Here is a 100,181-nt window from a genome sequence, read left to right as displayed (position 1 = left end):
TTCGAGACGTTATCCCCCACTACCAGGCAGATTCCCAGGCATTACTCACCCGTCCGCCGCTGATTCCAGGAGCAAGCTCCCTTCCTCCGCTCGACTTGCATGTGTTAGGCCTGCCGCCAGCGTTCAATCTGAGCCATGATCAAACTCTTCAGTTAAATACTGATCGGGTTTTGAGAAAACCCTAAACTTGGCTCAGCCTTTAATAAACTCATGAATTCACGAGTTACTTGCAAGGCTGATAATCTTGCGATCATCCAGCTACTCACAAGCACCCACACGAATTACTTGATTCCAATTTGTTAAAGAGCGATTCGGTTGCCACTTCGTTCAACCAAGGCCGCGCATTCTACGCCAACCTTCTGATCTGTCAAGCGTTTTTGTTTCTATTCTGTTGCCTCGAAACCGCCTGGCGATCGACCCGGAAGCTGTTCGCTTGCCGTGTCAGGGAGGCGCATTCTACAGGATCAGAACCCCTTGTCAACGCCTTCCGTAAAACCTTTTTCACTGCCTCGGGGCGGGGTTGAACCGGCCGCCGCGGCGATAAGGTGGCGAATTATAGACCCATTCGCCGCCTCGTCAAGCCCTTTTATTCAGCCGGCTCGATCTCGTCTTTCCGACGCCGTTTGCCCCGCCAGCGCCACAGCGCCTGAACCGGGCCGGAGACACTATAGGCGATGAAGATCAGCCACAGGATGCGCGACGGGTCGGTGGAGATCACCGCAAAGATCAGCACCACCAGCAGGATCACGAAGAAAGGCACGCGCCCGCGCATATCCAGATCCTTGAAACTGTAATAGCGCACGTTACTGACCATCAACAGACCGCCCAGAGCGGTGAGAATGCCCACGAGCCAGGCGATGTCCTGCCCTTCGATACCGAAATCGCTGAGCGACCACACCATACCCGCGACCAGGCCGGCGGCGGATGGGCTGGCCAACCCCGTGAAGTAGCGTTTGTCGGCCGACCCTATATGGGTATTGAAACGGGCCAGGCGCAGGGCCGCCCCCGCCACGTAGATGAACGCGAAGATCCAGCCGACCTTGCCCATGCCATCCAGCGCCCAGGTAAAGGCGACCAGCGCCGGCGCCACACCGAAGGCGACCATGTCCGACAGCGAATCGTATTCGGCGCCGAAGGCACTCTGGGTATTGGTCAGCCGCGCGACGCGACCGTCCAGACCGTCCAGCACCATGGCCACGAAAATGGCGATGGCCGCATGGGAGAAGTTGCCATTCATGGCACTGACAATGGCGTAGAAGCCGGAGAACAGTGCAGCGGTGGTGAACAGGTTGGGCAGCAGGTAGATGCCGCGGTGGCGCACCTTCTTGCCATCTGGGCCGGGCACCTCCTCGATATGCTCGTCAATGGGGAGCAGCGTGTGGGGACCTTCAGCCTCGAAACCGTTGTCCTGTTGCAGATCGTCTTTCATGTTTGGAACCTTGAACATGCAAACTGAGCATGCAGTGTCGCAAACTTGGCCGCCGGATAGCCAGCCCTCATGGGCTTGGGCCATAAAAAAACGCGGCCGAAGCCGCGTTTTTCCTACCCCGAACCGGAATCAGTTCTTGGTCTTGTCCACGATCTTGTTGGATGCAATCCAGGGCATCATGGCGCGCAGCTTCTCACCAACCTGCTCGATCGGGTGAGCAGCGTTGTTGCGACGGGCAGCGGTCATGGACGGGTAGCCCAGGGAGCCTTCGGCGATGAACATCTTGGCGTATTCGCCGGACTGGATGCGCTTCAGAGCGTTGCGCATGGCAGCACGGGACTCGTCGTTGATCACCTCGGGGCCGGTCACGTACTCACCGTACTCCGCATTGTTGGAGATGGAGTAGTTCATGTTGGCGATGCCGCCCTCGTACATCAGGTCGACGATCAGCTTCAGCTCGTGCAGACACTCGAAGTAGGCCATTTCCGGCGCGTAGCCGGCTTCGGTCAGTACTTCGAAACCGGCCTTGACCAGCTCCACCGCGCCACCACAGAGAACAGCCTGCTCACCGAACAGGTCGGTTTCGGTCTCGTCCTTGAAGGTGGTTTCGATGATGCCGGTACGGCCGCCGCCAACGCCGCTGGCGTAGGACAGGGCAACGTTCTTGGCGTTACCGGAAGCGTCCTGGTAAATGGCGATCAGATCGGGAATACCGCCGCCCTTGACGAACTCGGAACGCACGGTGTGGCCGGGTGCCTTGGGAGCAACCATGATCACGTCCAGATCCTTGCGCGGCACGATCTGGTTGTAGTGGATGGCAAAACCGTGGGCGAAGGCCAGGGTGGCACCCTGCTTCAGGTTCGGCTCGATCTCCTGCTTGTACAGCTGAGCCTGGAACTCGTCAGGAGTCAGGATCATGACCACGTCGGCGGCAGCCACAGCGGCGGGCACGTCGGTGACCTTCAGACCATGGGCTTCAGCCTTGGCGATGGAGGAGGAACCCGGGCGCAGGCCCACGGTCACGTCGACACCGGAATCCTTCAGGTTGCAGGCGTGGGCGTGACCCTGGGAGCCGTAGCCGATGATGGCCACTTTCTTGCTCTGGATGATGCTCAGATCACAGTCTTTGTCGTAATAAACTTGCATGTAAATCCCCTTGCTATGCGGCCGTTGTACGGCCGCTCTCATTTGTTCAGATGCTCAGAACCTTTTCACCGCGCGCAATGCCGGATACACCGGTGCGCACGACTTCCAGGACCGACGCCGGACCAACCGCTTCGATGAAGCTGTCCAGTTTATCAGACGTCCCTGTAAGCTGGACCGTATACACACTGCTGGTGACATCCACAATCTGGCCGCGGAAGATGTCGGTCGTGCGCTTGACCTCGGCGCGCTGGGCGCCGGTGGCCTTGATCTTGACCAGCATCAGTTCGCGCTCGATGTGCGCGCCTTCAGACAGATTGACCAGCTTCACCACCTCGATCAGCTTGTTGAGGTTCTTGGTGATCTGCTCGATGACCTCTTCCTGGCCGATGGTGGTCAGCGTCAGACGCGACAGGGTCGGGTCCTCGGTGGCAGCCACGGTGAGGGATTCGATGTTGTAGTTGCGCTGGGAAAACAGACCGACCACACGGGACAGCGCACCGGGCTCGTTCTCCAGCAGTACGGAAATGATGTGTCTCATGATCAGGTACGCTCCGTCTTGCTCAGCCACATGTCACGCATTGATCCGCCGGCAATCTGCATCGGGTAGACGTGCTCGGTGTTGTCCACGCGGATATCCATGAATACCAGTCGCTTGGTCTGGGCAAAGGCCTCTTCCATCGCCGGCTTCAGGTCTTCCAGCTTCTCCACGCGCATGCCGACGTGGCCATAGGCCTCGGTCAGCTTGATGAAGTCGGGCAGCGACTCCATGTACGAATGCGAGTAACGGCTGTTGTACTGCATGTCCTGCCACTGGCGAACCATGCCCAGGGCCTGGTTGTTCAGGGTGATGATCTTCACCGGCAGGTCATACTGCAGGCAGGTCGACAGCTCCTGGATGTTCATCTGGATACTGCCCTCGCCGGTGACACAGGCCACGGCGGCGTCCGGATGATGCAGCTGGATGCCCATGGCCGCCGGCAGACCGAAGCCCATGGTGCCCAGGCCACCGGAGTTGATCCAGCGATTGGGCTTGTCGAACGGATAGTACTGGGCCGCGAACATCTGGTGCTGACCCACGTCGGAGGTGACATAGGCATCGCCCCGGGTCACGTCCCACAGGGTTTCGATCACGGTCTGCGGCTTGATGACACTGCCATCACCCTGGTCATAGGGGAACAGCTTGCCGTCACCGCGCCACTCATCGATCTGCTTCCACCAGGCAGCCAGCACCTCGGCCTTGGGCTTGAGCTTGTGCTCACGGGTCATGGCCAGCATCTCGTTGAGGACGCTGTCGACCGGACCGACGATCGGAATGTCTGCCTTGATGGTCTTGGAGATCGAGGCCGGGTCGATGTCGATATGGATGATCTTGGCGTTCGGGCAGAACTTGGATGCACCGTTGATTACCCGGTCATCGAAGCGCGCACCGACACACATCACCACATCCGCATGGTGCATGGCGACGTTCGCGGTATAGCTGCCGTGCATGCCGAGCATGCCGAGGAACTGGCGATCGGTGCCGGGAAAGCCGCCCAGACCCATCAGGGTATTGGTGACCGGTACGCCCAGCTCCTTGCACAGGTCGGTAAGCTGACGAGCAGCACCACCCATGATCACACCACCACCGGAGTAGACGATCGGGCGGCGCGCCTCGACCAGCAGGTCCAGGGCCTTGCGGATCTGTCCGGAATGGCCGCGCACGGCCGGATTGTAGGAGCGCAGCTTGACCTTCTTCGGGTAGCTGTACTCGAACTTCTCCGCCGGATTGGTCATGTCCTTGGGAATATCGATGACCACAGGGCCGGGACGACCGGTCTGTGCCAGATAGAAGGCCTTCTTGATGATCTCCGGAATCTCGCGCGGATCCTTGACGATGAAGCTGTGCTTCACGATCGGGCGGGAAATACCGACCATGTCGGTTTCCTGGAACGCATCGGTACCGACCAGGTGACTGGCCACCTGTCCGGAAATGATCACCATGGGGATGGAGTCCATGTACGCGGTAGCGATACCGGTAATGGTATTGGTTGCGCCGGGACCCGAAGTCACCAGCACCACGCCCGGCTTGCCGGTGGCCCGGGCATAGCCGTCGGCCATGTGGGCCGCCGCCTGCTCATGGCGCACCAGAACGTGGGTCACGTCGTCCTGACGGAAAATCGCGTCATACACGTGCAGCAGGGCACCGCCGGGGTACCCGTAAATAAACTTAACACCTTCGTCACGCAAGGAGCGGACGACCATCTCAGCGCCGGATAAAAGTTCCACTTTTGAATCACCTCTAGCATACCGTTCACCCACGGGCGAGCGGCAGGATACCTGTTTACTGCTCGGCAGTGCATTGGCAACGGTGGTTGTCATGCAACAGCTTGACTGCGTGCAATGGAGACTGCCCGACCGCAGGTAGCGGGAGCGTCTCACCCAGCGCGAGGTAACGCGTACGGGGCCAGGCCGGGAGCATGAGGATCGTCGCCTCCCGGATTGAGCAACAAAGCAGACTGCCCCGGCGGCCGAGTAGGCCCCGATCACAGCATGCTCATGAGAACCTCGAATTGTTTACATTCGAGACCGTCAAGTCAAGTCAACTTGAGACGAAAGCCGCAGCTTCCTGCACGACCCGGACATTGCCATATACCCCGGTTTCGGCAATTGGCTATAGTAGCCTTACTTCGATGCTCAATACAGGGATGGGAACACATGCGAAAGTCGATGACACTCATGGCTCTGGCGCTGTTCTGCACCAGCGCCGCGGGCCAGCAGATCTACCAGTGGACGGATGCACAAGGGAGAGTGCAGTTCAGCCAGCTGCCGCCGGCCAATACCCCCTACCAGCAGCGGGATATCCGCGCCCCCGCCCCGATCGGCGGTGAGCTGCGCGAACCGGCTGCGCCAGCAACGGTTGACCCCGCCCAGACAGAGGCACAGGCCCAGCAACGGCAGCAGGAACAGGCCCGGGCCGAACAGCTGCGTACCTATTGCCAGCAGCTGCGGACGGACCTTAAGACCCTGCAGGACAACCCCAGGCTCAGACGCACCAATGCCGACGGTGAGGTGGAGCGGATCGGGGAGGATGAACGCCAGCGACTGATCGCCGACACCCAGGCGAACCTGGAGCAGCACTGCAAGGATCAGGGCTGAACGGCCAGCCGCGTCACAACCCTGTCGATACGGCCGAGGATCAGCAGCAGATCACCGGCCTGGCGGCCGAGATGGGCGAAGGCCTCTTCACCCATCGGCTGAATGCTGCAACCACCGGGCATGCCCTGCCCCTGCTCCACGATCTGCGCCATGCGGGGAATGAAGACCCACTGCAGCCACTGCTCGAAGGCCAGGGTATCAACACAGAAAGGTTCACGGCTGGCCAGCGCAGCTGCGCTCGGCGCCTGCAGCGACCAGAGCCCGAGCTGCTGCAGTTCTCGCTGCAGCAGCAGAAGCTCGTCCGCCAGCTCATGCCAGGCCTGCATCAGAGCGCGACCCGCGCGCGCTGCCGGGCTTCGGCGGCACCGGCTGCATCACCCTGACGCTCGCGGGCCTGGGCCACCAGCTCCCAGAGGCCGGCTTGCAGGGTCGGCCGACCAGCAGCATAGGACAGGCCACGACGGGCCAGCTGCTCGGCCTGCGCCGCATCGCCCTGCTCAAGCCGCACCTGTGCCAGACGGTAGAGCACCTGCGGCTCGCGAGGAGCGATGCGCAGGGCGCGTTCGAGGCTGGCCGAGGCGCTACCCAGATCGCCACTGGTTTCCTGCTGCCGTGCCGAGGTCAGCAATGCCAGCACCGGGCCGGAAAGATTCTCGTCATCCTGCAGAGCTCCGCCGGATGACCCGCTGCTCGGTGCCGACTGACTGCCCTGGGGCTGACTGCTGACCGGCGAGCTGTCGAGGGGGTAGGATTGCACGGCGCTGGAACCCCCCATGCCGTCCGGCACCATGACGATCACACCGCCGTCGTCCTGCTGCGGACTGGGCTGGACTATGGCGGGCTGGCCCTGACCACGCATTCCCGCCCCCGTCTGCATATCCTCATTGGAGACCGGCCGCCCGGAGTCCACCACCGGCGCATAACCACCGGTGCCGGCACAACCGGCCACCAGCATCACACAGCCGTACAGCAGACCAACTTGCTTGAAACCCATAGCCTCATTCCTCATGTTCATTGCAGCCATCCACGGATGACATCCATTACCCGTCCAGCTCCCTCATGTACCGGTGCCGTATCGATCAACGGCTGGCACCCGGGCCCCGGCAGCGGCTCATAGCCGGCGCGGAAGGGCACCTGCACCGTATCCGGGCAGCTCGGATCGCTGCCTTCCCCGGTCAGCCGGTTGACCCAGGCATAGACCACGCCCTCGGGTGGCGCGTTGGACAGACTGCGCGGATTGGCCTGGGCCATGAACGCCGTCCACACCCGCAGCGCACCGGTGGCGCCGGTCAGTCGCGTCTGGCCGTTGTCGTCCCGACCAAGCCAGGCTACAGCCACCAGATCATCCGAGAAGCCGGCAAACCAGCTGTCACGCAGGTCATTGGTAGTGCCCGTCTTGCCCGCCAGGCGGATGCTGGACGGAATCTGATTATAGGCCGAGCGCCCGGTACCGTCTGTCATTACCCGACTCAGGGCTTCCTGCATGAGGAAGATGGTCGCCGAATCGAAACGCTGTTCGACCTCGAACGGATAGCGCCGCAGCTGCTCGCCGTCAGCGGTCAACACGTTGCGGATCGCCCGCAGGGGTGTATTGAAACCACCATTGGCCATGGTCTGGTACATGTCGGTCACCTGCAGCGGCGTCATTGCCCCCGAGCCCAGCAGCATGGCCGGATAGGCCGGCCAGCCATGGCGTACGCCCATGCGTTCGATGGTGTTGAGCACCCGGTCGACGCCCACATCCACGCCCACTCGCACCGTGGCCTGGTTGTAGGACTGCGCCAGCGCCTGGTGCAGCGGCACTATGCCGTAGCTCTGACGACTGTAGTTCTGCGGCGACCAGGTCTTGCCGGGTTCGGCATCCAGGGTAATGGGCGCATCCTCCACCGGGGTGATCAGCGAATAGCGCTGCGGCTGCTCCAGAGCCGTCAGATACACCGCCGGCTTGACCAGCGAACCGATCGGCCGCGAGGCATCCAGCGCCCGGTTGAAGCCGGAGAAGCGCGGGTTGCGACCGCCGACCAGCGCCAGGATCTCCCCGGTCTGGGCGCCGGTAACGACCATGGCAGCCTCCATCTCGTTGGCGCGGTCACCCAGCCCTTTCAGCGAATCGGCAATGGCCTTCTCCGCCTTCATCTGCAGCAGCGGATCGAAACTGGTGAAGATGCGCAGCCCCTCACTGGTCAGGTCTTCGTCCTTGTAGTCCTCGCGCAGCTGCCGCTTGACCAGATCCATGAAGGCCGGATAGCTGCTGTCCGCCAGACTGCCGCGCACGGTGACGTCCAGGGGTTGCGCGATGGCAGCGGCCGACTGCTCGGCGGTGATCACGCCCTGCTCTTCGAGCATCTGGAGGACCAGATCACGACGCTTCTTGGCCCGCTCCGGCTGGCGCCGCGGGTTGTACAGCGAGGGTCCCTTGACCATGCCGACCAGCAGCGCCACCTGGTGCAGCTGCAGCTCGTGCAGCGGCTGGGCGAAATAGTACTGACTGGCCAAGCCGAAGCCGTGCACCGCGCGACGTCCGTCCTGACCGAGGAATACCTCGTTGAGATAGGCTTCGAGGATCTCCTCCTTGGAATAATGCACCTCCAGAAGCACAGCCATGATCGCCTCGTTACCCTTGCGGATCAGGCTGCGCTCGTTGGTCAGGAAGAAGTTCTTCACCAGCTGCTGGGTCAGGGTACTGCCGCCCTGCACCACCCCACCGGCGGTCAGGTTGACCCAGGCAGCCCGGGCGATGCCCTTGGGCGAGACACCGAAATGCTGGAAGTACTCGCGATCCTCCACCGCCACCAGCGCTTCGATCAGGTAGGGCGGCGCCTGGTCCAGGCGAACCAGGATGCGGTCCTCGTTATGGGCCGGGTAGATGCCACCGATCATCAACGGCTCGATCCGAGCCATGACCACGTCGCCGTTGCCCGACAGTCCCGCGATCTGCTTGCCATCGAAGCGTACGCTGATGCGCTGCGCCGGTTCGGATCCCTCGAATGACTGGAAGCCCCGGGTATATACATCCACCCGGCCGCTGCCGATCGACATCTGTCCAGGCTGGGCGACGGCGTTGACCCGCCGATAGCCCAGCGCGGTCAGCTCCGTAACGAAATCGTCACGGGTCAGCTGCTGGCCCGCATAGAGCTCCAGCGGCCGTGCAAATACCTTGGCCGGCACCGCCCAGCGCTTGCCTGAGAACTTCTCCTGGATGACCGCATCCAGATAGATGACAAGCCCCGCCAGCGCCACAACACCCACCAGTGCCAGCTTCCACAGCAGGCCCGACCAGCGCCGCCAGAATCCGACCTTGCGGGCCGGCCTTTTACTGCGTTTTCTACCCATAATTCCCTGTCTACCCCATTTCTCGGGAAACAACGCCCAGTCTAGGATGGGCGCAACAACGGTTGGCCTTGCCGCGGCCAGCCTTCATAATGCCCGGATTGCCCGTACACTACAGGATCCGATGTGAGCCAGACACTGCTGAATGCGCTGCAAAACCCAGCGCTGTACGATCATCCTGTCAGCGGTTTCACGCTGATGGAAACCCATATCTCCTGGGTTCTGCTGACCGGCGAATTCGTTTACAAGATCAAGAAACCGGTCAACTTCGGCTTTCTCGACTTTTCCACTCTGGACCAGCGGGCCCATTACTGTGCCGAGGAGCTGCGCCTGAATCGGCGGCTGGCGCCGGACCTCTATCTCGACGTGATCGCCATCCGCGGCAGCGAAGATCAGCCCCGTCTTGACGGCGACGGCCCGATTATCGAATACATGGTCAAGACCCGGCAGTTCCGCCAGCAGGACCTGCTCAGCAACCTGCAGCGCGCCGGCGGTCTCACCAGCCAGCATATCGACGACCTGGCCGCCACGCTGGCCACCTTTCATCAGCGCATTGATGTGGCTGCAGCGGGCACGCCCTGGGGTGAACCGGAGCAGGTGCACGCTCCCGTGGCACAGAACTTCGAACAGATCCGGGCCATGCTCAGCGATGCGGATGACCTGCAGCAGCTCGAACAGCTCGAGCACTGGGCGCATACTACCTTCCAACGGCTGATTCCCCAACTGAAGCAGCGGAAAGCCGACGGACTGATCCGCGAATGTCACGGCGATATCTATCTCGACAACGTCACCCTGATCGACGGACAAGTGACCCTGTTCGACTGCATAGAGTTCAATGACGCTTTCCGCTGGACCGATATCATGGCCGATGTCGCCTTCATGGCCATGGACCTGGAAGACCGCGGCCTGAAGGATCTCTCCCAACGCTTCGTCAATGCCTGGCTCGAGAGCACCGGCGATTATGCCGGCCTGATGGTGCTCGACTACTACAAGGCCTACCGGGCCATGGTCCGTGCCAAGGTCGCGCTGCTCAATCTGGGCCCCGACACCAGCGCCCAGGAGCGCGAGCAGATACTGGCGCGCTACCAGAGCTACATTGCCCTGGCCGAAAGCTACACCGGCATCCCTACCCGCTTCGGCGTGCTTACCCACGGGGTATCCGGCTCCGGCAAGAGCAGCATAGGTGCGGAGCTGGTCGCCCGTTTCGGGATGATTCGCATACGCTCGGATGTCGAGCGCAAGCGCCTGTTCCGTCAGGCCAGCACCAGTGGCGAGCAGACCACGCTCTACGGCGCGCAGATGAGCGAGCAGACCTACGCCCGCCTGGCCCAGCTGGCCGGGCAGGTTCTGGCCGCCGGCTACCCCGTGATCATCGATGCCACTCACCTGCGCCGTCACCAGCGCCAGCTGTCACGCCAGGCCATTGAAGATCAGGGCGTTCCCTGCATCATTCTGCATTGCACTGCTCCGCTGGACACCATCGAGATCTGGCTCAACGAGCGCCAGCGCAAGGGCGCCGACCCCTCCGATGCGGATATCCACGTGGTGCATCAGCAGCTGCAGCAGCTCGAGCCCCTGAGTGAGGAGGAGCGCCAGATTACCCTGACCGTGGCCACCGACAGGCCCGACAGTATCGACCAGCTCACAGAACGGCTGCGTCACCAGCTCTGACGCCGGCGGCCGGCTGTACGGACCGGCCACCCCCAACTAGACTGGCTATCGGGAACCTATAAAAAGAAGAAGCCCGACCATGCCAAGACTTCAACGCCGTCCGACCGCTGCGGTCGGCCCGTCCGCATATCCACGCATGTCACTCCTGTCGTTGCAGGGAGGCGCACATGACCGACACTGATCTCATCACGCTGCGCAATCTGGGCAAGACCTCGGTCCAGTGGCTGCGCGCCACCGGCATCCATGACGCCGCAGAGCTGCGCCGCCGCGGGCCCGTGGCAGCCTACTGCGCGGTTCGTGCCCGCGGGTTCCGCGCCTCGCGCACCCTGCTGTTCGCCATCGCCGGCGCCCTTCAGGATGTGCACTGGAACCGGCTGGACCCCGAATACAAGCAGCAGCTGCTGGACGAACTCGAGCAGCGACAAGAGCCCTGACCGGGCAGGGGCACTTCATGTTCGGTTTTTGCCAACGCCTGCGCGCTTTTGCGTTGGCGGAAGCGGAAACATTTGCAGTATGGTATCGCTAGCCAAGGATCAGGATTAAGGAACTCGTTATGTATCTCATCGGCGACCAACCACCCTATGCAGCCAAGCTGATCAGCACACTGCAGGGCATTCCCACGCAGCTGCTCGATGGACTGGAGCCCTGCGCCGAGCCCATGGCACTGGACGCAGTGGAAGACCTCTATCAGGTCATCAGCAATCGCAATCTATACCTGCTGCGCAGCGGTCTGCTGCACGCGCTGATCGATGGCAAGCCCCTGTTCTACATACAGGAAGGGGACCTGATCGGCCTGCGCCAGGGGCTCAATGCGGCGCCCTGTACCTATCGCAGCGAGGAGCCGCTGGTGCTGGTGCCCTATGACCGCGAGTCGCTGTTCCGTCATATCCATGCCAGCAACCGGCGTCAGGAGCTGTTCACCCAGTATATTCTGGGTCAGGCGGCCCTGATGTCAGATGCCCTGGCGCGCAGCAAGCCGGCCGAAGTCCGTCCGGTCACCGGCTTCCAGCACTTCCCCGCCGGCGCCGAGCTGATCCGCGAGGGGGACGAGGCTGATCATGTGTTCATCATTACCGAAGGACACGCCGAAGCCTTCGTGGGCGGCATCAAGGTAGGGGATGTACAACGTGACGAGATCTTCGGCGCCATGGCGCTTTTCACCCGAGAGAAGCGTTCGGCCACCGTTATCGCCAGCACGCCGACCACGGTGATGATGATTCCCAAGGAGCAGTTCCTGGCCCTGATGCAAAGCAATCCCCGCATTGCCCACAGCCTGATCGAGAGCATGGCACGCCGCATCGACCTGATGAACCGGGAGCTGACCCACTACAAGCAACTGGTCGCCCACTGAATCTGAATAATGTTCTTGACATGCAAATGAGAAACATTATTATTAGCAGCAAGTCATCGAGAGATGGCTTGGGTAACGGAAAGTCGCAAGACGGACGGTTATCTCCTCATCAGGCTAATCACGGATTTGGGCCCGCTCTCTGAGCGGGCCATTTTTTTATCGGAATCCGTTTGACCAGCAAGCTCGTGGCTGGTCCTCCGCCAGGTCGTACTGGAGGCGAACCGCTACTGCTTCAGGCCTCAGGCTCAGCCGAAGCGGCCGCTGCGTCATGTACCTGCCAACCGCCACCCAGCGCCTTGTACAGGTTCACTTCGCTGATCAGCTGATTGCGCCGGTCATTGACCCACTGCTGCTGCGCAGACAGCAGCTGACGCTGGGCGTCGAGCAGCGTCAGGTGACTGTCCACGCCGGTGCGATAGCGGCGTTCGGCAACGGCATAGTACTCCTCGCTCACCTGCAGCAGGTTGCGCTGGGCCTGCACCTGTTCGGCATAGGTTTCGTGGGCGGCCAGACCATCGGCCACATCACGGAAGGCATCCTGGATCGCCTGTTCGTACTGCGCCACGCGGATATCCCGGGAGATCTCGGCGTAGTCCAGGTTGGCCTTCAGGCGCCCGGCGGTGAAGATCGGCACGCTGATGCTCGGCGTGAAGCTCCAGTAGCCCGAGCCACTGCCGAACAGGTCGGACAGCTGGGTGCTGGCGGAGCCCGCCGCGCCAGTCAGACCGATGCTCGGGAAGAAGGCGGCGCGGGCCGCACCTATGCTGGCGTTGGCGCCGAGCAACTGGTGCTCGGCAGCGATGATGTCCGGGCGCTTGAACAGCAGCTCCGAGGGCAGCCCCGCCGGCAGTTCGGCCAGCAGGTCCATATCCAGCCGGCCGCCGGCCAGCTCATCCAGCGCCACGTTCTGGCCCAGCAGCTGGGTCAGGGCGTTGCGATCCTGGGCGACCTGCCGGCGGTACTGGGCCAGCGCCGCCCGGGCGGTTTCCACCGCGGTACGGGCCTGGGTCAGTTCCAGGGTAGAGGCGACGCCGACGTCGTAGCTGCGCTGCACCAGCGCCAGGCTTTCCTCGTAGGCCTGCAGGGTGCGACTGGTCACATCGAGCAGTTCGCGGTTGGCCTGCCAGTTGAAGTAGCTGTTGGCCACCCCGGCAATCAGACTGACCTGCACGCTGCGCCGAGCCGCTTCGCTGGCCAGGAACTCCTGCAGTGCCTGCTCGCTAAGCGCATCCAGACGGCCGAACAGGTCCAGCTCCCACGCCACGCCCAGGGTAGCGAAGTACTGACCGCCGGTACTGGCCTGGCCGGTCGGGCTGAGGGTCTCCGGGGTGCGACTGCGGGTACCGCTGGCATCGGCCGAGGCCGAGGGCCACAGCGCCGACTGCTGGATACCGTAGAGCGCCCGGTAGGCTTCCACATTGAGCGCGGCTATGCGCAGGTCGCGGTTGTTTTCCAGGGCCACCTCGATCAGCTTGCGCAGCGCCGGATCCAGGAAGAACTCGCGCCAGCCCAGGTCCATCGATTCGGTCTGCGAGTTGCGCTCACCGTAGGCTTCACCCGCGGGCCAGACATCGGCCACCGGCATCGCCGGTCGCTGATATTCGGGAATCATGGAACAGCCACTGAGCGCACCCAGCACAGCCAGACAGATCAGGGAACGCTTCACTGTGCCTTCTCCTCGGTGTTGTGGGCATCCCGGCGCGAGAACAGCGAGGACACCAGAACGTAGAACAGCGGAACCCAGAATATGACCAGCACGGTAGCCGTCAGCATGCCGCCGATCACCCCGGTGCCGATGGCATGGGAGCTGCCGGCGCCGGCGCCGCTGGTGATGGCCAGGGGCACCACGCCCAGAGTGAAGGCCAGCGAGGTCATGATGATCGGACGCAGGCGCATGCGGCAAGCCTCCACCGCAGCGTCGACCCGGGACATGCCCTGCTCATGCAGGTCCTTGGCAAACTCGACGATGAGGATCGCGTTCTTCGCCGTCAGACCGATGGTCGTCAGCAGGCCTACCTGGAAGAACACGTCGTTATCCAGGCCGCGCCCCATGGTCGCCAGCAGCGCACCGATAACCCCGAGGGGCACCACCAGCATCACCGCGAAGGGAATCGACCAGCTCTCGTACAGCGCTGCCAGACAGAGGAAGACCACCAGCAGCGACAGGGCGTACAACGCCGGCGCCTGGTCACCGGACAGGCGTTCCTCGTAGGACAGACCGGTCCAGTCCACGCCAACCCCCGGCGGCAACTGCTGGGCCAGCCGCTCGATCTCGGCCATGGCCTCGCCGGTACTGTAACCCGGTGCCGCCTCACCCTGGATTTCCATGGCCAGTACGCCGTTATAGCGTGCCAGTTTCGGCGGGCCGTAGATCCATTCACCGGTGGCAAAGGCGCTGAAGGGCACCATCTCGCCCCGGTCGTTGCGCACGAACCACTTGTCGATATCCTCCGGATTCATCCGCGATTCGGCCTCGCCCTGCAGGTACACCCGCTTGACCCGGCCGCGGTCGATGAAGTCATTGACATAGCTCGAGCCCCAGGCGATGGACTGGGTCGCGTTGATGTCACTCAGGGAGACGCCCAGCACGCGGGCCTTCTCGTCATCGATGATGAGTCGGTACTGCGGCTCGTCGTTCAGGCCGTTGGGACGTACCGCGGTCAGCACCTCGCTCTGCGCGGCCAGCCCGAGCAGCTGGTTGCGCGCCTGCATGAGCACTTCGTGGCCGACGCCGGCATTGTCCTGGAGGAAGAAGTTGAAGCCGGTGGCGTTGCCCAAGGACATCACCGCCGGCGGCGCGAACGCCATGACCTGCGCATCACGGAAGCCGGCGAAATGCTCCTCGGAACGCGCCACCAGGTCGAACACGCTCATGCCGTCCTTGCTGCGCTCGTCCCAGGGCTTGAGACCAACGAAGGCGATGGCCGCATTCTGCCCGCGACCGGCGAAGCTGAAACCGGTAACAGTGAACACCGACTGCACGATGTCGCCCTCTTCGGTCAGCAGCTTCTCGCGCATCGCGTCGACGGTCTTCTGGGTCCGCTCCATGGTCGAGCCCGCCGGGCCCAGCACCTGAACGAACATCACGCCCTGGTCCTCATCCGGCAGGAAGGAGGCGGGCAGCTTGCCGAACAGCACCACCATGCCGCCGACGATGACCGCGTACAGCAGCAGATAGGGCGCCTTGCGCCGCAGTACGGCGGCTACGCCATGCTTGTAGCGGTCGACCCCCCGCTCGAAGGTACGGTTGAACCAGCCGAAGAAGCCGCGCTTTTCGTGGGCATGGCCCTTGGGAATGGGTTTGAGGATGGTGGCACACAGCGCCGGGGTGAAGATCAGCGCGACCAGTACCGACAGCGTCATTGCCGAGGCGATGGTAATGGCGAACTGACGGTAGATTACCCCGGTCGAACCGCCGAAGAAGGCCATGGGCACGAATACCGCGGACAGCACCAGACCGATACCAATCAGCGCGCCCTGGATCTGACTCATGGACTTGCGGGTCGCTTCCACCGGCGACAGTCCCTCTTCGGCCATCACCCGCTCGACGTTCTCCACCACCACGATGGCGTCATCCACCAGCAAGCCGATCGCCAGCACCATGGCAAACATGGTCAGGATGTTGATGCTGAAGCCGAAAGCCGCCAGCACGCCGAAGGTCCCCAGCAGCACCACCGGCACCGCCAGGGTCGGGATCAGGGTGGCGCGGAAGTTCTGCAGGAACAGGTACATGACCAGGAACACCAGCACGATGGCTTCCATCAGGGTATGCACCACCCCCGAGATCGACTCGGATACCACCGGCGCCGTCTCGAACGGATAGACCACTTCCACACCCTCGGGGAAGAAGGGCTGCAGATCGGCAATGGTCTGCTTGACTGCCTTGGTGGTTTCCAGTGCGTTGGCACCCGTCGCCAGCTGAATTGCCATACCGGTGGCCGGCTGGCCATTGTACAGGGCGCGGAACGCAGAGTTCTGGGCGCCCAGCTCGACCCGGGCTACATCTCCCAGGCGCACCTGGGAGCCGTCGCTGTCGACCTTCAGCAGGATGTCGCGGAACTGCTCGGGCGTCTCGAAGCGAGTCTTGCCGATGATGGTGGCGTTGAGTTGCTGACCGGGTACCGCAGGGGCACCACCGAGCTGGCCGCCTGACACCTGCACGTTCTGACTGGCGATGGCATTGCGGATATCCACCGGCGTCAGCTGATAGCGATTGAGTTTCGCCGGATCCAGCCAGATACGCATCGAATAGGCCGAACCGAACACCTGGAAGTCACCCACCCCGGAGGTCCGTGAGATGGGGTCCTGCAGGGTGGAGATGATGAAGTCCGAGAGGTCCTCGTTACCCATGCGCCCATCGGTGGAAATCAGACCGACGACCATCAGGAAGTTGGAGGAGGCCTTGGTCACACGGATACCCTGCTGCTGCACTTCCTGCGGCAGCATGGGGGTGGCCAGCTGCAGCTTGTTCTGCACCTGAACCTGGGCGATGTCCGGATCCACCCCCTGATCGAAGGTAACGGTGATGCGCATGCTGCCATCGGAGCCGCTTTCGGACTTCATGTAGCGCAGGCCATCGATGCCGTTCATCTGCTGCTCGATGACCTGAGCCACGGTGTCCTGCACTGTCTTCGCCGAGGCGCCGGGGTAGTTGACGGCGATATTGACCGCCGGTGGCGCGATGCTGGGGTACTGGTTGACCGGCAGTCCCAGGATAGCCAGTCCTCCCATCAGCATCACCAGGATCGCCAGCACCCAGGCAAAGATCGGGCGATCGATAAAATAATGAGGCATGGAGATTACCCTTCCTGTCCGGATGTGGCGGCGGTTCCGGTAGCGTCATCCACGTTGACGGCCGGTACCGGCTCAACCTGCATGCCCGGCTGGACGATATGCAGTCCCTCGGTGATCAGACGATCACCGACCTTGAGCCCGTCGCTGACCAGCCAGCGATTGCCGACGGTGCGATCAGTCTGGATGATGCGTTGCTCGACCTGGTTCTGATCGTTGACCACCATTGCCACTGCCTGGCCGCGGGGGTTGCGGGTAACCCCCTGCTGCGGCACCAGAATGGCGTCGCTGCGCGCACCGGCAACCAGCTGGGCGTGGACAAACATGCCCGGCAGCAGGATGCGGTCCGGGTTGGGGAACACCGCCCGCAGGGTCACCGAGCCGGTGCCCTCATCAACGCTGACCTCGGAAAACTCCAGCTTGCCCTCATGCTCGTATTCGGAACCATCTTCCAGCCGCAGGACTGCCCGGGCAGCATTGTCGCCGGCCTTCTGCAGCCGACCGCTGTCCAGGGCTCGGCGCAGCGCCAGCAGTTCCCGGGCGGGCTGGGTCACATCCACATAAATGGGATCGAGCTGCTGGATGGTCGCCAGCGCCTGGGCCTGACCGTTGCTGACCAGGGCGCCCTCGGTAACGGCAGAACGTCCGATCTGTCCGGAGATCGGCGCGGATACACGGGTGTAGCGCAGATCGATGCGTGCTCGCTCCAGTGCCGCCTCGGCCTGCAGCTTCGCCGCACGGGCCTCGTCATAGGCCTGCTGACTGACGGCCCGGTCCTTCACCAGTACCTCGTAGCGGTCAGCCAGGGTTCCGGCCGACAGGCGACTGGCCTCGGCACTCTGCAGCGCGGCCGCGTAGACGGCGTCGTCGATCTGATACAACTGCTGCCCCGCCTTCACTTCGCTGCCTTCCTCGAACAGACGCTTCTGGATGATGCCGCTCACCTGCGGACGCACTTCCGCAACGCGATAGGCTCGGGTACGCCCCGGCAGCTCGGTGGTCATCACGAAATGCTGCGCCTCGACGGTGACCACGCCGACCTGGGGCGCGGCAGCGGAAGCTTCGGTTGACTCCTGCGGCTTGTCGCAGGCAGCAAGCAGTGCCATGGCGGCAAACAGGGGTATCAGGGCAGCACGGGCTGGCTTGAGTGGCATGGGCGAGGCACCTCTTCGGGCATTACGATCAACGCAATACAGATGTGTAATAAGAGTTCTTATGGCAGGTTGGGAATGATACTTACATTCACGAATGTTTGTAAGTTGTTTTCACATTGGTTAACATTTATCACACACTTTCCCTCCCGTTGCAGCCTTCCCGGCCAGCAGTACTAGAGAACCCAATGGCAAGACGCACCAAACAGGAAGCCCTGGAAACCCGCGCGCAGATCATAGACGCGGCGGAGCTGTGCTTTTCCCGCAAGGGGGTGGCACATACCTCGCTGGCGGATATCGCCAAACGGGCGGGGGTGACACGGGGCGCCATCTACTGGCACTTCGAGAACAAGGATGAACTGTTTGACGCCCTGTTGCTGCGGGCCCGCATGCCCATCCAGCATCTGGATGAGGCCACTCGGGACGCGGACGAGGAGGATCCCCTGGGCAAACTGCAGGTCCTGCTCACCGAGATATTCCGCCAGAACGAACTGGACCCGACGACCCGCCGCATCAACGAGATCGTCTTCCACAAGTGCGAGTATACCGACCGCATGTGTGATCTGCGTGAACACATGCGCGAACTGCGACGCCAGTCCCTGATCAAGCTGCAAGGTTCACTGCGCAATGCCATTGCCCGCGGACAGCTGCCCGAACGCCTGGATGTGCCCATGGCCGCCGCCTGCATCCAGGCGCAGGTGATCGGCATACTGGACACCTGGCTGCTGCGTCCGGAGGACTATTCCCTGGCCGAGCGCGCCGAGCAGCTGGCCAGCGGCATCCTCGACACCCTGCGCTACAGCCCGGCCCTGCTGATCGGTGAAACCCGTGAGTAATGCCATTGCCCTGTGCCGTCTGGACGAGCTGGAAGACCCCGGCAGCAAGGGTTTCGAGGTCCGGGGCCAGCGTCTGTTCGCGGTGCGCCAGGGCCAGCAGGTCTACGTCTACCGCAATAGCTGTCCGCACCGCGGCATCCCGCTGGAGTGGGTGCCCGACCAGTTCCTTGATCGAAGTGGCCGCCTGATCCAGTGCGCCAGCCATGGCGCCCTCTTCCTGCCCGAATCCGGGGAGTGCGTCGCCGGCCCCTGCAGCGGCGCCAGCCTCACTCCCATCCCCTGCCGTCTCGCCGATGGCCAGTTGTGGCTGTCAGCCCTTCCTCAGGGCTGACAGTCCACCGCCAGCTCGCCAGCCAGCTGCAGACCGGAAGGCGTCGGCAGTACTGACCAGGCCAGCACCAGCACCCCCGCTGCCCGCGCCTGACGCAGCAGTTCACCATATACGGGATCGATCTCGTCCGCCGGACGCACCCGCCGTATGCCACTGTGCATCACGCAGAACAGCAGACAGCTGCGCTGCCCGGACCAGGCCAGACCGATCAGCTCGCGCAGATGTTTCTGCCCCCGCAGGCTCACGGCATCGGGGAAGGCGCCCTGCCCTCCACCCAGCGCGAGCGTCACGCTCTTGACCTCAACCACCCAACTGTCCTCTCCCTCGCCGAGCAGGAAATCGAACCGGCTGCCGCCGGCGGCCAGGGTGACTTCCCGACGCACACCCTGAATACCAGCCAGCGGCGTGATCAGCCCGGCCTCCAGCCCGGCGGCCACCACCGCATTGGCCCGGGCACTGTGCACGCAGGCCAGCTCCCCCGGCGCGGTTTCCACCAGCTCCCAGGTGCCCGGCAGCTTGCGCCCCGGCCGTTGATGCAGGTCCACCCACACCCGGCTGCCGGGCTCGGCGCAGTTGAGCATGGAACCGGTATTGGGACAGTGCAGGGTCAGCTCGTGGCCATCGGCAAGCCGTACATCCGCCAGAAAGCGCTTGTAACGGCGCAGCAGGGTCGCTTCCTGAAGCTCCCGGGCAAAGGGAATCAGCATCGGCGCCAGCTCCGCAGCCCCCGCTGCAGACGCTCAACGGCCTGCTCCAGCCGCGGTACATCGGCGGTATACGCCAGGCGGACATGTTCGGCCGCTCGATGATGGCCGAAGTCCAGGCCGGGGGTGATGGCCAGATGCTCGGTTTCGATCAGATGCTGGCACAGGCGCTGGCTGTCGCCACCGAAGCCGCTGACATCGGCATACAGATAGAAGGCGCCTTCGGGTGTATGCGGAATGACGAACCCCAGCTCCCGCAGCGCCGGCAGCAGGAAGTCCCGGCGCCGATGGAAGGCTTCGCGCCGCTGCTCGCAGATGGCCAGAGTATCCTCGCTGAAGGCGGCCAGTGCCGCCTGCTGGGCCAGATGGGGCGCGCAGATGTAGTAGTTCTGCGCCAGCTTCTCCAGCTCCGGCACCGCATCCAGGGGTGCAATCAGCCAGCCCAGGCGCCAGCCGGTCATGCCGAAGTACTTGGAGAAGCTGTTCAGCACCCAGGCATCCGGTGCCACCTCCAGCACGCTGGCGGCATCACAACCATAGGTCAGACCATGGTAGATCTCGTCGACGATCAGCTCGCCGCCCAGACCGGCCGTGACCTGCGCCAGCCCCTGCAACTGTGCGCGACTCAGCACGCTGCCCGAAGGGTTGGCCGGCGACGCGCTGAGCACCGCGACGCTGTCCGCGTCCCAGTGCTGCTCGATCAGTTCCGGGGTCAGCTGATAGGCACTCTCCGGCCCGGTGGGGATAAGCTTCGCCGCTCCCTCGACCAGGCGCATGAAGTGGCGGTTGCAGGGGTAGGCGGGGTCCGCCATCAGTACCTTGCTACCGGCATCCACCAGCAACGCGCTGACCAGCAGCAGCGCACCGGAGCCGCCCGGGGTGATGATCACCCGCTGCGGGTCCAGGTCCACCCCGTAACGTCGCTGATAGAAGCCGGCGATGGCCTCGCGCAGCTCCGGCAGCCCCAGTGTCGGGGTGTAGCTGGTATGCCCGGCATTCAAAGCTGCCTGGGCCGCTCGCATGATGGGCTCGGGGGTACCGAAATCCGGCTCCCCGATCTCCATGTGAATGACATCGTGGCCAGCCGCCTGCAGCGCCTTGGCCCTGTCCAGCACGGCCATGACATGAAAGGGTTCTATTTCACCGATCCGCCGTGCCCAGCGCCGTTCAACCATGCTCTACCTCTGCCCCGCAGGGCGACAAAAGCGTCCATGATACCGTGGTTGCACAGATAATGTTCCGCCGCGCGAACGCCGGCGATCCGAAGCGGTCGAATCCCCACGAGCATGGTCTTTCGGGCTATGCTGAAATCGTGCAGCCCGGGCGAGCATCGGCAAAAAGTAGCGCGGTCGTTCACGTTCTGGTAGCTTTGCCCGCTTGCAGGCCACAGGCCGCACCCCCGCCGGTCCGCACAAGGTTTACGACCTGGCACAGGATGATTGAGCTAAGAGTGAGGCTGTCTATGCCCAGCAATACCAAAGAAAAAAACGCATTGTTGATTCGCGGCTTTGTTCCCTACAAGGAAGAGAAAGGCGAGGAGTACATGAACGAGCGTCAGCTCGCCCATTTCGCTGACATCCTGAACAGCTGGAAGCGCGAACTGATGGAAGAAGTTGACCGCACTGTGTCCTACATGCAGGACGAGGCCGCCAACTTCCCCGATCCGGCGGACCGCGCCAGCCAGGAAGAAGAGTTCAGCCTCGAGCTGCGCACCCGTGACCGCGAGCGCAAGCTGATCAAGAAGATCGATCAGACGCTGCAGCGCATCGAGGATGACGACTACGGCTACTGCGACTCCTGCGGCGTGGAAATCGGTATCCGCCGTCTGGAAGCCCGCCCCACGGCCACCCTGTGCATCGACTGCAAGACCCTGGCCGAGATCAAGGAAAAGCAGATCGGCGGTTGATTCCCGCGCCTGTCACCTGGCAGGCAGCCCGCTTCTGCGCTGTCTGCCACTGAATCCGCCCCATGCCTGCCTCCGGTTACATAGGCCGCTTCGCTCCCACCCCCAGTGGCTTTCTGCATTTCGGCTCGCTGCTCGCTGCCGTCGCCAGTTATCTGGATGCCCGTCATCAGGGTGGCACCTGGCTGGTGCGCATGGAAGATCTGGATACCCCCCGCAACCTCCCCGGGGCCGCTGCGCACATACTTCACACGCTGCACAGCTATGGCCTGCACTGGGATGGCGAGGTCCTCTACCAGAGCGAGCGGCTGGATTACTACCAGCACACCATCGAGCAATGGCTCGACAGCGATCTGGCCTATTACTGCAATTGCCCGCGCCGGGAGATCATCGCCCATGATGGCGTCTACCCCGGTACCTGCCGTACGCGCCGGCTCCGCTTTGCCCCGGACCACGCCGTGCGCATCAGGGTGGATGACCGCCCCCTGAGTTTCGTCGATCGCCTGCAGGGCCAGGTCAGTCAGTCGCTGAAGAGCAGCTGCGGCGACTTCATCATCCGCCGCCGCGACGGCATTATCGCCTACCAGCTGGCAGTAGTCATGGACGATATCGCCCAAGGGGTGACCGACATCGTTCGCGGAGCCGACCTCCTGGACTCCACGCCACGCCAGCTGTGGCTCTATCATCTGCTGCAGCAGCCCGCTCCGCGCTATCTGCACGTGCCGCTGATCATGCGCCGTGATGGCGAAAAGCTCAGCAAACGCCTGGGTTCCACGCCCCTGGAGGCCGACCAGGCCGCCGAGACGCTGTTCCGGGCACTGCGCCTTCTGCTGCCCGCGGTTCCTGACGAGCTGCGCCGCGCCCCGGTGGACGAGCAGCTGGCCTGGGCAGTCGAGCACTGGTGTCCGGACAGCCTGCCCGCCACCAGGCAGATCCTCGACCCGACCACCCTGCAGGGGTGACAAGCCCAGCCGGCCTGATTACCATCGGTGCAGCGTTCGAGGACAACTCCCATGTATATCTACCGACTGGTGCTGCTGCTGGTCATCGGCATCTACCTGTTCTCACCGGCCATCATGGACTGGTGGATAGAGCCCATGGGTGCCTGGTACCGTCCCTATGTACTCTGGCTGATCCTGATCATTGCCGGCATGCTGCTGCAGAGCCCAAGGGACACCGATGAGCTTTGAACTCAGCCTGCTGATACTGCTCAGCGTTCTCTACCTCGTCCTGCTTTTCAGCGTGGCCTGGGCCACCGAGCGGGGCATTCTGCCGCGTTCACTGGTGCGTCACCCGGCCATCTACACCCTGTCGATTGGCGTCTATGCCAGCGCCTGGGCCTTCTATGGCACTGTCGGTCTGGCCTATCAGTACGGTTACGGATTCCTGACGTACTACCTTGGCGTCTGCGGCGCCTTCCTGCTGGCGCCGGTGCTGCTCAACCCGATACTGCGCATCACCCGCACCTACCAGCTGTCGTCCCTGGCAGACCTGTTCGCCTTCCGCTTCCGCAGCACCTGGGCCGGCACCCTGACGACCCTGTTCATGCTGCTGAGCATGCTGCCGCTGCTGGCGCTGCAGATCCAGGCGGTGACCGATTCGGTGCAGATACTCACCCTGGAGCCGGGTCAGCATCCGGTGGCCTTCGGCTTCTGCCTGCTGATCGTGCTGTTCGCCATCCTGTTCGGCGCCCGCCATATTTCGGCCCGGGAAAAGCACGAGGGGCTGGTGTTCGCCATCGCCTTCGAGTCCGTGGTCAAGCTGGTTTGCCTGTCGGCAGTCGGGCTGTACGCACTGTTCGTGGTCTTCGAAGGCCCCGCCGGGCTGGAGCTGTGGCTGAGCCACAACCAGGAAGCACTGAAGACCCTGCACAGCCCGTTGCAGGAAGGTCCCTGGCGCACCCTGCTGCTGGTGTTCTTCGCCGCCGCCATCGTCATGCCGCACATGTATCACATGGCCTTCACCGAGAATCTCAACCCGCGGGCACTGAGTACCGCCAGCTGGGGACTGCCGCTGTTCCTGCTGCTGATGAGCCTGGCAGTCCCGCCGATCCTCTGGGCCGGCCTGTATCTGAACGTGCCGACCAACGCCGAATACTTCACCCTGGCCCTGGGCGTGTCGTCGGGCGCGAACTGGCTGACCCTGGTAGCCTTCATCGGTGGCATATCGGCCGCCAGCGGTCTGATCATAGTGGTCACCCTGGCGCTGTCGGGCATGGTGCTCAACCACATGGTTCTGCCGGTGTACCAGCCCAGCGCGGACAACAACATCTACCGCTGGCTGCTGTGGACCCGGCGCGGCCTGATTGCCGCCATCATCATGGCCAGCTATGCCTTCTACCGGCTGCTGGGCACCGACCAGCACCTGTCCAACCTGGGCATCACTTCCTTTGTCGCCACCGTGCAGTTCCTGCCGGGGGCGCTGTCGGTGCTCTACTGGCCCCAGGCCAACCATCGGGGGTTCATCGGCGGCCTGGTAGCCGGCATGCTGGTGTGGGCCGTAACCCTGCTGCTGCCCCTGTTCACCGGCATCGATATGCTGCAGGTGTTGCAGGTGCAGCTGACCTTCGACGAGGAATCCTGGCATATCGCTGCCATCGCCTCGCTGGCGACCAATATCATGGTGTTCACCCTGGTTTCGCTGTTCACCCAGCGCTCCGCCGAGGAGGTCAGTGCTGCCGAAGCCTGTCTGGTGGACAACGTGCGCCGCCCCCAGCGCATGGAACTGGTGGCCAGCTCGCCCCAGGAGTTTGCCCAGCAGCTGGCCAAGCCCCTGGGCAACCGGGCAGCACAGCAGGAAGTGGAGCAGGCCCTGCGCGACCTCAAGCTGCCGCTGGATGAGCGCCGCCCCTACGCCCTGCGCCGCCTGCGCGACCGCCTGGAGGCCAACCTCTCGGGGTTGATGGGTCCGGCGGTAGCCCAGGACATGATCGAAACCTTCCTGCCGTTCAAGATCACCCGGGGCTACGTCACCGAGGACATCCACTTCATCGAGAACCGGCTGGAGGACTATCATTCGCGCCTTACCGGTCTGGCCGCCGAGCTGGATGCGCTGCGCCGCTATCACCGCCAGACCCTGCAGGACCTGCCGATGGGCGTCTGTTCCCTGGCCGAGGACAACGAGATCCTGATGTGGAACCGGGCCCTGCAGGCGCTGACCGGGGTCGAGGCGGACGGCGTGGTCGGCTCCCGCCTGGAAAGCCTGCCCGCGCCCTGGAACCAGCTGCTGCTGCAGTTCGTCGCCGATGAATCGGCCCACCTTTACAAGCAGAAACTGATCATCGACGGCAATACCCACTGGCTCAGCCTGCACAAGGCCGCCATCGACGAACCGGGCAATGCCCGTGGCGGCCTGGTGTTGCTGATCGAGGATCAGACCGAAACCCAGCTGCTGGAAGAGGAGCTGGTGCACTCGGAACGCCTGGCCTCCATCGGTCGCCTGGCCGCCGGCGTGGCCCACGAGATCGGCAACCCCATCACCGGCATCGCCTGCCTGGCACAGAACCTGCGCGAGGAGTCCGAGCAGCCGGAAATCCACGAAGCCGCCGAGCAGATTCTCGACCAGACCCGACGGGTGTCACGCATCGTGCAGTCGCTGGTCAACTTCGCCCATGTCGGCAGCCGCCACTACAACGCCGAAGACGCGGTCGACCTCGAGGCATGCACCAACGAGGCCATCCACCTGTTGTCGCTCAGCCGCAGGGGCCCGGACGTGAAGTATGTTAACCTGTGCGACGCGTCCCACCGCGTGGCTGGCGACAGCCAGCGCCTGGCCCAAGTAATGATCAATCTGCTGGGCAACGCCCGGGATGCCAGCAACGATGGTGACCAGGTCACCATCCGGACCATTCAGGACGAACATCAGATACTGTGGATAGTGGAAGATCAGGGCAGCGGCATTGATCAGACACTCAAGGATCGTCTGTTCGAACCGTTCTTCACCACCAAGGCGCCCGGCAAGGGCACCGGGCTGGGACTGGCCCTGGTGTACTCGATAGTCGAGGAGCATTATGGTCAAATCACTGTAGACAGCCCAATCGATGACGCCACGCGGCGGGGGACCAGGTTCACCATCACCCTGCCCCGCCACGGCGTCTTTAGTTCCGGTTCTTCCGCGCCGGACAATGCTGACTGACGGGCGCCGCAACATACCCGGCAGCTCGTCGCAGCCCTGACCCGCGGAAGCAATCGCAAGAGGTAGATATGTCGCATATTCTGGTTGTTGAAGACGAACCCATCATCCGTTCCGCTTTACGGCGGTTGCTGGAGCGCCACCACTACCAGGTCAGCGAGGCGGGTGCCGTGCATGAGGCCGTAGAGAGCTACGACCTGGATGACTTCGATCTGATCATCAGTGACCTGCGTCTGCCGGGCGAGCCCGGTACCGAGCTGATCCGCCTGGCCGCCAGCACGCCGGTACTCATCATGACCAGTTATGCCAGCCTGCGCTCGGCGGTGGATTCGATGAAGCTGGGCGCGGTGGATTACATCGCCAAGCCCTTCGACCATGACGAGATGCTGCAGGCAGTGGCCCGCATCATCGAAACCAACCGTCAACCCGAGCAGACCGAGCGTGAAGCCCCCGTCGCCGCAGAGGGCCCACAGGACATGGGCATCATCGGCGCCAGCCCGGCCATGCAGACCCTGTTCAAGCGCATCCGCAAGGTGGCGCCGACCATGTCCACGGTACTGATCCGCGGCGAATCCGGCACCGGCAAGGAACTGGTCGCCCGCGCCCTGCACGAGAACTCCCCCCGGGCCCATGCGCCGATGATCTCGGTGAACTGTGCGGCGATTCCGGAAACCCTTATCGAATCCGAGCTGTTCGGACACGAAAAGGGCGCCTTTACCGGCGCGGTCGCCGGCCGTACCGGCCTGGTGGAAGCCGCCAACGGCGGTACCCTGTTCCTCGACGAGATCGGCGAGCTGCCCCTGGAGGCCCAGGCCAGGCTGCTGCGGGTACTGCAGGAAAGCGAGATCCGCCGCGTCGGCTCGGTCCAGTCGCAGAAGGTCGATGTGCGGCTGGTGGCCGCCACCCACAGGGACCTCAAGGCACTGGCGCACCAGGGCCTGTTCCGCGAGGACCTCTACTACCGCCTCAACGTGATCGAGCTGCAGCTGCCGCCGCTGCGCGAACGTGGCGACGACGTCATGCTGATTGCCCAGGCTCTGCTCGCCCGAATCGGGGCCGGCATGAATCTGCCGTCCCTGCACTTCAGCCCGGAAGCCGCCGAGGCCATCCGTCGCTATCGCTGGCCGGGCAACGTGCGGGAGCTGGAAAATGCGGTCGAGCGTGCGGCCATCCTCTGTGACGAAGATGAGATCACCCCGGACCTGCTGGGCATCGAACCCGACATCGGCCAGGAACGCAGCTCCTACGCCGCCACCGCGCTGGAATCCATGCGCGGGCCGGAGACCAGCAGTACCGAGCCGGCGGAAAACCTCTCACTGGAAGACTACTTCCAGCATTTCGTGCTGGAACACCAGGAGCACATGACCGAAACCGAGCTGGCCAACAAGCTGGGCATCAGCCGCAAATGTCTCTGGGAGCGCCGTCAACGCCTGGGCATTCCACGCAAGAAGACCACCAGCTGAGCCCGCCGCCCTGTTACCCCGAGTGTTACCGCACAAACTGTTACCTTCGCCCCACACCCGGTAACACTTTCACGGGGCGAACGGTAACACTTCCCTCCTCGCGTTCCGCCCACCAGCCCCACATATAATCGCAAGCCACTGATTTTAAAGGCATTTCAAAAACTGGCACGGCAAGTGCTTTGTTATTGGCAGAACAAAAATAAAAACCAGGCAGTACCCCATAACAAGAACAAGATTCAGCTCCACACATAACAAGAACAAAACGTGCGAGTGCAGCAAACTGATTTTTTTGGAGAATGGGAAACCTCCAGCCGGCGAACATAATGTTCGATTGGACCGAGAAGAATAAAAGTTGCCAGAGCAACCCACCGGACCGATGTCAGATTGACCAGAGCTGTTCCTGCGCATCCAAAGCAATCCGCTTGCTTTAGGCAACCCGGGATGGGTTCACAGGGTGGCACTGTCGCCCAGCCAAAAAGAACAAGAAACAGCTCAGAAAACAATAACAAGAAACCATTAGGGGGAGTGAAAACTCCCCTTGAGCTTTCCTCCCGCAATCCCTTCCCGCTTCGATTTCCTGCCATTTGTTACTCTTCGCGCCGTATTCGCGCTAGAATGTCCATCCTGTCATTCAGACACACTACTTGAATCCGAACATGCAGCCCCGCGATGCTTTGCCCGCGACCGACATGCATGTTAACGTCAGCTCTTTTGCGGCCCCGGCACCTCGCGGCCCCAGCGACGCGGCATTTGCGCAAGTAGATGCGCCTGAGCAAACAAACCCTGCGCCCTGACCGTCATACCCGAAGGCTGGAGGCCCGGGCTGGAAACGCCGGTGGACTACCCACTCATATGATTCGCAAGTTACTGAAAAGACTACCCTCTCCCTTCGGGCGGCCCGCCCACAGGCGTACTACGCCTGCCGTTATCCCGGCCAGCCAGCACTCCCTCAAGCGCAACCAGATCAGCCGCAACGCGGTCACCGTGGTGGAACGGCTGCAGCAGGCCGGCTACCAGGCCTTCGTAGTCGGCGGCTGTGTACGCGACCTGCTGCTGGACCTGGACCCGAAGGATTACGACGTGGCAACCAGTGCCACCCCGGAACAGGTTCGCGCCACTTTCCGCAACAGCCGGCTGATCGGTCGGCGCTTCAAGCTGGCCCATGTATTCTTCGGTCGCGAGATCATCGAGGTGGCCACCTTCCGCGCCGGGCATTCCGAGGATCAGGATGCAGGCCGCGACCAGTCACTGCAGAGCGAGTCCGGGCGCCTGCTGCGCGATAACGTCTATGGCAGCCTCGAGGATGATGCCCAGCGCCGCGACTTCACCATCAACGCCCTGTACTACGACGTCACCCGCGGCACCATCCATGACTATGTGAATGGCGTACAGGACATCCGCAACCAGCGGGTGCGGCTGATCGGCAACCCGGTTCAGCGCTACCAGGAAGATCCGGTGCGCATGCTGCGGGCGGTACGCTTCGCTGCCAAGCTGGACTTCGAAATAGAGCCCCACACCGCCGCTCCCATCGCCGAGCTGGCGGAGCTGCTGTATGACATTCCGGCGGCCCGCCTGTTCGACGAAGTGCTCAAGCTGTTCCTCGGCGGCAAGGGCGAACGCACCTTCGATCTGCTGCTGGAATATGACCTGTTCGCCCCCCTGTTCCCGGATACCGACGAGGCCATCGACGAGCAGCCGGAGTACACCCTGAAGCTGATACGCCAGGCCCTGCGCAATACCGACCAGCGTATCAACGAGGGGCGTCCGGTTACTCCGGCGTTCCTGTTTGCCGCGCTGTTGTGGCCGGCTTTGCCTCAACGCACCCGGGAACTGGAAAACCAGGGCATTGCGCTGATCCCCGCCCAGCAACAGGCCGCGCACGACGTGCTGATCGAACAGTGCCGCCACACCGCCATTCCCAAGCGTTTCAGCGTACCGCTGCGCGAGATCTGGGACCTGCAACCGCGTCTGGAACGGCGCCAGGGCCGTCGCGCCGACCAGTTGCTCGAACATCCGCGCTTCCGCGCCGCCTATGATTTCCTGCTGCTGCGCGAGGCCGCCGGCGAGCAGACCCATGGTTTGGGCCAGTGGTGGACCGAGTATCAGGATGCCTCCCCGGAACACCGTCGGCGCATGATCCAGCAACTCAGCGCCGGTGATGCACCGCGCAAGCGCTCCAGAGCGCCGCGCAAACGCAAACCACGGAGTGGAGCGGCCTCCTGATGCCCCATTGCTATATTGCCCTGGGCAGCAATCAGGCTGACCCGGTGGCTCAGGTCACCCGCGCGCTGACGGCCTTGGCCGCCCTGCCGCAGACCCGACTGCTGGACCATTCCTCGCTGTACCGCAGTGCCCCGCTGGGGCCGCAGGACCAGCCTGCCTTCATCAATGCGGTGGCGCTGCTGGAGACCGAGCTGGAGCCCGAATCCCTGCTGGATGCGCTGCAGGATATCGAGCTGCAGGCCGGCCGGGTACGCAAGGCCGAACGCTGGGGCCCGCGCGTGCTCGATCTGGACATCCTGCTGTACGGGGACAGGCAGATCGACACCTCCCGATTGCAGGTCCCGCATTATCATATGCACGCCCGTTCCTTTGTCCTTTATCCGCTGGCAGAATTGACGGCGGATCTGATCATGCCCGACGGAACACCGTTGCAGTCCCTGCTGCAGCACTGTCCCGATACCGGTCTGGAACGCCTTTGCGGAACCGCCGGCCGGGCCTGAATCATGATTGTGGAGCACCATTGTTCAAGTCAGGAAGACTATACTGTCGAGGCCGCAAGGGGCCCCGGCAGCCGGAACGTCAGTCAGCACGCCTGTCTGGCGATCACAGCCATGTTGCCTGTAGAAGGCCGAATTACTGGAATCTGCCATGTCTGACATTACCCTGACCACCCTCAACAAGCTCAAGCAGTCCGGGGAGAAGTTCACCTGTCTGACTGCCTACGATGCCACCTTCGCCCATCTGGAAAGCACGGCCGGGGTCGAGGTATTGCTGATCGGTGACTCCCTGGGAATGGTACTGCAGGGCCATGACAGCACACTGCCGGTGACGGTGGAGGACATGGCCTATCACACGGCGGCCGTGAGCCGGGGCAACCGCGGCTCCCTGATCATGGCGGACCTGCCCTTCATGTCCTACGCCACCCTCGAGCAGGCACTGGGCAACAGTGCCCGGCTGATGCAGGCCGGCGCCCATGTGGTCAAGCTGGAAGGCGGCCGCTGGCTGGCCGACATCATTACCACCCTGACGCGTAACGGCATTCCGGTGTGCGCGCACATGGGACTGACTCCGCAGACGGTCAACGTACTGGGCGGCTACAAGGTCCAGGGCCGCGAGGAAGACCAGGCCCGCGCCATGCTGGAGGACGCCCGTGCACTGGAGGCCGCCGGCGCAGCCCTGCTGCTGCTGGAATGCGTACCCAGTGAGCTGGCGCGTACCATTACCGAGGCGGTGAATATTCCGGTTATCGGTATCGGTGCCGGCAGCGGCACCGATGGCCAGGTTCTGGTGGTGCACGACATGCTCGGCCTGTCGATTACCGGTCGCCTGCCCCGTTTCGTGAAGAATTTCATGGCTGGCCAGGCTGATATCCCTTCGGCCATCGCCGCCTATGTCAGGGCGGTCAAGGCAGTCGAGTTCCCCTCCGCCGAACACGAGTTCTGAAAGCATGAATACAGTACATACGGTCGCGCAGTTGCGGGCAGCCCTGGCGCGGGCGCGTCAGGAAGGCAAGCGCATCGGGCTGGTACCCACTATGGGCAACCTGCATGAGGGCCATATTGCCCTGGTGGAAATGGCCCTGCAGCGCACCGACCATGTGGTGGTCAGTATCTTCGTCAATCCGCTGCAGTTCGGGCCGAACGAGGATCTGGACAGCTACCCGCGCACCCTCGCCGAGGATCAGCGTCGCCTGCTGGATGCCGGAGCCCATACGGTATTCGCCCCCAGCGTCAACGAGATGTACCCCGAAGGCATGCAAGGCCATACCCTGGTCAGCGTGCCGGTGGTATCCGACGGTCTGTGCGGCGCCAGTCGTCCGGGGCATTTCGACGGGGTGGCCACTGTGGTGACCAAGCTGCTGAACATGGTTCAGCCGGACGTGGCCGTGTTCGGCGAGAAGGACTTCCAGCAGCTGGCGGTGATCCGCAAGATGGCACTGGATCTGTGCCTGCCGGTCCAGATCATGGGCGCGCCCATCGTCCGCGCCGCCGATGGTCTGGCGCTGTCCTCGCGCAATGGCTATCTGGACGAGAACGAGCGCCGCGTCGCGCCGCAGCTGTACCAGACGCTGCAGCAGCTGGCCGGCCAGCTGCTGGCCGGGCGCCGGGACTTCGACACACTGCTTGAAGAGGCCCGTCAGCAGCTGCAGCGGGCCGGCTTCCGTCCCGATTATCTGGAGCTGCGCGACACCACTACCCTGCAACCGGCGGATGAACACAGCCGCGACATCACCATTCTTGTGGCAGCCTTCCTCGGCCGCACCCGCCTGATCGACAACCTGCGCTGCACGCTGGGCTGAATCCGGTGGCGACCGGTTGGCAGCAACCGGTCGATCCATCAGCAGTACCCCGTCGTATCCGACCAAAGCAGGGTTGTATTGCACCCGCTTCTAGTCAAATCTTGGGATGTGCACAGCGCTTGCGCTGTATAACCTCAGGCCGCCGAGCGCGACAATAACAATATCGAGGAAGATCCATGTACAAGATTCAGAACCACAAGGTATCCGAGAATCCGCTCTACAGAACCCATCTGGATCGTGACGGTTACGAGCGCATGTACCGTCAGTCCATCGAGCAACCGGATATGTTCTGGGCTGAGCAGGCCAACCGCTTTGTGGAATGGATGCAGCCCTGGAGCAAGGTTCACGAAAGCAACATGGAAACGGGCGAAGCCGCCTGGTTCATCGACGCCAAGCTCAACGTGAGCGTCAACTGCATTGATCGCCACCTGAAGAAACGCGCCAACCAGACCGCCATCATCTGGGAGGGCGACGACCCCGCCGACTCACGCCACATCACCTACCGTCAGCTGCACGAGGAAGTCTGCCGTCTGGCCAACGTGCTCAAGCAACGCGGCGTCAGCAAGGGCGACCGGGTGTGCATCTACATGCCCATGATCCCCGAAGCGGCCTTCGCCATGCTCGCCTGCAGCCGCATTGGCGCCATCCACTCGGTGGTGTTCGGCGGGTTCTCCCCCGACGCGCTGCGTGACCGTATCCTCAACGCCGAGTGCGAACTGGTGATCACCGCCGACGAGGGCGTACGGGGCGGACGGCGGGTGCCGCTGAAGCAGAACGTCGACAAGGCGCTGGCCAGCTGTCCGGATGTGCACAGTGTGCTGGTGGTCAGACGTACCGGCGCCGACATCGGCTGGGTCGAGCAGCGGGATATCTGGTATCACGAAGCCTGCGCCCAGGTCAGCGCAGACTGCGCCCCCGAACCGATGGACAGCGAAGACCCCCTGTTCATCCTCTATACCTCGGGTTCCACCGGCAAGCCCAAGGGCGTGCTGCACACCACCGGCGGCTACCTGGTCAGCACGGCACTGACCCATCATTACGTTTTCGACTACCAGGAGGGCGAGGTCTACTGGTGCACCGCTGACGTGGGCTGGGTCACCGGCCACTCCTACATCGTCTACGGCCCGCTGTGCAATGGCGCCACCACCCTGATGTTCGAGGGCGTGCCGACCTACCCGGACGCCTCCCGTTGCTGGCAGGTGATCGACAAGCACAAGGTCAATGTCTTCTACACCGCGCCCACCGCCATCCGCGCCCTGATGGCACTGGGCGAAGAGCCGCTCAAGAATTCTTCGCGCCAGTCCCTGCGCCTGCTCGGCAGTGTCGGCGAGCCGATCAACCCCGAGGTATGGGAATGGTACTACCAGGTCGTTGGCCAGCGTCGCTGCCCGATTGTCGATACCTGGTGGCAGACCGAGACCGGCTCCATCCTGATCGCCCCGCTGCCCGGCGCCTGCGACCTCAAGCCCGGCGCCGCCATGCGCCCGCTGTTCGGTGTGGTCCCGGCACTGGTAGACAACGATGGCAACGAACTCGAAGGTCCCGCCGATGGCAACCTGGTGATCAAGCAATCCTGGCCGAGCCAGATCCGTACCGTGTACGGTGACCACCAGCGCCTGGTGGAAACCTACTTCAGTACCTACAAGGGCGTCTATTTCACCGGGGACGGTGCGCGTCGGGATGCCGATGGCGACTACTGGATCACCGGTCGGGTTGATGACGTGTTGAACATCTCGGGCCACCGCATCGGTACTGCGGAAGTGGAAAGCGCCCTGGTCCTCAACGACTGGGTAGCCGAGGCCGCCGTGGTCGGCTGTCCGCACGATATCAAGGGCCAGGCCATCTACGCCTATGTCATGCCGATGCAGGGCGTCACCCTGACCGAGGATATTCTCGCCCAGCTCAAGGTGGCGGTCAGCGAGCAGGTGGGTGCCTTCGCCCGGCCGGACTACATTCAGGTTACCAGCGGACTGCCGAAGACCCGCTCCGGCAAGATCATGCGCCGCATCCTGCGCAAGATTGCCTGCGACGAGCTGGACAATCTCGGTGACACCTCCACCCTGGCCGATCCCTCGGTGGTCGACAGCCTGATCGAGAACCGTCTCAACAGGGGCAGCTGAGTAAATATGGTTGTCCAACCCGGGCGTGGCCTCTATTCTTGCCGCTTCGTCAGATTGCTTCGAGGAAGTTCGCCATGCAAGAGGTCGTGATCGTCGCCGCCACCCGAACTGCCATTGGCAGTTTCGGTGGCCAGTTTGCCAGTGTTCCGGCACACCAGCTGGGTGCGACCGTTATCCGCGCCCTGCTGGAGCAGACCGGTGTGGAGCCGGGCAGCGTGGATGAGGTCATCATGGGCCAGGTGCTGACCGCCGGCTGTGGCCAGAACCCGGCCCGGCAGGCCGCGGTGCATGGCGGCCTGCCCCACAGCGTACCGGCACTGACCATCAACAAGGTCTGCGGCTCGGGCCTCAAGGCGGTGCAGATGGCTGCCCAGGCGATCCGCTGCGGCGACGCGCGGATCATGATTGCCGGCGGCCAGGAGTCCATGAGCCTGTCCCCGCATCTGCTGCCCAGCTCGCGCACCGGTCAGCGCATGGGTAACGGCCAGCTGGTAGACAGCATGATCCATGACGGCCTCTGGGACGCCTTCAACCAGTACCACATGGGCATCACCGCCGAGAACCTGGCGGAGCGCTACGAGATCAGTCGCCAGCAGCAGGATGCCTTTGCCCTGGCCTCCCAGCAGAAGGCAGTCGCCGCGCAGCAGGCCGGCCGATTTGCCGACGAGATCACCCCGGTGGAGGTACCCCAGCGCAAGGGTGAACCGCTGCGCATCGACCAGGACGAACAGCCCCGCGCCAGTACCACCCTGGAGTCGCTGGGCAAGCTGCGGCCGGCGTTCCGCAACGACGGCACCGTCACCGCGGGCAACGCCTCCAGTCTCAACGACGGCGCCGCTGCGGTCATGCTGATGAGTGCCGAAACGGCGGCTGAGCTGGGTCTGCCGGTACTCGCCCGTATCGCCGCCGGCGCCAGTTCCGGTGTCGATCCGGCGATCATGGGCATAGGCCCGGTCAGTGCTACCCAGCGCTGCCTGAGCAAGGCCGGCTGGAAGGTTGATGAGCTGGATCTGGTCGAGGCCAACGAGGCCTTTGCCGCCCAGGCGCTGGCGGTGGCCAGTGAACTGCGCTGGGATCTGGACAAGGTCAACGTCAATGGCGGCGCCATCGCTCTGGGCCACCCGATCGGGGGCTCCGGCTGCCGGATTCTGGTGACCCTGCTGCACGAAATGCAGCGCCGCAACGCCCGCAAGGGTCTGGCAACCCTCTGCATCGGCGGCGGCCAGGGCGTCGCGCTGGCACTGGCCCGCGACTGACCCAGCGCTTGATCAGCGCTTCAGCCAGCTGAAGCGCTCGATCACCTCATAGCGTACGCCACCCTCTCCCCCACGGCTGACATACAGACTCAGGTGGTCCACCGCGAAGGGGGGCAACGCCAGATCCGCGTGACCTTCAAGAAACGCCCGTAACGGCTCGCCGCCCTGCCGGACCCTGGCCAGGGTGATATGCGGCCGATAGGCACGGGTATCCGGCACCAGCCCCACAGGTACCAGACGCTGCTCCACCTCCTCCTGCAACTGCATCAGCGCGGCCTCGGCGGTCACCCCTGCCCACAGCACTCGGGGCCGCTCCGGGGTGCCGAAATAGCCCACACCGCGGATGGTCAGCTTCAGCTCCGGATCGGGCAGGTCGTGCAATGCCCCGGCCATGGCGGTGGCGGTCTGCGCATCCACCTCACCGATAAAGCACAGGGTCAGGTGCAGCGCCTGCGCCGGATGCCAGCGCGCCGTGGGATACTCCACCCGTACCCGGCCAAGCTGTTCGGCTACGGACTGGGGTAATTCAAGGCCGACAAAAAGACGCTGCACGCTCTGTCCTCCCGTTTTCGTTGAGTCGATGCTGCCGCACACCGGGGCGGCGGGCAAGCCCGAGCCAGGCTGCCGCTTGGTTTGCCGAAAATTCCGTTGCTATGCTGCCCAGACTACCCTTCTCTGCCAAGGCGATGCCCATGCATGACATCATAGCGGGACGATTCGAACTGCAGGACAGGGCCGATGAGGCTCTGGCTGCCCTGCGTCAGGCCGGCTTTGCAGCGGATGCGCTGGCCGCCTTCTATCTCAATCCCCATGGACAGCATGATCTCTACCCCATAGGGGGAGATGATGAAAGCTCGGCGGGCGCCCGCCATGCCGGCGGTGGAGCAGCCCGCGGTGGTGCGATCGGTGCCACTGTCGGCGCCATTGCCGGCGCGGCCACGGCGCCGATCATAGGTCCGGTCGGTGTCGCCATTGGCGCCGGCGTGGGCGCCTACACCGGCTCCCTGGTCGGGGCGGTCAGCAGTACCGACGAGGAGTCGGACGTGGACGAACAGACCGGCCAGCCCTCCACGCAGCAGCCGGAGGTCACCGAGCGCGAACCCGGGGTGCTGGTTGCGGTACGGGTGGATGGCGATACCCGGGAATCGGCCGTGGCGGTGCTGCGCCGGTACGGCGCCCTGGATCTGGAACACACCACCGGCGACCTGCGCGACGGTCACTGGTATGACTTCGATCCCCATGCGGTGGTCCGGCGCATCTGAGGCGAAAATCTGAATCTTTGCATCGCATCGACGTCAACCGAAGTAACTGGATGCGGAGGTGAAGATGAACAGAGATCGCCATGAACCGGATGAGCAATTCCTCACCGAGAGTGCCCGCCGGCAGGTTGAACAGGACTACCGGGACGCCCCCACTGACAGCCCCATGGGCCCCATTGGCGAGGTGCCTTCCCGACATGAAGCCGGGGACAGGAGTGCCGAAGCCGGCCTGACCGAAGCCGCCATTCCGGGCCACGGGCCTACCGCAGATGACGCGGCGCCAGAGACACTGATGCCTGATGACGGCGCTCGCTCGCCCCAGGAGCGGGGCCCCGTCGAACCGGCTGCCGACACCGAACTGGAGGAAGTACCGGCCAACCGCATCGGCGCCGGCAAGGGTCTCGACGAGGCCGAGCTGGCCCGCCGCAAGCCGCTGGACGGCAAGCCCTGGGACGGCGACCCGGCGCAGCCGCTGGAGCCGGAGACCACTGTGGAACGGCCATTGGCGTCGGACCCGAAGGACGAGCCCGGACCGGGCTGAGATCCAGGCATAAAAAACCCGGGGCCTTGCGGCACCGGGTTTTTTGTTGGCTGGCTGCAGCTGCGGATATCAGACGCCGCTGTTTTCGGCCGCTTCCACGTCCTTCATGGACAGCTTGATACGACCGCGGTTGTCCACGTCCAGTACCAGCACCTTCACTTCCTGACCTTCCTGCAGCACGTCGGTAACCTTCTCGATGCGCTGGTTGGCGATCTGGGAAATGTGTACCAGACCGTCCTTGCCGGGCAGGATGCTGACGAAGGCACCGAAATCGACGATGCGCTCGACCTTGCCGGTGTAGACCTTGCCGATTTCCGCTTCGGCGGTGATGGCGTCGACACGGGCCTTGGCGGCATTGGCGGCATCCTTGCTGGCAGCAAAGATCTTCACGGTGCCGTCATCGGTGATGTCGATGGAGGCGCCGGTCTCTTCGCAGATACCGCGGATGGTTGCGCCACCCTTGCCGATCACGTCACGGATCTTGTCCGAGTCGATCTTCATGCTGATCATGGTCGGTGCGTTGGCGGAGAGCTCCTTGCGCGACTCCGGCAGCACTTCGTTCATCTGCTTGAGGATGTGCAGGCGGGCTTCGTGGGCCTGGTGCAGAGCCTGCTCCATGATCTCCTCGGTGATGCCCTTGATCTTGATGTCCATCTGCAGGGCGGTAACACCCTTCTCGGTGCCGGCGACCTTGAAGTCCATATCACCGAGGTGGTCCTCGTCACCCAGGATGTCGGTCAGTACGGCGAACTTGTCACCTTCCTTGACCAGCCCCATGGCGATACCCGCTACCGGCGCCTTCAGCGGCACACCGGCATCCATCAGCGCCAGGGAGGCGCCGCAGACCGACGCCATGGAGCTGGAGCCGTTGGACTCGGTGATCTCGGACACCACGCGGATGCTGTAGGGGAACTGGTCCATGTCGGGCATCACGGCCTGGATGCCGCGACGGGCCAGGCGACCGTGGCCGATTTCACGGCGACCGGTACCACCCATGCGTCCACACTCGCCTACCGAATAGGGAGGGAAATTGTAGTGGAACATGAAGGCGTCCTTCTTCTCGCCTTCCAGGGTATCGAGCAGCTGCGCGTCCCGGGCGGTACCCAGAGTAGTCACCACCAGGGCCTGGGTTTCGCCACGGGTGAACAGGGCGGAACCGTGGGTACGGGCCAGCACACCGACTTCGATGTTCAGCGGGCGCACGGTACGGGTGTCGCGGCCGTCGATACGCGGCTTGCCGTCGACGATGCTCTGGCGCACGGTGCGGTATTCGATCTCGCCGAAGGCGTCCTTCACGGCGCCGGCGGAGGGCTTGCCCTCTTCTTCACCAGCCAGGGCGGCGATGGCGGCATCACGCAGCTCGTCCAGACGGTTGTAGCGCGACTGCTTGTGGGTGATGGTGTAGGCTTCGGCGATGGCGGCACCGAACTGGGCCTTGATCGCGTCCAGCAGCGCGGTATTCTCCGGCGCCGGCTGCCAGTCCCATGCCGGCTTGCCGGCTTCGGCAGCCAGTTCCTTGATGGCCTGGATGGCCGGCTGGAATTCCATGTGGGCGAAGAGTACCGCACCCAGCATCTGGTCCTCGGTCAGCTCCTGGGCCTCGGATTCGACCATCAGCACGGCGTCCTCGGTACCTGCTACCACCATGTCCAGGCGGGAGGTCTTCAGCTGCTCGTAGGTCGGGTTCAGCACATAACCCTGCACGTCGTCGAAACCGACGCGGGCGCCGGCGATCGGGCCGTCGAAGGGAATGCCGGAGATGGCCAGTGCAGCGGAGGTGCCCAGCATGGCAGCGATGTCCGGATCGGTGGTCTTGTCGGTGGAGACCACGGTACAGATCACCTGCACCTCATTCATGAAGCCTTCGGCGAACAGCGGACGGATCGGACGGTCGATCAGGCGGGAGGTCAGGGTTTCCTTCTCGGTGGGACGCCCTTCACGCTTGAAGAAGCCACCGGGAATACGGCCTGCCGCGTAGGTCTTCTCGATGTAGTGCACCGACAGCGGAAAGAAGTCACGACCGGCCTCGGCATTCTTGGCACCGACCACGGTTACCAGTACGCTGACGGCGTCATCGATACTGACCAGAACCGCACCCGAGGCCTGGCGCGCGATGCGGCCGGTCTCCAGGGTCACGGTGTTATTGCCCAACTTGAATTGTTTGATGACCGGTTTCACGGTGTCTTCTCTCTCTTTATTTACTGTATTTGCCCTTCGGGAAACTCTGGGCACGGCCGGGGGTCGGACCCGGCCATGTCCAAACGGGGCTGGTCTTATCGACGCAGACCCAGGCTGCTGATCAGGCTGCTGTAACGGCCCAGATCCTTGGTTTTCAGGTAGTCCAGCAGCTTGCGACGCTGGTTAACCATGCGGATCAGACCGCGACGGGAGTGGTGATCCTTCTTGTTGTCCTTGAAGTGCTCCTGCAGCTTGTTGATGTTTGCAGTCAACAGAGCTACCTGGACTTCAGGAGAACCGGTGTCGCCTTCTCCACGCGCATACTGGGAAACGATTGCAGCTTTTTCTTCAACGCTCAGTGCCATGACAGCTTTCCTCTGAGGTAACAGGCCGGGACAATGTCCCGTGTTTTGAATCGAGTAATGACCGTGCCTGTTGACAGCCACCCTCGTTGCGACCCACTCGGGTCAACTTCCTGCAGGTGCCGGGCACCTGCGATGTTCAACCATTGAAGCGCATCAACCGCCGGGGCGCTACCCGGGCGTCATCGGTCATTTCGCCGATGCCGATAAAGCGGCCGTTGTGGTCACGCAACCGCACCATGCCGAAAGCCGGGGTTCCCGGCACCCGCACCGCCTGCCCGTGATTGAGATAATAGGCGGTCTGCTCGGTCAGATTGACCTCCGGCCAGTCCAGCAGTCCGCTGTCGGAGGGCAGCAGCAGATGGTCCAGCGCGGTGGCGCCACCCTCGGCATGCAGTGCCTCGAGCTGTTCGAGGGTCACCGCCTGACTCAGATCGAAGGGCCCGGCCTGACTGCGACGCAGGGCGGCGACATGGGCGCCACAACCCAGTGCCGCGCCGATATCCTCGACCAGGGTACGGATATAGGTGCCCTTGCTGCACTGCACTTCCAGACGCAGGCGATCCCCTTCCAGTCCCAGCAGGGTCAATCGGCGTATGGTAACAGATCGCGGCTTGCGCTCCACTGTTTCCCCTGCTCTGGCCAGCTTGTACAGCGGCTGTCCATCATGCTTGAGCGCCGAATACATCGGCGGGACCTGCTCGATATCACCCGTGAAGCGTGGCAGCACCGCCTCCACATCGGCCAGGGAGACCTGACAGGGACGCATCTCCAGCACCTCGCCCTCGGCGTCACCGGTGCTGGTGGTCATGCCCAGACGCGCCTCGGTGACATAGGTCTTGTCCGCATCCAGCAGGTACTGGGAGAACTTGGTGGCCTCTCCCAGACACAGCGGCAGGACGCCACTGGCCAGCGGGTCGAGACTGCCGGTGTGCCCTCCCTTGCTGGCATTGAACAACCAGCGCACCTTCTGCAGGGCCGCATTGGAGCTCATGCCCAGCGGCTTGTCGAAAATCAGGATGCCGTCGATATCACGGCGTTTGCTGCGTGGAGCCGACACCGCTATTCCTCATCATCCCTGGCATGGCGGCGATCCTCGGCCACCGCCCGCTCGATCAGCGACGACAGATGCACACCGCGGCGCACGCTCTCGTCGTAGAAGAAATGCAACTGCGGAATGGTGCGCAGTTTCATCACCCGCCCGAGCTGCACTCGCAGGAAACCCGAAGCATCCTTGAGCGCCTCCAGATTCTCGGCAATATCCTCGGCGCCGGCATCACCCATGAGGGTAATGAACACCTTGGCGTGCGCCAGGTCACGACTGACCTCGGTCGCGGTGACTGTGATCATGCCCACCCGGGGATCGCGCACTTCGCGCTGGATCAGCAACGCCAGTTCGCGTTGCATCTGATCGGCCACGCGCTGGGTACGGCTGTAATCTCTGGCCATATATCTGAACCTCTAGCTGCAAGCCTTCAGCGGCAAGCTGCAAACCAATTATCGGCTGCGGACAGCCCTGTACGGGACCGACAGACGACAAGCGGCCCTTCCGGACCGCCTGTCGCGTTCAGCCTGTGTGCCTGTCGCCAGCTTACAGTGTACGTGCCACCTGAACCCGCTCGAAGACCTCGATACGGTCGCCGATGCGCACGTCATTGTAGTTCTTCACGCCGATACCGCACTCCATGCCGTTACGCACTTCACCGACGTCGTCCTTGAAGCGGCGCAGGGATTCCAGCTCGCCTTCGTAGATGACCACGTCCTCGCGCAGTACGCGGATCGGACGGTTGCGGTATACGGTACCTTCGATGACCATGCAGCCGGCCACGGCACCGAACTTGGGCGAACGGAACACGTCACGCACCTCGGCCACACCGAGGATCTGTTCGCGTACGTCACTGCCGAGCATGCCGGACAGGGCCTTCTTCACGTCCTCGATGATCTCGTAGATCACGCTGTAGTAGCGCAGATCCAGACCTTCGCTCTCGATCACCTTGCGCGCCGATGCATCGGCCCGCACGTTGAAGCCGAAAATCACGGCGTTGGACGCCAGTGCCAGGTTGGCGTCGGTCTCGGTGATACCACCCACGCCCCCGGAAATGATCTTGACCTGCACTTCGTCGTTGCCCAGCTCGCTGAGCGAGCCCTGCAGGGCTTCGAGCGTACCGCGCACGTCGGTCTTGATCACCAGGTTGAGGGTTTTCTTCTCGCCCTGGCCCATGTTCTCGAACATGTTCTCCAGCTTGGCCGACTGCTGACGGGCCAGCTTGATCTCGCGGAACTTGCCCTGACGGAACAGCGCCACTTCCCGCGCCTTCTTCTCGTCGGCCACCACGGTCATCTCGTCACCGGCATCGGGTGTACCGTCCAGACCGAGGATAGCCACCGGAATGGAGGGGCCGGCTTCACGGATGTTGTTACCGTTCTCGTCGAGCATGGCGCGCACCTTGCCATGGTTGACGCCGGCCAGTACCACGTCACCCTGGCGCAGCGTGCCGTTCTGTACCAGCACGGTGGCGATCGGGCCACGGCCCTTGTCCAGACGGGATTCGATGACCACGCCACGTGCCGGGGCATCGGGCTGGGCCTTGAGTTCCAGTACCTCGGCCTGCAGCAGTACCGCCTCCAGCAGCTCGTCGATACCTGTCCCGACCTTGGCCGACACGTGGACGAACATGGTGTCGCCGCCCCACTCTTCCGGGATGACGTCGAGGGCAGCCAGATCGTTCTTGATGCGATCCGGATCGGCCTGCTCCTTGTCGATCTTGTTTACCGCCACCACCAGGGGTACGCCGGCAGCCTTGGCGTGCTGTACCGCTTCCTCGGTCTGCGGCATCACGCCGTCATCGGCGGCCACCACCAGGATCACGATGTCGGTGGACTTGGCACCGCGGGCACGCATCGCAGTAAAGGCCGCGTGACCGGGGGTATCGAGGAAGGTGACCATGCCGCGGTCGGTTTCCACGTGGTAGGCACCGATGTGCTGGGTAATGCCACCGGCTTCGCCGGAGGCCACGCGGGTACGGCGGATGTAGTCGAGCAGCGAGGTCTTGCCATGGTCAACGTGACCCATGACGGTAACCACGGGGGCGCGGGTGACTTCCTCGCCCTCGTACTGCATGGCCTCGGCCAGACGGTCTTCCAGATCGCTTTCCTTGACCTGCTTGACCTGGTGACCCATGTCTTCTGCGATGATGGACGCGGTGTCCTGATCCAGCACCTGGTTGATGGTCACCATGGTGCCGTTCTTGAACATGTACTTGATGACCTCGGCCGCCTTGACCGACATCTTCTGGGCCAATTCGGCCACGGTGATGGTTTCACCGATCACTACTTCTCGCACTATAGGCCCTGTCGGCTTCTCGAAGCCGTGCTGATTGCGTTTCTTCTGTGCCTTGAGCTTGCCACCACCACCGCGACGGCGGGCCAGGCCCTCATCGTCATCGGCGGAACGGGGAGCGATGCGGCCCTTGCTGGGGCCACCGGCACGCTTGCGACTGCGCTCGTCTTCCTCGACACGGTCCCGACGGCGCTGCTCTTCCTTCTTGCGCGGAGCAGCACCGGGAGCAGGGGCCGGGGCCGGAGCTTCTTCTGCGGCAACCGGGGCCGCAGCAGCAGGCGCTGCCGCCGGCTCTGCGGCGGTGGCCTGTTCTTCCGCCCTGGCTTCGGCCTGTGCCGCCTGTGCAGCCTGCTCGGCCGCAGCGCGCGCGGCTTCCTCGGCCTTGCGTGCTTCCTCTTCCTCAGCCTTGCGACGGGCTTCGGCAGCGGCCTGACGGGCCTCCTCGGCCGCACGCAGTTCCTCGAGCTCGCGCTGGCGCTCGGCTTCCAGATCCACCTCGTCACGCTTGACGTAGGTGCGCTTCTTGCGCACTTCCACATTCACCGTCTTGCTGCCGGCGACCTTCAGGGTGCTGACCGTCTTGCGCTTGAGGGTAATCTTCTTCGGCTCGTTGCCGCCTTCGCCGTGGGCATTCTTCAGGTGCGCCAGCAGGCGCTGCTTCTCCTCATCGGAAACAGTCTGCTCGGCACCTGTGTGCGGCAACCCTGCTTCCTGCATCTGCTGTAACAGGCGCTCAACCGGAGTACCTGTTACCTGAGCCAACTCTTTGACCGTCACTTCCGCCATTCACTTTCTCCTCAGTCGGGGGCCGGGCGTTACCGCCGGGTGTTGCTGCCAGCCGACCGGTTATTCAAACCAGGGCGCCCGCGCGGCCATGATCAGAGCTGCGGCGCGGGCTTCATCGATTCCATCTATATCCAGCAGGTCATCCACCGACTGCTCGGCAAGGTCTTCCATGGTCAGGATGCCCTGAGCCGCCAGCTGGAATGCCAGAGCGCGATCCATGCCTTCCATGTTCAGCAGGTCGTCAGCGGGCTGGACTTCCTCAAGTTTCTCCTCGTTGGCGATGGCCCTGGTCAACAGACAGTCCTTGGCCCGTGAGCGCAGCTCGTTGACGATATCCTCGTCAAAGCCGTCAATTTCGAGCATTTCTTCCATGGGTACGTAGGCGATCTCCTCGAGGGAAGTGAAGCCTTCGTCAACCAGAATCTGTGCCAACTCCTCATCCACGTCCAGCTCCTCGATGAAGCTGCGCAGGACATCGCCGGTCTCGGCTTCCTGCTTGGCGCGGATATCCTCTTCCGTCATCACGTTCAGGGTCCAGCCGGTCAGCTGGCTGGCCAGTCGCACGTTCTGACCACTGCGGCCGATGGCCTGGGCGAGGTTGTCCTCGGCCACGGCGATATCGATGGTGCGGGTATCCTCGTCGAGGATGATCGAGGCGACCTCGGCCGGCGCCATCGCGTTGATGACGAACTGCGCCAGGTTCTCGTCCCACAGCACTATGTCCACGCGCTCACCGCCCAGCTCGCCGGAAACAGCCTGAACCCGCGAGCCGCGCATGCCGATGCAGGCGCCCTGGGGATCAATGCGCTTGTCCTTGGAGCGTACGGCGATCTTGGCCCGCGAACCCGGGTCGCGGGCAGCACCCATGACCTCGATCAGCTCCTCGGAGATCTCCGGCACTTCGATACGGAACAGCTCGATGATCATCTCCGGACAGGCGCGGGACAGCACCAGCTGAGGACCGCGGTTCTCGACACGGATTTCCTTGAGCAGCGCGCGAATGCGGGTGCCGGTACGGAAAGTCTCGCGCGGGATCATCTCCTCGCGCGGCAGCACCGCTTCGGCATTGTTGCCCAGATCGACGATCACGCTGTCACGGGTGACTTTCTTCACGGTACCGCTGATGATCTCGCCGAGGCGATCACGATAGGCATCGACCACCTGCGCCCGTTCAGCTTCGCGCACTTTCTGCACTATTACCTGCTTGGCGATCTGCGCGGCGATGCGGCCGAACTCTTCGGACTCGATCTTTTCCTCGACCACATCACCGATCTGCAGGGCCGGATCGCGCTCCTGGGCCTGATCCAGGGTCAGCTGCATGCCGGGCTCTTCGAAGTCCTCGTCAGCGACCACGGTCCAGCGGCGGTAGGTATCATGGTTGCCGGTCTGCCGATTGATCGCTACGCGGATATCCACTTCCTCTTCGTAGCGCTTCTTCGTAGCCGTGGCCAATGCCAGCTCCAGAGCCTCGAATATGACTCCGGGCGGCACGCCCTTCTCATTGGAAACGGATTCCACAACCAGTAGCACTTCTTTGCTCATCGTATGCCTCGCCTAACGCCATCCATTGGGGCCACTGGAGCCCGAAATATGCTCAAAACCGCGGAACGATATGGCCCTTGTCAATACTGTCCAGGGGCAACAGGTATTCATGATCTTCTACCTGAAGAACCACATCATCGCCTTCCACCCCGCGGATGACACCCTGAAAATTGCGGCGCCCGTCATAGGGCACCCGCAAGCGGATCTTCGCCTGTTCGCCTGCATAGGCAGCATACTGCTCCAGGGTGAACAGCGGGCGGTCCATCCCGGGAGAGGATACCTCCAGGGTATAGTCGCCACTGATGGGATCTTCCACGTCCAGCACCGCGCTGGCCTGGCGACTCACGGTCGCGCAGTCTTCCACACTGACACCGTCAGGGTGATCAATATATACCCGCAGCAGGCTGTGACGCCCCTGCGAGAGAAATTCGATCCCCCAGCAACGATAGCCCAGAGCCTCGACCACCGGGATCAGCATGTTCTCCAACTCGGTAAGCTTGCCGGACAAATTCAACCGCCTTTCTTCACGAATAAAAAATGGGCCTGAAAGCCCATCCTGGTTCCGGCCACTTCATCCAGGGATGAAATCCGGAGTTAACAAAAAGCCCCTCTGAAGGGGCTTTAACTGGTTGCGGGGGCAGGATTTGAACCTACGACCTTCGGGTTATGAGCCCGACGAGCTACCAGACTGCTCCACCCCGCGGCGAATCCGAGGCAGAAATTATACGCCCGACGGCTGCATATGACAACCGGACGCCCTTCTGCCGGAAAAGAACAGGGCCTGCGTTGCTGCAGGCCCTGTCTGATTGGTGCGGAAGATGGGACTCGAACCCATACACCCTAAGGCACTACCCCCTCAAGATAGCGTGTCTACCAATTCCACCACTTCCGCAAAACTGTTGGCTCAGTCCAGTACCGGAACATCGTCCTGGACGGGAGCCTGAGGAGCCTGCTCTTCGAGAACAGGTACATCTTCGCTGATCGGCGCGACCGGCTGACTCTGCAGCGCCGGTACCGGCAAACCCGCATCACGGATCTCGCCCGCCTTGTAGCTGGCGTAATAGGCCAGACCCAGCGAGGTCAGAAAGAATACAGTGGCCAGCGCAGCTGTCAAGCGGCTCAGAAAAGTCGCCGAACCCTGGCTGCCGAAAACCGTACCGGAAGCACCAGCGCCAAAGGATGCACCGGTCTCCGCGCCCTTGCCCTGCTGGATCAGAATCAAGCCGACCAGGGCGATGGCAACCAGAAGATGTACGATCACAACAAGGGTTTCAATCATTAAACTTGTCCCGCGGCACGTGCTATCGCGCCAAATTCATCTGCATTGAGAGAGGCTCCACCCACGAGCCCTCCGTCGATATCCGGCATGCTGAACAAGGCCTGGGCATTATCCGCCTTGACACTGCCGCCATAGACAATCTGTACCTGCTGAGCCTGCTCGTCATCCAGCAGCGCCAGGCGTGCGCGAATCATCGCATGCACTTCCTGCGCCTGCTCCGGACTGGCGGTCAGACCCGTACCTATCGCCCAGACCGGCTCGTAGGCAATCACACCCTGGGCCAGGCCACCGACACCGAAGCGGTCCAACACCACCTGCAGCTGCCGCCCGACCACATCCGCCGTCTCGTCGGCATCCCGCTGCTCGCGGGTCTCGCCGACACAGAGTATCGGTCGCAGCCCGGAGGCCAGCGCGGCGGCAAACTTGCGACAGACCAGCTCGTCGCTCTCTCCCAGCAGGCTGCGGCGCTCGGAATGGCCGACCAGCACATACTGGCAACCGGCATCACGCAGCTGCGCCGGAGAAATCTCACCGGTCAGCGCGCCCTGCTCGGCCTGCCAGGCACAATCCTGGCCAGCCAGCTGCAGCGGCGAACTGCCCAGTGCTTCACGGCATTGCTGAATGAACAGCGCCGGCGGGGCAATCAGCAGGTCGACCTGCTCGGGCCACTGCTGGGCGTTGAGCCCCGCAAGCAACTCAGCTACGGAGTGCCGGGTACCGTGCATTTTCCAGTTTCCGGCGACCAGCGGACGACGCATGCCTAACCTCTCTGCTCAAGCGGGCGCCAATGTTAACCAGAATGCCACCCGTAGACAACCGCGATTTCAGTCTGCGGCGAACATTTTCCTGACCACAGCCGCCAGCGCTTCGGCTTCCTGGTTCACCTGGGCGGCATTCTGCCCCTCGACCATGACCCGGATCACCGGCTCGGTGCCCGACAGACGCAGCAATACCCGCCCGGTGTCTGCCAGTCGCGCCTCGGTAGCCGCGACGGCTTCCCGCAGCTCTGGCGCATCCAGCGGCGAGCCGCCATTGCTCTGGTAGCGCACATTGATGAGCTTCTGCGGGCACTTGTTCATGCCGCTGCAGGCCTCGGCCAGGCTCTTGCCGGACATGCGCAGGGCGCGCAGCACCTGCAGTGCGGCGATGATGCCGTCACCGGTAGTAGTGTGCTTCAGGCACACCAGGTGCCCCGAGGACTCCCCACCCAGATACCAGCCACGCTTATAGAGCTCGGCCATCACATAACGGTCGCCGACCTTGGCCCGCACGAAGGGAATGTCCCGCTCGCGCAGGGCCAGCTCCAGACCCAGATTGGTCATCAGGGTGCCGGCGACGCCGCCTTCGAGCACGCCGCGCTCGTACAGATCCAGGGTCATGATGTAGAGCAGCTGATCGCCATCCACCTCATTGCCGGCGGCATCGACCATCATGACCCGGTCGCCGTCACCATCAAAGGCGATACCCAGATCGGCGCCCTGCTCCACCACCGCCCGGCTGAGCGCGGCAAGATGAGTCGAGCCGACGCCGTCATTGATGTTCAGTCCATCGGGGGTGGCTCCGATCACGCTGACACTGGCGCCCAGCTCGCGGAACACCGCCGGCGCCACCTTGTAGGTGGCACCGTGGGCGCAATCCAGAACGATCTTCAGCCCCTTGAAGCTGGTACTGGTCGGCACACTGCTCTTGCAGAACTCGATGTAACGCCCCGAGGCATCCTCCTGACGCGCCACCTTGCCCAGCTGGCTGGCCTCGACCACCTGCATGGGCGCATCAACCAGCCGCTCGATCTCGAACTCGAGCTGATCGGGCAACTTGGTACCCTCGGCGGAGAAGAACTTGATGCCGTTATCGTAATAGGGATTGTGCGACGCGCTGATGACGATGCCGGCATCGGCCTGGAAGGTGCGGGTGAGATAGGCGATGGCCGGGGTAGGCATGGGACCGAGCAGCTGCACCTGGGCCCCGGCGGCAGACAGGCCGGCCTCGAGGGCAGATTCGAACATGTAGCCGGAAATGCGGGTGTCCTTGCCGATCACCACGCGACAGTGGCCATTGTTGCGGAAGGCGGTGCCAGCCGCCCAGCCCAGCTTGAGCATGAACTCGGGGGTGATGGGGTGGGTTCCGACCAGCCCGCGGATGCCATCGGTGCCGAAGTAGCGTTTTTCCATTGTTGAGTATCCTGCTCAGAATAGCGTGTGGGTGCCCGATACCCGACTCAGCTCCGTCCGGCTGCCAGCACCGCCTCAGTCATGCGTACCGCGTCGACCGTTTCCGCGACGTCATGGACGCGGATAATACGCGCTCCCTTGACCACCGCCAACGTCGCCAATGCCAGCCCGCCGGCCAGGCGCTGATCAACCGGGCGATCCAGTGCCTGACCTATCATGCTCTTGCGCGACACGCCGACCAGCAGGGGCAGGTCCAGCGGGCGAACCTGCGGCATGGCATCGAACAGTTCGAGATTGTGCTGCAGTGTCTTGCCGAAACCGAATCCGGGATCCAGTACCAGGCGATCACGGGGGATCCCCGCGTCGAGGCAGGCTTGGACACGCTGTTCGAGGAAGGAGTTCACCGCCTCCAGCACCGAGGCATACTCCGGCGCCTGCTGCATGGTCTGCGGCTCGCCCTGCATGTGCATGAGGCACACTGCCAGGCCGGTATCCACCGCTGCATCCATCGCACCGGGGCGCTGCAGAGCCCGGATATCGTTGATCAGACCGGCACCCACCGCCGCCGAGCCGCGGATGACCTCGGGCGTACTGGTATCCACCGATACCACGGTGTCAAAGCGGGCGCGGATGGCCTCCACCATGGGCACCACCCGATCCACCTCCTCCTGCACGCCGACCAGGGCAGCGCCGGGACGGGTGGACTCGCCGCCCACATCGATCAGCGTGGCACCGGCAGCCAGCATCTGCTCCACCCGCTGCAGCGCGGCGTCCATGCGGTTGTAGCGGCCACCGTCGGAGAAGGAGTCGGGGGTCATGTTGAGAATACCCATGACATGGGTACGGGAAAGGTCGAGCTCCCGGTCGCCGCAGGGCAACCGGGAGTTAGTGCGTGTTTCGCTCATGCCTGTCTCAGTGTTCGCCGGCCGGACCACCGATAAGCCCGTCATCACGGGGCTCATCTTTGGCGTCGAGATTGTCATCCGTGGTCGGTGCCGCCGCCCCGGGACCACGACGGTCATCGTCGCTCCAGCCCTTGGGATCACGCACCGGCTTGCCGGCCATGATGTCGTTGATCTGCTCCAGATCGATGGTCTCGTATTTCATCAGGGCCTGGGCCATGGCATCGAGCTTGTCACGGTTCTCTTCAAGCAGGCGCTTGGCGGTGCTGTAGCAATCATCGATGATGCGCCGCACTTCCTCGTCGATCATGCGTGCCGTCTCGGCGGAGACGTTGGTCGCCTGGGCACCCTGACTGCGACCCAAAAATACCTCACCTTCCTCCTCGGCGTACATCAGCGGACCGAGCTTCTCCGACAGACCCCACTTGGTGACCATGTTGCGGGCCAGCTGGGTGGCACGCATGATGTCGTTGGAGGCGCCGGTGGTGACTCCGTCGAAGCCCAGGGTCATTTCCTCGGCGATACGGCCGCCGAACAGCGAGCAGATCTGACTCATCAGTGCGCGCTTGGACAGGCTGTAACGGTCTTCTTCCGGCAGGAACATGGTCACACCCAGGGCGCGCCCACGGGGAATGATGGACACCTTGTAGACCGGGTCGTGCTCGGGCACCAGACGACCGACAATGGCGTGACCGGCCTCGTGGTAGGCGGTATTGAGCTTTTCTTTCTCGGACATGACCATGGATTTGCGCTCGGCACCCATCATGATCTTGTCCTTGGCCAGCTCGAATTCGGCCATTTCCACCACCCGCTTGTTGGCGCGGGCAGCAAACAGGGACGCCTCGTTGACCAGGTTGGCCAGATCGGCACCGGAGAACCCCGGGGTCCCGCGGGCAATCGCCGAGGGCACCACATCGTCACCCAGCGGCACCTTGCGCATGTGCACCTTGAGAATCTGTTCGCGACCACGGATATCCGGCAGCCCCACCACTACCTGACGGTCGAAGCGGCCGGGGCGCAGCAGCGCCGGGTCAAGCACGTCCGGGCGGTTGGTGGCAGCGATGACGATGATGCCGTCGTTGGCCTCGAAACCGTCCATTTCCACCAGCAACTGGTTGAGGGTCTGCTCGCGCTCGTCGTGACCGCCGCCGAGGCCGGCACCACGATGGCGGCCGACGGCATCGATCTCGTCGATGAAGATGATGCAGGGCGCATGCTTCTTGGCCTGCTCGAACATGTCACGCACGCGGCTGGCACCGACACCGACGAACATCTCGACGAAATCGGAGCCGGAAATGGTAAAGAAGGGCACCTTGGCTTCGCCGGCAACCGCCTTGGCCAGAAGGGTCTTGCCGGTACCCGGCTGGCCGACCATCAATACGCCACGGGGTATGTGGCCGCCCAGACGCTGGAACTTGCCCGGGTCACGCAGGAACTCCACCAGCTCGGCGACTTCTTCCTTGGCCTCGTCGCAGCCGGCGACATCAGCGAAGGTGGTCTTGACCTGGTCTTCGGACAGCATCCGCGCCTTGCTCTTGCCGAAGCTCATCGGCCCACCACGGCCACCTGCCCCGCCCTGCATCTGGCGCATGAAGAACATGAAGATGGCAATGATGATCAGGATCGGGAAACTGGCAATCAGCAGCTGGGTCCAGATGCTCTGACGCTCGGGTTGCTTGCCCTCGATGACCACGTTGTTGTCCAGCAGATCGCCGATCAGGCCGTTGTCCTGAATGGCCGGCCGGACGGTCTTGAAGGTCTCCCCGTCACGGCGCTTGCCGGTGATCACGAAACCGTCGACGGTCACCCGCTCGACCTGGCGATCGTTCACCAGTTCGAGGAACTCGGTGTAGTTCATCGTGCGGGGCTCGGCGGTGGTGCTGAAGTTGTTCATCACGGTCACCAGCACCGCGGCAATGATCAACCACAGGATGAGGTTTTTCGCCATGTCGTTCAAATCGCTATCCTCTTGCCCCGCATGATGGTCGGGGCATGGCTGTATTTCGTCTGTTTATCCGACCTGTTTACATTACACCAGATTCCACCATGGCGGCAGTTTCAGCAGTGTAACGCCCTGTGTCATCCTGAGAGTCATTCGCCCTTGAAGCCGCGCCCCAGAAGATAGGTTTCCCGCGACCGGTCCCGGGACGCGCCCGGTTTGCGGGTAAGCACCTTGTCGAAGCGTGTGCGCAAATCCCGGTAGTAATCATCGAAGCCTTCACCGTGAAAGACCTTGATCAGGAAGTCGCCACCCGGGCGCAATACCCTGGCCGCCATGTCCAGTGCCAGCTCGCACAGATACATGGCACGCGGCTGATCCACAGCCGGTGTACCACTCATGTTGGGGGCCATATCGGAAATAACAAGGTCAACCGGCTGACCGCCGATCGCGGCGAGGATCTGCTCGAACACCTCATCCTCGGTGAAATCGCCCTGGATGAAGGTGACATCCGCTATGCCGTCCATCGGCAGTATGTCGGATGCGATGATACGGCCCTTCTCGCCGATCAGGCGGCTGGCCACCTGGCACCAGCCTCCGGGGGCGGCGCCCAGGTCGACCACCGTCATGCCGGGACGCAGCAGGCGGTCCTTCTCCTGGATTTCCAGCAGCTTGTAGCTGGCGCGGGAGCGGTAGCCGTCCTTCTGGGCCTTCTTCACATAGGGATCGTCAAAATGTTCCTTCAGCCAACCCTTGCTGGTCTTTGATCTTGCCACGGAATACCTCATGCAGCGTCCAGCGCCGCCGGTTATACTAAGCCCCTTTGACTACTGACACTCATCAACGGGAATCATCGGATTATTATGGCGCTCAGCTCTGAACAGAAGAAGGCCTTCAAACGCATCGGTCACCACCTCAAGCCGGTGGTCATTGTCAGTGAACAGGGTACTACCGAGGGCGTTCTGGCTGAGCTGGACCGCGCTCTGAACGATCACGAACTGATCAAGATCCGGGTCACGGTCGGCGATCGCGAGACCAAGCAGCTGCTGGTCAACGAGATCTGCCAGGCCACCGGTGCCGAGCTGGTACAGGTTATCGGCAAGATGGTGATACTGCTGCGCCGCAGCAAGACCCCCAACCCCAACCTGTCCAATCTGGTGCGCTACAAGGACTTCTGAGCAGCCTCGCCCCGGCGCGGCACTTCCTCGTCCGGCCGGGGCTGAAGGATCAGCACCAGCCCGGCAAAGGCAATGACCAGATAGCTGAACAGCTGCCAGTAATCACCCCGCGGCAGCGGCACCACCAGAAAGAAGCCAGCCGCCGCGACCAGCACCAGCAACAGCATCTGCCCGCGCAGATCCCGCCATACCGGGCGGCGCAACACCACCCAGGCCAGCAGACACTGCAGCAGCACACAGGCGACGGCAAAGCCGACCACCAGCGGACGCATGAAGCCGGCGATCTCCTGCACCAGCAGCGGCGCCAGACCGAACTTCTCCAGCGCCGGCAGCAGAACGAAATGCAGCATCCAGACACCGCCTACCCACAGGGTCTGGGCCAGTTGCCAGGCCACCCTGCCACTGCGCATGGCCGGCAAGGCAGCGTCCGGCATCACAGATGCTGGACCTCGACGATCTCGTACTCCACGACACCACTGGGGGTACGGACCACCACGATCTCACCCTCTTCCTTGCCGATCATCGCCCGGGCAATGGGCGAGGTGACCGAGATCTTGCCTTCCTTGATCTCGGCCTCGTCCTCGCCGACGATCCGATAGGTCACTTCCTCATCGGTTTCGACGTTGGCGATGGTGACCGTGGTGCCGAAGATGACCCTGCCGGTATAGGGAATGGTGGTCACATCGATCACCTGGGCCGCCGACAGACGACCCTCGATATCACTGATGCGTGCTTCCACCATGCCCTGCTGCTCGCGGGCGGCATGATACTCGGCGTTCTCCTTCAGGTCTCCCAGCTCTCGCGCCTCGGCAATGGCGGCGGTGATCTGCGGACGCATCACCGTCTTGAGGTGCTTGAGCTCTTCCTCGAGGGCGCGGGCGCCCTGAATGGTCATGGGATACTTCATGCTTACAATCTCTCGTGCAGATCCTGCAGACGGCGCACCGCCCGCTCGGGTCCGAATTTCAGTGCCATGCAGACAGCCTGACCACCGGCCAGGGTCGTGGTGGAGTACACCTTGTGCTGCAGCGCATTGCGGCGAATGGAATAGGAGTCCGCGATCGACTGACGACCTTCGGTGGTGTTGATCACCAGACGGATCTCGTCGTTCTTGATCATGTCGACGATGTGCGGACGACCTTCGGTGACCTTGTTCACCCGACGTACCGGCAGACCGGCGGCCTCGATGACCTGGGCAGTTCCGGCGGTGGCGACGATCTCGAAGCCCAGATCAACCAGCTCGCGGGCCATGTCGGCGACGAAGGGCTTGTCGTCCTCGCGCACGCTGATGAACACGGTGCCGGAGGTCGGCAGCACTTCGCTGGCGCCAAGCTGGGACTTGGCAAAGGCCTCGGCAAAGCAGTCGCCGATACCCATGACCTCACCGGTGGACTTCATTTCCGGCCCGAGAATCGGGTCGACACCCGGGAACTTGGCGAAGGGGAACACCGCTTCCTTGACGCTGTAGAAGTTCGGGATGATCTCCTGGGTGAAGCCCAGCTCCTTGAGGGTCTTGCCAGCCATGACGCGGGCAGCGATCTGCGCCAGGGACTGGCCGATGCACTTGGACACGAAGGGCACGGTACGCGAGGCGCGTGGATTCACCTCGATGACGTAGATGGTGTCACCCTGCAGTGCCAGCTGCACGTTCATCAGACCGACCACGCCCAGTTCCAGCGCCATGCGCTTGACCTGATCGCGCATCTGGTCCTGGATCTCCGGGGACAGCGAATACGGCGGCAGCGAACAGGCGGAGTCGCCGGAGTGCACGCCAGCCTGTTCGATATGCTGCATGATGGCGCCGATGACCACATCGGTACCGTCGGACACCGCATCCACATCGATCTCGATGGCGCAGTTGAGGAAGTGATCCAGCAGCACCGGGCTGTCGTTGGACACTTTCACCGCATCACGCAGGTAGCGCTTGAGCTCCTCTTCCTGGTAGACGATTTCCATCGCGCGACCACCCAGCACATAGGAGGGACGCACCACCAGCGGGTAGCCGATCTTCGCTGCGGCGCTGATGGCCTCGTCTTCGCTGCGCACGGTAGCGTTCGGCGGCTGACGCAGTTTCAGACGCTCGACCATCTGCTGGAAGCGCTCACGGTCCTCGGCACGGTCGATGGCCTCGGGGCTGGTGCCGATGATCGGCACGCCGGCCTCTTCCAGGGCGCGGGCCAGCTTCAGCGGGGTCTGACCGCCATACTGCACGATCACGCCCTTGGGCTGCTCGACCCGCACTATCTCCAGCACGTCCTCCAGGGTCACCGGCTCGAAGTACAGACGATCGGAGGTGTCATAGTCGGTGGAAACGGTTTCCGGGTTGCAGTTGACCATGATGGTCTCGTAACCGTCTTCGCGCATGGCCAGCGCCGCGTGCACGCAGCAGTAGTCGAACTCGATACCCTGGCCGATACGGTTCGGGCCGCCGCCGAGTACCATGATCTTGTCACGGCTGGTCGGATCGGCCTCGCACTCTTCCTCATAGGTGGAGTACATGTAGGCGGTATCGGTGGCGAACTCGGCGGCACAGGTATCCACCCGCTTGTAGGTCGGGAACACACCCAGCTTGTGGCGCTGCGAACGCAGGTTCTTCTCGCTCACGCCCAGCAGCTGTGCCAGACGGGTATCGGAGAAGCCCTTGCGCTTGAGGCGGAACATCAGGTCGCGATCCACGTCGGCCAGCCCCAGCTGACTCAGGTGCTGCTCTTCCTTGATGAGATCCTCGATCTGCACCAGGAACCAGGGATCGATCTTGGTCAGCTCGAAGATGCGCTCGACACTCATGCCGGCACGGAAGGCATCACCGATGTACCAGATACGCTCGGCACCCGGCACGGTCAGCTCGCGGGTCAGGATGGTCGCGGCGTCAGCGGCGCCCAGATCCAGCTGCGGATCGAAGCCGCAGGAACCCACTTCCAGCCCGCGCAGGGCCTTCTGCATGGACTCCTGGAAGGTGCGGCCGATGGCCATGACTTCACCCACGGACTTCATCTGGGTGGTCAGGCGGGCGTCGGCATTGGGGAACTTCTCGAAGGCAAAACGCGGTACCTTGGTGACCACGTAGTCGATCGACGGCTCGAACGAGGCCGGAGTACGGCCGCCGGTGATGTCGTTGCTCAGCTCGTCCAGGGTGTAACCCACGGCCAGCTTGGCAGCGATCTTGGCAATCGGGAAGCCGGTGGCCTTGGAGGCCAGCGCCGAGGAGCGCGACACGCGCGGGTTCATCTCGATGACCACCATGCGGCCGTCGACCGGATTGATGCCGAACTGGACGTTGGAACCACCGGTTTCCACACCGATCTCGCGCAGTACCGCCAGGGAGGCGTTGCGCATGATCTGGTATTCCTTGTCGGTCAGGGTCTGGGCCGGAGCCACGGTGATGGAGTCACCGGTATGCACGCCCATCGGGTCGAAGTTCTCGATGGAGCAGACGATGATGCAGTTGTCCTTCTTGTCGCGGACCACCTCCATCTCGTATTCCTTCCAGCCGATCAGCGACTCGTCGATCAGCAGCTCCTTGGTCGGCGACAGATCCAGACCGCGGGTGCAGATTTCCTCGAATTCCTCACGGTTATAGGCGATACCGCCGCCAGTGCCGCCCATGGTGAAGGAGGGACGGATGATGCAGGGGAAGCCGACCTTGTCCAGCACGCCGTAGGCTTCGTCCATGTTGTGGGCGATACCCGAACGCGGGCATTCCAGACCGATGGCACGCATGGCCTGGTCGAAGCGCGAACGGTCCTCGGCCTTGTCGATGGTGTCGGCGTTGGCTCCGATCATCTCGACGCCGAACTTTTCCAGCACCCCGTGCTTTTCCAGATCCAGCGCACAGTTCAGTGCGGTCTGGCCGCCCATGGTCGGCAGCAGGGCGTCGGGACGCTCCTTCTCGATGATCCGCGCCACGGTCTGCCACTTGATCGGCTCGATATAGGTGGCGTCGGCCATGGCCGGGTCGGTCATGATGGTGGCCGGGTTGGAGTTCACCAGGATGACCCGGAAACCCTCTTCGCGCAGCGCCTTGCAGGCCTGGGCGCCGGAATAGTCGAACTCGCAGGCCTGGCCGATGACGATGGGCCCGGCGCCGAGGATCAGAATACTCTTGATGTCAGTACGTTTTGGCATGTGTGCTATTAATCCTTGGGTGTGCCGGCGACTCAGGCGCGCTTGGCCATGGCTGCAATGAAACGCTCGAACAGCGGAGCCACGTCACCCGGGCCGGGGCTGGCCTCGGGGTGACCCTGGAAGCTGAAGGCTTCCTTGTCGGTGCGCTCGATACCCTGCAGGGTGCCGTCAAACAGTGATTTGTAGGTTGCCCGCACGTTGGCCGGCAGGGCGCTCTCGTCCACTGCGAACCCGTGGTTCTGGCTGGTGATCATGACCTCACCGGTCTTCAGATTCTGTACCGGGTGGTTGGCACCGTGGTGCCCGCTGGGCATCTTGACCGTGCGCGCGCCCGAGGCCAGGGCCAGCAGCTGGTGACCCAGACAGATGCCCAGGATCGGGGTATCGGTCTCCAGCAGCTCGCGGATGGCGCGGATGGCGTAGTCGCAGGGCTCCGGGTCTCCCGGGCCATTGGACAGCAGTACGCCATCGGGATTGAGCGCCAGCACATCGGCAGCGGACGTCTGGGCGGGCACCACGGTCAGGCGGCAACCGCGCGCTACCAGCATGCGCAGAATGTTGTGCTTGACGCCGTAATCATAGACCACCACATGGTAGGGCAGCTGCGCTGCGTCTATCTCGGGGTAGCTGTCGGTAGCCAGATCCCAGGTGCTCTGCCGCCACTCGTAGACGCTGGTGGTAGTGACTTCCTTGGCCAGGTCCATACCCTTGATGCCGGCAAACCCCCTGGCCAGCTCCAGCGCCTTCTCTTCGGTTGCATCCTCACCTGCCATGATGCAGCCATTCTGCGCCCCTTTTTCCCGCAGAATGCGGGTCAGGCGACGGGTATCGACACCGGCAATGGCGACAGTGCCGTTTTCCTTCAGGTACTCGCCCAGCGGCTGACGGCTGCGCCAGTTGCTGGCGATCAGCGGCAGATCCCGGATGATCAGACCGGCAGCCCAGACCCGGTCGGATTCGGCATCCAGCGGGGTGGTACCGGTATTGCCGATATGCGGGTAGGTCAGCGTGACCATTTGACGCGCGTATGATGGATCGGTGAGGATCTCCTGGTATCCGGTCATGGCCGTATTGAATACGACCTCGCCGACGCTGTGGCCGTCGGCGCCGATGGCTTCACCACGGAAGATGCTGCCGTCGGCGAGAGCAAGAATGGCGGGCTTGGACAAGAAAACCTCCGAAAGACTGACACGTTTTTGCCGAACGCGGGCTGCACAAAAGCGGGAATGATGTGATTTCCACTTCACCCCACTGCAAAGGCATTGTCAGATACGCGCTGAGATAGACAGATTAGCCCGACATTTTACCGGCTTGACCAATAAATATCCACACCGGTTATCCCCTTACATCCACACGACCAAGACGTTCTGCCGTTCTGTTTCATAATCCCGGCGGACGTGTTAAAACTGCATCTGGATCACGAAACCTGTGCAGGCGCACCAGCACCCCGTTGCTGGCCGGGCGGCTCGACACAAGGTTCAACAACAAGAACAGGGACTTCAACCATGAAAACCTATCTGAAGTATGTATTGTTCCTGCTGTTCCTCGGACTTGCTGCCCAGTCCCAGGCCGATGCACAGCTGGCTCAGAGTCTTCACGAGCTGCGCAGTGAAGGCTACCGCGCGGCCACCTATCTGCTGATCGACAACAACCTCTACGAGCGGGTACGCGAACCGGGCAACCGGGAAGCCTACAACGAAGCCCTGCTCAATATGGAGAAACTGCTGCGCCAGCTGGACAACCCCAGCGACATCCGCGTGCCCTACAACCAGTTCGTCAGCCTGATCCGCGAGATCGAGAACCAGACCGAGGAAGAGGCGCACTATCATCTGGCCACGGTCAACCGCACCATGATGGCCCACGCGGAGATGGACAAGGCCATCGCCGCACGCTATGCCAGCGCCGCCGAAGGAGCCGATGAGCGTCTGCTCGCGCTGCACCAGCAGAGCCTGGAGACCAATCAGATCCTGCTTTTGTACCAGAACAACATGTTCAGCTCGATCGGCGTGTACTTCATGGAGACCAGCGAAGGCATCTTCAACACCATAGATGCACGCATCACCGCACGGGCGGCAACCCTTCGCGAGCTGCTGCCGGACCTGAACCCGACGCTGCAGGATCTGGAAAAGCAGTACAGCTTCATTCAGCCGCGACTGATCAATCACCACGACAACTGGGTGCCCACCATCGCCGCCTTCTATCTGCTGCGCAACACCAAAACCCTGGATCAGATGGCGCGCGATCAGCTGCGCCAGAGCTGAGCGCCATTCAGCAACAAAAAAGCCCGGTCAGACCACCTGACCGGGCTTTTTTTGTACCGCAAATCTCAATCACGCAGCGAGAGTACATCCTGCATGTCGAACAGCCCCCGGTCATGGGCCGCCAGCCAGATGGCCGAACGCACCGCGCCCTTGGCAAAGGTCATGCGACTGGAGGCCTTGTGGGTGATCTCCACGCGCTCACCCTCGGTGGCAAACAGCACCGTGTGATCACCCACCACATCCCCGGCGCGCACGGTGGCGAAACCGATGGTCTGCCGATCACGGGCGCCGGTCTGGCCTTCGCGGCCGTACACCGCAACCTTCTGCAGATCCCGCCCCAGCGCCTGGGCCACTACCTCACCCATGCGCAGCGCGGTACCGGAGGGGGCATCCACCTTGTGCCTGTGGTGCGCTTCGATGATCTCGATATCCGCATCATCGCCCATGACCCGGGCGGCCATGTCCAGCAGCTTGAGCGTCAGATTGACGCCGACGCTGAAGTTCGGCGCAAAGACCACCGGGACCTGCTCGGCCGCCCGGCTGATCAACTGCTTTTCCTCCTCGGAAAAGCCGGTGGTACCGATGACCATGGCCTTGCCGGCGGTGCGGCAGATTTCCAGGTTGACCAGAGTACTGGTCGGATGGGTGAAATCGATCAGCACATCGAAGTCGTCGAGTACCTGCGCCAGATCCCCGACGATGGCCACGCCCAGCCGACCGACACCGGCCAGCTCGCCGGCATCAGCACCGAGCAGGCTGCTCTCCGGGCGCTCGATGGCGGCCGTCAGACGCGCCCCCTCAGCCTGACCTATGGCCTCGATCAGGGTCTTGCCCATGCGTCCGGCTGCGCCGATTACCGCTATTCTTCTCATGCTTTCCCCGGTCAGAACTTCATGTCTTCAAAGAAATTTTTCACGCCCTCGAACCAGCTCTTGGCCCGCGGCGTCTGATTGCTGCCCTCAGCCTGCAGGGTATCACGCAATTCGCTGAGCAACTCGCGCTGCCGCTTGGTCAGATTAACCGGGGTTTCCAGCACCACACGGCACAGCAGGTCGCCGGGGGCACCACCACGCACCGGCACCACGCCCTTGCCACGCAGGCGGAACAGCTTGCCGGTCTGGGTTCCCTCGGGAATCTTCAGCTTGACCCGGCCGTCCAGAGTCGGCACCTCAAGCTCGCCACCCAGGGCCGCTTCGACAAAGTTGATCGGCACCTCGCAATAGAGGTTCTTGCCATCGCGCTGGAAGATCCGGTGTTCGCGTACCGACACCACCACATAGAGGTCGCCGGTGGGTCCACCGTTGACCCCGGCCTCGCCCTCCCCGGCCAGACGGATGCGGTCACCATTATCCACGCCCGGCGGCACCTTGACCGACAGGGTCTTGGTTTCTTCCACACGGCCCTGGCCATGGCAGTCGCGGCAGGGGTCACTGATCATCTGCCCGGTACCATGACACCGCGGACAGGTCTGCTGCACAGCGAAGAAGCCCTGCTGCATGCGCACCTGACCATGACCGCCACAGGTGGTACAGGTGGTCGGCTTGGTACCCTTCTTGGCACCGCTGCCGTCACAGGTCTTGCAGCCCACCAGGGTCGGCACCTTGATGGTCACGGTGGTACCGCGCACAGCCTCTTCCAGATCCAGCTCCAGGGTATAGCGCAGATCGCTGCCGCGCTGCACCGAGGAACGGCCGCGACCGCCGCCCCCGAAGATATCGCCGAACACGTCGCCGAAGATATCGGAGAAATTGCCGCCGCCGAAACCGCCGGCACCGGCGCCCATGTTCGGATCCACGCCGGCATGACCGTACTGGTCGTAGGCCGCCCGCTTGTTGGCGTCGGTCAGAATCTCGTAAGCCTCGTTGGCTTCCTTGAATTTCTCTTCCGCTTCCTTGTCATCCGGATTGCGATCCGGGTGATATTTCATTGCCAACCGGCGATAGGCTTTTTTCAGCTCGGCTTCACTGGCGCCGCGCTCCACGCCCAGCACTTCGTAATAGTCACGCTTGGCCATATGTCCTGTTTCCTTTGGAATATCCTACGGCACAAACAGCAACGCGGGATAAGCTCCCGCGTTGCCCTGCCGCGCTGTGCACGGGCCCACCCTGAGGCAGGCCCGGTGCACCCAAGGACTACTTGTTGTCCTTGACTTCTTCGAACTCGGCATCGACCACATCATCTGCGTCAGCCTTGCTCTCGCCGGCATTGGCCTGGGCATCGCCCTGGGCTGCCTGCTCCTCATACATCTTCTGCACAACCGGGGCAGAGGCTTCGGACAGCGCATTGATCTTGGCTTCGATCTCTGCCTTGTCATCACCCTTGACCGCTTCTTCCAGATCGGCAAGCGCCTTCTCGATTGCGGCCTTCTGCTCCTCGGTGGCCTTGTCGCCGGCTTCGGACAGGGTCTTGCGGGTGGCATGCACCAGCTGATCGCCCTGGTTGCGCACGGTCACCAGCTCCTCGAACTTGCGGTCCTCCTCGGCGTTGGCCTCGGCATCACGCACCATCTTCTCGATTTCTTCATCCGACAGACCGGAGTTGGCCTTGATGACGATCGACTGCTGCTTGCCGGTGGCCTTGTCCTTGGCGGACACGTTGAGGATACCGTTGGCATCGATGTCGAAGCTGACCTCGATCTGCGGCACACCGCGCGGCGCCGGCGGAATGTCGGCAAGGTCGAAGCGACCCAGCGACTTGTTCTGCGTGGCCTGCTTGCGCTCGCCCTGCAGCACGTGAATGGTCACGGCAGTCTGGTTGTCGTCCGCGGTGGAGAACACCTGCGACTTCTTGGTCGGAATGGTGGTGTTCTTCTCGATCAGGGTGGTCATCACACCGCCCATGGTCTCGATACCCAGCGACAGCGGGGTCACGTCCAGCAGCAGCACGTCCTTCACGTCACCGGCCAGTACCGCGCCCTGAATGGCAGCGCCAACGGCTACCGCTTCATCCGGGTTGACGTCCTTGCGCGGCTCCTTGCCGAAGAATTCGGCAACGGTCTTCTGCACCAGCGGCATGCGGGTCTGACCACCGACCAGGATCACCTCGTTGATTTCCGAGGCGTCCAGACCGGCATCCTGCATGGCGATGCGGCAGGGCTCGATACTGCGCTTGACCAGATCCTCGACCAGCGACTCCAGCTTGGCACGGGTTACCTTGACCTGCAGGTGCTTGGGACCCGAGGCGTCAGCAGTGATGTACGGCAGGTTGACATCGGTCTGCTGGCTGGAGGACAGCTCGATCTTGGCTTTCTCGGCCGCTTCCTTCAGACGCTGCAGCGCCAGCGGATCGTTGTGCAGGTCAACGCCGTTTTCCTTCTTGAACTCGTCTGCCAGATAGTCGATCAGACGCATGTCGAAGTCTTCACCACCGAGGAAGGTGTCACCGTTGGTCGCCAGCACCTCGAACTGGTGCTCGCCATCCACTTCGGCAATCTCGATGATGGACACGTCGAAGGTACCACCACCCAGGTCGTAGACCACCACGGTGGAGTCACCACGGGCCTTGTCCATGCCGTAGGCCAGCGCCGCGGCTGTGGGCTCGTTGATGATGCGCTTGACGTCCAGACCGGCGATACGCCCGGCGTCCTTGGTCGCCTGGCGCTGGCTGTCGTTGAAGTAGGCCGGAACGGTGATGACCGCTTCGGTCACAGGCTCGCCCAGGTAGTCCTCGGCGGTCTTCTTCATCTTTTTCAGCACTTCCGCGGAAATCTGCGGCGGCGCCATCTTCTCGCCCTTGGCTTCGACCCAGGCATCGCCGTTGTCGGCCTTGACGATCTTGTAGGGCACCAGTTTGATGTCCTTCTGCACCACGTCCTCATCGAAGCGGCGACCGATCAGGCGCTTCACCGCATAGAGGGTGTTGTGCGGATTGGTAACCGACTGACGCTTGGCGGACTGGCCGACCAGGGTCTCGCCGTCGCTGGTGTAGGCGACGATGGACGGAGTGGTGCGCCCGCCTTCGGCGTTCTCGATGACCTTGGCGGCACCGTTCTCCATGACAGCGACGCAGGAGTTGGTGGTCCCCAGGTCGATACCGATGATCTTACCCATGTGTTTATGTCTCCGAATATGCTGGCCGCACGTACCCGGCGGCGCTGTTCAATCTGTTCTGAACTCTAGATAAGGCCGGAAAATGCTATTTCAAGTACAACTTCACGCCTGTTCGTCAATTGTTCCGCCAGTCTGGTCAGACCCGGCCTTGCTTACGACCACCATGGCCGGGCGCAGCAAGCGCTCATTCAGGGTGTAACCCTTCTGGAACACCTTGAGCACGGTATTGGGCTCGACCTTGTCGCTGGCCTCCATCGCCATCGCCTGATGCAGCTCGGGGTTGAAGGGCTCACCCTCCGGATTCACAGCCACTACCTGATGCCGCGCCAGAGTGTCGGTGAACAGTTTCAGGGTCAGCTCCATGCCTTCACGCATGGGCCGGATGGCCGGATCCTCGTTACTGGACAGCTCCAGACCGCGCTCCAGGCTGTCAACCACCGCCAGCAGATCCATGGAAAACCGCTCCAGGGCAAACTTGTGCGCCTTGGCGATTTCCTGCTCCGCCCGGCGGCGGGCGTTCTGCGCGTCGGCAACGGCACGCAGCGCCTGGTCCTGGGCGGCAGCCAGCTGCTCCTCGAGTTCGGCGATACGGGCAGCGGGGTCATCCCCGGCCGGAGTCGCGGCTTCCTGCTGCTCGGTTCCGATCTCCTCGCCCTGCAGCTCCTGTTTCTGTTCGTCCACCATGTCTCCTCCTGTCAGCAAATGGGTGACGAGGCCCTCAGGCCACGCGCATGACCTCTATATGGGGCTGCCGGAGGGATGTTCAAGGGGGTTGAACAACAAACCACGACTACTGTATAAACAACCAGAACAACAAGCCTGCGGAGATGACTCCATGCTGCTGCACCTGGCGGTGAATAACTACGCAATCGTCGATCATCTGGAACTGGAGCTCGATCGCGGCATGACCGTGATCACCGGCGAAACCGGTGCGGGCAAATCCATCATGCTGGACGCCCTGGCCCTGACCCTCGGCGACCGCGCCGACAGTGGCGCGGTGCGACCCGGTGCGGACAAGGCAGACATCCTCGCCACCTTCGACATCAGCGACATTCCGGAAGCGCAACAGTGGCTCGAGCAGCGCGACCTGGCCAGTGACGAGCATCAGGTGATACTGCGCCGAGTAGTCACCGCCGAAGGCCGCTCCCGGGGCTACATCAACGGCAGCCCCTGTCCGCAACAGGACCTCAAGGCGCTGGGCGAGATGCTCATCGACATCCACAGCCAGCACGAACATCAGTCCCTGCTCAAGACCGACACCCACCGCCGGTTGCTGGACGACTATGCCGGCGCCAGCGAGCTGGCGCGGCAGGTGCAGCTGGCTGCCCAGCGCTGCCGGCAGACCGAACAGGCCCTCGAACAGGCCAGCAACATCAGCGAGGAGCAGAATGCCCGCCAGCAACTGCTCAGTTACCAGCTGGAGGAGTTGGATAACCTGAGTCTGCAGGACGGCGAACTGGAGCAGCTGGAAAGCGAACAACGGCAGCTGGCCAACGCCGAGCAGATAATGCAGTCCTGCCAGCAGATCATCAATATCTGCAGTGAAAGCGACAGCGGCAGCGTGCTGCAGGCGCTCAGCGCCTGCCTCAACCGCCTCAACGGCCTGCACCACCATGGCCGCAGCCTGGGCGAGGCCCACGACCTGCTCACCGGCGCCCAGATCCAGATCGAGGAAGCCGTCGGAGAACTCAGTCGCTACCTCGATCATTTCGAGGCGGACCCCGAACGCCAGCAACAGGTTGAAGAGCGTCTGGGGGTGATCCACGACCTGGCGCGCAAGCATCGGATTCCGCCCCAGGAGCTGCCGGCCCTGCAGCAACGCCTGATCGACGAGCTGGAAGGCATCCAGCAGAGCGATGCGGACAAGGACCGCCTGACCGAGGAGCTGGCCGCCTACCGCGAGCACTATCAGCAACTGGCCGCGAAGCTGTCCGCGATCCGCCATAAGGCCGCGCAGAAACTGGCCAAGGCGGTGACCGGCGAGATCCAGCAGCTGGGCATGCCGGGCGGCCAGGTACAGGTCGAACTGCGTCCACTCACCAGCGCCCAGTACCCCCTGCAGGGACTGGAGAACGTCGAATTTCTGGTCAGCGCCAACCCGGGTCAGCCGGCCAAGCCGCTGGCCAAGGTGGCCTCAGGTGGCGAGCTGTCACGCATCAGCCTGGGCATCCAGGTGATCACCGCCCAGACCTCCCGGGTACCGACCCTGGTGTTCGATGAAGTGGATGTAGGCATTGGCGGCCCGACTGCCGAGATCGTCGGCAAACTGCTCCGTCATCTCGGCGAGCGTGGCCAGGTTCTGACCGTCACCCACCTGCCGCAGGTCGCCGCCCAGGGGCATCAGCACCTGTTCGTGCGCAAGGAGCAGCGACGGGATTCGACCCGCACCTGCATAGACAGGCTGGAGGGGGAGGACAGGGTTCAGGAAGTGGCCCGCATGCTGGGCGGAGTGGATCTGACGGAGGAGTCGCTGGCCCACGCCCGCCGGCAGCTGGCGCGGTAGGAAGAGGAAGCGGCCGAACTGGCTGCTCCGAGAACCGGTCGGGCCTGACGACAGCCCCGACCGATCGGCAGGAAGGGATCAGATATCCCGTTTCTTCACATAGAGCACCAGATTGTGGTCGACCAGCTCGTAGCCGTGCTCGCGCACGATCTGTTCCTGGCGCCGCTCGATTTCGGGATCGAAGAACTCGATCACCTCGCCGGTATCCACACAGACCATGTGATCGTGGTGCTCGCCATCGGCCAGTTCGAAAACGGCATGCCCGCCATCGAAGTTGTGGCGCACCACCAGACCTGCGGATTCAAACTGGGTCAGCACCCGGTAAACGGTTGCCAGACCCACGTCCTCCCCCGCCTCCATCAGCGCCTTGTAGACATCCTCCGCACTCATGTGCCGGTCATCGTCGTTGGCCAGCATCTGCAGAATCTTGACTCGCGGCAGCGTGACCTTGAGGCCGGCCTTACGCAGTTCGTGATTTTCAACCATGGTTCAGTTTCTCTCCACAATGCTTCGCAGCGCTGGATCTGTCGGGTATGATTCAGGGCCATTCAGCAAACTTTCGATAGTGGATGTTACCACGCGATGCCAAATAGTCTGAACCGTGCCCTTTGTATCCTGGTATTTTGTGCCGCCAGCGCCAGCCTTTCCGGTTGCGGATTCCCCGGCGTGTACAAGATCGACATTCAACAGGGCAACGTCGTTACCCAGGAAATGGTGGACCAGTTGCGCCCCGGCATGACCACCCGCCAGGTGCGCTTCATCATGGGCACCCCGCTCATCCAGGACACCTTCGAACCGAACCGCTGGGATTACCTGTACAGCATGCAGTCGGGGCATAACCCCCGCGAGCAGGAACGTATCAGCCTGATGTTCGAGAATGATCGTCTGGTCGGTCTGGCCGGCGACTTTGTCCCCGGCACCAGCCGCGACGAGGCCATCATGGGCAACACCACCGATCCCGCGACACAGGACATCGAACCGGCAGCCCGCAGCTACCCGATCGACCTCGGCGCCCCGCTCGGCACCGGCGAATGATATCCAGGGGAGCGGCGGCTGGCCCCGCTCCCCTGCTCACTCGCTTTTGAGTCCTTCCCTGGCCCGCGCGGCGCGCTGCTTGCGCACCTCCTTCGGGTCGGCAATCAGCGGTCGGTAGATCTCCACCCGCTCGCCATCCTCAAGCACCCGCTCGGCCGGCGCCGCCACCACCTTGCCGAAGATGCCCATGGCGCTGTGCTCCACATCCAGCCCCGGAAAGTGCTCGGCGATACGTGACAGCTGTGCCGCCTGCAGCATGGTGGTGCCCGCCGGAACCGTCAGCCTTATGACCTTCTGCTTGTCCGGCAGCGCATAGGCCACCTCGACACTGATGCCCTTATCAACCATAGAGTTCGTGCGCCCGCTTGGAGAACGCCTCGACCATGGTATTGGCGGCATGGTTGAACAGCGGACCCAGCGTCGCCTTTACCAGCGTGCCGGAGTAGTTGAACTGCAGATCCAGGGTGATCTTGCAGGCCTGCTCGTTGAGCGCCTGAAACTCCCAGACCCCGTGCAGCTCACTGAAGGGACCGTCCTCCAGGTGCATGTCGATACGCTTGCCCGGCACCAGATCGTTACGGGTGGTGAAGCTCTGATGGATCCCCGCCTTGCCCACGGTCAGCCGGGCACGCATCTGCTCGTCACTCTCGCTGAGAACTTCCGCCTTGCTGCACCAGGGGAGGAATTCGGGGTAATGCTCGACCCGGTTCACCAGGTCATACAGACGCTCTGCTGGAAATGGCAACAGAGCCGAACGCTTGATATGCGTCATAAATGATCACTTAGTTGCTCAGAAATATGCTTGGGCAGAACATAGCCTACCAGCGAATAGACCACAGGGTGCAGGGGCAATTCCTCACCACCTGCCCGGCGACCCGGCACGAAGGACGACTCCAACCGCTGCCGTCCCCACTTCAACGTGATAGCCGAAGAACGCGCCAGTCCCTATAATACCCGCCCATGAGCAAACAAAAGAAATCCCAGCCCAACGGCGGCACCATAGCCCTTAACAAAAGGGCCAAACACGAGTACTTCATCGAACAGCGCTTCGAGGCGGGCATCGCCCTGGCCGGCTGGGAAGTGAAGAGCCTGCGCGCCGGCAAGGCACAGCTGGTGGACAGCTACATCCTGCTCAAGGATGGCGAAGCCTACCTGTTCGGCGCCCACATCACCCCCCTGCAGACCGCCAGCACCCACGTCATTGCCGACCCTACGCGCACCCGCAAGCTGCTGCTGCACGCCAAGGAGCTGGAAAAGATCATCGCCGGGGTCGAGCAGAAGGGCTACAGTTGCGTCCCCCTGGCGCTCTACTGGAAAAAACATCTGGTCAAGTGCGAGATTGCCCTGGTCAAGGGCAAGAAGGACTACGACAAGCGCGCCAGCGAGAAGGACAGGGACTGGGATCGCGAGAAGCAGCGACTGGTACGCGAAGCCAACCGCTGAGCGCCGCCGCTGTACGTCGGGGAACCTTTCCCGTAGAATGGCGTCTGATTCATCGAGTAACACAAGTACCAAGGGTTTTGGGGCCGATCAGGATTCGACGACGGTTACAAAGCTTGAGGGGCATGCCGAGTTGGTAACAGAACTCGTAAATCCACTGTTGCAAACTAATAGTTGCCAACGACGACAACTACGCCCTAGCCGCTTAAGTCGGCTAGCAGCCTCTAGGGGATGCCTGTAAACCCGAAGATCTGGCTGTCATATAGAACAGGATCGCCGCCAAGTTCGCTGTAGACGTAACGGCTAAAACTCATACAGCTCGCTCCTAGCGCCCTGCCACTCGGGCCGCGACGAGTTAACTAAATAGAGATGGCTAAGCATGTAGAACCGATAGTGGCGGACTGGCGGACGGGGGTTCAAATCCCCCCGGCTCCACCAAATACACATCTAAGGGCGTCCACGGACGTCCTTTTTTGTGTCTGAAATCCAGTAAATACGGGGCTTTCAGCTCTACTGGTGTCCGTAGGCGTCCACCTGCAGCCACGCGTTTATGTGCACCACATTGTACACCACGACGAATGATGGTATTCCTTGGTGCACATCAAATGTGCCTGGAGACCCTACATGCCCCCTCGCGTAACCCGACTCACAGAGACAAAGATCAAGCAGGCTATACCCAAAGAGAAGGACTACGCTCTAGGAGATGGTAATGGACTGCAAATGCGTATAAGAATCAATGGCTCCAAGCTCTGGCTTCTTCTCTATACACACCCCATTACAAAGAAGCGCGTCACCATGGGCTTTGGTCCTTACCCCGAGATTTCTCTTGCCCAAGCCAGACGGATGGCGATCGAAGCCCGAGAACTTATCGCTATTGGTAAGGACCCGAAAGAACACCGAGAAGCCGAACGCTATCAGCAGCGCGCAGCAGCTGAACACACCCTCAAAAAAGTAGCTGAAGCTTGGTTTGATCTGAAAAAAGAGAACGTCACCACTGCTTACGCCGAGGATATCTGGCGCTCCCTGACCCTGCATGTATTCCCGGATATTGGCCAGACTCCAATCTCCAAGATCACTGCTCCTAAGGTAATTGACCTGCTACGCCCCCTGGAAACCAAGGGCAGCCTGGAGACGGTCAAGCGCGTATCCCAGCGGCTGAATGAGATCATGACCTATGCAGTCAACTCTGGTTTGATTCATGCCAACCCTCTCAGCGGTATTCGTGCTGTCTTCAAGAAGCCGAAAAAGCAGAATATGGCGAGCTTGCGCCCAGATGAGCTTCCTGAATTGATGGTCGCCTTAGCAAATGCCAGCATCAAGCGAACCACTCGCGCTCTGATCGAATGGCAACTGCACACCATGACTCGACCAGTAGAAGCTGCCACAACACGTTGGTCAGATATTGATCTGGAAAAGAAGATTTGGACCATTCCTGCAGAACGGATGAAAAAACGTCGCCCGCACACCATCCCTTTATCACTACAGGCTCTGGCCATCCTTGAGGCACTCAAGCCATACAGCGGGCACCGCGAATATGTATTCCCCGCCGACCGCAACCCACGCGACCATTGCAACAGCCAAACCGCCAATATGGCCCTGAAACGCATGGGGTTTGGCGGTCGTTTGGTTAGCCACGGAATGCGTTCGTTAGCCAGCACCACCTTAAACGAACAAGGCTTTGACCCTGAGCTGATAGAGGTGGCACTTGCCCACGTCGACAAAGACGAGGTCCGCAGCGCCTACAACCGCGCTGACTACATTGAACGCAGGCGCCCTATGATGGAATGGTGGAGCAGGCATATCCAGCAGGCAGCAACTGGCAGCCTCTCCGTGGCAGCTGTTAGCGAGGCACAAGGCAGAAAGGTGGTTTCGATTAGATAATGACTGGCCGCTCTCGGCCAGAAGCGGCCCGTGGATGCACCTACGATGCTCACGTTCTGACGTTTTTACTGGGATAGGGGGCTTTAGATGTCGCCGCCCTCCATTAAAAATCTGAATCGTACCGGGTTTTATGGAGGCCATTTCGTTTAAGTCAGGCCGCCATGGTCTGACCGGATTGTTGCTGGTAGAAGTTTGCCTCAGCTTCTGCCGGGGGTATATACCCAATCGAGCTCAGCAACCGCTGGTGGTTGTACCAGTGAACCCATTTCAAAGTGGCGATTTCCACGGCTTCGCGACTACGCCAGGACTGCCGATAGATCAGCTCCGCTTTGTATAACCCGTTGATGGTTTCAGCCAAAGCGTTGTCATAGCTATCGCCTTTGCTGCCTACAGAGGGCTCTATGCCGGCCTCAGCGAGACGCTCGGTGTATCGGATGGAGACGTATTGGCTACCCCTGTCGCTATGGTGTATCAGGCCGTCCATGCGGCTCGGCTGTCGAGCGTGCAGCGCTTGCTCCAGGGCATCCAGAACGAAGTCTGTTCGCATGCTGTTGCTCACCCGCCAGCCAACGATACGCCGGGCAAATACATCGACCACGAAGGCGACGTAGAGCCAGCCTTGCCACGTTGAAACATAAGTAAAGTCGGACACCCATAGCTGATTGGGTCGATCCGCATGGAACTGGCGTTGGACCCTATCCAGCGGACAAATCGCGTTCTCATTCGGGATGGTGGTGCGGATCACATGACCGCGACGAACGCCCTGCAGGCCCAGTTGACGCATCAGCCGCTGTACCGTGCAGCGAGCAATATCAATGCCCTCACGCTTGAGTTGCTTCCAGACTTTCACGACGCCATAGCACTGCATATTGTCATCCCAGACGCGTTGGATTTCATCGCTCAACAGCTCGTCCTGCTTGGCACGAGCGCTTCGCAGTTCGGGTTGACGGGCTTTGGCTGCATGCACGTAATAACCGGACGGAGCGATCTGGATTACCCGACAGATCGACTCGACTCCGTAGCGGTCACGGTACTCGTCAACGAAGGCGTTCAGGGTTTGTTGCGGCGGTCGAACTCCGCCTGGGCAAAATACGCACTGGCCAGGCGCAGAATCTCGTTCGCTTTGCGCAGTTCCCGGTTCTCGCGTTCCAGAGCCTTGATGCGTTCTCGTTTCTCGGTCGTCTGGCCGAGGCAGGCGCATCCGCATCGCCGTAGGTGGAGGTCAGCACCAGTATCCGTTCGGCGACCGGATATTCCGGCGCCAGTTGGTTCATCGCAGTGGTGAGGACCTTATGGCCGGCCTGGACCAGGGCGTCATGCAAGGTGGCGGCAAAACCCCAGGTGCTGTTGGACTCGGTGCCAACCAGAATGACGGTATCCGCCACTCCGGCACGGCTGTTGTTGGCGAGCTTCGGCAGCGCCCGGCGTCGGGCCCACCAGATCCAGGCCCCGGTCACTGCCAATACCGGCACAGCCAGTGCCGACAGTCCCAGCAGCAGCCCCAGCCACCAGAGTCCGTCACCGGTGTGCAGTTGATAGATGAACTCATGCAGCCGCCAACGGGTGTCATTGGTCTGATAGGAAAGGAAAGCACCGGTTGAGGGGCTGACCAGGCCTGCGCCGTCACGGCTGCGCAGGTAGAAGCTGTCACTGGAGTCGCCGCGGCGGGGATAGACCAGTTCACGCAGATCATTCAGGTCGGTCGACTGCAGGGCCGCAAGGGACTGGATCGGCTTCGGTATGGCAGCGGCGACCTCTGCGACCAGCGGCGCCTCCGCCTCCCGGGGCTCCGGCAACAAGGCGAAGGTGGTCGCCGAGAGATACACCCCGGTGCTGGCGGACAACATCAGCCCGAGCAAGGCAAAGCGCCCGAACACACCATGCAGGCGCTGGCCGGTCGTGCCACGCACCGGGCCGAGAATCCTGCGCCAGCCGCCCTGTCGCGCAGCCAGCAACCATACGCCGGTCAGGCTCAGCAACAGCATGCCTGCCGCTCCCAGCCCGACCACCACCCGACCCGATGTATCGAACAGTAGCGAGCGGTGCAGTTTTTTCATCCAGCGGGTGAAGGACGGGTTTTCATAGGGTGCCAGGGCCTTCCCGGTCTGCGGATCGATCAGCTCCGCGCCAGCACGCTCAGCATCGGAAAAATAGACGATGACCAAGCCGGACGCCGTGCGCTGGATCTGCTCGGCACCCGGATACTCGACCGCCACCCGCGCGGCCAGGTCCGCTACACTCAGCTGGCCGTCTGCAGGCACGCGCGCCTGCAGACGCTCCTGTATCGGGCTGATGGCAAGAATGGCGCCGGTTACCGCCAGCACGGTAACCAGCAGTGCTGCGATCAGGCCGGTCAATGAGTGGAGCTGGCGTAGCATGATAAGGACTCCTGGCGGTTGCTCCGGACGGGATGGGCTGCTTCACCGCCGGATTCAGAACGTGTAAGTGAACGACTGCACATAGCCCTTGCCGGCAGTGACCTGACCCGCTCCCTCGGTGGTGAGCGGCACCACCACCTCGGAACGGTTCTCCCGCATATCCTCCACGGCGGTATCGATGCGCACCTGTACACCGGAGTCGATCAGCCCATCGGCCAGTTCCAGGGTCACTTCCAGGGTGCGTCCGCTGGTAACGCTGGCACCGGTCATGCCATCGTATTCAGCCGATCGCAGACCACTGCCCCGGGCCCAGTCCCGCAGGTGTTTGTAATACTTGGCTTTCTTTCCGGCGACCCAGAGTGTCTGCTGATACTGCCCCTGGGCATCGGTCAGATAGAGCACCACATAGGCGCCGTCTCCACCGTAATCGCTCAGCGTCGTGCTGAAGGTGACCGGCCGGGCCTGGGCCAGCGTCGGCAGGCCCAGGCTGAGAACGAGAGATAAGGTAATCAGTTTGCGGTTCATGGCCTACCTCCTGCTTACTCAATGGTGGCGGCAGGCGGTACAGAGTCGGCCTGCCGGTCCAGATAATCGGAGGCATCCCCGTCACCATCGAATCTGATCTCCAGTTCGCGGATCTTCAGTGATGCCGGTGCGTACTTGGCCTCAAAGCGGTTTCCATTGCGGTCGGTGCCCTTGACCTCATAGCAGCCGTCATCAACCTTGATCCGCCTCACCTGCCAACCCTTGCTCTCGATCATTTGCTGCAGCGCCTCCCGTGGCTGCCACTCGGCGACCGGCTCGTTGCAGTCGCTGTCGGCCAGGGCGTGACCCGCCAGCAGCAATGATGCCAGGCTGATGGTCAGAACTTTCTTCATGATGGATCTCCTGTCTGGATCTGCTGAACTCTACTGCGTCTTACTGACAGCCAGCTGAATGCAGCTGGCTGATGCCAGCCTGAAACATACCGCCACGCAAGGGCTCTCAACGCATCTGGAAGGCCTCCTGATGAAAGCGCAGCCGCGCTCCCGTGCCCTTCCGCATACCCTCGCGCAACGACCGGGCAAGCCCGACCGGTCCACAGAACCACAGGTCGACACCGCGCCGGGTCAACGAGGCAGGCGCCAGCTGGTCGGCGGTCAGTCTCTCACCCCGGCGGCTGTCGTGAATCCGCAGCCGGATGCTCGGCAGCGTCGCACAGAGTTCACCCAGGCGCGCTGCCAGCGGGTCACTTGCCGCGTCGCGGGTACAATAATGCAGGTCCGCAGCCGGTGCCCGGGCCGGGTCATTCTGGCATTCTTCCAACCAGGCCAGAAACGGTGTCACCCCTACCCCGGCTGCGACCCAGATCTGCCGTGCACCGGGCTTGCTCCGGTTATAGTCGAAACAGCCATAAGGCCCCTCGATCAGCACCGGCTGACCAACATTCAGTCTGCTGGCCAGATCACGGGTATAGTCCCCCAGGGCCTTGATCTGGAAGGTGACACGAGCATCCCCCTGATCTGCGCTGGCAATCGTGAACGGATGGGCACCTTCCAGCCGCTCGAAGCTCACGAGGGCAAACTGGCCCGGGCGATGGCCCTGCCAGTCAGCGTCAAGCTGGCACACGACTTCGGTGATACCCGCCGCGTGGGCCCGAACCGAGACAACACGGCCACGCGTCTTGCGGCAATGCCCGACTCTGCCAACCATGGAGTGTAGACTGGCGAGGCTGCCTGCCAGCAGTAACGGCGCCAGCAGCAGACCGACGGGCTGCGTCCACCACTGCACCGGCAACAGCCAGGCGGCATGGAAGACCAGCAGCAGATAGAGTGCCGGCATGCCACGGTGCAGATAACGCCAGAACTTGTAGGGAAACGCCCGCCAGAGGCTGAGCAGCAGCATGCCGATAGCCAGATAGATACCCCACTCACCGAGGTCTTCGGCTGCATCCCGGATACTGTCCAGCATACCGGATGCATCGGCCCCGGCCAGCCGGGCACCACGCCCGAAGAGATCCTTGATCCAGTCATCTCCCATTTCAACCAGCCAATGCGCCACCCCAAAGGACACAGCGAGGATACCGGCCCACTTGTGCAACTGATAAATACGATCAAGCCCGCCAAGCAGCGGCTCCAGCCAGACCGGGCGAGTGGCCAGCACCATCGTCAGTGACATCAGGGCTATGGACAACACCCCGGTCAGATACAGGCTTTGCTCATACACATCCCATCGTGTGGATAGCCCCAGCCCCAGCTCAACGGGCAGGCTGGCGCCCCAGGAGAAAACCACAGCGGCGATAAAAGCCACCAGTGTGATGCCTGTTGCTTTACTTTTCATTCGGTACCCCCTGTACTGTCAGGCCTTCAGGCTATACCTGCAGACTGACAGCAACCTGAAGATGATTGATGGGCGCAGGCGCGAACTCGGGAGCTCCTCGGGCTACGGACTATGCTGCAGATAACGCGGCATCGACGAGGCACTCAACAGCCACGGCTTTCAGCAGGCCGTCAGGAACAGCCGGTAGACTCCTTTCTGATCACCGAATAAAGGGCAGAGGATGCGAATACTGTTGATTGAAGACACAGCCGGCCTGGGAGAAGCGGTACGCGACCAGATCGCCGGTGATGGCCATGCGGTGGACTGGATACAACGGCTGGCCCAGGCTCAGGCCGCGACCCGGAGCACGAGCTACGACCTCATTCTGCTCGACCTGATGCTGCCCGATGGCCGGGGCCTTGACCTGCTGAAACAGCTGCGCACGGCAGGAAACAACACCCCGGTCATCATTCTCACCGCACGGGACCAGATTTCCGATCGCATAGCGGGCTTGAACGCCGGTGCCGATGACTATCTGGTCAAGCCGTTCGATCTGTCGGAGCTGTCTGCCCGGGTCGCAGCAGTTGCACGCCGGTATCGCGGCAACCCCAATCCGCGGGTGCGGATCGGCTGCCTGGAAGTCGATCTGTCTGCGCATTCGGTTCACTGCAATGGCGAACCGGCCGGTCTGACTGCACGGGAGTGGGCGCTATTCGAGGCCTTCATGCAGAAGCCCGGCATACTGCTGTCCAAGTCCCAGCTCGAAGATCACCTCTATGCATTCGGTGAAGAGATTGAAAGCAATACCATCGAGGTCTACGTCAGCCGGCTGCGCAAGAAACTGGGACGCGATACCATCGAAACCGTGCGTGGCATGGGCTACCGGCTGCAGCCCCCTGACAGCGCCGCGCCATGAGGTCTGAACACAGTCTGCAAAGACGCCTGGGGCTGGGGTTGACCCTCGGCGTGACGCTACTCTGGCTGGTCGCGGTAGCTGTCTCCGGACTGGTGGTTCGATATGAGCTTAACAAAGTCTTTGACAGTGCTCTGGAGGAAACCGCTCAGCGCATCCTGCCCCTGGCGGTGGTCGAGGTCATCAACCGGGACGCTGCAACGACGCCCCAGCGAATTCTCCCGCTGGCAGCCCATGACGAGCACCTGACCTATCTTGTGCAGGATGCCGCTGGTAACACCCTGCTGCACTCCCACAGTGCCGATCGCCAGGTGTTTGGCACCCAGCCTCACACAGGTTTTGTCTCGACCCCGACACACCGGATCTACGGCGCAGCAGCAGTCAGAGAGACGTTCTGGATACAGGTCGCCGAACCTCTGGCCCACCGCCGGAAGGCCGCGCTGGAAGTGATCGGTGCTTTGTTGTGGCCCCTGACCCTGCTGATTCCGCTCAGTCTGGCAGGTACCTGGTGGCTGGTCCGCAACAGCCTGCGCCGCGTACGTGATTACCGCAAGGCCATTACGGCAAAGGGCGCGGGAGACCTGTCTGCAGTTAGAGCGGAACACCTGCCTACGGAAATTGAACCTATTGCCGTCGCCGTGAATCAGTTGCTGGAGCGATTGCGACGGACACTGGAGGCAGAGCAGAGCTTTACTGCCAACAGCGCCCACGAACTGCGTACTCCACTGGCGACAGCCCTGGCACAGGTGCAGCGGCTGGAACAGGAACTGCCGACCGGGCCGCAGCTGGACAAGGCCAGGCAGATTGAGGCCACGTTGCGGAGCTTGTCCCGACTATCGGAAAGCCTGATGCAACTGGCAAAAGCCGAAGGCGGCCGGCTGTTGTCCGACCAGCCGCAGGATCTGGTCCCCGTACTGGTGTTGGTAGTGGACGAGTTACGGCGTAATGCCCGAGTACCCATCCAGCTGGATCTGCCGGAGGGCGGTATACTTTCCTCCACCCTTGACCCGGACGCCTTCGCCATTCTGCTGCGCAACCTGATCGACAACGCGCTGAAACACGGTGCGGCTGAACAACCGGTGAGCGTCCGCCTGGCCCCGGAAGGCATCCTGCGGGTCATCAATGCCGGCCCTGTGGTTCCCACCGAGGCACTGCCCCGACTTCGCAGCCGATTTGTCAGAGCGACCAGCGATGTGCCGGGCTCCGGCCTGGGACTGGCCATCGTCGACCGGATTGCCGCAGGCGCCGGCGCCACACTGCAGATCTGCTCACCGGCAAGCGGCCGGACCGATGGTTTTGAAGTCGTGTTTGATTTTCATAACACTGTCATCTAGCGACTTCAGGCCCGGCCTGTGCGGCGGCTCATGCCGCGCCTGAGCAGGCAGCTGTCCCAGATAATGAAATTGCGCATAATGCAGCGGATGCATCGTATGATTCCTGACAGCTTTGCATCCACTGCCATGAGGCGCCCGCCGCAACGGTGTCGTAAGAACGTCAGACTCAGAGGGAAAGCCAGTCAATGCGTATTCTGGTGATCGAAGATAACCGCGACATACTGGCCAATGTGCTCGACTACCTGCAACTCAGGGGGTTCACTGTCGACTGTGCACAGGATGGATTAAGCGGTTTGCACCTGGCCAGTAGCGGTCACTATGATTTGATAGTGCTGGATATCATGCTGCCGGGCATAAACGGGTATCAGGTGTGCAAGCGTTTGCGTGAGGATGGCCAGAACGAGGTGCCGATTCTGATGCTTACGGCCCGTGATGCACTGGATGACCGGCTGCAGGGTTTGAACGTCGGTGCTGACGACTACCTGATCAAGCCTTTCGCTCTGGCTGAATTAGTGGCGCGTATCGAGGCGATTCTGCGTCGTGCCCGGGGAGCTCGGAAGCGCCAGCTGAAAGTCGCGGACCTGCTATACGATCTGGACACATTGCATGTCACCAGAGCCAATCAACCGCTCAGGTTGAACCCGACAGGATTGAAACTGCTGGCGGTGCTGATGCAGAAAAGTCCCGCCGTCGTGCGCCGCGAGGTATTGGAGGAGGCGCTCTGGGGAGAAGACTGTCCCGACAGCGACAGCTTGCGCAGCCATATTCACCAGCTTCGTCAGGTTATCGACAAGCCCTTTGCTTCAGAGCTGCTGCATACCCAGCACGGAATAGGCTATCGACTGGCGGAGGAGTCCGATGACGTCTAAACATCCTTTTGCACGGCGCATCCTGCTGGCCTTCGTGCTGATGAGCGTTATCGTCAGTGGGGCCTTTTCCATCGGTGTCGTTGCGGTTGTGCATTTTGTCGAGGAACACCTGGTTTCTGATACCTTGCAGCACGAGCTCACTACCGTGCTGCAGGAAGACATCGGCCAGGATCGACCGCCGCGCCTTGATGCCCGCACTCACTTCTTTGCCTCCCGCTTGCCGCAGTACGCCATACCGGCACAATATGCCGATCTGGAGGAAGGTTTTTCCGAGATCGTTGAGGGTGACGAGGCGTTTTACGCCTATGTCCAGAAAGTGAATGGCCAGACCTACATGCTGATCCAGGAACAACACGAGTTCGAGGCTCGCGAACAGGCCTTGTTTGACATCGTGTTGGCAGGGTTTCTGCTGAGTGTGGTGTGCGCCTGGATAATCGGCCTACTCATGGCGGACAAGGTCATGGCACCGCTCAGCCGCCTGGCTCAGCAAGTGCGCCATCGTGATCAGCTGCACCCACTGGCCCCGCCACTTGCACCTGAGTACCCCGATGATGAAGTTGGCAAATTGGCAGCGGCCTTTGACAGTACGCTGGGTCAGGTGCGTCAGTCGCTGGAACGTGAGCGCCTGTTCACCAGCGATGTCAGTCATGAGCTGCGCACCCCGCTGATGATCATAGCCAGCTCCTGCGAACTGCTGGCCGAGGCGGATCTGGGACGACGAGAACGTGCGCAGCTTGAACGTATCGGTCGAGCCAGCGAGGAGATGCGCGTATTGGTGCAAACCTTTCTGCAACTAGCCAGAGACCCATCCAACGAGTCCGCTTCTGTCGCCGGCAGCAGCCTGGCCGCCGTGACCAGCGAACAGGTAGAACGCTGGGCCCCACAGTTCAAAGAGAAGCATCTGGATTTCCAGTATATTCGGGAAGGTGAGGATGACGATCTCTATAATCCCGTCTTTCTCAGCACCGTAGTGGGCAACCTGTTGCGTAACGCATTGCATTACACCGAGCACGGCTTTGTCCGACTGGTCATCGGCGCGCACGGGTTTCGCGTAGAAGACAGCGGCAGCGGTATTCCAATCGAGCAGCAGGAGCAGATTTTTCAGCCCTTTTTTCGTGGTACCCGAGTGCGCGGTGAGGGACTGGGACTGGGGCTTTCGCTGGTAAAACGCATTTGCACCAGGCAGGCCTGGACGATCTCGGTATCGAACCTGCCGGAGGGCGGCACCTGCTTCAAGGTGATGCTGAAACACGCGGTTTGACGATTCTTTCACATCTTTTTGACGGAGCCTTGATGTCAGCTCCTCTAACGTGGCAAGCGTACCTTCATATGGAAGCTTCGCCATGTCTGAACAGCGTCCCATCGAACTCGAGTTCTCCCGCAAATACGATCATGATCACGCCCAGCAGTATCTGCTCAAACACCAGGCTGGCCTGGCCAGACGGCTGTCACACTGGCGCGATACGCAGCTGTCACGCCGCGCACTGAAGCTCGCTGGCGATCCCAGCCTGGTACTCGACATGCCCTGCGGCGCCGGGCGCTTCTGGCCGCTGCTCTGCGAGCAACCCGGTCGGGTGATCCTTGCTGCCGACAACTCCGCCGATATGATCCGCATCGCGCGCGCGGCGCAGCCGGAGGATGTTGTGGCGCGGGTCAGTACCTTTCAGTCTTCGGCTTTTGCGATCGATCTGGGGGTGAACGCAGTGGATTGTATTTTCTGCATCCGCCTGCTGCACCATATCGAATCATCCGAACATCGCCTGGCCATCCTGCGGGAGTTCCATCGGGTCAGCCGCGACAGCGTCATTCTGTCACTGTGGGTGGATGGCAACTACAAGGCCTGGAAACGGCGCCGTCTTGAGCAGAGACGGGCGGCTCGGGGGCGGGCTTCTCAGAACCAGAACCGTTTTGTGGTCGCCAGATCGGTTATCGAAAATGAGTTCCGCCAGGCTGGTTTCCATATTGAAGCCCATCTGGACTTTCTCCCCGGCTACGCCATGTGGCGCACCTATGTGCTGCGCAAGGAGGGCTGAGCTGTGAACGTCCAGCCAAGAACCGAAACGAGACATCTAAGCACAACCGAGTTCGATCACTGGTGGAATCGCTCAGGCCCCTGGGTTGAACCAGCCAATCAGCGCCGTGGCGGAGAAAGCGGTGTACAGCTGCTGAAGTCACGAGACCCGAATTGCCCGCCGCTTTACTGCAAGCGTCAAACCGGCCATATCTACCGTAGCCTGGTGCATCCTTTCGGCCGTCCGACAGTCCTGCGCGAACTGCAGGCCTATCGTGCCTTTGCACGTCTTGGCATCAGGACGCCCAATCTTGTTTATTGCTCTGCACGGCGACACCTCGGGGACTGGCAGGGACTGTTGGTCACGGAAGCACTGGACGGTTTCATCAGCCTGGATCAGTGGTACACGAAACAACACAACCCCGAGCTGGTCACCAATCTACTGCACCAACTGGCAGCCACTCTGGCGCGCCTGCATCTGGCAAGGTGGCAGCATGGTTGCTGTTATGCCAAGCATATCTTCGTCAAGGAGAAAGTCAGCGAAAGCGGCCTGACGGAACTCGAAATCGCCGTGCTTGACCTGGAGAAAAGCCGCCAACGTCTGCGCGCCAGAGATGCCTCTCGCCATGACCTGGGGCAGTTCAGTCGACATCGGGGGAGCATGCCGGAGGCTGACCTCGAGCGCCTGCGCCAGGCTTACCAGCAAGCACTGCAGCGGACGGCGGGCGAAAAGCTCTGTCGCTGAAGGGACATGGCGCAGGACCGCATCAGTGCTTCACCAGGTTCGGCAGGCCGCCGGCGATCAGCGCCGCGGTGTCGGCCAGGGCCAGCAGCGGATCGAGCCCCGCCGGTACGGCGAGGTAGCGGGCTTCCCACTTCGGCTGAAACTGCTCCTTGAAATGGCGCAATCCCTGGAAATTATAGAACTGCTCGCCAGTGCGGAACACCAGCGAGCCAAGCAGCTGAGTCAGTGGCGCACCTCGACGCAGCTGCAAGCCGGCCAACGGTACCATACCTAGACTGAAGCGCGCGTAACCCTGAGCCTGGTAGTGCAGGATCAGGCTCAGAATGAGGAATTCCATGGTGCGTTTCGGCGCCTCGGGATGCGCACGCATCAGATCAAGGCTGGCCAGTTTCAGGCTATGGGTTTCCAGCAGATTGGCGAACGCCACTGCCCGGCCCTGCAGGCGCACCACGGCGATGGGAAAGAAGCGCAGGTAGTTCGGGTCGAACCGGCCTAGGGAAAAACCTTTCTCACGTACTCGCTTGCTCTGGAGCCAGGCATCGGAAACAGGCTGCAGCTCACTCAGCGGCGCCTGGCCAGCGGCGTGGATTTCCAGGCTCAATCCATCACGTTGGCAGCGGTTGAGGATGTAGCGCAGTTCCCGCATAGCCTTGTTCCTGTCGGCAAGGTCGAACGTCGTCAAGTCAATCAGCGCCTCTTCGCCAAGCTTGAGGGCGATCAGGCCGATATCCATGTACAGCGGCAGGTTTTCCCCGGACACCTGATAGAACACCGGACGGGCATGATGCAGATCGCACAGATCGCGGAACTGCCAGATCAGTTCGGCGCGCTGCAGAGGTGGACCTATCGGGTCAAACAGCGCGACCAGACTGCGCCCTCGGCGCGAATACATCAGAAAGGCATTGCCGGAGGGGTGGAAAAGCAGCGCCTTGTCGCCTGTCAGAGCCAGACCACCGTCCGGTTGGTCGGAGCTCCGCAGGATTGCGGCATGCTTCGTTGGCTGGACGAGCTCGCCAGCACAGAAGACGATAACCGGGCCACGTCAGCAGACAACGCCGTCTCGGTTCTCACCTATCACGGTGCCAAGGGCCTGGAGTGGCCAGTCGTCGTACTGACAAGCCTCGATGCGACGGCACGCAGTTCACTTTGGGGCGTTCGCGCCAGGACTGTTGGAAGCTTCGACCCGCAGCAGCCACTTGCCAACCGCTTCGTCCACTGCTGGTTGAAGACTTGGGGCAGACGGTCCAAGCCCCAGGCTGCCCTCAACGCCGAGGCCAGCGTGACTGGTCAATCTATGCAGGACGAAGCCCTGGCGGAAAACAAGCGTCTGCTTTATGTCGGCCTGACCCGCGCACGTGATATGAATATCGCAGTGTCGTTTGTTCGCCTTCGGGGGCCCGGGCGTGCCTGGGTTGGCGAGATTCAAAGCGCAGACGCACTGTTATTCGGCGACTCCGGAGCAGTGGCGCTTACAGGCAATCGGCAGCTCTCCAGACAGACAAGGTCCTGGAGCAAAGACGACTGCGCAGTAGAGCCACCTGCCAAAGCTTCTGAGGACTGCCACTGGTTCACCCCTCGCTCGCGCGCGCAGGCTAAGCCGTTGTGGCATCGACCAAGCTCTGCCTCAGGTGGCATATTCAAGGTTGTCGAGACCGACGCCGTAGGCGTCAGGCTAAGCTTGGCAGGCAAGCCTGACATGACGGCGCTGGGCTCGGCGCTCCATCTGTGCATTGCACGCGCCGCGGTCCTTGGCAGCGTCCCAGCGCCAGACGTAGAACGCATCCTGAAGACCTGGGCGGTAGCTGACTCTATAGACAAGGATGCCGTCTGCGCCCAAGTCGAAGCGTTCCTGGCCTGGATAGCCAAGCGCTGGCCTGGCTGTCCCGTCCACCTCGAGGCGCCCATCGAAGCGAATGGCCCGAACGGCACTCGAATCCGTGGTCGCATCGACCTGCTGGTGGAAGAGCCAAACGGCTGGGTTTTGCTGGACCACAAGTCGAACCCCGGCGGAGCCGCTAGAGATGAGGACTTGGCGGCCAAGCATGGCCCACAGATCGAGTCCTATGGTCATGCGCTGCTCAGCGCGACCGGAAAGCCCATGAGCCAGGGGTGGCTGTACCTGCCGGTGGCTGCGCGAGCAGTTCGCCTGTCCTGCGTGCCCAGCAGCCCGCCAGGCTCAGCCCAACAGAAACACGAGGAGACACAGGAATGGATGTGAAATTCTTATCCGCTTCGCAGACGCAGACAACTCTTATAGCGCTGGTCGAGAGCTGCGAGTCGATGCAATGGGCAGTGGCCTGGGCGACCGAGAATGCGGTCTTCGATGCCGCGATGAAAAACAGCTCGAAGTTCGAGCATTTTGTCGTCGGCACTCACATGTTCCAAACGCAGCCCGAGGTTCTTGATCGGGCTGCAAGTCTAGCGGCAGCAGCCGTCGTTCCCCCCACTGGCGACCTGTTCCACCCGAAGGTCTACTTATTTCGCAACGGGAGACGCATTCGCTGTGTAATCGGCAGTCCAAATCTCACCAAGGCCGCGATGAACCGCAATATCGAGGCAAGTGTTCTGCTGGATGGTTCTTCTGACGATACGGCGCTGGCAGAGCTCAGTCACTTCGTCGCAGACGCGTGGCAAGGAGCGGAAGACATCTCGCACGAGTTTCTCTATCGATACCGCCACCAGTACGCCGCTAAGGCGGCAGCACGAGAAGAGTTGGCCAGGTTCGCTGATGTTCGGCCACCTTCAAAACCGAATAGCAAGCGCGCGCCACATGACATGAGCTGGACGGACTACCTCGTGCAGGTCCGAAGCTCATCACACCCGTCTGCGCACCTGTTCGAGGAACGTTTGGAAGTCTTGAATAAAGCGCGCGCCCTTTTCACGACCGGCATACCCTACGCGAAGTGGGGCTTGGATGACCGCAAGCTGGTCGCCGGCACTCTCGGGCGCAAGAAGTCGCAGCAGCCTGGCGTGGACTACGGGCTTTTCGGGAGCATGGGTGCAAGTGGGACATTTTCGAACCTGATCATCGAATCACCCACTGGCCTCTCTGACGCCCTCGATTTCATCCCTTTGATGGGCGCGGTCACACAGGACGACTACGACCGCTACTGCAAAGCGTTCATAGCAGCCTTCGACCCGAACGGGCGAGTCGGCGGACTGCCGACCGCGACAAGACTCTTGGCGATGAAGAGGGCTGACACGTTCGTCTGCATCGATTCGGCAAATCGCAAGGACTTGTGCGAGAACTTCGGTGTCAGTCCGAGCACAACGAACCTGGAGAACTACTGGCAGCGTATCATCGAACCGATGCACGGCGATGCGTGGTGGAGGCATCCGCAGCCGAGAAATGTGGCTGAGGCCGAAATCTGGCTGGGGCGCGCAGCGCTCCTGGACGCCATCTACTACACGCCCAGCTGAGCTGCTGTTCTTGTCCGGACACAGCTCCTTCCATCTCTGCGGGAGCCACCATTTAAGGGCGGCAGGTTAATCAGGTTCCCGACCAATCCTTAATCAAAAACATTTCAGATCTATATCACCCTCCTGAGCATACCCAGCTAGCCCACCCGGCTGGCCCACTTCTCGAGGAGTACCTATGGATTTGATTTGTCCTCGCTGCAGCTCGCAGCACATCACCCACTGTAACTACGGCCGGCGGGTCGGTGGTGTCGTTGGTACCGTAACCGGCGCTATCAGCGGGGCCGCTACCGCTACGGTGACAGGTGCCGCTTCTGGCGCACGTATCGGCATGACCGCTGGGCTCATCGCCGGCCCCGCCGGAGCCAGCGCCGGCGCAGTGTTAGGTGCTATCAGCGGTGCCCTGGGAGGCTGCGTGCTTGGGCTACGTCTTGGCTCCTTGGTCGATGATCAGTTACTTCATAGCGTCCGCTGCGAAGACTGCCGTTGCCACTTCACCCCCTGCTCTATCTAAGCCCCCTCCGAATTTACCGTCTGCATTTGCAGCCGGAGGTCCTGATACCTTCATGGAGAAACCCATGGCACACGAAATTGAAAACATGGCCTATGTAGGCACTACCCCCTGGCATGGTCTAGGTAATCAATTATCCCCTCACCAGCCGCTGGAGGTCTGGCAGCAGGAAGCTGGAATGAACTGGCATATCGAGCAATCCCCAGTGCGCTTCGTAAGCAATTCAGCATCACATCTGGGCGGCATTCACGCTTTCCCCGAGAAGAAGGTACTGTATCGATCAGACACTAAGGCACCCCTCTCCGTGGTTTCGGAGCGCTATAAAGTAGTTCAGCCCTGGGATGTCCTGGAGTTTTATCGAGATCTGACCGAGTACGCAGGCTTCGAGCTAGAAACAGCCGGTGTGCTCAAAGGTGGTCGCAAGTTCTGGGCTCTGGCCCGTACCGGACAGGCATCGGTACTTAAGGGCAACGACCAAGTCAACGGCTACCTACTGCTGGCTACATCCTGCGATGGCAGTCTGGCTACGGTTGCCACACCAACAACGGTACGTGTGGTTTGCAATAACACCCTCGCCATAGCAGTGAATGGTGCAGCCCAGTCCATTCGTGTCCCCCACAGCACGGAGTTCAACCCGCAGGCAGTGAAACAGCAATTGGGTATCTCCGTGTCTCAGTGGGATGAGTTCATGTACCGAATGAAGACTTTATCCAGTCGCCGGGTAAACACGGGCGAAGCACTGGGCTACTTCCTGCGGGTCATCTGTGATGCCGAGAAAGATGTGGAGGATCGACGTGAGTTGACTCAACACAGGGCCCTGCAGAAGGTACAGGACCTCTATTCCGGCAAAGGACGCGGGTCAACCCTGGAGTCTGCCCAGGACACCGCATGGGGTCTCCTGTGCGCTATTACTGAATACGTGGATCACGAGAAGCGTGCCCGTAGCGTGGATCACCGTCTGGATTCAGCCTGGTTCGGCCAGGGTGCCAATCTCAAGCAGAAAGCACTGGATCACGCGCTTGAACTGGTAGCCTGAGTCCGCTTCCACCTCATCTTTAGAACTAATTTACCATTCGACGACATAAGCCCCGGCCAGCAAGCGCTGACCGGGGCTTTTTTGCGTCTGGAGGTTTTATGAGCACTACCCAATCATTACCACAGCCAACAACCCAAAAGACAAGCCGAGGCCTATTGCGTCTGGTCAACACTAAAAAGCTGAGTCGCGATGAATGGCTGGATGTCCGCAAACGGGGTATCGGCAGTTCTGATTCATCAGCGGCCATTGGTCTCAATCCCTATAAATCTCAGTTGGAGCTTTGGCTGGAGAAAACCAACCGGGATCAGCACCTGGCCAAGCCGAACCCGGATGATGACACCGCTCCCGTGTTCTGGGGCGTGGTGCTGGAGCCGATTGTAGCCTCTCAGTACCAAAGACGCTCCGGCAACAAAGTACGCAAGGTCAACGCTGTGCTTCAGCATCCTGAGCATCCTTGGATGCTCGCCAACATCGACCGGGAGGTAATAGGCAGCCCGGATGTGCAGATACTGGAATGCAAAACCGCTGGCCTCAACGGGGCCAAGCTCTGGCGTGAGGGCGTGCCCAAATACGTTGAGGTGCAGGTAATGCATCAACTGGCGGTGACCGGTAAGCAGGCAGCCGATGTGGCGGTCCTGTTGGGTGGGCAACAGCTAGAGGTGTACCGCATCGAGCGGGATGAGCTGCTGATCAAACACCTGATCGAGCTGGAGCGCCAGTTCTGGCATTACGTTGAGACTGACACGCCTCCACCGGCCGACGGCTCCGATTCAGCTGAGCGGGCTTTGCGCCTGCTGTATCCCCAAGACGATGGCGAGGAGCTGGACTTCACTCAGGATCAGGTACTGAGCGAAGCCTTCTTCAATCTCAAGCAGGTACGTCACACCTTGGCGGAGCTCAATCAGCGCGAGGCTGCGCTCAAGCAAACACTGCAGCAGGCTATAGGCTCAGCCAGCAAGGCCATCTTTGCCGATGGCAGCGTTAGCTGGAAGAAGTCCAGGGATTCCCTGGGCGTCGATACCGCTGCCCTGTTCAATGACCACCCCGAGTTGAAATCCCGTTACCAGGTCGGCAAGCCAGGGAGCCGCCGCTTTCTGGTCAGCTGACCGACCCAAGCATGTTCACAACGCCATAAGCCGACCGCGCCTGCCGTCGGCTTTTTGGTGTGCCTTTAAAGGAGTATTCCATGATCAAAGGTCTGGCCATAACCCCACCTGTTCTGGGGCGTATATCCATCGGCAGGGTCGTCGAAAAGAACGGCAAGCGTCTGCCGGAGAAGGACGACCAGTTCACCATCACCTCTCAGGTACAAACCCGAGACGGCTGGCTACCCCACCCGTTGGATGAGCAGCTACGTAAGGAACAGGGCGGCAAGCTACGCAGCATCCCGGTGCGCCTGCTATTCAACGATCCTGAACTGAACTTCCGCGCTGAATACAGCCTGTTTGATCGTAACAGCGGACGTCCGTTATGCGTCGGCAACGGCGATACGTGCAAGCGCTCAACCGCAGAGGGGATTCAGTCACTGCCTTGCCCCTCACCCGATGGATGCCCCCTGGCTCAGGGAGGCCACTGCAAGCCTTACGGACGGCTGAATGTGGGGCTCAGCGAGGAGGACCCGCTGGGTAGCTTTGTATTCAGAACCACGGGATACAACAGCATCCGCACCCTCACAGCTCGGCTCAGCTACCTGCAGGCACTATCCGGTGACCGGTTGGCGTGTCTGCCACTGGAACTGCGTCTGCGCGGCAAGTCCACCCGCCAGAGCCATGGCACCCCGATCTTCTACGTCGACCTGACGCTACGAGCCGGCATCAGCCTGGAAGAAGCGCTGCAACAAGCGCGGCAACTGGATCAGGCCCGGCGAGAGACGGGGTTTGATCAACAAGCGCTGGATGCGGCAGCGCAGCTGGGTTTAACCAACGGAGCCTTTGAAGACAGTGAAGATGAAGCCCATCAAGTACTGGAGGAGTTTTATCCGGAAAGCAGCAACCGTACCACCCAGTCGAGTCCCACACCCCGTTCACGCCACAACAGCACCCCCACCCTGCACGAGCTAATTCTGGAGCGCAGCCATCACATGCAGCAACAGGACACACCAGCAGCCGAGACGACGCCAGGAACGAGATCATGAGCCAGACCAAATCCTACACCGCTGTCCCTAACCTATCCGAACTGGACGTATTGGAGTGGGCGCAATCCATCCTCGAAGCACGCTTCAAACGCAGTAACTATCTGACCAACCCCTCGATGGTCAGGGGCTACCTTCAAGCCCAGCTGGCAACGGAGGAACGCGAGGTATTCGCGATAATCCTGCTGGATAGCCAGCATGGGGTGCTGGGCTTCGAAAAGCTGTTCTACGGCACCATCGACAGCGCCAGCGTCTATCCCCGGGAGGTGATAAAGACGGTTCTTAAGGCGAACGCCGCTGCGGTGATCATCGCTCACAACCACCCCAGCGGAAACCCCGAGCCCAGCCGGGCTGATATTGCACTGACCACTCGATTGCGTGACGCGCTCAACACCATTGATGTCCGGCTGCTGGATCACCTGGTGGTTGGCGGACTTGAAATAGTGAGCTTTGCAGAGCGGGGGCTGATCTGACCCTCGTTATCTAACCCAGTGAAATGGAGGCAACTCGATGACCAAGAAATGCTCAGCCTGCGAGCAAAACACGTTACTGGACAGCGCTGGAATAGAGAAAAGCGCTATCACCCTGGCAGCATTGGATAGTGCATTACGCAAGTACCACCAGTACATCCTCGGTAAACAGCTCGACGACCAGGTGTGGTCCGGACTGAATACTCTGCTCGATGCGCTACCTGCGGCTCTGACCGGGCTTGAAGCAGGCCAAGCACAGGGGAAGCGGCTGGCAAACAGTATCAACAGAAGCTGGCTGGGTTCTTTTGAGTCGCTTTGCCTGACATGCGGGCTGTTGTTTCTCCCCGACATGGAAGAGTGAAATGGGACTCAGCCATCATTGGCCATACGGGCACCCAGCTGCTGCATGATGTCCATCAGCAGCTGGCGGTCAGACGGCTTCAGCGTGCCCAAAAGCTTGCTCAAATGACGCGCTTGATCATCCACTTTCATACTGCTGACCGTTAGCAGCTCCGCCGTCTCGCAACCAAATATCTCCGCCAGCTCAAACAATCTGACAACCGTAACCGTCGCAACGCCCCGTTCCAGCCGCGATACTGCTTCGTAGCCGACACCCAACTTTTCAGCTACCTGTTCCTGCGTGAGTCCGGCTTTGATGCGGCGTGAGGCAATAGCTTTGCCGATGTGCTCTGCCAGACCCTTGTGATGCTCTTTCGTCATACCCCCTCCAATTCAACCTAGATAGTTGAATACCAACCGGTTGACATGAAGGGCTTAAAAAGGCGTAATTCGACTTATAGAGTCGAACGGCATCACCTTGACATTATTTTTCAGGATCAGTTGGATACAAACGAATGGAATCGCCCCCCCCTGAGCCGAGAGGACAGCTCCCGGCATCCTCTCTCCCTTTGTTCTCAAGGCCGCATGGCCTGTCATGCTAAACAGGAAAGCATCATGAAGAAAACTGCTATCGCTCTGACAGTAGCCGGGCTTCTATCTGCCGGCTCCGTGCTTGCCAACTCCCCCGAGTGGGTGTCTGGATGGGGCATGGGTATCACGGAGTACTCCGTCAATGATGGTCGTGGGAATGAGCTGTACATCTCCTGCCCGGATGACGAGTACGAGCACGTCAAGGCATACGCGACAGTCAACGGAAACACTAAAAACTCAGAAGATCAGCCTGGGTTCACAGTCATTGTGGACGGCGAGGTCTACGACAATCCATTTTTCACTGATTGCAGGGTTTGCGCCGCAAATTTTGAGCACTTCTGGGGGGCATTCATTAAGGCACGAGAGCTGCAGATCAAGGTAGATGGGAAAACCGCCGCTCTACCAACAAAGAATATCAGCAAAGTCGTTCTTCCGTTGAACCACCCGGAGAATAGCTGCACTTCAGCTTGGTAAGCGGGCCGTCAAACCAACAGTCAGCGGTTTTTTAAGGAGTACGGTATGGAATATAAGAACATGAAGAACCAGGAAGATCAGGATGACTACGACAATAATGAGTCCCCGATCAACGGCACAGTCGTGATCTGGGGCATCGCCTCTGTTGCAGCTGCCATATTCATGATCACGTTCAATGATTCCGGCATGGTGCTGCGCGCTGGCTTCATGGCCAAATTCTTTGCGTTCGTTGTCGGCAGTATTCTCGGCTTCATTGGCGCAATGATAGGCGACGCCATTTGCCGCTTCGCACGGCCAGATGCGGTTTTCACCCAAGGCTTTTCAGGTCTTGTGTTTGCCAAACTGTTCTGGATTCTGGGGCCACAACTGATTGGCTTGGTCGTGGGCACACTGCTTGGCATCTCACTGGTGCTTGGTTAACCAATAAGGGAAGGGTTCTATGCGATTCAAATTGGTTGCTGCGTTATTCATCGGCATATTGTTAGCAGGGTGCTCCAGCGAAGAAGACAAGGTTCGCGGTGAGTTCCTGGCAGGTTGCGTTCAAGGCGGGGCATCGAAAAAGGTGTGCCGCTGCATGTTCGATAAAATGGTGGATTCTTTAACTGAGCAGGAAATGATCCAGATGAACCGAGGCGGCGCGTTAACCCCACAGATTCTGGACAAAACAGTACGCGCGGGAATGGCTTGCAGAAACGTATAGCCCAACGAACAATGGGACCAATAAGTGCGGATCTATCCTCGCTTCTGGTCTCATTTTTTTAATCTGATACGAGCCCCTCCCTCGCCTACCTCGTATCACCTCCTATCAGCCAACCTCTGATTGGCGTACACCACCCTGCAAAATGGAAAACTGCTGCCGAGCCATGAAGGATCGACGGTACTGCCGCCATACTGAATTTTACTTCTATTGATTAAGAAGAGTTCGTAGCTCAAATAACATGAGGATTCCATATGAAAACAATCAAGATTTTTGGCGCAGCGCTGGCGTTGATTGGCGCCTTGGCAGGAAGCGGTGCAATTATCGCCACTCTGACAGCAATGGCAAAATTCCCGCCATTTTTGGTAGCTTTTTTATTGGCTTGCTGGATCTTAAGCCGACTGCCAACCACCGAGCCACTGACCACCTGACGCCCTCCCCCTTTCAAACAGTCAAAAGCTGTTTGAAAGGGGCATAGGTTATTTTTGTTTTCGCGATTAAGCTCGACCGACGGCCAACTCAGACAGCCGCATGCAGCGGCGTCTTCTGAAGCCGATTAAGCGCCAGCTCCAGGGTAGCCAGATCAAACAGCTTCAGCTTACGTTGCGCCCAGCTCTCACCGGGGCTGGCCACTGACTCACACCCTCTTGCAACGCCTGCGGCTCAGGTGTTACCTGCTCTTCCACCAGCAACCAGTTCACAGTAGACAGCGACTCAAGCCCAAATGGTGATTCAAAACCATCAATCAGCCTGGATGTTCTTTCAAGGGCCGGCAAGAAGACGCTTGCCTCTGTCCTCAGATAGAGTTCCACCATCTCACGCTTGTCATCATTGAATCAGATAGGATCCAGTGGCTCCAGCCCCTCAGCCCCGATGGCTCGCTCCAGGACCTTTACGATTCACCTTCCGGATTGGCAGCAGTCTTTTCCCCTGCTCGAGCTGGATCGGCTTTAGGCACTTCCGGAACCAACGTCAACCTCGGTACGTTCCTCAGGGAGTTATGCGGCGCTGCAGACGAGCGCATCCTGTTGTGAATGCTTTTCTCAAGATCCTGCGGAAACGATCGCGAGCTGAGCAGGCTGTTCTCAACTTCACAGTAGCGGCAAAACACAGCTTCTGGATTATTCATCAAGCGGCATGCCATGCATTCAAGAGCCTTGCCATCCCATTCGCGCACTGCCTGGAACATGGTCGCAACGATCATCATTTTGCGCTCATCCAGCGCCGCCGACTCTTCAGCTTGCTGACAGTGAGATCGCTTCATAGCTTCTTGGTACTGCAAGGCCCGATGTTCTGCTTCAGCAGCTTGGCGCTTACGCCGTTCTTCAGCATCCTTCTTTTTTTGTGCCTCTGCCGCTTCCAACTTGGCCAGCAGCTCGATCTCCCATTGCTGGTTCAGGAGCTCTACCTGGTTTTGCAGTTGCTTCAAGCAGTGCGCTTCAAGCTGCTCCGCACGCAATGAACGAATCCAGCGCCGATTATCCGGATCGGCCAATACAGCCCACTCGAAGAGCGCTTTGTCGTTGATCTGTTCATCCGTCAGCCGATGCAGGTCAATCTGCATACTGGCAAGGTTAAATTCTTTCATATACTGCCAGCGCCTATGCTCATTGCGAGCGGAGCACTTGATCCTGACCGCCAACTGCCTCCCCTGCACAGTAACCAAAGCGTGAGCTCGCACCCCGCCCAGGTCGACAAACCGCTCTACCGAATCAGCATCTATAAGCGATGCGTCAAATTCAATCTGCTCGCTACAAACAACACCGCTTTTGGCAGCCTGACGGAGCTCTGCTTGATAACCAGGCAGCAATAATGCCTTGCGCTCAGCTATCAACTGGACAGCCGCCCGCCTGATGCCCTCTGATCTTCCATACTCGCAGCTTTGGGCCGCAGCATGCCGAAAGTGAGGAATTTGCTTACGTCCCTTATTGGCGGCTACAAGAGGGTGACGGCAAGCCGGGCAACGACAACCGCATTTCTTGCCATTTTCAACCTCATGAGCGAGGTACATTCGCCCGTCACGCTCTCCCCACGGTATGGCTGCGTAGCTCATTCACCCACCTTTGCCTTGCCCGCAAATCAAATTGCCGAAACGCTTCACTAAGGCTTTTGCACATACCTCTGGAGCCACACGCGCCAAGCAGTCCCATAACTTTTCCATATTTTGAAGCATAAACCTTCCACTACTCAGCTAACCCGCTGTTAATAATGATGTATGTCCCCGGCTACCGTAAGACACCTTCATTTGAAGCCGGTGACCTGCTCGGCGTTGTGCCCCCGAACAGGCAGGCTCCGCGGTTTTACTCATTGGCCTCCTCTGCCACGGACGGTGTTGTGGAGATATGCGTGCGCAAGCAACCTCGAGGGCTTTGCTCCGGCTATTTGTATGAGTTGAAACCAGGCAATCGAATCAGCACCTTCATTCGCCATAACCCGGGCTTCCGACCCGCCACCGGTAGCAACCCGGTGATATTGATTGGTGCCGGTGCCGGCATTGGGCCACTGGCCGGTTTTATCAGGAAGAATGCCAGTCGCAATCCCATGTACCTGTATTGGGGCGGGCGTAGTTCACAATCGGATTTTCTCTACCAGCCGGAACTGGGTCGTTATCTGGATGACCATCGGCTGACGGCGCTGAATACGGTATTTTCCCGGTCGGACGAACGGGCTTATGTTCAGGATAAGCTCAAACAGGATGAGTCGGCGGTGCGCCAGATGGTGAATGCCGGTGCCCAGATTCTGGTGTGCGGTGGCAAGGATATGGCCGCAGGGGTAAAGCAGGTCATTGATGAGATTCTGAAGCCTCTGGCAACCGATGTGGAAGCGCTCAGAGCGGATGGTCGATATCTGGAAGATGTTTACTGAAGGGCCCCTTTCTCTTCAACCAGCAACTACCCCGAAGAGCGTCCCTACTCCAGCTGTGAGCGCCATGGCCAATGCGCCCCAGAAGGTGACGCGTCGGGCGGCCAGAAATGCCGGGGCACCGCCGGCCTGCGCTGATAACGAACCCAGTAACGCCAGAAATATTAGTGAACTGACTGAGACCGCCGACATAACCAGAGACGCCGGAACGATCAGAACCATCAGCAAGGGCAGGGCGGCGCCCACGGCAAAGGTGCCAGCTGATGCCAAAGCTGCATGCACAGGGCGTGCAGCCAGGGCCTCAGAAATGCCCAACTCGTCCCGTGCATGTGCGCCAAGCGCATCATGTTCCATCAACTGGCTGGCAACTGTAGAGGCCAGCTCCGCATCCAGCCCGCGCTTGATGTATATCGCCGTCAACTCTGCCTGTTCAGACTCCGGGCTGTTCTCCAACTCCGCTTGTTCTCGCCTTAAATCAGCGCGTTCGGTGTCGGCCTGAGAGCTGACCGAGACATACTCTCCGGCGGCCATGGACATGGCACCGGCGACGAGCCCCGCGACACCGGCGACCAGGATGCTTTCGGCGCTCGCGCCCGTGGCAGCAACGCCAAGAACAAGGCTCGCGGTGGAGACAATGCCGTCGTTTGCACCGAGTACGGCGGCTCGGAGCCAACCTGTCCGGTGGGTTTTGTGCTGTTCCTTATGTTTCATCGCGGGGATCCCATCATCTTCACTGAGTCGACGGTTGATGATCAGTTTTACCAATGTTCCGGAGCTTGAGTAGTAAATGATTCAAGCCTGTAGGGGTGCTTCATGTTTGCATGACTAGGTAAAAGATAGCTATCCCGGTGAGCAGTGCCCAGAGCAATCGCACTATGCCTGGTGAAGCGGGATCTTGACCAAGCATTGCATAAGACACTGCAACAGTCAGATCGAACCCCTCTGATACATCCACTGCTTTGACATTTTCCTGATAAAACGCCGACAAAGCCATGACACCGGAGTGGCTAATCTATCGATTCATCAGGTCAGGCCGGAGCTGCCGGTTGTCATTGTGTCTGTTTCCCCTATGAGCAAACTTTTAACCGTTCAGTTGCAAGGATTCATTACTGCCGGAGGCCTTGCCACACTATTCCACTGGTTTGTCATGGCGGCTCTGACCGGTGCAGGGCTTGACGCCACGCTGGCCACCGCAAGCGGAAGCCTGTCCGGTGCAGTTATGAATTATGGACTCCAGCGTCGTCTGGCATTCCGCAATGCCGGCCCTCACCGCCTGACCGCCTGGCGCTACCTGGTGTCCTGTATTTGTGCCTGGCTCTGCAATCTCGCTTTTTTCTTCCTGCTACATCAAATTCTGACCTTGCCGGTCACGCTCTCACAGCTTGTCACGACGGGTCTCGTAGCTGCTCTGAATTACATCGTCTACAAGAGGCTGGTGTTTTATGAACAAATCCCTTGATTTCCATCTCGAGCCGCCAGATGACCGCCTTATCTCCCTGGTGGTACCTGTGTATAACGAGCGAGTCATGCTGCCGCTGTTTTTTGACCGGGTACTGCCCGTGCTTGCCGCGGTCAACCTGCGTCACGAAATTGTGTTCGTGGACGATGGCAGTGAGGATGGCAGCGCGGTTTATATTCGTAATGAGATAAAGCGAACGCCTGGCCTCCGCCTGGTCAAACTGAGTCGGAATTTCGGCAAGGAGGCGGCGGTAACGGCAGGGCTGGAGCATGCCAGGGGCGACGCGGTGATCGTTCTGGATGCGGACCTGCAGGATCCGCCTGAGCAGATCCCCGCCATGATCGAATCCTGGCAGTCCGGGGCAGACGTTGTGTTGATGCAGCGTCGTTCCAGAGCTGGGGAAACCGCGTTCAAACGCTGGAGCGCGCACCTCTTTTACCGGTTGCTGAACCGGACCAGCCGGACCGATATTCCTGTGGATACCGGCGATTTCCGGTTGATGAGCCGTAAGGCCGTAGACGCGATACTGACTCTGAACGAACGTAACCGGTACATGAAAGGACTGTTTGCCTGGATCGGCCTGCCGACCCGTGTCATCCAGTATGACCGGGAACCCCGGGCTGCCGGAGAAACGAAGTGGGATTACCCCGGACTGGTTGGTCTGGCTCTGGAGGGCCTGACCTCATTTTCCGTCTCACCATTGCGCTGGGCGACCGTCATCGGGTTGTTTGCCGCGAGTGTTGGAGCCCTGTTTGGGCTCTGGATCGTGATCAAGGCCATGATGCTCGGCGATGCAACCAGCGGCTATCCGTCACTGGTTGCCATCATCAGCTTTCTCGGTGGCATCCAGCTACTGAGCATCGGTATTGTCGGGGAGTATGTGGGCAAAACCTATCTGGAAACGAAGCAGCGACCGGTCTACCTGGCCGAGGAGGTGCTGGAAAGTCCGGTTGGTGTCAGTCAGCCGTTAAATACGCGGCTGGCGGAGGCGAGTCATGTCAAAGCGATTTAACATCTGGTTCCTGGCGTTGGCAGCGGTACTGGTCAGCCGCCTAATCGGCATGGCGCTGCTTCCTTTTGCCGATACCACCGAACCTCGCTACGCGGAAATTGCCCGCCTGATGGCCGAAACCGGTGACTGGATCACCCCCTGGTTTGAGCCGGGTGTGCCTTTCTGGGGCAAACCACCGTTGTCTTTCTGGGCCCAGGCGTTGGCCATCAAGGTGTTCGGCCTCTCGGAGTTTTCATTGCGCCTGCCGTCCTGGCTGGCAACGTTGGCGATGGTCTGGCTGGTCTGGCGGCTGGCGAAGCAGCTCTGGAATGTCCATGCGGCACTATGGAGTAGCCTGGTGTTCGCCACCATGGCGCTGACTTACATCAGTGCCGGTGCCGTGATGACCGATTCGTTCCTGGCCCTGGGCACGACGCTGACACTGGTCAGCTTCTGTCTGGTGATGTCGGGAGAGGACGGCCCCTGGCGCTGGCTTTTCTTCATCGGACTGGTGATCGGGCTACTGTCCAAGGGCCCGCTGGCAGTCGTACTGGTCGGTATTCCAGTCGTTTTGTGGTTACTCCTTTTCAAACACGAGGTTGCCAGCCTGCGAAAATTTCCGTGGTGGAGGGGGGCTTTACTGACGGTGTTTCTGGTTGGCCCCTGGTATCTGCTGGCTGAACTCAAGACACCCGGGTTTCTGGATTATTTTATCGTAGGGGAGCATATTCGCCGCTTCCTGGATCCCGGATGGACCGGCGATCTGTACGGCAGTGCTCACGATCAGCCCAAAGGTATGATCTGGTTGTTCTGGTTGTGGGCATCGTTCCCCTGGGGACTTGTTGCACTGGTGGGCGTGATTGCCAGCTGGTTTGCTGGTCGAGGGACAGGTCGCATTCGGTTGCCGCTGTCACATCCTGGCTCCTGCTTTCTTTTTGTCAGTGCGCTGGCGCCCATGCTGTTTTTTACCGCCGCGGGTAACACGCTCTGGACCTATGTGCTGCCATCCTTGCCATTTACAGCCATGCTGATCGGTCGTTGGATTTCAGACATGGATTCCGTAAGACTTTTCGGAATGAGGCCGCTGTTGGTGGGATTGGTGCCCGTGCTGCTGACTGTTTTCGTGGGGCTGACTACGGCAGGCCTGATACCGTTCAAGACGGAAAAAGAACTGGTAAGCTATTACCTGCAGGTCAGAAAGCCTGGCGACAGTCCATTGCTCTACCTGGATGATCTGCCATTCTCGGCCAGATATTACTCGCGTGGAACAGCTATGGAAATTTCGGAGGACGATTGGAAGGAACTGCGGCAGCGCGATGGAGTACGACGATTCTATGTGGCTGTTCCCGAAGACTGGTCGGACCGGGAAATCGCGGCGCTATCGCCGTCAGCTGACAAGGTGCTCAGGAACCGCCGCTACCAGTTACTCGCTATAGAGACCCCTGTTCGAAATCTGCAATCGGCGTCGAATGCTGATGGAGCCCTATTGAATGACAGCTAACAGGCCGCCTCTAAGGCTACTGGTCGTGGAAGATCAGGTGGACCTTGCGGAGAATCTTTTCGAGTTCCTGGGTGAGGAACGCTATTCGCTTGATTTCGCGGCTGACGGTCTGACTGCCTTACACTTACTGGCCACTGAGAGCTACGACGTTATCGTACTCGACCTGATGCTGCCGGGCGTGAATGGCTTCGATGTTTGCCGTCGTATCCGACAGGACCTGCAGTGTCAGACCCCCATCATTCTGATGACCTCCCTCAGTGCGCTCAACGACAAGGAAAAAGGCTTTGAGTGCGGTGCGGACGATTATCTCGTAAAACCGTTTGAATTGCGGGAACTCCAGTTGAGAATCGAGGCGCTTCACCGGCGCCATTCACCGATGAAGCCGGTTCTGCAGGCTGGGGAGATCCGGTTCAACCCTGGCACCCTGGAAGTCGAACTGCGTGGAATGAAAACCACGCTTTCCGGCACGTCGTCCCGGTTATTCGAATTGCTGATACGAGCTTACCCGAATTTTCTCAGTCATACCGCGCTCAGCGATGCCTTATGGGGGGGTGCCCGCTACGGGGATGCCGAGGGAAACAGTCTGCGTACCCATATCTACACGCTTCGAAAAGCGTTGGCGGCAGACCTTGGCAACGGATTGGTGAAAACGGTTCATGGGCGGGGGTATCGTCTGGAGTCTCCCGAAGATGGCGACCGGACGACATCATGAAGTCCTCGTTGACGGCCAGGCTCACCCGAACCCTGTTTCTCCTTATTGCCGCCACTGCGGCGGTGTCCATATTCATTGTTGAGCAGTTTGTCGATGATGTAGAAGACACCATCCTGGATCTTGAACTGAAAGCGGACGCTGAGTATTTCAAGGAGCGGCTTCGCAACGATGAATTCCAGCCTGTAAAAACGGCAAGGCTGGAAGCAGTATTCCTGCCTGAGGGAGAGACTGAGGCAGTGCTGCCGACGTATTTCCAAGCACGCATCCTGCCATTTTCCCGGGAAATCGAAGTCGGCGAGACGACGCTGCTTATTGTCGGGGAACGACTTGAGGAACCCAATGGAAAACTCTTCCTGGCCCAGGATATTACCATCATGGAGAATCGTGAGTTCCTGGTTCAGCTGATCCTGATCAGCGTGGCGGCTGGTATGCTCCTGATCGGCTATTTTATTGCTCGTGGGAGTGCCCGCTATCTGGTGCGTCCGTTCAGAAACTTGACCCGTGAGGTGCTGGGTGCGGTACCTGGAACGTCGGTGCCGCGAATCAACACGAGTTATCGCGATCAGGAATTTTGCGACATCGCCGAGGCTTTCAACCGCTTTCTCTCAGAGCTTGAGCACCACATTGAGAGAGAGAAATCCTTTGTAAAGCTGGCCAGTCATGAACTGCGTACGCCCCTGGCGGTGATGAATGGCGCACTCAATGTGCTGGAGCAACGCCAAAACCTGTCGGAAGGTGATCAGAAGACCCTGGCCCGCCTGCGCAGGGCCATGCAGACCATGCGCGACGACATTGATGTTCTGCTGGAGCTTGCCCGCAGCGAGGCTTCGAGCGAAGGCTCCAGGATGGTTAAGGTGAGTGAGATCGTCCGGACCACTATTGACGATCTGGAGCATGGGCATCCCGACCAGGCTGGGCGCATTACGCTATTTGAAGATAATCCTGATGTGAGAGTCAGAACCTATCCCGTATTGGTGCGTATGCTAATGCGCAACCTGTTGCAGAATGCTCTGCGCCATACCAGGTCACCTGTTGAGGTTCATATGCTGTCGAACGGAATTCTGGTAAAGGATTTTGGTTCAGGTCTTCCTGACGCAGTGGTAAAAAACCTGAGGGTCTCGCGTGCAACCGGCGGCGGCTTGCCCAGAGCAGACCAACTCAACAATACAACCTTCGGTTTGCTCATTGTACGGTTGGTCTGTGAACGGCTCGGCTGGGGGCTCCAGGTTACACAGTCAGATGACCGGGGCACCGAGTTCATGATTGAGATCGGCAACCGGGGGTGATCAGTTTTACTGTTTCTGCATTTCATTCCAGATGCTGAACTCCCGTTTGCTCACCTTCAGGTCCCGGTCGGCATCCAGGTGATCGAGGATCAGCGTTGTTCGGGTTGAAGAGTCCAGGCCTCTATCGCTGGCATCTTCAACGCAATCATTCCGGCGGCTGAGTTCCTTAATCGTCAAATAGCCATCGCCGTTCTGGTCCATGCAGTCGAATCCTTGTAGCGAACCAGGGTGCAGAGGCGTAACGTCCGTGTCGAAGTTAGTCTGCTGGTGCTTTGGGTGGTATAGGTACTGGCAGGCCAATAAGGTTCGAGCGGACTCATCGCTGTCCCACAGGCGGCGAAAAACTCTGAATAACGGAATGTCGGTATCCATCCCATAAAGGTCCACCAGGTGTCGCCAGGTCAGCTGTCGGGACTTCTCGGTAGGCTTGTGCAGCACGTTGAAGACCTCGATGTCTTCTTTGTACTGGGCAGCAGTTGCGCTTGCGGGACGGCCATGGAACAGCTCACTGATCTCGGCCAACATCATGGTGCGGCTGGAATGCACACCGTTGCGGCCGAACTTGAAGCCCAGTTTCTGCTGTGTAGCGGTGCTGCTCATTAACGATCATTCTCCAGGGTAAAGCCGGGGGCAATTGCTAGATTCGCTTGCTTCGCAACACCCTGGGGATCGCGCAGGGCCAGCTGGTACTCATCCGGGTTGAGGTGTGCATCCAGACTGCAATCCACACCCCAACGCCGCAACAAGTAGGCAGCGGTGGCTGCTCTGGCGGTAAGCTGCAGTGATTGGCCAGGTTGCAGGCTGTAATCGAGCTCTATCGCTCGAGCGTAAGCCGCTCTGGGGTGAGGAACAAGTTCCAGCTTCACCAAGCGTTGCCAGTCCTGATCCCGGTCAATGGATTCGGTTTGCCTATCCATCGGGGTAGCTGTGGTATGAATAGCGGTAATCCGCGTCAGTACAAAATCCCTGAACTGCCCATGGGTACGGCAATAAGCACGCACATGCCAGCGCAAGCCAGTGTTGACCAGGCTGTGCGGAACGATCTCTCGACGGGTCTCACCGCTGCTGATCGAGACGTAGCTGATGCACAGAGCCTGTCCGCCATATATGGCGCG

At 61.2% G+C, this 100,181-nt stretch carries 93 protein-coding genes, 2 tRNA genes, 1 rRNA gene, 1 other RNA gene, 3 pseudogenes and 1 other annotated feature (1 of these 101 only partly in view); of the genes and pseudogenes, 49 read left to right on the top strand and 51 right to left on the bottom strand.

The window, feature by feature from the left end; translation table 11 throughout:
- From BM046_RS12105 to BM046_RS12085, 5 genes are all read right to left on the bottom strand, one after another.
- Nucleotides 1–155, bottom strand: a 16S ribosomal RNA gene (locus BM046_RS12105); the annotation flags it as partial.
- A 431-nt stretch (nucleotides 156–586) separates the two neighbouring features.
- Nucleotides 587–1,429 (bottom strand): CDP-diacylglycerol--serine O-phosphatidyltransferase, encoded by an 843-nt coding sequence (pssA, locus tag BM046_RS12100; protein ID WP_090539815.1) that lies wholly within the window; start codon nucleotides 1,427–1,429, stop codon nucleotides 587–589.
- A 129-nt stretch (nucleotides 1,430–1,558) separates the two neighbouring features.
- A complete protein-coding gene (gene ilvC / locus BM046_RS12095; protein WP_090539813.1) occupies nucleotides 1,559–2,575 on the bottom strand; it encodes a ketol-acid reductoisomerase in 1,017 nt (338 codons plus the stop codon).
- A 46-nt stretch (nucleotides 2,576–2,621) separates the two neighbouring features.
- Nucleotides 2,622–3,113, bottom strand: coding sequence for an acetolactate synthase small subunit (ilvN, locus tag BM046_RS12090; RefSeq protein ID WP_090539811.1), 492 nt, complete (start codon nucleotides 3,111–3,113; stop codon nucleotides 2,622–2,624).
- 2 nt (nucleotides 3,114–3,115) lie between these two features.
- Complete coding sequence (locus BM046_RS12085) at nucleotides 3,116–4,840, bottom strand: acetolactate synthase 3 large subunit (protein ID WP_090539809.1); 1,725 nt, start codon at nucleotides 4,838–4,840, stop codon at nucleotides 3,116–3,118.
- 429 nt (nucleotides 4,841–5,269) lie between these two features.
- Between BM046_RS12085 and BM046_RS12080 the strand changes: the two genes are divergently transcribed.
- Nucleotides 5,270–5,710 carry a DUF4124 domain-containing protein gene (locus tag BM046_RS12080; protein WP_177197854.1) on the top strand — a complete coding sequence of 147 codons (441 nt, stop codon included), beginning with the start codon at nucleotides 5,270–5,272 and terminating at the stop codon, nucleotides 5,708–5,710.
- Here BM046_RS12080 and BM046_RS12075 read toward each other — a convergent pair.
- From BM046_RS12075 to mrcB, 3 genes are read right to left on the bottom strand one after another with little or no spacing between them, the layout of a single operon-like run.
- Nucleotides 5,701–6,036, bottom strand: a complete 336-nt coding sequence (locus BM046_RS12075; RefSeq protein ID WP_407920443.1) for a YqcC family protein — start codon at nucleotides 6,034–6,036, stop codon at nucleotides 5,701–5,703. The two genes, BM046_RS12080 and BM046_RS12075, sit on opposite strands and share 10 nt — an antisense overlap.
- Complete coding sequence (locus BM046_RS12070; protein ID WP_090539803.1) at nucleotides 6,036–6,704, bottom strand: tetratricopeptide repeat protein; 669 nt, start codon at nucleotides 6,702–6,704, stop codon at nucleotides 6,036–6,038. The genes BM046_RS12075 and BM046_RS12070 overlap by 1 nt, the downstream gene beginning before the upstream one ends.
- A gap of 17 nt (nucleotides 6,705–6,721) precedes the next feature.
- On the bottom strand, nucleotides 6,722–9,043 hold the full coding sequence (gene mrcB, locus BM046_RS12065) for a penicillin-binding protein 1B (RefSeq protein ID WP_090539800.1): 2,322 nt from the start codon (nucleotides 9,041–9,043) through the stop codon (nucleotides 6,722–6,724).
- Between the two features lie 123 nt (nucleotides 9,044–9,166).
- Between mrcB and BM046_RS12060 the strand changes: the two genes are divergently transcribed.
- The 3 genes from BM046_RS12060 to BM046_RS12050 all read left to right on the top strand — a co-directional run bounded on the left by BM046_RS12060 (nucleotide 9,167) and on the right by BM046_RS12050 (nucleotide 12,062).
- Entirely contained in the window at nucleotides 9,167–10,711 is a 1,545-nt protein-coding gene (locus BM046_RS12060; protein ID WP_090539798.1) for a bifunctional aminoglycoside phosphotransferase/ATP-binding protein, read from the top strand.
- A 167-nt stretch (nucleotides 10,712–10,878) separates the two neighbouring features.
- On the top strand, nucleotides 10,879–11,145 hold the full coding sequence (locus tag BM046_RS12055; protein ID WP_090539796.1) for a TfoX/Sxy family protein: 267 nt from the start codon (nucleotides 10,879–10,881) through the stop codon (nucleotides 11,143–11,145).
- 119 nt (nucleotides 11,146–11,264) lie between these two features.
- A complete protein-coding gene (locus BM046_RS12050; protein WP_090539795.1) occupies nucleotides 11,265–12,062 on the top strand; it encodes a cyclic nucleotide-binding domain-containing protein in 798 nt (265 codons plus the stop codon).
- Between the two features lie 232 nt (nucleotides 12,063–12,294).
- On the opposite strand, the gene BM046_RS12045 is transcribed toward BM046_RS12050, so the two are convergent.
- Genes BM046_RS12045 through BM046_RS12035 form a run of 3 tightly spaced genes read right to left on the bottom strand, consistent with a single transcriptional unit; the run spans nucleotide 12,295 to nucleotide 18,007 of the window.
- Nucleotides 12,295–13,728 (bottom strand): efflux transporter outer membrane subunit, encoded by a 1,434-nt coding sequence (locus BM046_RS12045; RefSeq protein WP_090539793.1) that lies wholly within the window; start codon nucleotides 13,726–13,728, stop codon nucleotides 12,295–12,297.
- The gene (locus BM046_RS12040) at nucleotides 13,725–16,856 is read right to left on the bottom strand and encodes an efflux RND transporter permease subunit (protein ID WP_090539791.1); all 3,132 of its coding nucleotides are present in this window, start codon (nucleotides 16,854–16,856) and stop codon (nucleotides 13,725–13,727) included. Before BM046_RS12040 ends, BM046_RS12045 begins: the two co-directional genes overlap by 4 nt.
- A 5-nt stretch (nucleotides 16,857–16,861) precedes the next feature.
- Nucleotides 16,862–18,007: an efflux RND transporter periplasmic adaptor subunit gene (locus BM046_RS12035; RefSeq protein ID WP_090539789.1), complete on the bottom strand. Its 1,146-nt coding sequence runs from the start codon at nucleotides 18,005–18,007 to the stop codon at nucleotides 16,862–16,864.
- A gap of 185 nt (nucleotides 18,008–18,192) precedes the next feature.
- Here BM046_RS12035 and BM046_RS12030 point away from each other — a divergent pair, with 185 nt between their 5' ends.
- Both BM046_RS12030 and BM046_RS12025 read left to right on the top strand, forming a co-directional pair.
- Nucleotides 18,193–18,840, top strand: coding sequence for a TetR family transcriptional regulator (locus tag BM046_RS12030; protein ID WP_090539787.1), 648 nt, complete (start codon nucleotides 18,193–18,195; stop codon nucleotides 18,838–18,840).
- Nucleotides 18,833–19,171: a Rieske (2Fe-2S) protein gene (locus tag BM046_RS12025; protein WP_235818642.1), complete on the top strand. Its 339-nt coding sequence runs from the start codon at nucleotides 18,833–18,835 to the stop codon at nucleotides 19,169–19,171. Before BM046_RS12030 ends, BM046_RS12025 begins: the two co-directional genes overlap by 8 nt.
- Here BM046_RS12025 and sfsA read toward each other — a convergent pair.
- On the bottom strand, nucleotides 19,162–19,878 hold the full coding sequence (gene sfsA, locus BM046_RS12020) for a DNA/RNA nuclease SfsA (protein WP_090539785.1): 717 nt from the start codon (nucleotides 19,876–19,878) through the stop codon (nucleotides 19,162–19,164). The genes BM046_RS12025 and sfsA overlap by 10 nt on opposite strands.
- Nucleotides 19,872–21,050 carry a pyridoxal phosphate-dependent aminotransferase gene (locus BM046_RS12015; RefSeq protein ID WP_090539783.1) on the bottom strand — a complete coding sequence of 393 codons (1,179 nt, stop codon included), beginning with the start codon at nucleotides 21,048–21,050 and terminating at the stop codon, nucleotides 19,872–19,874. Before BM046_RS12015 ends, sfsA begins: the two co-directional genes overlap by 7 nt.
- Nucleotides 21,051–21,337: 287 nt before the next feature.
- Here BM046_RS12015 and dksA point away from each other — a divergent pair, with 287 nt between their 5' ends.
- From dksA to BM046_RS11960, 11 genes are all read left to right on the top strand, one after another.
- The gene (gene dksA, locus BM046_RS12010) at nucleotides 21,338–21,781 is read left to right on the top strand and encodes an RNA polymerase-binding protein DksA (RefSeq protein ID WP_090539781.1); all 444 of its coding nucleotides are present in this window, start codon (nucleotides 21,338–21,340) and stop codon (nucleotides 21,779–21,781) included.
- A gap of 62 nt (nucleotides 21,782–21,843) precedes the next feature.
- On the top strand, nucleotides 21,844–22,740 hold the full coding sequence (gene gluQRS, locus BM046_RS12005; protein ID WP_090539779.1) for a tRNA glutamyl-Q(34) synthetase GluQRS: 897 nt from the start codon (nucleotides 21,844–21,846) through the stop codon (nucleotides 22,738–22,740).
- 51 nt (nucleotides 22,741–22,791) lie between these two features.
- On the top strand, nucleotides 22,792–22,968 hold the full coding sequence (locus BM046_RS12000; RefSeq protein WP_036993100.1) for a hypothetical protein: 177 nt from the start codon (nucleotides 22,792–22,794) through the stop codon (nucleotides 22,966–22,968).
- Nucleotides 22,958–25,912, top strand: a complete 2,955-nt coding sequence (locus tag BM046_RS11995) for a sensor histidine kinase (protein ID WP_090539777.1) — start codon at nucleotides 22,958–22,960, stop codon at nucleotides 25,910–25,912. The genes BM046_RS12000 and BM046_RS11995 overlap by 11 nt, the downstream gene beginning before the upstream one ends.
- Before the next feature lie 68 nt (nucleotides 25,913–25,980).
- Nucleotides 25,981–27,372 (top strand): sigma-54-dependent transcriptional regulator, encoded by a 1,392-nt coding sequence (locus BM046_RS11990; protein ID WP_090539774.1) that lies wholly within the window; start codon nucleotides 25,981–25,983, stop codon nucleotides 27,370–27,372.
- 852 nt (nucleotides 27,373–28,224) lie between these two features.
- Nucleotides 28,225–29,595, top strand: coding sequence for a polynucleotide adenylyltransferase PcnB (locus BM046_RS11985; protein ID WP_090539772.1), 1,371 nt, complete (start codon nucleotides 28,225–28,227; stop codon nucleotides 29,593–29,595).
- Nucleotides 29,595–30,095, top strand: a complete 501-nt coding sequence (folK, locus tag BM046_RS11980; RefSeq protein WP_177197853.1) for a 2-amino-4-hydroxy-6-hydroxymethyldihydropteridine diphosphokinase — start codon at nucleotides 29,595–29,597, stop codon at nucleotides 30,093–30,095. The genes BM046_RS11985 and folK overlap by 1 nt, the downstream gene beginning before the upstream one ends.
- A gap of 148 nt (nucleotides 30,096–30,243) precedes the next feature.
- Complete coding sequence (panB, locus tag BM046_RS11975; protein WP_090539768.1) at nucleotides 30,244–31,038, top strand: 3-methyl-2-oxobutanoate hydroxymethyltransferase; 795 nt, start codon at nucleotides 30,244–30,246, stop codon at nucleotides 31,036–31,038.
- Between the two features lie 4 nt (nucleotides 31,039–31,042).
- Nucleotides 31,043–31,894 carry a pantoate--beta-alanine ligase gene (gene panC, locus BM046_RS11970; RefSeq protein ID WP_090539766.1) on the top strand — a complete coding sequence of 284 codons (852 nt, stop codon included), beginning with the start codon at nucleotides 31,043–31,045 and terminating at the stop codon, nucleotides 31,892–31,894.
- Nucleotides 31,895–32,070: 176 nt separating this feature from the next.
- Nucleotides 32,071–34,014 (top strand): acetate--CoA ligase, encoded by a 1,944-nt coding sequence (gene acs / locus BM046_RS11965; RefSeq protein WP_090539763.1) that lies wholly within the window; start codon nucleotides 32,071–32,073, stop codon nucleotides 34,012–34,014.
- A 74-nt stretch (nucleotides 34,015–34,088) separates the two neighbouring features.
- Nucleotides 34,089–35,270 carry an acetyl-CoA C-acetyltransferase gene (locus tag BM046_RS11960; RefSeq protein ID WP_090539761.1) on the top strand — a complete coding sequence of 394 codons (1,182 nt, stop codon included), beginning with the start codon at nucleotides 34,089–34,091 and terminating at the stop codon, nucleotides 35,268–35,270.
- Nucleotides 35,271–35,282: 12 nt separating this feature from the next.
- On the opposite strand, the gene thpR is transcribed toward BM046_RS11960, so the two are convergent.
- Nucleotides 35,283–35,822: an RNA 2',3'-cyclic phosphodiesterase gene (thpR, locus tag BM046_RS11955; RefSeq protein WP_177197852.1), complete on the bottom strand. Its 540-nt coding sequence runs from the start codon at nucleotides 35,820–35,822 to the stop codon at nucleotides 35,283–35,285.
- 140 nt (nucleotides 35,823–35,962) lie between these two features.
- Here thpR and BM046_RS11950 point away from each other — a divergent pair, with 140 nt between their 5' ends.
- Both BM046_RS11950 and BM046_RS11945 read left to right on the top strand, forming a co-directional pair.
- The gene (locus tag BM046_RS11950; RefSeq protein WP_090539757.1) at nucleotides 35,963–36,532 is read left to right on the top strand and encodes a glycine zipper 2TM domain-containing protein; all 570 of its coding nucleotides are present in this window, start codon (nucleotides 35,963–35,965) and stop codon (nucleotides 36,530–36,532) included.
- 64 nt (nucleotides 36,533–36,596) lie between these two features.
- Nucleotides 36,597–37,070, top strand: coding sequence for a hypothetical protein (locus tag BM046_RS11945; RefSeq protein WP_090539755.1), 474 nt, complete (start codon nucleotides 36,597–36,599; stop codon nucleotides 37,068–37,070).
- 69 nt (nucleotides 37,071–37,139) lie between these two features.
- Here BM046_RS11945 and pnp read toward each other — a convergent pair whose 3' ends face one another.
- The 15 genes from pnp to rlmE form a co-directional block, all read right to left on the bottom strand.
- Nucleotides 37,140–39,248, bottom strand: a complete 2,109-nt coding sequence (gene pnp, locus BM046_RS11940; protein WP_090539753.1) for a polyribonucleotide nucleotidyltransferase — start codon at nucleotides 39,246–39,248, stop codon at nucleotides 37,140–37,142.
- A gap of 95 nt (nucleotides 39,249–39,343) precedes the next feature.
- Nucleotides 39,344–39,613: a 30S ribosomal protein S15 gene (rpsO, locus tag BM046_RS11935; protein ID WP_090539750.1), complete on the bottom strand. Its 270-nt coding sequence runs from the start codon at nucleotides 39,611–39,613 to the stop codon at nucleotides 39,344–39,346.
- Between the two features lie 136 nt (nucleotides 39,614–39,749).
- Complete coding sequence (truB, locus tag BM046_RS11930) at nucleotides 39,750–40,670, bottom strand: tRNA pseudouridine(55) synthase TruB (RefSeq protein ID WP_090539747.1); 921 nt, start codon at nucleotides 40,668–40,670, stop codon at nucleotides 39,750–39,752.
- Nucleotides 40,671–40,672: 2 nt separating this feature from the next.
- Entirely contained in the window at nucleotides 40,673–41,059 is a 387-nt protein-coding gene (gene rbfA, locus BM046_RS11925) for a 30S ribosome-binding factor RbfA (RefSeq protein WP_090539745.1), read from the bottom strand.
- 142 nt (nucleotides 41,060–41,201) lie between these two features.
- Nucleotides 41,202–43,736 (bottom strand): translation initiation factor IF-2, encoded by a 2,535-nt coding sequence (gene infB, locus BM046_RS11920; protein WP_090539743.1) that lies wholly within the window; start codon nucleotides 43,734–43,736, stop codon nucleotides 41,202–41,204.
- Between the two features lie 60 nt (nucleotides 43,737–43,796).
- Nucleotides 43,797–45,278 carry a transcription termination factor NusA gene (nusA, locus tag BM046_RS11915; protein ID WP_090539741.1) on the bottom strand — a complete coding sequence of 494 codons (1,482 nt, stop codon included), beginning with the start codon at nucleotides 45,276–45,278 and terminating at the stop codon, nucleotides 43,797–43,799.
- A gap of 52 nt (nucleotides 45,279–45,330) precedes the next feature.
- Nucleotides 45,331–45,786 (bottom strand): ribosome maturation factor RimP, encoded by a 456-nt coding sequence (rimP, locus tag BM046_RS11910; RefSeq protein ID WP_177197851.1) that lies wholly within the window; start codon nucleotides 45,784–45,786, stop codon nucleotides 45,331–45,333.
- A 118-nt stretch (nucleotides 45,787–45,904) separates the two neighbouring features.
- Nucleotides 45,905–45,981, bottom strand: a tRNA-Met gene (locus BM046_RS11905).
- 104 nt (nucleotides 45,982–46,085) lie between these two features.
- Nucleotides 46,086–46,170, bottom strand: a tRNA-Leu gene (locus tag BM046_RS11900).
- Between the two features lie 12 nt (nucleotides 46,171–46,182).
- Complete coding sequence (gene secG, locus BM046_RS11895) at nucleotides 46,183–46,557, bottom strand: preprotein translocase subunit SecG (RefSeq protein ID WP_090539739.1); 375 nt, start codon at nucleotides 46,555–46,557, stop codon at nucleotides 46,183–46,185.
- Nucleotides 46,557–47,315: a triose-phosphate isomerase gene (gene tpiA, locus BM046_RS11890; RefSeq protein ID WP_090539737.1), complete on the bottom strand. Its 759-nt coding sequence runs from the start codon at nucleotides 47,313–47,315 to the stop codon at nucleotides 46,557–46,559. Before tpiA ends, secG begins: the two co-directional genes overlap by 1 nt.
- Nucleotides 47,316–47,381: 66 nt before the next feature.
- Complete coding sequence (gene glmM / locus BM046_RS11885; RefSeq protein WP_090539735.1) at nucleotides 47,382–48,728, bottom strand: phosphoglucosamine mutase; 1,347 nt, start codon at nucleotides 48,726–48,728, stop codon at nucleotides 47,382–47,384.
- A gap of 47 nt (nucleotides 48,729–48,775) precedes the next feature.
- Nucleotides 48,776–49,633, bottom strand: a complete 858-nt coding sequence (gene folP / locus BM046_RS11880) for a dihydropteroate synthase (protein ID WP_090539734.1) — start codon at nucleotides 49,631–49,633, stop codon at nucleotides 48,776–48,778.
- 7 nt (nucleotides 49,634–49,640) lie between these two features.
- On the bottom strand, nucleotides 49,641–51,578 hold the full coding sequence (gene ftsH, locus BM046_RS11875) for an ATP-dependent zinc metalloprotease FtsH (protein ID WP_090539830.1): 1,938 nt from the start codon (nucleotides 51,576–51,578) through the stop codon (nucleotides 49,641–49,643).
- Nucleotides 51,579–51,721: 143 nt separating this feature from the next.
- Nucleotides 51,722–52,345 carry a 23S rRNA (uridine(2552)-2'-O)-methyltransferase RlmE gene (rlmE, locus tag BM046_RS11870; protein ID WP_090539733.1) on the bottom strand — a complete coding sequence of 208 codons (624 nt, stop codon included), beginning with the start codon at nucleotides 52,343–52,345 and terminating at the stop codon, nucleotides 51,722–51,724.
- An 87-nt stretch (nucleotides 52,346–52,432) separates the two neighbouring features.
- On the opposite strand from rlmE, the gene yhbY reads away from it, so the two are divergent.
- On the top strand, nucleotides 52,433–52,747 hold the full coding sequence (yhbY, locus tag BM046_RS11865) for a ribosome assembly RNA-binding protein YhbY (RefSeq protein WP_090539732.1): 315 nt from the start codon (nucleotides 52,433–52,435) through the stop codon (nucleotides 52,745–52,747).
- Here yhbY and BM046_RS11860 read toward each other — a convergent pair.
- Genes BM046_RS11860 through carA form a run of 4 tightly spaced genes read right to left on the bottom strand, consistent with a single transcriptional unit; the run spans nucleotide 52,732 to nucleotide 58,041 of the window.
- Nucleotides 52,732–53,181 (bottom strand): DUF4149 domain-containing protein, encoded by a 450-nt coding sequence (locus BM046_RS11860; RefSeq protein ID WP_235818641.1) that lies wholly within the window; start codon nucleotides 53,179–53,181, stop codon nucleotides 52,732–52,734. The two genes, yhbY and BM046_RS11860, sit on opposite strands and share 16 nt — an antisense overlap.
- Nucleotides 53,181–53,654, bottom strand: a complete 474-nt coding sequence (greA, locus tag BM046_RS11855) for a transcription elongation factor GreA (protein ID WP_090539731.1) — start codon at nucleotides 53,652–53,654, stop codon at nucleotides 53,181–53,183. Before greA ends, BM046_RS11860 begins: the two co-directional genes overlap by 1 nt.
- 2 nt (nucleotides 53,655–53,656) lie before the next feature.
- A complete protein-coding gene (gene carB / locus BM046_RS11850) occupies nucleotides 53,657–56,872 on the bottom strand; it encodes a carbamoyl-phosphate synthase large subunit (protein ID WP_090539730.1) in 3,216 nt (1,071 codons plus the stop codon).
- 32 nt (nucleotides 56,873–56,904) lie between these two features.
- On the bottom strand, nucleotides 56,905–58,041 hold the full coding sequence (gene carA, locus BM046_RS11845) for a glutamine-hydrolyzing carbamoyl-phosphate synthase small subunit (protein WP_090539729.1): 1,137 nt from the start codon (nucleotides 58,039–58,041) through the stop codon (nucleotides 56,905–56,907).
- A gap of 336 nt (nucleotides 58,042–58,377) precedes the next feature.
- Between carA and BM046_RS11840 the strand changes: the two genes are divergently transcribed.
- A complete protein-coding gene (locus BM046_RS11840; RefSeq protein WP_090539728.1) occupies nucleotides 58,378–59,133 on the top strand; it encodes a hypothetical protein in 756 nt (251 codons plus the stop codon).
- Nucleotides 59,134–59,198: 65 nt separating this feature from the next.
- On the opposite strand, the gene dapB is transcribed toward BM046_RS11840, so the two are convergent.
- The 4 genes from dapB to grpE form a co-directional block, all read right to left on the bottom strand.
- A complete protein-coding gene (gene dapB / locus BM046_RS11835) occupies nucleotides 59,199–60,005 on the bottom strand; it encodes a 4-hydroxy-tetrahydrodipicolinate reductase (protein WP_090539727.1) in 807 nt (268 codons plus the stop codon).
- Nucleotides 60,006–60,016: 11 nt separating this feature from the next.
- Nucleotides 60,017–61,147: a molecular chaperone DnaJ gene (gene dnaJ, locus BM046_RS11830; protein ID WP_090539726.1), complete on the bottom strand. Its 1,131-nt coding sequence runs from the start codon at nucleotides 61,145–61,147 to the stop codon at nucleotides 60,017–60,019.
- A 118-nt stretch (nucleotides 61,148–61,265) separates the two neighbouring features.
- Nucleotides 61,266–63,200, bottom strand: a complete 1,935-nt coding sequence (dnaK, locus tag BM046_RS11825) for a molecular chaperone DnaK (protein ID WP_268875179.1) — start codon at nucleotides 63,198–63,200, stop codon at nucleotides 61,266–61,268.
- Nucleotides 63,201–63,284: 84 nt separating this feature from the next.
- Nucleotides 63,285–63,866 (bottom strand): nucleotide exchange factor GrpE, encoded by a 582-nt coding sequence (gene grpE / locus BM046_RS11820; RefSeq protein ID WP_090539723.1) that lies wholly within the window; start codon nucleotides 63,864–63,866, stop codon nucleotides 63,285–63,287.
- Between the two features lie 151 nt (nucleotides 63,867–64,017).
- Between grpE and recN the strand changes: the two genes are divergently transcribed.
- Complete coding sequence (gene recN / locus BM046_RS11815; protein ID WP_090539721.1) at nucleotides 64,018–65,685, top strand: DNA repair protein RecN; 1,668 nt, start codon at nucleotides 64,018–64,020, stop codon at nucleotides 65,683–65,685.
- A gap of 78 nt (nucleotides 65,686–65,763) precedes the next feature.
- Here recN and fur read toward each other — a convergent pair whose 3' ends face one another.
- Nucleotides 65,764–66,171, bottom strand: a complete 408-nt coding sequence (gene fur, locus BM046_RS11810) for a ferric iron uptake transcriptional regulator (RefSeq protein ID WP_090539719.1) — start codon at nucleotides 66,169–66,171, stop codon at nucleotides 65,764–65,766.
- A 96-nt stretch (nucleotides 66,172–66,267) separates the two neighbouring features.
- Here fur and BM046_RS11805 point away from each other — a divergent pair.
- A pseudogene (locus tag BM046_RS11805) lies at nucleotides 66,268–66,675 on the top strand (outer membrane protein assembly factor BamE); the annotation flags it as partial.
- A gap of 81 nt (nucleotides 66,676–66,756) precedes the next feature.
- On the opposite strand, the gene BM046_RS11800 reads toward BM046_RS11805, so the two are convergent.
- Together BM046_RS11800 and BM046_RS11795 are read right to left on the bottom strand one after the other, a co-directional pair.
- Nucleotides 66,757–67,068: an RnfH family protein gene (locus BM046_RS11800; RefSeq protein WP_090539712.1), complete on the bottom strand. Its 312-nt coding sequence runs from the start codon at nucleotides 67,066–67,068 to the stop codon at nucleotides 66,757–66,759.
- Nucleotides 67,061–67,492: a type II toxin-antitoxin system RatA family toxin gene (locus BM046_RS11795; protein ID WP_090539710.1), complete on the bottom strand. Its 432-nt coding sequence runs from the start codon at nucleotides 67,490–67,492 to the stop codon at nucleotides 67,061–67,063. The genes BM046_RS11800 and BM046_RS11795 overlap by 8 nt, the downstream gene beginning before the upstream one ends.
- Nucleotides 67,493–67,680: 188 nt before the next feature.
- Between BM046_RS11795 and smpB the strand changes: the two genes are divergently transcribed.
- From smpB to BM046_RS11780, 3 genes are all read left to right on the top strand, one after another.
- Complete coding sequence (smpB, locus tag BM046_RS11790; RefSeq protein ID WP_090539708.1) at nucleotides 67,681–68,163, top strand: SsrA-binding protein SmpB; 483 nt, start codon at nucleotides 67,681–67,683, stop codon at nucleotides 68,161–68,163.
- Between the two features lie 79 nt (nucleotides 68,164–68,242).
- Nucleotides 68,243–68,598, top strand: a transfer-messenger RNA (tmRNA) gene (gene ssrA / locus BM046_RS11785).
- 186 nt (nucleotides 68,599–68,784) lie between these two features.
- A complete protein-coding gene (locus BM046_RS11780; RefSeq protein WP_090539706.1) occupies nucleotides 68,785–70,041 on the top strand; it encodes an integrase domain-containing protein in 1,257 nt (418 codons plus the stop codon).
- A gap of 151 nt (nucleotides 70,042–70,192) precedes the next feature.
- Here BM046_RS11780 and BM046_RS11775 read toward each other — a convergent pair.
- The 5 genes and pseudogenes from BM046_RS11775 to BM046_RS11755 all read right to left on the bottom strand — a co-directional run.
- Nucleotides 70,193–71,229, bottom strand: a pseudogene (locus tag BM046_RS11775) (IS3 family transposase); the annotation flags it as partial.
- Nucleotides 71,021–71,137: a sequence feature (AL1L pseudoknot), on the bottom strand. (Overlaps the previous pseudogene by 117 nt.)
- Before the next feature lie 251 nt (nucleotides 71,230–71,480).
- Nucleotides 71,481–72,419 (bottom strand): annotated as a pseudogene (locus BM046_RS11770) (PepSY-associated TM helix domain-containing protein); the annotation flags it as partial.
- A 54-nt stretch (nucleotides 72,420–72,473) separates the two neighbouring features.
- Complete coding sequence (locus BM046_RS11765; RefSeq protein ID WP_074777360.1) at nucleotides 72,474–72,944, bottom strand: DUF2271 domain-containing protein; 471 nt, start codon at nucleotides 72,942–72,944, stop codon at nucleotides 72,474–72,476.
- Nucleotides 72,945–72,958: 14 nt separating this feature from the next.
- Nucleotides 72,959–73,297 carry a PepSY domain-containing protein gene (locus BM046_RS11760; RefSeq protein ID WP_074777357.1) on the bottom strand — a complete coding sequence of 113 codons (339 nt, stop codon included), beginning with the start codon at nucleotides 73,295–73,297 and terminating at the stop codon, nucleotides 72,959–72,961.
- A gap of 106 nt (nucleotides 73,298–73,403) precedes the next feature.
- Nucleotides 73,404–74,738, bottom strand: coding sequence for a ferredoxin reductase family protein (locus BM046_RS11755; protein ID WP_090539702.1), 1,335 nt, complete (start codon nucleotides 74,736–74,738; stop codon nucleotides 73,404–73,406).
- A gap of 220 nt (nucleotides 74,739–74,958) precedes the next feature.
- Between BM046_RS11755 and BM046_RS11750 the strand changes: the two genes are divergently transcribed.
- The 6 genes from BM046_RS11750 to BM046_RS11725 all read left to right on the top strand — a co-directional run bounded on the left by BM046_RS11750 (nucleotide 74,959) and on the right by BM046_RS11725 (nucleotide 80,589).
- Nucleotides 74,959–75,633 carry a response regulator gene (locus BM046_RS11750; RefSeq protein WP_090539700.1) on the top strand — a complete coding sequence of 225 codons (675 nt, stop codon included), beginning with the start codon at nucleotides 74,959–74,961 and terminating at the stop codon, nucleotides 75,631–75,633.
- Nucleotides 75,630–76,964, top strand: a complete 1,335-nt coding sequence (locus tag BM046_RS11745; protein ID WP_090539698.1) for a sensor histidine kinase — start codon at nucleotides 75,630–75,632, stop codon at nucleotides 76,962–76,964. Before BM046_RS11750 ends, BM046_RS11745 begins: the two co-directional genes overlap by 4 nt.
- Before the next feature lie 185 nt (nucleotides 76,965–77,149).
- Entirely contained in the window at nucleotides 77,150–77,833 is a 684-nt protein-coding gene (locus BM046_RS11740) for a response regulator transcription factor (protein WP_090539696.1), read from the top strand.
- Nucleotides 77,823–79,094, top strand: a complete 1,272-nt coding sequence (locus BM046_RS11735; RefSeq protein ID WP_090539694.1) for a sensor histidine kinase — start codon at nucleotides 77,823–77,825, stop codon at nucleotides 79,092–79,094. The genes BM046_RS11740 and BM046_RS11735 overlap by 11 nt, the downstream gene beginning before the upstream one ends.
- An 82-nt stretch (nucleotides 79,095–79,176) precedes the next feature.
- On the top strand, nucleotides 79,177–79,866 hold the full coding sequence (locus BM046_RS11730) for a class I SAM-dependent methyltransferase (RefSeq protein WP_074777341.1): 690 nt from the start codon (nucleotides 79,177–79,179) through the stop codon (nucleotides 79,864–79,866).
- A 3-nt stretch (nucleotides 79,867–79,869) separates the two neighbouring features.
- Nucleotides 79,870–80,589, top strand: coding sequence for a lipopolysaccharide kinase InaA family protein (locus tag BM046_RS11725; protein WP_074777338.1), 720 nt, complete (start codon nucleotides 79,870–79,872; stop codon nucleotides 80,587–80,589).
- Between the two features lie 22 nt (nucleotides 80,590–80,611).
- On the opposite strand, the gene BM046_RS11720 is transcribed toward BM046_RS11725, so the two are convergent.
- Nucleotides 80,612–81,514 (bottom strand): phosphatidylglycerol lysyltransferase domain-containing protein, encoded by a 903-nt coding sequence (locus tag BM046_RS11720; RefSeq protein ID WP_328586352.1) that lies wholly within the window; start codon nucleotides 81,512–81,514, stop codon nucleotides 80,612–80,614.
- On the opposite strand from BM046_RS11720, the gene BM046_RS16410 reads away from it, so the two are divergent.
- The 7 genes from BM046_RS16410 (at nucleotide 81,398) to BM046_RS11680 (ending at nucleotide 88,515) form a co-directional block, all read left to right on the top strand.
- Nucleotides 81,398–82,807 (top strand): 3'-5' exonuclease, encoded by a 1,410-nt coding sequence (locus BM046_RS16410; RefSeq protein WP_328586351.1) that lies wholly within the window; start codon nucleotides 81,398–81,400, stop codon nucleotides 82,805–82,807. The genes BM046_RS11720 and BM046_RS16410 overlap by 117 nt on opposite strands.
- Entirely contained in the window at nucleotides 82,798–84,009 is a 1,212-nt protein-coding gene (locus tag BM046_RS11710; RefSeq protein ID WP_074777332.1) for a phospholipase D family protein, read from the top strand. Before BM046_RS16410 ends, BM046_RS11710 begins: the two co-directional genes overlap by 10 nt.
- 575 nt (nucleotides 84,010–84,584) lie before the next feature.
- Nucleotides 84,585–85,553 carry a DUF932 domain-containing protein gene (locus BM046_RS11700; RefSeq protein ID WP_090539692.1) on the top strand — a complete coding sequence of 323 codons (969 nt, stop codon included), beginning with the start codon at nucleotides 84,585–84,587 and terminating at the stop codon, nucleotides 85,551–85,553.
- A gap of 98 nt (nucleotides 85,554–85,651) precedes the next feature.
- Nucleotides 85,652–86,659: a YqaJ viral recombinase family nuclease gene (locus BM046_RS11695; protein WP_090539690.1), complete on the top strand. Its 1,008-nt coding sequence runs from the start codon at nucleotides 85,652–85,654 to the stop codon at nucleotides 86,657–86,659.
- An 80-nt stretch (nucleotides 86,660–86,739) separates the two neighbouring features.
- On the top strand, nucleotides 86,740–87,687 hold the full coding sequence (locus tag BM046_RS11690; RefSeq protein ID WP_235818640.1) for a recombination directionality factor: 948 nt from the start codon (nucleotides 86,740–86,742) through the stop codon (nucleotides 87,685–87,687).
- Nucleotides 87,684–88,157 carry a RadC family protein gene (gene radC / locus BM046_RS11685; protein ID WP_090539688.1) on the top strand — a complete coding sequence of 158 codons (474 nt, stop codon included), beginning with the start codon at nucleotides 87,684–87,686 and terminating at the stop codon, nucleotides 88,155–88,157. Before BM046_RS11690 ends, radC begins: the two co-directional genes overlap by 4 nt.
- A gap of 37 nt (nucleotides 88,158–88,194) precedes the next feature.
- Nucleotides 88,195–88,515, top strand: a complete 321-nt coding sequence (locus tag BM046_RS11680; protein WP_090539686.1) for a hypothetical protein — start codon at nucleotides 88,195–88,197, stop codon at nucleotides 88,513–88,515.
- An 8-nt stretch (nucleotides 88,516–88,523) separates the two neighbouring features.
- On the opposite strand, the gene BM046_RS11675 is transcribed toward BM046_RS11680, so the two are convergent.
- Nucleotides 88,524–88,874 (bottom strand): helix-turn-helix domain-containing protein, encoded by a 351-nt coding sequence (locus BM046_RS11675; RefSeq protein WP_074777320.1) that lies wholly within the window; start codon nucleotides 88,872–88,874, stop codon nucleotides 88,524–88,526.
- 234 nt (nucleotides 88,875–89,108) lie between these two features.
- Here BM046_RS11675 and BM046_RS11670 point away from each other — a divergent pair, with 234 nt between their 5' ends.
- From BM046_RS11670 to BM046_RS16245, 4 genes are all read left to right on the top strand, one after another.
- Nucleotides 89,109–89,558 (top strand): hypothetical protein, encoded by a 450-nt coding sequence (locus BM046_RS11670; protein ID WP_090539683.1) that lies wholly within the window; start codon nucleotides 89,109–89,111, stop codon nucleotides 89,556–89,558.
- Between the two features lie 45 nt (nucleotides 89,559–89,603).
- Nucleotides 89,604–89,978 carry a hypothetical protein gene (locus tag BM046_RS16330; protein ID WP_218144695.1) on the top strand — a complete coding sequence of 125 codons (375 nt, stop codon included), beginning with the start codon at nucleotides 89,604–89,606 and terminating at the stop codon, nucleotides 89,976–89,978.
- Nucleotides 89,979–89,997: 19 nt separating this feature from the next.
- A complete protein-coding gene (locus tag BM046_RS11660) occupies nucleotides 89,998–90,258 on the top strand; it encodes a hypothetical protein (protein ID WP_036993176.1) in 261 nt (86 codons plus the stop codon).
- A gap of 251 nt (nucleotides 90,259–90,509) precedes the next feature.
- Nucleotides 90,510–90,686: a hypothetical protein gene (locus tag BM046_RS16245; protein ID WP_177197850.1), complete on the top strand. Its 177-nt coding sequence runs from the start codon at nucleotides 90,510–90,512 to the stop codon at nucleotides 90,684–90,686.
- A gap of 461 nt (nucleotides 90,687–91,147) precedes the next feature.
- On the opposite strand, the gene BM046_RS11655 is transcribed toward BM046_RS16245, so the two are convergent.
- The gene (locus BM046_RS11655) at nucleotides 91,148–92,308 is read right to left on the bottom strand and encodes a competence protein CoiA family protein (RefSeq protein ID WP_143084188.1); all 1,161 of its coding nucleotides are present in this window, start codon (nucleotides 92,306–92,308) and stop codon (nucleotides 91,148–91,150) included.
- Between the two features lie 293 nt (nucleotides 92,309–92,601).
- Here BM046_RS11655 and BM046_RS11650 point away from each other — a divergent pair, with 293 nt between their 5' ends.
- Complete coding sequence (locus BM046_RS11650) at nucleotides 92,602–93,120, top strand: ferredoxin reductase domain-containing protein (RefSeq protein WP_235818214.1); 519 nt, start codon at nucleotides 92,602–92,604, stop codon at nucleotides 93,118–93,120.
- A gap of 15 nt (nucleotides 93,121–93,135) precedes the next feature.
- Here the strand turns inward: BM046_RS11650 and BM046_RS11645 are convergent, their stop codons facing one another.
- On the bottom strand, nucleotides 93,136–93,828 hold the full coding sequence (locus BM046_RS11645; RefSeq protein ID WP_036993182.1) for a VIT1/CCC1 transporter family protein: 693 nt from the start codon (nucleotides 93,826–93,828) through the stop codon (nucleotides 93,136–93,138).
- 292 nt (nucleotides 93,829–94,120) lie between these two features.
- On the opposite strand from BM046_RS11645, the gene BM046_RS11640 reads away from it, so the two are divergent.
- From BM046_RS11640 to BM046_RS11620, 5 genes are read left to right on the top strand one after another with little or no spacing between them, the layout of a single operon-like run.
- Entirely contained in the window at nucleotides 94,121–94,576 is a 456-nt protein-coding gene (locus tag BM046_RS11640) for a GtrA family protein (RefSeq protein ID WP_226611481.1), read from the top strand.
- A complete protein-coding gene (locus BM046_RS11635) occupies nucleotides 94,560–95,588 on the top strand; it encodes a glycosyltransferase family 2 protein (RefSeq protein WP_036993185.1) in 1,029 nt (342 codons plus the stop codon). Before BM046_RS11640 ends, BM046_RS11635 begins: the two co-directional genes overlap by 17 nt.
- Complete coding sequence (locus BM046_RS11630; protein ID WP_036993186.1) at nucleotides 95,572–97,068, top strand: ArnT family glycosyltransferase; 1,497 nt, start codon at nucleotides 95,572–95,574, stop codon at nucleotides 97,066–97,068. Before BM046_RS11635 ends, BM046_RS11630 begins: the two co-directional genes overlap by 17 nt.
- 25 nt (nucleotides 97,069–97,093) lie before the next feature.
- The gene (locus BM046_RS11625; RefSeq protein WP_218144694.1) at nucleotides 97,094–97,780 is read left to right on the top strand and encodes a response regulator transcription factor; all 687 of its coding nucleotides are present in this window, start codon (nucleotides 97,094–97,096) and stop codon (nucleotides 97,778–97,780) included.
- A complete protein-coding gene (locus BM046_RS11620; protein ID WP_036993190.1) occupies nucleotides 97,777–99,066 on the top strand; it encodes a sensor histidine kinase in 1,290 nt (429 codons plus the stop codon). The genes BM046_RS11625 and BM046_RS11620 overlap by 4 nt, the downstream gene beginning before the upstream one ends.
- A 6-nt stretch (nucleotides 99,067–99,072) precedes the next feature.
- On the opposite strand, the gene BM046_RS11615 is transcribed toward BM046_RS11620, so the two are convergent.
- Nucleotides 99,073–99,666: an EF-hand domain-containing protein gene (locus BM046_RS11615; protein ID WP_074777309.1), complete on the bottom strand. Its 594-nt coding sequence runs from the start codon at nucleotides 99,664–99,666 to the stop codon at nucleotides 99,073–99,075.
- Nucleotides 99,666–100,181: the 3' portion of a WYL domain-containing protein gene (locus BM046_RS11610; RefSeq protein ID WP_090539680.1), read on the bottom strand. The gene runs 372 nt beyond the window's last position; only the last 516 of its 888 coding nucleotides appear in the window; its start codon lies beyond the right edge, outside the window — the gene reads right to left on this strand; it ends in the stop codon at nucleotides 99,666–99,668. Before BM046_RS11610 ends, BM046_RS11615 begins: the two co-directional genes overlap by 1 nt.

It is taken from the genome of Halopseudomonas formosensis (genome assembly GCF_900115905.1).
Taxonomy (GTDB): Bacteria; Pseudomonadota; Gammaproteobacteria; order Pseudomonadales; family Pseudomonadaceae; genus Halopseudomonas; species Halopseudomonas formosensis.
This window is presented reverse-complemented; position numbering and strand designations above follow the sequence as displayed.

What these genes read in the sequence shown, in the direction of transcription:
- glmM (WP_090539735.1), bottom strand. Translation starts at nt 48,728, where the DNA reads ATGGAAAAACGCTACTTCGGCACCGATGGCATCCGCGGGCTGGTCGGA.
- BM046_RS12080 (WP_177197854.1), top strand. Translation starts at nt 5,270, where the DNA reads ATGCGAAAGTCGATGACACTCATGGCTCTGGCGCTGTTCTGCACCAGC.
- pssA (WP_090539815.1), bottom strand. Translation starts at nt 1,429, where the DNA reads ATGAAAGACGATCTGCAACAGGACAACGGTTTCGAGGCTGAAGGTCCC.
- smpB (WP_090539708.1), top strand. Translation starts at nt 67,681, where the DNA reads ATGAGCAAACAAAAGAAATCCCAGCCCAACGGCGGCACCATAGCCCTT.
- BM046_RS16330 (WP_218144695.1), top strand. Translation starts at nt 89,604, where the DNA reads ATGGAATATAAGAACATGAAGAACCAGGAAGATCAGGATGACTACGAC.
- BM046_RS11655 (WP_143084188.1), bottom strand. Translation starts at nt 92,308, where the DNA reads ATGAGCTACGCAGCCATACCGTGGGGAGAGCGTGACGGGCGAATGTAC.
- fur (WP_090539719.1), bottom strand. Translation starts at nt 66,171, where the DNA reads ATGGTTGAAAATCACGAACTGCGTAAGGCCGGCCTCAAGGTCACGCTG.
- BM046_RS11950 (WP_090539757.1), top strand. Translation starts at nt 35,963, where the DNA reads ATGCATGACATCATAGCGGGACGATTCGAACTGCAGGACAGGGCCGAT.
- BM046_RS11990 (WP_090539774.1), top strand. Translation starts at nt 25,981, where the DNA reads ATGTCGCATATTCTGGTTGTTGAAGACGAACCCATCATCCGTTCCGCT.
- BM046_RS11945 (WP_090539755.1), top strand. Translation starts at nt 36,597, where the DNA reads ATGAACAGAGATCGCCATGAACCGGATGAGCAATTCCTCACCGAGAGT.
- BM046_RS11690 (WP_235818640.1), top strand. Translation starts at nt 86,740, where the DNA reads ATGATCAAAGGTCTGGCCATAACCCCACCTGTTCTGGGGCGTATATCC.
- rpsO (WP_090539750.1), bottom strand. Translation starts at nt 39,613, where the DNA reads ATGGCACTGAGCGTTGAAGAAAAAGCTGCAATCGTTTCCCAGTATGCG.
- yhbY (WP_090539732.1), top strand. Translation starts at nt 52,433, where the DNA reads ATGGCGCTCAGCTCTGAACAGAAGAAGGCCTTCAAACGCATCGGTCAC.
- dapB (WP_090539727.1), bottom strand. Translation starts at nt 60,005, where the DNA reads ATGAGAAGAATAGCGGTAATCGGCGCAGCCGGACGCATGGGCAAGACC.
- BM046_RS11635 (WP_036993185.1), top strand. Translation starts at nt 94,560, where the DNA reads ATGAACAAATCCCTTGATTTCCATCTCGAGCCGCCAGATGACCGCCTT.
- BM046_RS12000 (WP_036993100.1), top strand. Translation starts at nt 22,792, where the DNA reads ATGTATATCTACCGACTGGTGCTGCTGCTGGTCATCGGCATCTACCTG.
- BM046_RS11800 (WP_090539712.1), bottom strand. Translation starts at nt 67,068, where the DNA reads ATGGTTGATAAGGGCATCAGTGTCGAGGTGGCCTATGCGCTGCCGGAC.
- greA (WP_090539731.1), bottom strand. Translation starts at nt 53,654, where the DNA reads ATGAAGTATCCCATGACCATTCAGGGCGCCCGCGCCCTCGAGGAAGAG.
- tpiA (WP_090539737.1), bottom strand. Translation starts at nt 47,315, where the DNA reads ATGCGTCGTCCGCTGGTCGCCGGAAACTGGAAAATGCACGGTACCCGG.
- BM046_RS11670 (WP_090539683.1), top strand. Translation starts at nt 89,109, where the DNA reads ATGAAGAAAACTGCTATCGCTCTGACAGTAGCCGGGCTTCTATCTGCC.
- BM046_RS11695 (WP_090539690.1), top strand. Translation starts at nt 85,652, where the DNA reads ATGAGCACTACCCAATCATTACCACAGCCAACAACCCAAAAGACAAGC.
- folK (WP_177197853.1), top strand. Translation starts at nt 29,595, where the DNA reads ATGCCCCATTGCTATATTGCCCTGGGCAGCAATCAGGCTGACCCGGTG.
- radC (WP_090539688.1), top strand. Translation starts at nt 87,684, where the DNA reads ATGAGCCAGACCAAATCCTACACCGCTGTCCCTAACCTATCCGAACTG.
- BM046_RS11710 (WP_074777332.1), top strand. Translation starts at nt 82,798, where the DNA reads ATGGATGTGAAATTCTTATCCGCTTCGCAGACGCAGACAACTCTTATA.
- BM046_RS11740 (WP_090539696.1), top strand. Translation starts at nt 77,150, where the DNA reads ATGCGTATTCTGGTGATCGAAGATAACCGCGACATACTGGCCAATGTG.
- sfsA (WP_090539785.1), bottom strand. Translation starts at nt 19,878, where the DNA reads ATGCTGATTCCCTTTGCCCGGGAGCTTCAGGAAGCGACCCTGCTGCGC.
- BM046_RS12015 (WP_090539783.1), bottom strand. Translation starts at nt 21,050, where the DNA reads ATGGTTGAACGGCGCTGGGCACGGCGGATCGGTGAAATAGAACCCTTT.
- BM046_RS11745 (WP_090539698.1), top strand. Translation starts at nt 75,630, where the DNA reads ATGAGGTCTGAACACAGTCTGCAAAGACGCCTGGGGCTGGGGTTGACC.
- dksA (WP_090539781.1), top strand. Translation starts at nt 21,338, where the DNA reads ATGCCCAGCAATACCAAAGAAAAAAACGCATTGTTGATTCGCGGCTTT.
- BM046_RS12035 (WP_090539789.1), bottom strand. Translation starts at nt 18,007, where the DNA reads ATGCCACTCAAGCCAGCCCGTGCTGCCCTGATACCCCTGTTTGCCGCC.
- BM046_RS11700 (WP_090539692.1), top strand. Translation starts at nt 84,585, where the DNA reads ATGGCACACGAAATTGAAAACATGGCCTATGTAGGCACTACCCCCTGG.
- BM046_RS12050 (WP_090539795.1), top strand. Translation starts at nt 11,265, where the DNA reads ATGTATCTCATCGGCGACCAACCACCCTATGCAGCCAAGCTGATCAGC.
- acs (WP_090539763.1), top strand. Translation starts at nt 32,071, where the DNA reads ATGTACAAGATTCAGAACCACAAGGTATCCGAGAATCCGCTCTACAGA.
- BM046_RS11755 (WP_090539702.1), bottom strand. Translation starts at nt 74,738, where the DNA reads ATGAAAAGTAAAGCAACAGGCATCACACTGGTGGCTTTTATCGCCGCT.
- BM046_RS12055 (WP_090539796.1), top strand. Translation starts at nt 10,879, where the DNA reads ATGACCGACACTGATCTCATCACGCTGCGCAATCTGGGCAAGACCTCG.
- BM046_RS11995 (WP_090539777.1), top strand. Translation starts at nt 22,958, where the DNA reads ATGAGCTTTGAACTCAGCCTGCTGATACTGCTCAGCGTTCTCTACCTC.
- BM046_RS11730 (WP_074777341.1), top strand. Translation starts at nt 79,177, where the DNA reads ATGTCTGAACAGCGTCCCATCGAACTCGAGTTCTCCCGCAAATACGAT.
- BM046_RS11985 (WP_090539772.1), top strand. Translation starts at nt 28,225, where the DNA reads ATGATTCGCAAGTTACTGAAAAGACTACCCTCTCCCTTCGGGCGGCCC.
- panB (WP_090539768.1), top strand. Translation starts at nt 30,244, where the DNA reads ATGTCTGACATTACCCTGACCACCCTCAACAAGCTCAAGCAGTCCGGG.
- grpE (WP_090539723.1), bottom strand. Translation starts at nt 63,866, where the DNA reads ATGGTGGACGAACAGAAACAGGAGCTGCAGGGCGAGGAGATCGGAACC.
- BM046_RS11630 (WP_036993186.1), top strand. Translation starts at nt 95,572, where the DNA reads ATGTCAAAGCGATTTAACATCTGGTTCCTGGCGTTGGCAGCGGTACTG.
- BM046_RS11780 (WP_090539706.1), top strand. Translation starts at nt 68,785, where the DNA reads ATGCCCCCTCGCGTAACCCGACTCACAGAGACAAAGATCAAGCAGGCT.
- gluQRS (WP_090539779.1), top strand. Translation starts at nt 21,844, where the DNA reads ATGCCTGCCTCCGGTTACATAGGCCGCTTCGCTCCCACCCCCAGTGGC.
- nusA (WP_090539741.1), bottom strand. Translation starts at nt 45,278, where the DNA reads ATGAGCAAAGAAGTGCTACTGGTTGTGGAATCCGTTTCCAATGAGAAG.
- BM046_RS11840 (WP_090539728.1), top strand. Translation starts at nt 58,378, where the DNA reads ATGAAAACCTATCTGAAGTATGTATTGTTCCTGCTGTTCCTCGGACTT.
- BM046_RS11660 (WP_036993176.1), top strand. Translation starts at nt 89,998, where the DNA reads ATGCGATTCAAATTGGTTGCTGCGTTATTCATCGGCATATTGTTAGCA.
- BM046_RS11760 (WP_074777357.1), bottom strand. Translation starts at nt 73,297, where the DNA reads ATGAAGAAAGTTCTGACCATCAGCCTGGCATCATTGCTGCTGGCGGGT.
- recN (WP_090539721.1), top strand. Translation starts at nt 64,018, where the DNA reads ATGCTGCTGCACCTGGCGGTGAATAACTACGCAATCGTCGATCATCTG.
- BM046_RS11645 (WP_036993182.1), bottom strand. Translation starts at nt 93,828, where the DNA reads ATGAAACATAAGGAACAGCACAAAACCCACCGGACAGGTTGGCTCCGA.
- BM046_RS11860 (WP_235818641.1), bottom strand. Translation starts at nt 53,181, where the DNA reads ATGCCGGACGCTGCCTTGCCGGCCATGCGCAGTGGCAGGGTGGCCTGG.
- BM046_RS11620 (WP_036993190.1), top strand. Translation starts at nt 97,777, where the DNA reads ATGAAGTCCTCGTTGACGGCCAGGCTCACCCGAACCCTGTTTCTCCTT.
- BM046_RS11960 (WP_090539761.1), top strand. Translation starts at nt 34,089, where the DNA reads ATGCAAGAGGTCGTGATCGTCGCCGCCACCCGAACTGCCATTGGCAGT.
- ftsH (WP_090539830.1), bottom strand. Translation starts at nt 51,578, where the DNA reads ATGGCGAAAAACCTCATCCTGTGGTTGATCATTGCCGCGGTGCTGGTG.
- BM046_RS12070 (WP_090539803.1), bottom strand. Translation starts at nt 6,704, where the DNA reads ATGGGTTTCAAGCAAGTTGGTCTGCTGTACGGCTGTGTGATGCTGGTG.
- ilvC (WP_090539813.1), bottom strand. Translation starts at nt 2,575, where the DNA reads ATGCAAGTTTATTACGACAAAGACTGTGATCTGAGCATCATCCAGAGC.
- BM046_RS12040 (WP_090539791.1), bottom strand. Translation starts at nt 16,856, where the DNA reads ATGCCTCATTATTTTATCGATCGCCCGATCTTTGCCTGGGTGCTGGCG.
- BM046_RS12030 (WP_090539787.1), top strand. Translation starts at nt 18,193, where the DNA reads ATGGCAAGACGCACCAAACAGGAAGCCCTGGAAACCCGCGCGCAGATC.
- folP (WP_090539734.1), bottom strand. Translation starts at nt 49,633, where the DNA reads ATGAGCGAAACACGCACTAACTCCCGGTTGCCCTGCGGCGACCGGGAG.
- rbfA (WP_090539745.1), bottom strand. Translation starts at nt 41,059, where the DNA reads ATGGCCAGAGATTACAGCCGTACCCAGCGCGTGGCCGATCAGATGCAA.
- dnaJ (WP_090539726.1), bottom strand. Translation starts at nt 61,147, where the DNA reads ATGGCCAAGCGTGACTATTACGAAGTGCTGGGCGTGGAGCGCGGCGCC.
- ilvN (WP_090539811.1), bottom strand. Translation starts at nt 3,113, where the DNA reads ATGAGACACATCATTTCCGTACTGCTGGAGAACGAGCCCGGTGCGCTG.
- secG (WP_090539739.1), bottom strand. Translation starts at nt 46,557, where the DNA reads ATGATTGAAACCCTTGTTGTGATCGTACATCTTCTGGTTGCCATCGCC.
- BM046_RS11680 (WP_090539686.1), top strand. Translation starts at nt 88,195, where the DNA reads ATGACCAAGAAATGCTCAGCCTGCGAGCAAAACACGTTACTGGACAGC.
- BM046_RS11615 (WP_074777309.1), bottom strand. Translation starts at nt 99,666, where the DNA reads ATGAGCAGCACCGCTACACAGCAGAAACTGGGCTTCAAGTTCGGCCGC.
- BM046_RS12075 (WP_407920443.1), bottom strand. Translation starts at nt 6,036, where the DNA reads ATGCAGGCCTGGCATGAGCTGGCGGACGAGCTTCTGCTGCTGCAGCGA.
- infB (WP_090539743.1), bottom strand. Translation starts at nt 43,736, where the DNA reads ATGGCGGAAGTGACGGTCAAAGAGTTGGCTCAGGTAACAGGTACTCCG.
- BM046_RS11675 (WP_074777320.1), bottom strand. Translation starts at nt 88,874, where the DNA reads ATGACGAAAGAGCATCACAAGGGTCTGGCAGAGCACATCGGCAAAGCT.
- BM046_RS11735 (WP_090539694.1), top strand. Translation starts at nt 77,823, where the DNA reads ATGACGTCTAAACATCCTTTTGCACGGCGCATCCTGCTGGCCTTCGTG.
- mrcB (WP_090539800.1), bottom strand. Translation starts at nt 9,043, where the DNA reads ATGGGTAGAAAACGCAGTAAAAGGCCGGCCCGCAAGGTCGGATTCTGG.
- BM046_RS11750 (WP_090539700.1), top strand. Translation starts at nt 74,959, where the DNA reads ATGCGAATACTGTTGATTGAAGACACAGCCGGCCTGGGAGAAGCGGTA.
- BM046_RS11795 (WP_090539710.1), bottom strand. Translation starts at nt 67,492, where the DNA reads ATGACGCATATCAAGCGTTCGGCTCTGTTGCCATTTCCAGCAGAGCGT.
- panC (WP_090539766.1), top strand. Translation starts at nt 31,043, where the DNA reads ATGAATACAGTACATACGGTCGCGCAGTTGCGGGCAGCCCTGGCGCGG.
- BM046_RS16245 (WP_177197850.1), top strand. Translation starts at nt 90,510, where the DNA reads ATGAAAACAATCAAGATTTTTGGCGCAGCGCTGGCGTTGATTGGCGCC.
- carB (WP_090539730.1), bottom strand. Translation starts at nt 56,872, where the DNA reads ATGCCAAAACGTACTGACATCAAGAGTATTCTGATCCTCGGCGCCGGG.
- BM046_RS11765 (WP_074777360.1), bottom strand. Translation starts at nt 72,944, where the DNA reads ATGAACCGCAAACTGATTACCTTATCTCTCGTTCTCAGCCTGGGCCTG.